Source organism: Symbioplanes lichenis (assembly GCF_030709675.1).
Taxonomy (GTDB): domain Bacteria; phylum Actinomycetota; class Actinomycetes; order Mycobacteriales; family Micromonosporaceae; genus Actinoplanes; species Actinoplanes lichenis.
Map to the genome: position 1 here is coordinate 112,259 of NZ_JAUZQD010000014.1, position 106,023 is coordinate 218,281.

Consider the following 106,023-nt stretch of genomic DNA (forward strand, 5'->3'; position numbering starts at 1 on the left):
GGGGCAGTACGGCCGCGATGTCCTCGCCCTTGATCCCCGCGATGGCCGGCACCCCGTCGCCGCTGCCCAGCGCCGCGGTCAGGGTGTCGAGATAGTCGCCCTGCACGACATTGGGCAGCAGCCGGGTCCGCCGGGCATAGCGCGCCACCGCGTCCTGGGTCACCGCGTCGCCCAGCCCGCCGGGCCAGATCCACAGCTCGGTGGTGTCCCCGGCGGCGTCCGAACCACTGCCGCAGCCCGCGAGCGATGCCGCCAGCCCGGCGAGGAGGATCCTGCGAGTCAGCGGCACGAGGTCAATTTACGCCATACCATCTCATTTTGCCGCCCGTTGGCCGATATCCGCTTTGCGCTGAAACACTTCCGGTCCTCGGCGACATGGGTGAGGTGTGAGAGAGATCCGCTTCGAAGAGGTGTACGCCCGCACGTACGCCGACCTCGTGCGTTTTGTGGTCAGACGGCGGCCCGCGGCCGACCGGGACTCGGCCGAGGACATCGTGGCCGAGGCCTTCGTCGTGGCCTGGCGGCGGCGGGACGACCTGCCCGGCGACCCGGAGGAGGCGCGGGCCTGGCTCTTCGGCATCACCCGCCGGCTGCTCCTGGCCCAGCACCGGGCGGACGCCCGCGGTCCGGCGCCGGCCGTCGGGATCTCGGAGCACGCCGCCGGGCCGGAAGGCTTCGTCGCCACCACGGTCGACCTGGTCAACGCGTGGCGCCGGCTGAATCCCGCGCAGCAGGAGGCGCTGAGCCTCACGGTCTGGGAGGGCCTGACCAGCGCCCAGGCCGCCCGGGTGCTCGGCATCTCGGCTGTCGCCTTCCGCATCCGGCTCAGCCGCGCCCGGCGCCTCCTCGAAAGCCACCTTGCCCCGTCCCGTTCAGCGACAGCATCGGCCCGCCAATTGTCGGCGCGCCAATTGTCGGCGCGCCAATTGTCGGCGCGCCAATCGTCGGCCCGCCGATCATCGGCCCCCGGATCCGGAGGACACGCGTGATGAACCTCGACGACCTGCTCCGAGCCCACGACCCCGCCCACCCGATCCCGGACGACCTCGCGTCCTCACCCCGCGCCGCGGCCACGCTGGCCCGGGTCACCTCGATGTCAGCCCGCCCGGCCCGGCCGCGCCGGCGCGCTGTCCGCTTCGCGCTGGCCGGAGTCGTCGCCGCGGCCGCGGTGGTCGTCTCCGCCCCGATCCTGGGCACCGACCGGGCCGCGCTCGCCACGTGGGACGCCTCGCCGCGCTCGCTGTCGGCGCAGGAGACGGCCGCGTGGGTGCGGGACTGCGCCGGCTGGACGCACACCCCGGCCGGCGACTACCAGGTGGTCGAGGCGCGCGGCACCTGGGTCATGACGTATCTGGAGTCCGCCACCAGCGAGACCCAGTGCCTGAAGTCGACGGTGAAATCGTCGGAGTATCCCGACGGCGAGGGCGAGGCGATGTCCGGCCCGGCCCTGCCCGCCCCGGCAGCCGACGCCCTCACGACGGTGGGCGTCCACGAAACGTCCGGCGGGATCGCGTCGGCCACGATGTTCATGGTCGGCGGGCGGGCGGGCGCGGACGTGGCCGGCGTGGTCTTCCACTCGCAGGGCATGAACGTACGGGCGACGGTGAAGGACGGACGGTTCACGGCCTGGTGGCCCCGGATGAAGCCGGCCACGGTCGCCGGGCGGCTGATCGAGGACACGGGCTACAACGGTTCGCCCAACCCCGACGTCACGATCACTCTGCGCGGAGGGCGGACCGTTACCAAACCCGTCAAGGCGTACGACTCCAACCATTAGGTCGGATCGCGTCAGCTCGCTTCGCTCTTCCCGTGCTCCTTCTCATTCTCCCTCGCATTCGCCGTCTCCTTCTGCTGGCGTCCGGCCTCGTCCTCGCTTGTTCCTTCGGGCTCGCGTGCTCCTTCGGATTGTGCTTGCTCCTTCGGCTCGCGCTTGCGCCTTTGGCTCGCGCTTGCTCCTTTGGCTTGTGCTTGCGCCTTCGGCTTGCGCTTCCTCCTTTGGTTTGTGCTTGTTCCTTCGGGTTCGCGCTAGCTGAAGGCCCGCTCGACCAGGGCGGGCAGAACCTCGGCGGCCTTCCCGCGCAGGTTCACATCCGACTCCTCATCCAGCGGCGTGGCGGCCGGGTTGATCTGAATCACCTTGCCGCCACTGCGCTTGGCGACGAGCGGAATCTCGGCCGCCGGATACACGAGGCCGGAGGTGCCGATGGTGAGAAGCACATCGCACTCGTACGCGACCTGGACCGCCCGTTCCAGCGCCTCGGCGGGCAGGGCCTCACCGAACCAGACCACCCCCGGCCGTACGGGTGACGCGCACAGCTCGCACCGCGGCGCTGCCTCCGTCGGAAGCTCCCCGGGCGGGGCAAAGGCCGCGTGGCAGCCGGCACAACGCGGGGCGAACAGGCTCCCGTGCAGGTGCACCGGCTCCCGCGACCCGGCCCGCTCGTGCAGATCGTCAACATTCTGCGTGACCACCGTGGTGCCGGCCTTATGCCGTTCAATGTCAGCCACGGCCACATGAGCGGCATTCGGGCTGGCTCGCACCACGGCCGCCCGCCGCCACTCGTACCAGCCCCACACCAAATCCGGATCCGCCGCGAACGCCTCAGGCGTAGCCAACTGCTGCGCGTCGTAACGTGCCCAGAGCCCGGTCTGCGCCTCGCGGAACGTCGGGATGCCACTCTCCGCCGAAACCCCCGCCCCCGTAAATACAACCACCCGCCGCGCCTGCCGCAGCCACTCCGCCGCCTCATCCATGACTCTGTCGTTCCCCTTCCCGTCCTTCAATGCCCGCCGCTCTCGTCTCTCGGCAGCCGCTTCCGGCTCGGACCTCATCCACGCCATCGCCCAACTGCACTGCGGGCTCGGGCACCAGTCGGGCGGCGGACCTCACCCGAGCCAGGCCCCAACCGCACTACGCGCTCCAGCATCAGCCGCGCGGCGAACCTCATTGACGCCCGGGGCCTAACCGCACTGCGGTCTCGGGCACCCCGTGCGTTGCGGGAGGCCCAATGCCTGCGCGGCGTGGGCTTATTCGTCGTCGTCGGCTGGTTGGGCGTGTCGCGCGTTGCGGGTGATCTGCTGCCTGTGCCGCGCGGGCCTGCTCGTCGTCGGCGGCCGCACCGGTCTCAACTCTGCTCGCCGGCCAAGGCTCGATCCGGCGGCGTCCACTGGTAGTGCCTCGCGGTAGTAATCGCATGGAACCCACACCGCCGCAGAATCGGCGCGCTGGCCGGCGAAGCGTCCACGTGCAGCAACCGGAAGCCCTTCGCAACCGCCTCCTCCGCCCGGGCAGCGATCAAAGCACGATAGATTCCCCGTCCCCGCCACTCCGGCACCGTCGCACCACCGAGCAGCGCCACGAAGTCGGTGCCCGGGGCGTACAACGCGAAGGCTCCACAGACGACCCGCTCGCCCACCTCGGCAACCAGAATGGTGATCTGCTCCGGATCGGCCGCCACCCGGGAAGCAAGGTCGTCCGCCACCCACGAACAATCAACCCCGAACACCTCGCTCTGCAGATCAGCGAAGCGCCGCAAGTCCTCAGCCGCGCTGGCCCGCCGCACCACAACCCAGCCAGACAGAACCGGCTCGTCCGGATGCCCGATCGGGCCGTCATGCCCAGCCCGCTCGTCCTCTTTGTCCTCCCTGCGTAACGAGGTCTTGGCCCTGCTCAAGGACGGCCCATCAGATCGATCCGCGTGTCCGGTGTCGTGCCGTGCCGCCCGCGCCACCTCTGCTGCCACCCCGAGCAGCACCGTCGACGGCTCCTCCGGCACGAAGCCGGCCGCAACGAGCCGCTCGGCAAGATCCGTGGGCAGATCGTGCGCCCGCAGCTTCCACTCGACGCCCTGCCCACGCTCCCCGAAGTAGTCCCGCTGCCGCACGATCAGCTGGTCGAGCTCCGCACCGTCAACCCCGACGTCGCGCGGTGCCCGAATGCGTCCCACATGCCCGCCCACGATGCGCAGGAGCGGCCCGTCGTACTCATACGTCACCCCCGCCGGCACAGCCCCGGTCGGCATCCGCATGTGCTCGTCATAGGCGGCCAGCAGAGCCGCAACATCGGCCATGTCCACACGGTGCCAGACCCGCGCCATTCGCACCCGGCCAACGTGATCCCGGAAGCAGCAGCCGGCGGCGCGAATCACCGCTTGCTCCGCCCGCCCCGTCATCGGCGTGGCTCCCAGCGGAAGACCCGGGCCGTGAGGAGCAGCGTGGCGGCCGCGGTCACAACGAGGGTCAGGACGGCAGGCCACACCGGGGCATCGCCGGTCCAAGCGGCACGGGTGAGCTCGGTGAGCGCGGCGCCTGGGACAATGAGCAACGGCCACCCCGCGTCGGGCAGGTTGAGCAGGGCGAACGCGCCGCCGGCGAACGCAAGTACGCCCGGCGTGGTGGTGAGCTGGGCCAGCTCGGGCGCGGACGTGAAGGCCGCCGTCGCGAAGGCCAGCGCCACTGCCACCAGCGTGCCGAAGGCGAAGGCGAAGACCAACGGCCACCAGCGTTGCGGCGCCGAGGTCCCCGCCGCCGGGGCGACGGCGGCGAGCAGTCCGAGCTGGACGACTGACACGAGCAGGAACGGCGCCACCAAGCCGAGGACGATGCCGGCCGTGGGCAGGGCGGTGGCGCGGAGCCGGATCAGGACGAGATCGGCTCGGCGGGCGGCCAGGGCCGTGGTCGCGCCGGCGTACGTCACGAACGACAGCACGAAGATCAGCAGCATCCCCGCCGCGTCGCCGTCGGTGCCGCGGCCGGTCCGCTCGGACAGCAACAGCCAGCCGGCGCCGAGGGCCACCGGGGACAAGACAGCGTTGACCACGGCGAGCGGGCTACGCAGCAACGCCAGTGACTCGGCACGCGCAAGAACCAAAGCGTGGCCCAGGTCAGAGGCGAGAGACCGGGCCGAGGCGACATCGACGACGCGGATGAGGCCGGACACGAGGGCGCCGGCACGGGTGAGGGCGGGGCGGCCGGTCATGGCAGCGTGAGGACGTGGTCGGCCAGGGCGGCGGCCTCGTTGGCCAGATGGGTTGTGAGCAGGATCGCGGCCCCGGCTGCGCGGCGTTCGCGCAAGGTGGCGGCGAACTCGTCCCGGGCCTCCGGGTCGAGTCCGGCTGTGGGCTCGTCGAGCAGCAGCACCCGCGGGTGACCGGCGAGGGCCACGGCCAGGTCGAGGCGGCGGCGCTCCCCGCCGGAGAGCTGCCGAACTTGCGTCCGCGATGACTCGCCGCCGAGGAGCCGCCGGCCTCGCCTCCGCGATGACTCGCCGCCGAGGAGCCGCCGGCCTCGCCTCCGCGATGACTCACCGCCGAGGAGCCGCCGGCCTCGCCTCCGGGACGACTCGCCGTCGGAGGGCTGCCGAAACCGTGTTCGCGACGACTCGTCACCGGGCGACTGGCGGACTCGCGTTCGTGGCGGATCTTCTTCGGTGGGCGCGCGCCCCTGAAGGCCTACCCATAGGTGGAAGGTCTCCGCGGCGGTGAGCGCGCCGGTGAATCGTGAGTCTTGGGCCACAAAGCTGACATGCGGGGCGAGGCGGGTGCGGTGCCGGGCCGGGTCGAGCCCGAGCAAGCGGACAGTCCCCGCGTCCGGCCGACGTAGTCCTCTCAGGACGCTGAGCAGGGTCGACTTGCCGGAGCCGTTCGCGCCCACCAGGCACACCAGCTCGCCTGCGTGCACGGTCAGGTCGACGTCACGGACTGCTTCGTAACTTCCGTAGCGGCAGCTCAATCCGTGTGCCGCGATGGCGATTTCGTTCATGCGAATAGCTTCCCGGGCGTATCCGGGCGGGCCCAGTGCCAAGAATCATGAGCCGTGCTGACATTTGTCATCAGTACCCCGCGCGGGCTCGTCCCCAGCCGCACCCCGCGGGCATGATGGGCCCATGACCACCGCCGCACCCACCCTGACGACCGCCCCGGCGCTGCGTGCCCTGCAGCTGCTGACGGCGGTTCTGCTGGTGCTGCACGCCGCGCTGGTCGTCGCGTTGTGCCTGCTCGACCTGCCGTCCGGCCCGCTCGGCGTGGTCGCCGCCGGCGCTGCTGTCATCTGTGCCGTTCTCGCCGCCGCCTTGTTCCTCATGGACCTGGCGCCCCGGCTGTCCATGGCTCCGGGGGTCTTGGCCGCGGCCGGGGCCGGCGCCGCGCTGACAGCTTCCGCGGCGGGTCAGGCGGGTGGGGGCCAGCTGTGGCCCTGGGTGACACCTCTGGCGCTGATCGCCGCCGCCGACCTCGCCGTCACCCGGGGACGTAAGGTGCCGGTCGCGCTGCTCGGGGCCTGCACGGCCGGCGCGGTGACGGCAGTGGCGACGGAGAATTGGTGGACGGGTCTGACGGCCGCGGTCGTGTTCGTCCTGTGTCTCGCGGCGATGCTGGCCCAGCTCTGGGTGCAAGAAGTGGCCGAGCACAGCGATCGGGCCCGGCGCGGTGCGGTGAGCGCCGAGCGGGATCGCTTCGCGGCCGAGCTGCACGACATCCAGGGACATACCCTTCAGGTCATCGTGCTCAAGAGTGAGCTGGCCGCGCGGTTGGCCGCCGCCGATCCCGCGCGGGCCGCCGCCGAGATGCGCCAGGTCGAGACGCTTGCCCGCGAGGCGCTGCGTGACACGCGCGAGGTCGTGCAGGGTTACCGGCCCGTGTCGCTGACCGCCGAGATCGCCAATGCGGTGCGCATTCTGGCCGCGGCCGGGGTGCAGTGCCCTACCCCTGACCCCGTTCGGGTACGCCCGGACCACGAGCGGCTCCTCGCTCTGCTTGTTCGGGAGGCGACCACCAATGTGTTGCGCCACAGTGCCGCCACCCGAGCGGAGATCGTTCTCACCGGCGCCGGCCTCACGATCGTCAACGATGCGCCGCTTGCCGGTTCTGACTCGGGCGGCGGGCTTGCTGCGCTGGCCGGGCGGTTCGCGGCTGCGGGCGGGGAGTTGACGTGGCGGCGCGGGGATGACGATTTCACCGTCTCCGCGACTCTCGCGATTGACGGTGTCGCCCAGCCCGGGCGTCGAGGACCGGTGAGGCCGCCATGACGATCCGGTTGCTGCTCGGCGATGACGAGGTTCTGGTTCGGGGTGCGCTCGCTGCCCTGTTGTCGTTGGAGCCGGACCTGAGCGTCGTGGCCGAGGCGTCCAGCGGCACCGAAGCCGCCGCTCTCGCGCCGGCCGTGCGACCGGACCTGGCCGTGCTGGATCTGGAGATGCCGCCCGGCGACGGGTTGGCGGCGGCTGCGGAGATTCGGGCGCGGCTGGGAGTGCCGGTGGTGTTGGTCACCCGGCATGCGCGGCCCGCGATTCTGCGGCGTGCTCTTGCCGCCGGCGTGCGGGGTTTCGTGCCCAAGACGACGCCGGCGGTGCGGCTGGCGGCCATCATCCGCGAGGTGCACGGCGGCCGGCGGTACGTGGATCCGGACATCGCCGCGGCCGCGCTGAACGAGCGGCCGTGCCCGCTGACGGCTCGCGAGCTGGAGGTGCTGCGAGCGACTCGCCATGGCGCCCCGGTCAGCGAGATCGCCCGAGCGGTGCATCTTGCGCCCGGCACTGTGCGCAACTACTTGTCGGGGGCGATGGCCAAGCTGCAGGCACCGACCCGGCACGCCGCCGCGCGCACCGCCTGGGAGCAGGGCTGGATATGACGCACGTCGTAGGGGAGCGCTCGGCCGGGCGGCGTCGTGCGGGGCTGGCACGGTCGGGTGGGAGAGGGCACTTACGCGCCGAGGTGCGCGACCTTGGGATCTTCGCCCGGGATGCGCCCGCGAGCCGCCGCGACGGATCCAGGTGCGCCCGCGATGCGCCCCCGACGTGTCCGGGTGCGCACGCGACGTGTCCGGGTGCGCCCGCGATGTGCCCGCGGTGCGCCCGCTCGCGGGGAGTCGAGCGGGTCACGCCGGTGTGAAGGGTCAGGCGGTGGTGTAGGCGCCTGCTCGGATGTCGTCGAGGAGGGTGGGGCCGGTGGGGGTCCAGGCGAAGGCTTCGCGGGTGATGGTGCTGGAGGCCCGGCCGTCCGCGGCCCAGAAGCCGCCGACGAAGGCGCCGAGTTCGTCGATGGCCTGCTGCGGGGTGACCGAGACGGCGGGGAGGTCGAGGACTTCGCCGATGGCTTCGGCGATGGCGCGGGTGGGGACGGCTTCCTCGGCGATGGCGTGGAGGCGGGTGCCGGCCGGGGCCTGTTCGATGCCGAGCCGGACCAGGCGGGCCGCGTCGGTGACGTGGGCCGCGGACCAGGCGTTGGTGCCGTCGCCCACGTAGGAGGCGTGGCCGGCGCGGCGGGCGGCGGCGACGATCAGGGCGATGAAGCCGTGGTCCCTCGTGCCGTGGGTGGTCGGGGCGAAGCGGGCGGCGATGCTGCGGACGCCCCGGCTCGTGTAGTCGAAGGCCAGGTTCTCGGTGCCGCCGCGCGGGGCGTCGGGGCCGACGTGGGGGTTGGGGTCGTTCTCGGTGACCGGGCGGCCCTGGACGAGACCGGCGATCCCGGCGGCGACCACGAACGGGCGGTCGGTGCCGACGAGCGTGTCCGCGAGCGTCTCGACCGCGGTGCGTTCGGCGCGGTTGGTCTCGGCCTGGTTGGTCCAGTCGTGCTTGTTGGCCAGGTGCACGACGGCCTCGGCCTCCGCGGCGCCCCGGCGCAGGGCGTCGAGGTCGTCCAGGTCGCCGCGCAGGACGAGCGCGTGCCTGGCCTTGAGGGCGGCCTCCGCCGCGTCGGTACGCGCGAGACCGACCACCTCGTGCCCGGCGGCGATGAGCTCGTCGACCGTGTGCGAGCCGATCCACCCGCTGGCGCCCGTGACGAATACCCGCATGATGTCCTCCACAACTCTGATGTCAGTGACTGAAATGACCGTACGCTCGACGTCAGCCGCTGTCATCACTCCCGGGCCGGTGATGTCAGTCACTGGCATCGTGGGGGAGGGGTAATAGAATCCGCGCATGGCTCGATGGCAGTCCGGCGCGCGTGAGCGCCTCCAGCAAGCTGCGATGAGCCTCTTCGTCGAGCACGGCTTCGAGGGCGTGACCGTCGCCCAGATCGCAGCGGCGGCCGGGCTGACCGAGCGCACGTTCTTCCGCTACTTCGCCGACAAGCGTGAGGTGCTCTTCCCGGGCCACGACGAGTTCGAGCAAGGTTTCCTGCGCGCCCTCGACAAGGAACATGCCCTCGACAAGGAAGCGGACGGCGACCCGATCTCCTTGGTCACGGCCGCGCTGGCCGGCGGGAGCGAGTTCTTCCCGGAGGAGCGCCGCGCCTGGTCCCGCACGCGCAACGCCATCCTGCGGACGCATCCCGGCTTCCTCGAGCGGGAGCTGCTGAAGATGTCCTCGCTGGCGGCGACGCTCACCCGCGCGCTGAGGGACCGCGGCGTCGACCCGATCGCCGCGGCCCTCGCGGCCGAGACCGGGGTCACCGTCTTCCGCACCGCGTTCACGGCCTGGATCGCCGAGGGTGAGACCCGCACGCTGCCCGAGATCCAGGACGAGGTCCTGGCCCGGCTGCACGGACTCCTCGACACCCGGCAGCCGTAAAGGCCAAGGGGGCCAGCGCGCAGCCAGGGAGGCCAGCGCGCGGCCAAGGGGGGCAACGGCGGATCACACCGCCGTGGACTCGCCCGCCGGCAGGATCTCCAGCGGCAGGCCGGTCAGCCCCTTCTCCCCGAGCAGCATCCGCGCGGAGTTCTGCCCCAGCTCGCTCAGCATCAGCTCATGCACCTGGATCACGCGCGCCGGCCGCACCGCCCGGACGAAATCGGCCGCCTCGCCGAACTTCGTCCACGGCCCGCTGGTGGGCAGCAGCAGCGTCTCGACCGGGGCCTCGGGTGCGCGGTACGAGTCGCCGGGGTGGAAGACCTTGCCGCCGACCAGGTAGCCGACGTTGTCGACGAGCGGGATGTCCGGGTGGATCAGGGCGTGCCGTTCGCCGTGCACCGTGACGTCGAGCCCGGCCACTGTCAGCTGGTCGCCGCCGCGCACGGTCACCACTTGCCCGCCGCGCTCGCCGAGCTTGGCCTGAATCCCGGCCGGCCCGTAGACCCGCAGCTCCGGCCGCTTGTCGAGCGCCACCGTGAGCGCGGCGTCGTCGAAGTGGTCGAAGTGCTCGTGTGTCACCAGCACGGCGGCCGCGCCGGCGATCAGCTCGGCGGCGTTCGGGGTGAAGGTGCCCGGGTCGATGAGCAGCGTGCCCTCGCTGCCGGTGAAGGTGACGCAGGCGTGGGCGTACTTGGTCAGGTGCATGGCTGTCCCTCGGCATATCGCTGTATAGGTAAGGCAACTATACAGCGAGGCTGTAGAGTTGCCGCATGACCGACGACATCGCGGAGCAACTCCGGCTGGCGGTCGGCCGGTTCGTCCGCACGACGCGCGCCCAGGCCGACACCCTCCCGCCGGCCCGCGCCGAGCCGCTGGGCGTCCTGCACCGCGACGGCCCGCTGACGATCGCGGCCCTGGCGGCCCGGCGCGGCGTCAAACACCAGAGCATGAGCCGTACGGTCGGCGACCTCGAAGCCCTCGGCCTGGTGCGCCGGGAGCCCGACCCCGGCGACGGCCGCGCCTACCTGATCACCCTGACCGCCGCCGGCGTCGCCGCGCTGGACGCCGACCGCCGAGCCCGGCGCGAGTGGCTGGCCCACGCCATCGCGACCCGCCTGAGCCCGGCCGAGCGGGAGCTCCTGAACGCCGTTCCCGCCCTCCTCGACAGGCTCTCGGCCGCTGAAAAAGCTGAGTGAAGCTGAATAAAGCAGCCCATCAAGGGCCGGAAAAACAGGTGGAGCGCCGCGCCCCGACGGGGTTAAGGTCCGAACCGAATCTGTCGGCAGGCAACGAGGACGGTCCCGTGTACACCCTGTGAGTTCTCCGAGATCCGAAGAGGCGCCGCCTTCTTCGTGCTGCGGTTTTCTCACGAATATCGGGTGTATTCATCGTGCTCAGGAATTGGGCCGTCGTGCCCACCTGCCTGCCGCTCGTCCTTCGCCGGTGCCATGACTGCGGCGCCGCGAGTTTCCGGGCCGGCGGCAAGTTCCGGATCAATGCCCATCATAAATTGCTCGACGTCTGGCTTCTGGTGCTGTGCACCGGGTGCGGGACGACGGCCAAGCTTTCCGTGCTGGAACGGGCCACCGTGCGGTCGATCCCGCCGGACCGGCTGGATCGGTTCCATGCCAACGATTCCGGGCTGGTGGCCGAGGTGCTGCGGGATCCGGCTGTGCACCGGCGCAACCGCGTCGCCTTGGACTGGACGGGGGCGTGGCGCCTGGTCGCTGCGGGCCCGGGCGAGACCATTGCGGTTCACTTCGCGGCGCCCATTCCCGTACGCCCGGTGCGGTTGATCGCCGAAGGCTGCGGGTTCAAGCGGTCCGAGGTGGAGCGATTGATAGCCGACGGGAGGATCGTGTCGGCGCAACGGTTGAGCGGAAAGATATCCAGTGACTTCGAGCTGACCCTCAGGTGTTGACCGGCGGCACGGTCAGCGTGCCCTCGTCGGCGTCGAGCACGGCCGGCAGGCCCAGCGCGAAGGACTGCTGCTCCATGCCGTGCCCGACGGCCAGACCGCCGAGGACGGGTACGCCGAGGGGGAGCAGCCGCTCGGCGAAGACCTGCTGCACCGCCTCGGCCGGCCCGCAGCCGGTGAACTGGCCCAGGGCGACGCCGGCGAGCCCGTCCAGCCAGCCGGCCCGGTGCAGCTGGACGAGGAGGCGGTCGAGCTTGTAGGGGACCTCGTTCACGTCCTCGAGCACGAGGATCGCCCCGGTCAGGTCCGGCTTGTGCTTCGAGCCCGCGGTGGCCGCGAGCACGGCCAGGTTGCCGCCGAGCAGGACGCCTTCGGCGCGGCCGGCCGAGCGTACGGGGAAAGTGTCTTCGGTCGGATCGGCCACGAGCACCGTGGGCGCGGAGGTCATCAGCGCCGACCGGAGGCTGTGCGCGGTGGCGGTGCCGGCGCCGCGGTCGAGCAGGCCGACCGTGGCGCCGTGCACCGTGACCAGCCGGGCCTCGCACCAGAGCGCGACGTGCAGCGCCGTGATGTCGGAGAAGCCCAGCACCAGTTTCGGGTCGGCGCGGACGGCGGCGAAGTCGAGGTCGTCGACGATGCGTTGCGCCCCGTAACCGCCGCGCAGGCACAGGATGCCGCGGACCTCCGGGTCGCGGAAGGCGTCGTTGAGGTCCGCCAGCCGCTGCTCGTCGGTGCCGGCCAGGAAGGTCCAGCGGCTCAGGGCGTGGGCACCGAGCCGCACCCGCAGGCCCCACGACGTGAGCACCCGCTCGGCCGCGGCGGCCCGCTCGGGCTGCATGGCCCCCGACGGGGCGACCAGGGTCACCAAATCACCAGGACGCAACACCGCCGGCCGTACGGGCGCCAAGTCGATCATCAGCGCAGTGTAAGCACCGCCTCGGTGAACTCCTCGGGCTGCTCCACGTGACCGAAGTGACCGCTGCCCTCGAGCCACCGCACCTCGGCGCCCGGGATTCCGTCGGCGAGCAACGCCGTCCAGCCGGGGGCGCACAGGAAGTCGTGGCGGCCCGCGATCACCACGGTGGGCACCTTGAGCTCGCCCAGCCGCTCCCGGACGTCGAAGACCACCGGGTCCGGCGCCGTGGCGGGCGCGGTCGCCATCCGGACCGCGGCCCGGAACGGTTCGTAGGCATCGCGGCGGCTCCAGAAGTCCGCGAAGTAGACGGGCAGGGCCGTGGCGAACTCCCGGGTGATGGTCTCGTCGTCCCGCGCGGCGAGCGCCCGCTGGAAGGCGGCGGGCACCTCGGCGGCCTCGGGCACGTCCGGGTGCCGGGCCGGATAGGCGGCGAGCCGGCGCATGCCGTCGGCCCAGAAGTCCGGTCCCGCGTACGGCGACGTCGAATAGAGGGTCAGCCCGGCGACCCGCTCCTGGTGCGCCAGCGCGTACTGCTGCGTGACGAAGCCGCCGTGCGAGTGGCCGAGCAGGTGCACCTGGTCCTCGCCCAGCCCGTCGATCAGCCCGGCGAGGAACCGCACGTAGGTGGCCAGGTGATAGTCGGCGACCGGCCCGGAGCCTCCGGTGCCCACCGGCGCGGGGTAGACCATGGTGAAGTGTTCCTCGAGCCCGGGCGAGCGCAGATAGCTCCAGTCCAGCCCGGGGCCGCCGGGGTGGGCGACGCAGACGGGCCCCTGACCCGCCACGTGGTAGACCTGGCGAACCCCATCGATAATCATCTCTTTTTCCTGCACATCCTCACTCAACACCAGAGTGCGGCAGCGGGGCCATGCTCCGGCGGCGCCGGTTCCATACGACTTTGTCGCCGAAGTACCATCCGACCGGTGGACAAGATCACCGAAGCGGTCGCCACCACGCGCGCCGGGCGGGCCGTGGCGACGCGCAACCGGTTCGCGGGGGAGTGGTCCACGCGGTTCCCCGAGATCAACGGCTCCGCGCTGCACATCGTCCGCCGGGGCGCGCCGTGGCTGAGCACCGGGCGGCGAGCGCCGGTGCCGACGAAGCCCGGCGACGTCGTGTTCCTGCCGTTCGGGCCGCCGCACGGTTTCAGCCACGCCCCGGCGCCGCTGAGCGGCATGCCGCCGGTCGAGACGCGCCTGCCGCACTCCGGCCCGTACGACATCGAAGTGGTCTCCTGCTGTTATCACCTCGATCGCGGGCGCGTGCACGAGTCGTTCCGCGGGCTGCCGGAAGCCGTCACGGTCAACCTCGACGAGCAGGGTGACCCGGCGCTGCGAGCCGTGGCCGACCTGCTGGTCGAGCACGCCGCCGGGGACGGGCCCGGCCGCGACATCGCCCTGCCCGCCGTCGTCGACCTGCTGCTCGTCCACCTGCTGCGCGTCCGGCCCGGCGACGGCGAGACGGTCGACCCGCCGATCGCGCGGGCGCTGCGGGCCGTACGCGATGATCCGCACAAAGCCTGGACCGCCGCCCAGCTGAGCGGGGTCGCCGGCCTGTCCCGCGCGGTGTTCGCGCGCCGGTTCACCGCCGCGATCGGCGAGCCGCCCGGCGCGTACCTGCTCAAGCGGCGCCTCGATCAGGGCGCCCAGCTGTTGCGTTACACCGAGCTGCCGCTGGCCGCCATCGCCGCACGGCTCGGCTACGCCACCGAATTCAGCTTCGCCGCCGCCTTCCGGCGCGAGTTCGGCATAGCCCCGGGTCGATTCCGCCGCCGTGAGCGCGCGGTGTCGTAGGGTGCGGACGTGGCTGACAACGTCATCGGCATCGTCGGCGCCGGCATCGTCGGGCTGGCCGTCGCGCGCGAGCTGACCCGCCGCCGCCCCGGCGTCCGCGTCGTCGTGGTCGAGAAGGAGGACCGCGTCGCCGTCCACCAGACCGGCCACAACTCCGGGGTCGTGCACGCGGGCATCTACTACCAGCCCGGCAGCCTCAAGGCGCGGCTGTGCACCCGCGGCGGCGCGCTGCTGCGCGACTACTGCGCCGAGCGGGACATCCCCTACGACGAGTGCGGCAAGCTGGTCGTCGCGGTCACGCCCGATGATGTCGTACGCCTGGACGCGCTGGCCGCCCGCGCGGGCGAGAACGCCGTCCCGGGCCTGCGCCGGCTGGACGCCGCGGGCATCCGCGAGATCGAGCCGCACGCCACCGGGCTGGCCGCGCTGCATTCGCCCCGCACCGCCATCACCGACTACGTGCGGGTGGCCGAGTGCTTCGCCGAGGACGTGACCGCCGCCGGGGGCGAGGTGCGCTTCGGCTTTCCGGTCACCTCCATCACCTCCGGGCGTACGGGCCTCCGCGTCGGCTCCCCGGACGACAGCGTCACCGTCGACCAGCTCGTCATCTGCGCGGGCCTGGGCAGCGACACCGTCTCGGGGCTGGCCGGCTTCGCCGCCGCGCCGCGGATCATCCCGTTCCGCGGCGAGTACATGCGGGTCGTCCCGGAGAAGACCGCCCTGGTCCGCGGGCTGATCTATCCCGTGCCCGACCCGCGCTACCCCTTCCTCGGCGTCCACTTCACCCGCCGCGTCGACGGCACGGTCGAGGTCGGCCCCAACGCCGTGCTCGCCACGGCCCGCGAGGGCTACCGCCGCCGCGACGTCTCCGTGGCCGACCTCTCCGCCATCACCGCCTGGCCCGGCACCTGGCGCATGGCCGCCCGCCACTGGAAGACCGGCGTCCGCGAGATGTACGGATCCATGTCCAAGCACGCCTACATGAAGGCCGCCCGCCGTTACGTCCCGTCCATCGGCGCCGCCGACGTCGTCCGCGCCGGCGCCGGGGTGCGCGCCCAGGCCCTCGACCGCGACGGCAGCCTGGTCGACGACTTCCGCATCCAGCGCAGCGGCCCGATCACCGCCGTCCGCAACGCCCCTTCGCCGGCCGCCACCTCGAGCCTGGCCATCGCCGAGCACATCGTCGACGTGCTCACGAGTCGATAACATCGTGCGGTGAGTGGTCATCAGCTTTCGCCGGCGGAGATCGACGCCCTCCCCGGCCGGTGGTCGTCCTGCTGGGCCCCGGACCAGGTCGCCCACCACCTCGCCGGCGTGGCGACGCCCTGGTGCGTGGCGGCGGGCTGGGCGTTGGATCTCTTCCGGGGCAGGCAGACCCGCTCGCACGGGGACATCGAGATCGCGATCCCCGCCGCGGGCTTTCCCGGCATCCGCAGCCGTTTCGCGGGATACAGCTTCGACACGGTCGACAGCGGCCGCATCTGGGAGGACGCCACCCCGGGCCAGCGTGCGACCTTGGCGGACCTGCTCGCTCGTGTGCATCCGGGGCATCGCTGGCTCGCGTATCTGTCGGAGGGCGGGGGAGATGTCCGACCGGCTTGATCCCGAGGTTGCCGCGCGGCTGGAGCGGGAGCCGCTGGCCTGGCTGTGCACGCTGAGGGGCGACGGGAGCCCGCACCTGACCCCGGTGTGGTTCGTCTTTCATGACTCGCCGGACCTCGTCGCACGGTTCAAGGCGAAGTACGACTGGGACATCACCGTCTCGAACGAGCGAGAGGGCGTGCGCGTGCTGATGGAGATCCCCGTCGAGCGGTGGCTGCTGGCCGGCGTCGCGCAGTGACGATCACGGGACAAGGGCCACGAACCCCAGGCCCGTCGTACGCTCGGCCAGGTCGAGGGCGGCCGCCGGGTCGTCGAGGCCGACGGTGTGCACGTCCACCGTGGACAGGTCGAGCGCCCCGGATCGGATCAGGTTCCACACCGTGGTGACGGTCCGGTCGTCGCTCATCCACGAGCCGCGCACGGTGAGGCGCCGGTGCATCAGGTCCCCGTACGGGATGGTCAGGTCTTGTCGCACGCCGCCCACCAGCACCAGCGTGCCGCGCCCCCGCAGGCTGTCGTAGCCGGCCATGGTCGCGTCCGCCGTGGGGGTGGCGCCCAGCGCGTCGAGGACAATGTCCACCGGGCCGATCGCCGCCGCGTCGGTCGTGCGGTCGCCGCTCAGCCGGTGGGTGCGAACGCGGGGGCCGAGCTCACCGAGCCGGTCGAGCGCCTCCTTGTTGCGGCCCACCGCCGTCACCGTCGCCGCGCCCTCCGCGAGCGCCATCAGCACCGCCGCGCCGCCGAGCTGACCCGTGGCGCCGATGACGGCGACGTCGCGGCCGGCGAGCGGGCCCGCGGCGTGCAGGCCCGAGGCGGCGATGCACAGCCACGGCAGGAACGACAGGCGCGCGGGATCCGGGTGATGCTCCGCACCGGGCAGCTTGACCAATGTCTCCTTGGCGCACAGGGCCCGCTCCGCGAAGACGCCGTCGTGCCAGACCGCGCGCATGCGATCCGTACGCTCGCTGCCCGCCCCGGAGCCGCCCAGCCCGACCCACCCCACCAGGATCTCGTCGCCGTCACCCGCGTCGAGCAGCGCCGTGTCGAGCACGATGTCGCCCGGCGCCACGTGGAACACGTCGGGCGCGACGTCGATCACCCGCCCGAGACAGGACGGGCCCAGGGTCAGCGGCAGGGGGAGGCCACCGCGGTTCCCGCTCACCACCACCTTCGTGTACGCGGGCAGGTGCGCGGCCAGCACCTCCACCAGCACACCACCACCGCGCAGCGCCGGGGCGGGCACCTCGGAGACACGTACACCATCGTCGGCCGAAGCCACAGTCCAAGCTCTCATGCGTCGAGTCTGACTTGCGTCTAAGCTGGTATCCAGGGCGCTTTTATTCTGGTACCGGAGGTCCTATGATGAGCACCGAGCTGGGGGCCTTCCTGCGCAGCCGGCGTGAGCGGATCGGTCCCGCCGACGCGGGCCTGCCCGTCACCGGCCGCCGCCGCACGCCCGGGCTGCGCCGCGAGGAGCTGGCCCTGCTGGCCGGCATCAGTGCCACCTGGCTCACCTATCTCGAGCAGGGCCGCGGCGTCCGCCCCTCGGCCCAGGTGCTCGACGCCCTGGCCCGGGCCCTCCGCCTGACCGCGGCCGAGCAGGAGCACCTGCGCCGCCTCGCCGCCGGGTCCGCCGCCCCCGAGGACCCGGGCGAGCAGGCGGCGCCGGAGGTCGCGGGCGTCCCGGCGCTCTTCGGCGACCATCCCGCCTATGTCACCGGCATCTGCTACGACCTGCTGGCGATCAACGACGCCGCGCTGGAGCTCTTCCGCAGCGTCGAGCCGGGCGGCAACGTGGTCCGCTGGATGTTCACCGAGCCCACCGCCCGCGAGGTGCTGGTCGACTGGGAGCAGGAGGCCCGCGGCATCCTCGCCCGGCTGCGCGCGATCGCGGGCCGGCACCAGGGCCACCCCCGCGTGACCGCCCTCGTGGCGGAGCTGACCGCCGCGAGCCCCGAGGTCCGCGAGTGGTGGCCGCACTACGACATCCAGTTCAGCCACGCGGGCCACAAGCGCTTCCGCCACCCGCGGCTGGGCGTGATCACCGTGGCGCACGCCGCCTTCCACGTCGCCGAGCGCCCCGAGCAGACCCTGGTCGTCTATCACCTGCCGGACGAGAAACCGTTTCCGTGACGCTGTAGGTTCGGCGGGTGAGCGAAATCGATCTTCTCCCCGAAACCCGTCGCGCCCTGCTGCATCGGCTTGCCACCGGGCAGGTGGAGGGGCGGGCGCCGTCGGTCGTGGCGGCGATCCTGCGCGGCGGGCGGCCGGTGTGGACGCAGGGGTGGGGCTCGGTCGACGGCGTGACGCCCGGCAACGACGTGCAGTATCGGATCGGGTCGATCAGCAAGACGTTCGTGGCCGTACTCGTGCTGCGCCTGCGCGACGCCGGCCGGCTGGCGCTCACCGACCCGCTGGAGCGGCACCTGCCCGGCACCGCGGCGGGTGACGTCACCGTCGGGGAGCTGCTCGCGCACACCTCCGGCCTCGCGGCCGAGACGCCGGCGCCGTGGTGGGAGCGCTCGCCGGGCGCGGTGCGGCCCGAGATCGCCGACATCCTGGGCGCGGACCCGCGCAAGCACCCGGCCGGGCGGCGCTTTCACTACAGCAATGCCGGGTACGGCCTCCTGGGCGCGCTGGTCGGCCGGCTGCACGGCGAGCCGTGGTTCGACGTGCTGCGCCGGGACGTGCTGGAGCCGCTGGGCCTGACCCGGACGTCGCTCATGCCGCAGGCTCCGCACGCGCACGGCTGGGCGGTGCATCCGTGGGCCGACGTGCTGCTGCCCGAGCCCGCCGAGGACGCCGAGCTGCTCGCGCCGGCCGGGCAGCTGTGGTCGACGATCGCCGACCTGGGCCGCTTCGCCACGTTCCTGCTGCACGGCGACGACCGGGTGCTGTCCGCGGACTCCGTCGCCGAGATGCGCGAGCCCGCGTGCCCGCCCGAGGCGATCAGCTGGAACTCCGGCTACGGCTACGGCACCCAGCTCCTGCGCCACCAGGACCGGCTGCTGTCGGGGCACACCGGCTCGATGCCCGGCTTCGTGTCGACGGTCTGGACCAGTCCGGAGGAGGACCTGGCCGTCGTCGTGCTCGCCAACACCACCGCCGGGCTGTCCGTGGGCGGCCTCGCGGCGGAGCTGCTCACCATCGTCGCCGACCGCGAGCCGCGCATCCCGGCGCCGTGGCAGCCGCTGCCGGAGCTGGACCCGGAGCTGCTGGCGCTGGCCGGCCCCTGGTACTGGGGTCCCGCCCCGCTCCTGCTGAAAGTCCGGCCCGGCGGGCTCCTGGAGCTGGGCGGGCTCCGGGGCGGCGGCCGCGGCGCCAAGCTGCGCCCGACCGGCCCCGACACGTGGATCGGGCTGAGCGGCTACTACCACGGCGAGACCCTGCGGGCCGTCCGCGACGACGCCGGCCAGGTGACGCACCTCGACCTGGGCAGCTTCGTCCTGACCCGCCGGCCGTACGATCCGCCGGCCGTCATTCCCGGCCACGTCGACCCGGCGGGATGGCGAGGACAGTCATGAGACGGGCCCTGGTCACGCCGCCGACCATCCCCGCCGGCTCGCTGGCGACGGGACCGCAGCCCGAGCTTCCGGCGCCGGGCGGGCTGCTGCTGCGCCCGTGGCAGGACATCGACGCCGGCGTGTTCCTCGGGGCGTACCGGGATCCGGCGATCAGCCGATGGCACACCCGCCAGCCGGAGTCGGAGGACGAGGTCCGCGAGTGGTTCGCCGGCTATCGCCGCAGCTGGCAGACGGAGACGGGGGTCAGCTGGGCCGTGACCCGGGACGGCGAGGTGCTCGGGCGCATGGCCCTGAACAGCGTCGACCTCGACGACGGCGTGGGCGGGATCGCGTACTGGGTGCTGCCGGCCGCCCGCGGCGCGGGGGTGGCCCCGCGCGCCCTGACCGCGCTCGCGTCCTGGGCCTTCGGCGCCGGCTTCCACCGTCTCCACCTGAACCACTCCACCCACAACGAGGCGTCCTGCCGCGTCGCCACCAAGGCCGGCTTCCGCCTCGAAGGCACCAAACGCAGCGACGCCGTCCACGCCGACGGCCGCCACGACATGCACCTCCACGCCCGACTCCGCACCGACCCCGTTTGATCGATTGGCTCGGTCCGCCCTCCGGGGCATAGCATCGCTGCTATGACCTGGGGTATGGTCGAACTCGAGCCGGAGGTGGAGAAATGGCTGGCAGGCCTGTCGACGGCGGAGTTCGCGAGGGCGGCGTTCTATATCGAACTGCTGGCGGAGCGGGGGCCGTTGCTTGGTGAGCCCTACACAAAACAGCTGGATGGCAAGCTGCGCGAGCTGAGATTTCATCTGGATCGGCAGACGATCAGAGTTACTTACTGGATCGCCAGCGGCCGACGGATCATCTTGCTGACGGTGTTCCGAAAGATGCGTATGCGGGAGGGGTCGGAAGTCGATCGCGCCCGCCGGGCGCTGACGCGTTGCGTGACCGAGGCGCATGAGGCGACGGATGAGGGGGAGCCATGAACGAGCGTGGTGACTGGGCTGTGATGCGGGATCGGCGCCTGGCGGAGCCCGGGGCGGCGGAGGCGTACGAGGCGGCGCGGCTCGCCTTCGAGCTCGGCGCCGCCGTGCGGGAGCTGCGCGAGGGCCGGGGCTGGAGCCAGACCCAGCTGGCGAAGGCGGCCCGCATGACACAGTCGGCCATTGCCCGCTTCGAAGCCGGCGGCACCGTGCCTACGCTTCCGGTGTTGGAGCGCCTGGCGACGGCGCTTGACGTCAATCTCAGCGTGAGCTTCGTCCCGCGCGGCACCGCGGCCTGAAACGGCATTCCGCCGAGACCGGGGACGATCGATAATCGTCGGTACGAGTCGCCTGCCGGAGGGTCGTGCCGATGTCTGTCGATGCCGAGCCCGCGGGCGTGCGGCTGCCGCCCGGGCCGCGGGTGCCGCGGGCGGTGCTGGCGGTGCCGTTGCTGACGATGCGGCCGCGGGTGCTGGCCGGGCTGCGCCGGCGGTACGGGCCGGTGTTCAGCCTCGACATGCCGTTGAGCGGCCCCTGTGTGCACCTGGGTGACCCGATGCTGATCCGGCAGCTGTTCACGACCAGTCCCGAGCTGCTCACGACCGTCGAGCCGAACCTGGGCCGGGTGCTGGGCCGCCGGTCGTTCTTCGAGCTGGACGGGGAGGAGCACAAGCGCCAGCGCAAACTGCTCGTGCCGCCGTTCCACGGGCGGCGGATGCGGGACTACGAGGAGATCATCGCCGAGGAGACGCGGCGGGAGGTGGCGGGCTGGCCCGAGGGGCGGGCGTTTCCGACGTTGCCGTCGATGATGCGGATCACGCTGAACGCCATTCTGCGCGCGGTGTTCGGTGCGGCGGGGGCGGAGCTCGGCACGCTGCGGCGCCTGCTGCCACCCATGATCACGTACGGGTCGCGGCTCATGCTGCTGCCCGGCGACGGCCACCGGCTGGGGCGGTGGAACCCGTGGCGGCGCTTCGAGGCGTACCGGCGGGAATTCGACGCCGTGATCAGCACTCTGATCGCCCGCGGGCGCGCCGATCCGGACCTCGCCGGCCGGCGCGACGTGCTGGCGCTCATGCTGCTCGCCCGTTATGACGACGGCAGTCCCATGGCCGACGGCGACATCGCGGATCAGCTGCTGACCCTGCTCGCCGCCGGGCACGAGACGACGGCGACCCAGTTGGCGTGGGCCTTCGAGCGGGTACGCCGGCATCCGGCGGTGCTCGAACGGCTGGCCGACCCGGTCTTCCGCGCGGCCACACTCGTCGAGGTGCAGCGCACCCGCCCGGTCATCGACCTGACCAGCCGCCGCGTCAAGGCCGAGACCCTGCCCATCGGCGACTGGGTCATCCCGCGCGGGCATACGGTGGTCGCCGCGATCAGTCTCGTCCACAGTGACGACCGGATCTTCCCGGACGCGGCCCGATTCGATCCGGACCGCTTCGCCGGGGCCGCCCCGGACACGTACACCTGGATCCCCTTCGGCGGCGGCACCCGGCGCTGTCTCGGGGCCGCCTTCGCCACGATGGAGATGGACGTGGTGCTGCGGACGGTGCTGGACGAGTTCGAGCTGCTGCCGACGACCGAGCCGGGGGAGCGGCTGTTCAACCGCGGCGTCGCCTACGCCCCGGCGAAGGGCGGCCGGGCCGTCGTCCGCCGGCGCCGTCGGACCTGATCGGTCAGGGGAGGTCGACGACCTCGCGGCCCAGGGGCCAGAAGGCGACCGGGACCAGCTTGAAGTTGGCGATGCCGAAGGGGATGCCGATGATGGTCACGCACTGGGCGATGCCCGTGGCGATGTGGGTGAGGGCGAGCCACCAGCCGGCGACGACGACCCAGACGATGTTGGCGAGGCCGGAGGCGACCCCGGCGCCCGGGCGGGCCACCACCGTGCGCCCGAAGGGCCACAGCGAGTAGACGGCGAGCCGCATCGCCGCGACGCCGAAGGGGATCGTGACGATGAGGGCGAAGCAGATCAGGGCGGCGATGCCGTAGCCGATGGCCAGGAGGAAGCCGCTGCCGAAGACGAACCAGAGGACGTTGAGGATCAGTCGCACCAGCTCATTGTGACCGGCGCTGTCGAGCGTACGTCTCCCCGAGCACCACGAGCCCGGGCGTGGCGCCGAGCAGCCAGAGCAGCAGCAGCGGCCAGCTGACCAGGAAGGACACGGCGCCCCGGGTGTCGACGGGGCGGGCGCTGAAGTCGAACGGGCAGCTGAGGTCGTACTCGCCGGGTGTGTCGATCGTGACCGTGCCCACCCACACGTCGGCGGTGGCGTCGATGCTGTAGTCGACCGGCACCGCGAGCGTGCCGACGGCCCGGCCGTCGATCTCGCAGCCCGCCGCGCCGCCCTCCGCCGCGTCGTGCCGGTGCACGGCCCAGCGCCCCGCCGCCAGGGTGCCGGACGGCGGGGCGGGGGCGCCGGCCGGGGAATCGGTGCTGTTGCGGGCGGCGATCTCAATCACGGAGGGCACGACGATCATGCCCAGCAGCGCCAGGACGCCGCCCGCGACATAACGCCAGCGCCGGGGCGGGCCGGCCGGGCCATGGAACAGCCGGCGGAGCCCGTGACCGGCGGCCGCGCCGAGGAGGGCGAGCGGCAGGGCCGCGTACACCCGGAAGCCGGCCTGTTGGTCCAAGGGCGCGACCCACCGCGACAGACCGATGATGATCAGCAAAGCCAGCGCGCCGGTCACCGCGCCCGCGACGAGAGCGCCCGGCCACGAGCGCGCGCGGACCAGCGCCGCGAGCACGGGCAGCGACACCACGGTCCACAGAAACAGCTCGTGGGCGTGCGGGAACGTCTCCAGCGGATGGGTGGCCGCGTTGACCAGAAGCGGCATCGGCACGGCCACCACGAACCAGAGGGCCCACGCGCTGGGCGTCGGCAACTGGCGCACCAGGATCATGCCGACATGATGCCCCGCTCGATCAAGCGCCCCCGGAGCAGCTCGTACTGCTCCCGGCACCGCCCCGGCGGCCCGGCCGGCCGGGACTGCACCGCTCCGCCGACCACTCGCTCCTCCGTCCGGAACTGATCAGCAGTGAAGTCGATCTCCCGGCCCCCGGGCAACCGGTTCCAGTAGTGATGCCCGACCTTGACCCCGGCCACGTGCACCTCGGCCAGGACCAATTCACCCCCCAGCAGATCCTGGACGACCAGAGCGGTCACCCCGCACTGCCCGCGCGCCGGATTCCGGGGCGTCCAGTCGTCAAGGTCATGCGGATCACAGGTGTCCCGTCCCCACGCCGCCCGCAGGGCCGGGCGTAACTCCTCGAGTGTTGTCATGCCCAGGAGTCTGGGGCCTCGACTTGATCGAGAGTCAAACAATATGATGTCGGTCGATCTGACACGGGGGAGGATCAGCGTGCCTTCACGCCTTGGTTCCACTGCTCTGCTCGCCACGTCTCTGCTGCTGCTCGCGCCCGCCGCGGCGGCTCAGGCGGCGCCCGCTCCGGGCTTGTCGCTCGACCTCAACGACGTCACCGTCGCGATCGGACCCGCCGGGGCGCGCAGCTTCGTCACGCTGGTCAACACCGGCGACGAGCCGATCGTGCTGCCCTCGGTGCGGCTGACCGCCGACGCCGGCGACCTGCGCGGCAAGGCCGTCCTGGACGGCGGGTCCGACTGCACCGGCGACGGGTCGGCGCTGGTCTGCAGCTATCCGGGGACCACGGTGGACGCGCATTCGTACGCGGGTCTCGCGATTTTGACCGTACGCTCCACCGCCGGCGCGCAGGCGGGTGACAGCGGCACGATCCGCTACTCGGTCGGCGACGCCACGGGCACCGCCCGGGTGACGCTCGCCGAGGAGGTCGGGCTGACCGCCGAGCCCGAGCTGACGACCGCCGGTGCGCCCGGTGGGACGGCCACCATCGCGCCCGGTGTGACGAACAACGGCCCCAACCCTGCCCGCGGCGTGGTGCTCGCCGGCGGCAGCGGCTCGGTCAACCTGTCCTACGAGCGCACGTTCAGCAACTGCCTCTACGCGGACCACGAGTTCTTCTGCGACTTCACCGAGGTGCTGGAGCCGGGCAAGCAGTACGTCCCGGCCGAGGGCATCCCCCTGAAGATCCGCCCGGACGCCCCGGCGCCGTCGCAGTACCGCAGCGGCACCCAGTGGCTGGCCACCACCGACGCGGTCAAGCTGAGGGAGGAGTTCCTGCAACGCAACCCCGAGACCAGCTTCGGTACGGGCGCCCCGCTGCACCTGGTCGAGAAGGTCGCACCGGCGAGGCGCGCAGCCGGTGCCCAGACCGATCCCGACGAGCTCGACAACTACACGGTCATCACCGTCGACATCACCGGCGAGAACCTCCCCGACGAGGCAGCAACCGGAGCCACCGTGCGAGGCGCAGTCGGTGACGTGGTGGACGCGGCCGTCGGCTTCACGAACCACGGCCCCGCCCGCCTCGACTACGCGCGTGACTTCCCTTCGCGGGTCGACGTCGTCGTGCCGTCCGGGGTCACGGTCCTTTCGTACGACAGCCAGCACTGCTGGCCGACCGACCCGTTCACGACGTTCGACTGCCAGTTCTCCGACGACGTCGAGGTCGGCCAGACGGTGACCTTCCCGTTCACGCTCCGCCTTGACAACCCGGGGACGTCGACCGGCTCGGTCAAGGTCGTGACCAGCCTGTACGACGGATCGCCGGCGCCGGACGCCGATCGCACCAACAACACGGCCGCGCTCGTGGCGATCGCCACCGCCTGACCGGCCCGCGCCACCGGCCGACGGGCCACCGCTCACCGAGTGGTGGCCCGGTTCGCGTCCGGGACGAGCTGCCGGGGAAGAGGTCAGCCGCTCACTCGCGGAACGGGCAGCCGGTGAAGACGGGGATCGCGCGCGCCTCGGCCAGATAGGACGGGCCGGCGGTGTAGCCGGTGCCGGGGCGGTCCGGGCCCAGCATGCGGACGGCGACGCGGTAGTGGGTGCGGCGCCACTGGGTGAGGGCTTCGGCGAAGTCGGTCATGGCCGCGTGGGTGGCGCGGTCCGGGGTGAGGACGGCGTCGATCGTGGGGCCGCCGGCCAGGACGCGGACGCGGACCTCCGGCACCGACAGGTACGCCTCGGAGGCCAGCCGGGCGGCGTCGGGGCGGCGGGCCAGGCTCTCCATCAGCTTGTAGTGGCGTGACTGGATGGCGCTCGCCCCCTCGGTGTAGCGGCGGAAGCGCTGGAACGCCTCGACGCTCATCGTGGCGAGCGCCGACCAGAGGGGACCGCGCGATCGCAGCCGGTCGGCGGCGAGGTGCAGGGCTTCGGGGGAGAAGGCCGACAGGTCGGTGACGATCTGGGCGAAGGTGAGCTCGAAGGCCTGCAGCACCCGGATGAACAAGTGCTCGTCGTGCACGGTGGCGACCGGCAGCATCGTGCAGCGCAGCAGCAGGCGTTCCGCCGGGGTGGGGGTGACGTCCAGCGCGGGGCGAGCCCGCCGGAGGTGCCGGACGCGCTTGGCCGTGTCGGCCGGGCGCAGGTCGGGCAGCCGGGACCCGGGCGCCTCCTCGAAGGCGATCGCGTCGTCGAGCAGCAGGGCCACGAGCCGGTCGCGGTCGCCCTCGGCCCGGTCGAGCAGGGGGAGGGCCAGGTAGCTGCGGTAGTCGTAGCGCTTGTCGAACTTGTCCAGGAGCACGTCGACGAGGACGGGGTCGAAGGGGCAGCCGGCCAGGGCGTCGAGGAGGTCGGGCGGCACGTGGTGCTTGCCGTGCCGGAGAAACTCGTCGAGCACCGGCCCGTACGGGAAATCGCCGCCGGAGGCAGTGAAAGCGCGGACGGCAGCAGCAGCAGTCATCGCCCGGCCTCGGTGATCTGGGTGCGCACCGCCCAGAGGCGCGGGAAGAGCTTGTGCGCGATCAGCCGCGCGAGCGTGTCGACCGGCGTGCCCTGCGTGCCGAGCACGGCGTGGCCGATTATCCGGGTGGCGATCTTGTAGTGCTCGGTGCGCCAGAGGGCGATGCGCTCGTCCAGCTCGACCATGGCCTCGGCGAGGCGGTGGAGCCCGTCGGTCGGGTCGCCGCGGTAGAGCTCGGTGAGGTCCAGCCCGGCGGCGGCCAGCTGGAGATCGAAGGTACGGCCGAGGGCACGCGCGGCCTGCCGCAGACCCTGCCACCCGGGCGACTCCGCGCCGGAGCCGGAGCCCAGCGCGGGCCGCAACCGGGCGAAGCCGGCCGGGGTCAGGTGCCGCAGGATCTCCAGCTGGCCGATGATCAGCCGCAGCACCGTCGCGGCGCGGCGCACGAGCAGCTCGGCGTGGCCGGCCCGCCCGGCACCCGCCTCCTCGACCGCCCGGTGCAATTGCGTGGTGGCCAGCTTGAGCCACAGCTCGGTGCTCTGATGGGTGATCTGGAAGAGCGGCTCGTCGGGGTGCACCCACTCCTCGGGGGTGCGTTGCAGCGCCAGGAGCTCGTCGGTGCGCATGTAGAGCGCGTAATCGGTGGGCACGGAACCCGACGTTATCGATGTTGCTCGATCAACATTGTCACTCCACGGGGTGAAGCGTGCCCATCGCGCGGTCCAGGTGGGTGGTCAGCGGCTCCTCGCCGTCCGCGTCCGCCAGCCAGGCCTGCTGGGCGGCGATCAGGCACCCGAAGGCCGCGGCGGTCCAGGCCGGGAGGGCCGGATGGTCGGCGCGCGCCCGCAGCACCGCGACCACGTCGTGCTGGAAGAGCTGCAGCCGTTGCAGGTAGGTCGCCAGCAGGCTCGGGCTGTCGAACACCATCCGGTGCACCGGGCGCAGCGCCGCCTGGGGCTGCGGGGAGTCGAGGATGTCGAAGAGCCGGCGCAGCGACGTCCACACCGGCTCGCCGGGCGGCCGGTCGCGCAGCGCGTCGAGCATGGACGGCTGGTTCGCCTCGAACTTGCCGACGACGATGTCGCCTGCACGCCGAGGGTCATCGGGTCGTCATCGTCGGGCGCTCGCCCCGGAAGACGCAGGCCGTGGCCCGGGAGCTCGGCGCCGACCACTTCGTCGCCGACTTCACCCGCCTCGGCGAGGTGCGAGAACTCGCCGCCGAGCTCGATGCCGCGTACCCCCGCATCGACGTCCTGGCCAACAACGCCGGCGGCATCTTCGGCGAGCGCACCTTGACGGCCGACGGCTTCGAGCTGACGTTCCAGGTCAACCATCTGGCGCCGTTCCTGCTCACCACCGCGCTGCTCGGCAAGCTCGGCGTCGTGCTGCAGACCGCCAGCAGCAGCGCCCGGCGCGCCGGACCGCTCGCCGTCGACGACCTCAACTTCGCGCGCTCGTACGACGTGGCCGCCGCCTACAGCACCACCAAGCTGGAGAACGTCCTCTTCGCCCGGGAGCTCCACCGCCGCCACCACGCCGACGGCATCTCCGCCGCCGCCTTCCACCCCGGCAACATCGCCAGCAACTTTGCCGCCGGCACCACGAGCCGCGTCCACAAGTTCATCGTCACCAACCCCCTGACCCGGCGCGCCCTGCTCACCACGCCGGACCAGGGCGCCGACACCCTGTGCTGGCTCGCGACCTCGGCGCCGGGCACCGACTGGCAGCCGGGCGGCTACTACGAGAAGCGCCGGCCGGCCACGACCGCCGCGCAGGCCTCGGACGCGGACCTCGCCCGCCGGCTCTGGGAGCGCTCCGAGGAGTTACTTGCTTCAAATTCGTAGCGGTGCTACCTTCTCCGTAGTTGCTTCGAAAACGAAGCACAAGCGGAGGAGAAGAGCCATGAAGGCAGTGCGATTCCACGAGTACGGCGACCCGTCCGTCCTGCGCCAGGAGGACGTGGAGCTGCCCGTTCCCGCCGCCGGGCAGGTCCGGGTGCGGGTGGCGGCCACGTCGTTCAACGGTGTCGACGGCAACATCCGGGCCGGGTTCATGCGGGGCCCGATCCCGGTCGAGCTGCCGCACACGCCGGGCCTCGACGTGGCGGGCACGGTCGACGCGCTGGGCGAGGGCGTCACCGGGTTCGCGACCGGCGACGAGGTCATCGGTTTCCTGCCGATGACGGGGACCGGGGCGTCGGCGGAGTACGTCCTCGCGCCGGCCGAGGTGCTGACCCGGGCGCCCAAGAGCGTCCCGCTGGCCGACGCCGCCGCGCTGCCCGTCGTCGGGCTGACCGCGTGGCAGGCGCTGTTCGAGCACGGCCAGGTGGCGGCCGGGCAGCGGGTGCTGATCAACGGCGCCGGTGGGGCGGTCGGTGACTACGCTGTCCAGCTGGCCCAGCGCGCCGGGGCGTACGTGATCGGCGTGGCCGGCCCCCGCAGCAGCGCACGCGTCACGGAGGCCGGCGCCGCCGAGGTGCTGGGCCACGACGCCGCCGAGGTGGGCGAGCCCGTCGACGTGGTGCTGAACCTGGCGCCGGTCGAGCCGGAACGACTGGCGTCACTGGTCACGCTGATCCGCGACGGTGGCGTGCTGGTGAACACGACGGTGTGGATGCCCGCGCCGTCGGACGAGCGGCGGGGCGTACGCGGCATCAATCTCTTCGTGCGCAGCGACAGCGAGCAGCTCGCTCAGCTGGTGGCGCTGGCGGACGCGGGCGAGTTGAGCATCGAGGTCGCGCGCCGGGTGCCGCTGGCCGAGCTGCCGGCCCTGCACGCCGAGGCCGCCGCCGGCACGGTGACCGGCAAGGTCGTCGTCCAGGTCGGCTGACCGCGTGCCGGTGCTGTCATGTCCGGACCGGCGACTCGGGACGGTGGCCGCGCTTGGCCAGCTGGACCAGCTCGTAGACGTGGGCGCGCAGCTCCGTGAAGCGCGCCGACCCGCGGGTGGTCAGCTGGTCGCGCTCGGCGGGCAGGTCGATCGGCACGTCCTCGAGGATGACGGTCGGCCGGTGGGACAGGACCAGCACGCGCTGGGCCAGGTAGACCGACTCGTCGATGTCGTGGGTGACGAACAGGACGGTGACGCCGAGGTCGCGCCACAGGGTGCGGACCAGGTCCTCGAGGTCGGCGCGGGTCTGGGCGTCGACGGCGGCGAAGGGCTCGTCCATCAGCAGGACCGACGGCTCGTACGCGACGGCCCGGGCGATGGCGACGCGCTGCTGCATGCCGCCGGAGAGCTGCCAGGGGTGGGCCTCGGCGGAGTCGGCCAGGCCCACGGCGGCCAGCGCGGCGTCGCAGGCGGCCCGGCGGGCGGCGCGCGCGAGACCCTTCTCCTTGAGGGGCAGTTCGATGTTCCCGCGTACGGTCAGCCACGGGAACAAACTCCGGCCGTAGTCCTGGAACACCACGGCCATCCCGGGCGGCGGCCCGGTGACGGTCGCGCCTTCGAGGGTGACGGTGCCGCTCGTGGCCGGGAGCAGGCCGGCGATGCAGCGCAGCAGCGTGGTCTTGCCGGCGCCCGAGGGGCCGACGATGCAGACGAGCTCGCCGCGGCGCACCTGGAAGGTCAGGTCGCGGACGGCCTCGACGGACCGGCCCGGACCGGTGTAGGTCTTGGCCAGCCCGGCGACGTCCAGAGTGATCATGTCAGCCTTCCCGTTCCGCCCGGCGCCAGCCGTGGTACCACGCCAGGGTGTGCCGTTCGACCAGCTGGAACAGCCCGGAGAGGGCCACGCCGAGCAGGCCGAGCAGAATGATGCCGGTCCACATCTGCGGGACGGCGAAGCCGCGCTGGAACTGCACGACGGCGGCGCCGAGCCCGCGGTTGGCCCCGAAGAGCTCGCTGATCACCATCAGGATGACGCCGACGGACAGCGCCTGGCGGGCGCCGGTGGCGATGCGCGGGCCGGCGCTCGGGACGATCACTTTCAGCGGGGCGATGTGATAGCTGCGGGCGGTCTCGCGGGCGACCTCGTCCACCGACCGGACGCCCTCGATGGTGTTGAGCAGCACGGGCCACAGGCAGCCCAGCGTGATGGTGACGACCTTGGCGGTCCAGCCCGTGTAACCGGCGACAAGCGCGATGATCGGAATCAGCACCGGCGGCGGGAGGGCCCGGAAGAACTCGAGCACGGGTTCAGCCATGAAAAACACCGTCCGAAATGTCCCCAAGGCAACACCCGCCGCGACGCCGAGGAAAAGCGCGAGGAAGAAGCCGATCAGGAGCCGCACCACACTGGGCACCACGTCGTGCAGCCAGAAGTCGCCGGTCCAGGTCGACGGGACGGCCGCGACGATCGCCGGCAACGGCGGCCAGAAGAAGCTGGTGCTCCCCGCCGACGCCGCCCACCACAGCGCCACGAGAACCACGGGCAGGCCGATGCGTTTCACAAATCCCTCCGCACGGACGTGTGCCAGCGCAGCGCCCGCCGCTCGACGGCCCGCGCCGACGCGTTGACGGCGACGCCGATCAGGCCGACGACGATCACCAGCGCGTACGTGTCGGCGACCGCGCCCGAGCTCTGCGCCACCCCGATCGAGCGGCCCAGCCCCGGCACGCCGATCACCAGCTCGGCGGTGATCTGCAGGATCAGGGCGACCGCCGCGGCCAGGCGCACGCCGGTGACGACGTACGGCATCGCGGTCGGCCACACGACCCGGCGCACGACCGCCCACCGCGAGAAGCGGAACGAGCGGGCGGTGTCGCGGACCACGGGGTCGACGTCGGCCACGCCGTACAGCACCTGGACGAGCACCTGCCAGAACGCCGCGTAGACGACCAGGACCAGCGCGGACTGCGGGCGGCTGCCGTAGAGCAGCACCACCAGCGGGATCAGCGCGACCGACGGGATCGGGCGCAGGAACTCGATCGTCGTGGCGGTGACCGCGCGCAGGAAGGGGACGCCGCCGATGACGATCCCGGCGGCGACACCCGCGAGCACCGCGACGGCCAGCCCGATCGCCCAGCCGCGCAGGGTCTGGGCCAGGGCGGTCCAGAAGCCGCCCGTGCCGGCCTCGTCGCCGAGCGCGGACACCATGCTGCTGAAGGGCGGCAGGAACCGGGTGTCCACCAGCCCGAGCCGGGGCAGCAGCTCCACGACGGCGACGAGGATCAGCAGGCCGGCGACGCCGAGCAGCGGGCGCCTCACGGCAGCAGGGCGGTCAGGTCCGGCTGCTTGGTGAGGACGCCGTCCTGGGTCGCGAGGTCGGCGAGGACCTGCACCGATGCCTTGTCGACCGCGGACGGCCACTTCGGCAGGACCATCTTCTGCTGCACGGCGGGATCGATCTTCGTGTACGTCGTCAGCACCGCCCGGGCCTCGTCGGGGTGCGCGCTCGCGTACTCCAGCGACTTGTTCATGGCCGTCGTGAAGCCGGCCACCGCCGCGGCGTTCTCCTGGGCGAACTTCGTGGACGTGAAGTACATGCCGACGGTCAGCCCCGGCGCCGTACCCGCGTAGTTGGACGTGATCTGCTTGTCGCCCTGCCCGGCGGCGATGGTCAGGAACGGCTCGACGACCTGGCCGGCGTCGACGTCCCCCTTGGCGACCGCGCTGACGATGTCGGGGAACGGCAGTTCGACGTACGTGATCGTGCTGGGGTCGCCGCCCGCCTTGCGCACGACGCTGCTGACCGTGGTCGTGTTGATGTTGCGCAGGGTGTTGACCGCCACGCGTTTGCCGGCGAGGTCCTTCGCGGACGTGATCGGGCTGTCCTTCTTGACGATGACCGCGCCGAAGTCCTTGCCCTCCGCGCCCGTGGAGGCCACGCCGTTGGCGACCGCCTTGAGCGGCAGCCCTTGCGCGTTGGCCAGCAGCAGCGAGACGGTGTTGCTGAAGCCGAACTGGTACTGCCCGGCGACCACGCCGGGGACGATCGCGGCGCCGCCCTGGGCGGTCTCGAGCTTGACCTCGAGCTTCTGCTCGGTGAAGAAGCCCTTCTGGACACCGAGGTAGATCGGGGCGACGTCGACGATCGGGATGACGCCGATCGTGAGCTTGGTCTGGCCGGACGCGGTGGTCCCGGAGTCCCCGCAGGCGCCGACGGCCAGGGTCAGGGTGGCGAACAAGGCGACGAGGCGACGGGCCATGGCTCCTCCTGAGGTCGACGCGAGGGACGTTACACAGATTGTCAACAATATTGAAGGCAATCTTGATTACGATCTTTATGGCCGGTACACATTGCTGACATGGCATCGCATTACGTCGTGCGTCACGTGGACCGGGCCGACCCCGCGGTCGTCGCCGCGCTGGGAGAGGCGGGCGTGGCCACCGTGCACGAGGCCGCGGGCCGGACCGGGCTGCTCGGCCCGCCGGTCGCGGCGCGGCAGTCCGGCGCGGCCGTCGCCGGCTCGGCGATCACCGTGTCGTGCCACCCCGGCGACAATCTGATGATCCACGCGGCCGTCGAGGTCTGCCGCCCCGGCGACGTGCTGGTCGTGACCACCACGTCGCCGTCGACCGACGGCATGTTCGGCGAGCTGCTGGCGACCTCGCTGCGCGCCCACGGGGTGGTCGCGCTGGTGATCGATGCGGGGGTACGCGACCTCGCCGCCCTGCGCGCGATGAGCTTCCCGGTCTGGTCGCGAGCCGTGCACGCCCAGGGCACGGTCAAGGCCAGCCCCGGCTCGGTCAACGTGCCGGTCGTCGCCGCCGGTCAGCTTGTGGGGCCCGGGGACGTCATGGTCGCCGACGACGACGGCGTCTGCGTGATCCCGGTCCCTGTCGCCCCGCAAGTGGCCGAGGCCGCGGCGAAGCGACTGGCCACCGAGGACGACAAGCGCAAGCAGCTGGCGGCCGGCACGCTCGGCGTCGACATGTACGGGCTGCGCCCGCTGCTGAAGGACCTGGGCGTCGAGTATGTGGACCGGCTGCCGTGACGGCCGGCATCCGGTGCATGCAGATGCGCGGTGGCACCTCGAAGGGCGCCTTCTTCCTGGCGCAGGACCTGCCCGGCGACCGGGACGACGTGCTGGTGCGGATCATGGGGTCGCCCGGTGAGCACCAGGTCGACGGCATCGGCGGCGGCCATCCGCTGACCAGCAAGGTCGCTGTCGTGGCGCCGGGCGACCACGGCGTCGACTACCTCTTCCTCCAGGTCGTGCCGGACCGGCCTGTGGTCAGCGCCGCGCAGACCTGCGGCAATCTGCTCGCCGGGGTCGGCCCCTTCGCGATCGAGCGCGGCCTGGTCCCGGTCGCCGGCGCCCGCACCGAGGTCCGCATCCGGCTCGTCAACCCGCACGAGTCCTGGGCCGTGGCGAAGGTCCCGACCCCCGGCGGCGAGGTGAGCTACGAGGACGGCATCGAGCTGACGTTTCCCGGCGGGGACAGGGAGATCTTCCCCACGGGTCGCCGCGTCGACCGCTTCGCCGGCGTCGAGGTGACCTGTGTGGACGCCGGGATGCCCGTGGTGCTGGTCCGCGCGGAGGACGTCGGTGTGGCGGGCACGGAAAGCCCCGAGCAGTTGGAGGCCGACGACGAGCTGCGGGCGATCGTGGAGAAGATCCGCCTGGAGGCCGGCCCGGCCATGGGCCTCGGCGACGTCCGGGAGTCGACCGTGCCGAAGGTCTCGCTGCTGAGCGCGCCCCGGCACGGCGGGCTGGTGAGCACCCGCACGTTCATCCCGCACCGGGTGCACGCGGCGATCGGGGTGCTCGGGGCGGTGTCGGTCGCGGCGGGGGTGCGTACCCCGGGAACGGTCTTCCCGGCCGGCGAAGGAGCCGGCGTCGAACATCCCGGCGGGACCGCGACGGTGTCGGTGGAACTCGACGAAACGAGGATGAGAAGCAGCTCCGTCGTTCGCACCGCCCGCAAACTGGCCGACGGGCTCGTGTGGCCCCGCCCGGCCACGAAAGGACCCGCGCCATGCTGACCCACGACCCCGACCGCCGCCGCGACCTCGCGCACGTGGGGCCGATCGAGCTGCGCACGCCCGTGCTCGACGAGTCGGCCGACTTCTTCGTGCGAATCCTCGGGCTGCGCGAGGTCCACCGTGACGCCGGGTCGGTCTATCTGCACACGTGGGACGACTACGCGGCCTGGACCGTGCGGCTCGTGCGGTCGGCGGCGGCGGGCATCGGGCGAACCTATCTGCGAGCCGCGAGTCCGCAGGCGCGCGACCGGCTCGCCGCCGCCGTCGGCAAGTCCGGCGTGGTCACCGACGTCCCGGCGCTCGGCGAGGTCGTGCTCGCCACCGACCCCGACGGCCACGAGCTGGGCATCTACTGGGACGTCGACTGGTACACGGCCGGCGACGCCGACCGGCCCGCGCTCAAGAATCAGGCGGCGGCCTATCCGGCGCGCGGCGCCAACGTGCGCCGGCTCGACCACGTCAACTATCTGACCGCCGACGTGCCGGCCACCGCGACGTTCCTCACCGACGTGCTCGGGGCGCGCTGCACCGAGCGGATCGTCAAGGACGACGGCAGCCCGCAGGCCGTCTGGTACTCGCTGGGCAACAAGACGTACGACCTCGTCTACACCGAGGACTGGACCGGCAGCCGCGGGCGCCTGCACCACGTGGCCTTCGCCACCGACACCCGCGAGGAGATCCTGCGCGCCGCCGACGTCTGCCTCGACGCCGGCGTGCACATCGAGACCGGGCCGCACAAACACGCCATTCAGCAGACCTTCTTCCTGTACGTGTGGGAGCCCGGCGGCAACCGGATCGAGCTCTGCAACGCCGGAGCCCGCCTGATCCTCGCGCCGGACTGGCGCACGATCAGCTGGACCCGCGCGGAGCGCGCCAAGGGGCAGGCGTGGGGCCTGAAGACGATCGAGACGTTCCACACGCACGGGACGCCGGTGGTCCCGTCATGAGGATCGCCGTGCTGGGTCTCGGGGAGGCCGGCTCTCTGATCGCCGCCGATCTGGTGGCCGCCGGGGCCGCCGTGAGCGGCTTCGACCCGGTCCGCACGCTCGGTGTCGTCGAGGAGCGGCAATCGGATGCCGACGCCGTTCGCGACGCCGATCTCGTCCTGAGCGTCAACAGCTCGCACGACGCGCTGCCGGCCCTGGAGATGTCGTTGCCCGCGCTGCGGCCCGGGACGATCTGGGCCGACCTCAACACCGCGGCGCCCTCGGTGAAAGCGACGCTTGTGTCCTGTGCTGGTCCGGATATTTCGGTCGTCGATGTCGCGCTGATGTCTCCCGTGCCCGGGCGGGGGTTGCGGACACCGATGCTGGCGTCCGGAGAGGATGCCACTCGCTTTTCCGACATTGTGACTTCGCTCGGCGCCGACGTGACGGTGCAGGAGGGCCCGGCCGGCGAGGCGAGCTCCCGCAAACTGCTGCGCAGCGTCTTCTACAAGGGACTCGCCGCGGCCGTGGTCGAGGCCCTGGCCGCCGCCGGGAAGGCCGGCTGCGAGCCGTGGCTGCGCGCCAACATCAGCGCCGAGCTGACCGGCTTCGACGAGCGCACGATCGACCGGCTCGTCGACGGCACCCACCGGCACGCCCGGCGCCGCGCCGACGAGATGACCGCCGCCGCGGCGCAACTGGACGACCTGGGGGTGCCGCCCCGGATCGCCGCGGCCGCCCGGGACCTGCTGATCGACCTGCGCGACCGGGGGCTCACATGATCATCGACTGTCACGGGCACTACACGACCGCCCCGGCGGCGCACACCGGTTGGCGGGAGGCGCAGCTGGCGGCGTACGAGAGCGGGCAGGCCCCGCCGCGCTACCCGCACCTGTCCGACGACGAGATCCGCGAGTCGATCGAGACCGGCCAGCTGCGGCTGATGGACGAGCGCGGCATCGACCTCACGATCTTCTCGCCCCGCGCGTCGGCCATGGGTCACCATGCCGGCGACGAGAGCGTCAGCCTGGCCTGGACCCGCGCGTGCAACGAGCTCATCGCCCGCGTGGTGGCCCTCTTCCCCGGGCGCTTCGCCGGGGTCGGGCAGCTGCCGCAGGCCGTCGGCGTCCCGATCGAGCGGTCGATCGGCGAGCTGCGCCGGTGCGTGACCGAGCTGGGCTTCGTGGGCGTCAACCTCAACCCCGACCCGAGCGGCGGGCACTGGACGGCCCCGCCGCTGACCGACAAGACCTGGTTCCCCCTGTACGAGACCCTGAGCGAACTCGACGTCCCGGCCATGGTCCACGTCTCCGCCGTGACCAACGCCAGCTTCCACGCGACCGGCTCGCACTATCTCAACGCGGACACCACGGCGTTCATGCAGTTCGTCCAGTCCGATTTGTTCACGACGTTCCCGGGGTTGCGGTTCGTCATCCCGCACGGGGGCGGCGCGGTCCCGTACCACTGGGGTCGTTTCCGGGGTCTGGCCGACATGCTCGGGCGGCCGCCGCTGACGTCGCTGGCGGACAACGTCTTCTTCGACACGTGCGTCTACCACCAGCCGGGCATCGACCTGCTGTTCGGCGTGATCGACACCGGCAACATCCTCTTCGGCTCGGAGGCCATCGGCGCCGTGCGCGGCATCGACCCGCAGACCGGCCATCACTTCGACGACACCCGCCGGTACGTGGACGCGCTGGGCCTGCCGGCCGCCGACCTGGCCCGGGTCTACGAGCTCAACGCCCGCCGCGTTTACCCCCGCCTCCCGGAGGGCTCACGATGAAACGTCTCCTTGTCCTCGTCCTCCTCCTCGGCACGTGCGGATTCGCCTCACCCGGCGGCCTCGCCGATCTGAAGCCGCTGCCGCCGGTCATGGTCTGCGCCGAGGTCACCGGGCTGCGGCTGCCCGGCGTCACGCTCACCTCCGCGACCGTCGCCGGGGCCACCTGCGAAGTGCGCGGCACGATCGCCCCGGCCGACACGATCGTCGTCCGGCTGCCCCTCGGCGGCTGGACCCAGCGCTACGTGCAGACCGGCTGCGGCGGGCTCTGCGGCACCGCGACCATCAACTACGGGCAGGCCGCCGGGTGCCCCGTGGTGGAGGACGGCTCGGTCGCCAGCGCCACCACCGACATGGGCCACCAGGGGCAGAACGACGGCTCGTGGGCGGCCGGCAACCCGCAGGCGCAGATCGACTTCGCCTACCGCGGGGTGCACGAGACGGCGGTGACGGCCAAGCGGATCATCACGGCGTTCTACGGGCGGGCGCCGCGGTACTCATACTTCACCGGCTGCTCCGACGGCGGGCGCGAGGCGCTCATGGAGGCCCAGCGCTTCCCGGACGACTTCGACGGCATCGCCGCCGGGGCGCCCGCCACCAACATGGCCGTACAGAACACCTTCCACCACGCGTGGAACGTCCTGGCCAACCGCGACTCGTCCGGCCGGGCGATCCTGCTCGCCGCCAAGCTGCCCCTGATCCACAACGCCGTGCTGGCGGCCTGCGGGCCCGTGCTCGACGACCCGCGACAGTGCCACTTCGACCCGTTCAGCCTGGTCTGCGCGAACCCGGCCACCTGTCTCACCGCCGCCGAGGCCACTGTGGTCCGCAAGCTGCACGACGGCGCTACCGACGCCCGCGGCCGCCGGCTCGAGGTGCCCGTCGGCCACGAGTGGGGCTCCGAGCTGGAGTGGACCCTCTTCGTGCCGGCCACCCCGACCGCGCCCGTGGCCAGTGAGAGTTTCGCCCTCTCCTATCTGCGCTACCTGGCCGACCCGAACCACGCGCGGCCGGACTACCAGCTGAGCGATCTCGAGTTCACGGTGGCGTCGTTCTGGCGGACTGTGCTGCCGTCGAGTGCGTACATGGCGGCCATGGACCCCGATCTGAGCGCCTTCCGGCGGTCCGGGGGCAAGCTGCTGCTCTGGCACGGCTGGAACGACCAGCACATCGCGCCGCGCTCGACCCTGGCCTACTTCTCGGAGCTGCGCGACCCCGCGCGGTACGCCCGGCTCTACATGTTCCCGGGCGTGGCCCACTGCGGCGGCGGGCAGCCCTTCGACGTGCTCACCCCGGTGATGGCCTGGGTCGAGACCGGCCGTACGCCCGGGTCGATCAACGGGGTCCGGGCGATGTCCCCGGCCGCCGCCCGGGGCGACTATCACTGGGTGGGTGAGGGGCTCTACTCGCACGGCTACCAGACGTGGCCGCGTGCGGTGGGCGACAAGCTCGTCACCGGTCCGGGATATCCTGGCGGCCATGCCCGCTGAGCAGGACGAAGCCACCGCCCCGCCCGGCCGCCGGAGCCCGGCCGCCACCGCCGCGGAGACCCGCGACGCGCTGCGCACCGCCATCCTGGGCGGGGAGTACCTGCCCGGCGAGCGCCTGGTCGAGCTGCAGCTGACCGAGCGCTTCCGGGCGAGCCGCTTCACCGTGCGGGCCGCGCTGCAGGAGCTGGCCAGCGAGGGCCTGATCGAGATGCAGCGCAACCGCGGCGCCATGGTCCGCAAGGTCTCGCTGGCCGAGGCGGTCGAGATCACCGAGGTCCGCATGGTCCTGGAGGGCCTGGTCGCCGCGCGCGCCGCCGAACGCGTCACCGACGAGCAGGCCGCCGCCCTGGCCGAGATCGGCCGCCAGATGCGCGCGGCCGTCGCCGCCGAGGAGTTCCGCCACTACAGCGATCTCAACCAGCGGCTGCACGCGCTGATCCGGCAGATCGCCGGGCACGGCACCGCCGACGGCATCATCGAGACGCTGCGCGGTCAGCTCGTGCGGCACCAGTTCATGCTGTCGATGCTGCCCGGGCGCCCGCAGACCTCACTGCCCCAGCACGAGCGCGTCATCGCCGCCGTCCGCGACCGGGACGCCCCGGCGGCGGAGGCGGCGATGCGCGACCACATCGCCAGCGTCATCGAGGCGCTGCGGACGCTGGCCCCGCCGCCACGTGCATTCTGAACCCCTGTGCTGCTTCACCCCGCCGCGGGTTGACCCTCCTTTCCGGCCGCGAGCTGGCTCTGCTTTTCCGCCGCGGGCTGAGCCTGCTTTCCGGCCTCGACCTCGCGGCGGAGCAGGGTCACCGCGTCGGCCACGGGCATCGGGGCGAGCTGACGTCCGTCCCGGCCCCGCAGCGCCACCAGGCCGGCCGCCGCCTCACGCTCACCGACGATTCCCGCGTACGGAATCCTGTGCGCGACCGCCGCCCGCACGCGCGCGCCCACCGAGCCGTCCGCGTCGAGCCCCGCGCGCAGCCCGCCCTCGACCGCCGCCCGGACCACCGCCTCGGCCGCGGGCCCCTGGGCCACGCCCACCGGGACGACGCGGAGCTGCTCGGGGGCGTACCAGAGGGGGAAAGCCCCGCCATGCACCTCCAGGAGCAGCGCGAACAGCCGTTCCATCGACCCGGCCAGGCTGCGGTGCACCATGACCGGCTGCTGTTTCCGCCCGTCGGCGCCGATGTAGCTGAGCCCGAACCGCTCCGGCTGGTAGAAGTCGACCTGCACGGTGGCGATGGTGAACTCGCGGCCCTGGGCGTCGCTCATCTGCACGTCGATCTTCGGCCCGTAGAACGCCGCCTCCCCGCGCTGCTCGTCATAGTCCTCGTCGCCCAGCGCGCTCTTCAACATCTGGCCGGCCGCTTCCCACGCCTCGTCCGAGCCCGCGTACTTGCTGCCGTCGCCGCGCAGGGACAGCTGATACCGGGCCTTCGGCAGTCCGAGTGCCGCGTGGGCCTGGCGCATCAGGCGCAGGCTGCCGGCGATCTCCGCCTCGACCTGGTCCAGGGCGCAGAAGATGTGCGCGTCGTTGAGCTGGATCGCCCGCACCCGGCTCAGGCCGCCGAGCACGCCGGAGCGCTCGGCGCGGTACATGGTGCCCAGCTCGGCGATCCGCAGGGGCAGCTCCCGGTACGACCGGCCGCGCGCCTTGAACATCAGCGCGTGATGCGGGCACAGGCTGGGCCGCAGCACGAGTTCCTCGTCACCGTCCGGGATCGGGGGGAACATGTCGTCGGCGAAGTTCGCCCAGTGACCGGACAATTCGTACATGCGGCGGCGACCGAGCACGGGGGAGAAGACGTGCTGGTAGCCGGCGCGGCGCTCGAGCTCGTGCAGATAGGACTCGACCTCGTGGCGCGCGGCGGCCCCGGCCGGGAGCCAGAAGGGCAGGCCCGCGCCGATGAGTGGGTCGGAGTCGAAGATGTCCAGCTCGCGGCCGAGCTTGCGGTGGTCGATCATGATGTCTCCCGGGGGTGCGGGGGCACGCGCCCAGGAGCTGCCCGGGCGTCGTGCCCGGGTCGGTGCGCTGGTTAACGCGATGGCGACGCCGGGGTGGCCGGCGTCGTCGTCATCGGGTTGCTGCGCATGGCTTCATCTTGTCCTCCGCTTTTCTTCCGGCGCCACCGAATTTCGAGAACCGCGGGGAGGTGCTCGTCGTCTTGCCCTATGTGAGAGACGAGGAGGAGCTCGTGCGCCGGGTCGCCCGCGGGGACCGGCAGGCATTCGACGAGTTCTACCGGCGCACGTCGCCGTGGCTGACCGTGCGGCTGCGGCGGCGCTGCGCCGACGAGGACGTGATCGCCGACGTGCTGCAGGAGACCTATCTGGCGGTGTGGCGGGCGGCGGGCGGGTTCGCCGGCTCGGCCGCCTCGGGCAGCGCGGTGGGCTGGGTCTGGACGATCGCCGCCAACCGCCTGGTCGACGCGTTCCGGCGGCGGGCCCGGCACAACCAGCCACCCCCGGTCGCCCTGGCCGACCCGGCCGCCCCCGCCGCCGAGGAGGAGGCGCTCGCCGGGCGGGTCGGGCAGGACCTCGAGCTGGCCCTGCTCCGGCTGCCGGCCGACCTGCGCCTGGTGCTGCGGGCGATGGTCCTCGACGGGCTGAGCGTCCGGGAGACGTCGGTCCTGCTCGGCGTGCCGGAAGGCACCGTGAAGACCCGCGCGCGGCGGGCCCGGATCGCGCTGCGGGAGGCGCTGTCATGACCCACCCCCACCAGACCGCCCTGGCCCGCTACGCCGAGGGCGCGCCCGGTCTCGACGACGCCGCCGTGTGGACGATCGAGGCCCACCTCGAGACCTGCCCCGACTGCCGGGCCCGCCTGGTCGCCGGCCTGCCCGCCGACACGCTGAGCCTGCTCGACCGGGTCGGCGCCGAGCTGGACCGGGCCCTGGAGACCGAGCCCGCCCCGGCCCGCCCGGCCCGCCGCTGGGGTGCCGCCCGCCGCCGCTGGCTGGCCGGCACCATGCTGCCGTGGGTCGTCATGACCGTGGCCGTGCTGATCTGCGCGGCCGCCCTCGAGCGCGCCACCCCGGTCCTGCCGTCGCTGGTGCTGCTGCTGGCGCCGATCGCCCCGCTGCCCGGCGTCGCCGTCGCCTGGTCGCGGCGCACCGACCCGGCCTGGGAGCTGATCGCCGCCACGCCCGGCGCCGGCCTGGCCATGCTGCTGCGCCGGGCCGCCGCCGTCCTGGCCGTCGTCGTGCCCGCCCTGGCCGTCGTCGGTCTCGTCGCCGGCGTGGGCGCCTCCCTGGCCCTGGCGCTGCTGCCGAGCCTGGCCTGCGTGGCGGCCGCCGTCGCCCTGGGCGGCCGGATCGGCGTCCGGCGGGCGGCGATCGCCGTGGGAAGTGCCTGGGCGCTCGCCGTCATCCTGCCCAGCCTCTCCACCAACCAGCTGTCGGTGGCGCTGCACCCCGGCGCCGCGCCGGTGTGGGCGCTGGCCGCGGCGGCGCTGGTGGCGCTGGCCCTCACCCGGGCGGACGACTATCGGCGCCTGGCCAGCAGCGCCTAGGAAGCGAGCCGGCTGATGTGCGGGGTCTTGCTGATCTCGGACCAGATCTCGTCGAGGGACAGGCCGAGCGCGGCGGCGATCGCGGCGATGGTGGGGAAGGCGGGGGTCGCCACACGGCCGGACTCGATCTTGCGCAGGGTCTCCGGCGAGACGCCCGCCTCCAGCGCGGTGAGCAGCATCGAGCGCTCACCCCGGGCCCGCCGCAGCAGGGCACCGAGCCGCTGCCCGCGCTCGACCTCTTCTTCCGTGAGCGGCAACCTGACCATGCGGCCGATTCTAATACCGGGATAGTATTCCCGGGATAGTTATTGGTACGCGAGAGAAGGCGCCGCCGTGATCGAGATCCTGGACCCCACCGACCTGCCGCGGGCACGCCGCACCGGCGCCCTGGTCGCCGACATCCTGCAAGAGCTGAAGGGCCGCAGCGCCGCCGGGGTGAACCTGCTGGAGATCGACCGGTGGGCCCAGACGATGATCGTCGACGCGGGCGCCGAGTCCTGCTACGTCGACTACGCCCCCTCCTTCGGCCGCGGCCCCTTCGGCCACTACATCTGCACCTCCGTCAACGACGCCGTGCTGCACGGCCTGCCCCACGACTACACCCTGGCCGACGGCGACCTGCTCTCCCTCGACCTGGCCGTCTCCCTGGGCGGGGTCGTCGCCGACTCGGCCATCAGCTTCGTCGTCGGCGGCGCCGCCCGCCCCGAGGACACGGCCCTGATCACCGCCACCGAGCGCGCCCTCGAAACCGGCATCGCCACCGCCGGCCCCGGCGTCCGCACCGGCGACATCTCCCACGCGATCGGCACGGTTTTGGCCGGCGCCGGCTACACGGTGAACACCGAGTTCGGCGGGCACGGGGTCGGCTCGACCATGCACCAGGACCCGCACATCGCCAACACGGGCCGCCCGGGCCGCGGCTACAAGCTGCGCGCGGGCCTGCTCCTGGCCCTCGAACCCTGGATCATGGCCGACACCGACCAGCTCATCACCGACGCCGACGGCTGGACCCTGAAAAGCGCCACCGGCGGCCGCACCGCCCACACCGAGCACACCATCGCCATCACCCCCGACGGCGCCGAGATCATGACCCTGCCCTCCCGCTGACCCCGGACCCGCCGCTCAGCTTCCCGCGCGCGTGATCGTGTAGTGCAACGTGAGGAACGGGATGCCGTAGAGGGAGAAGGCGTGTTCGGCGAGCAGGCGGCCGTCCTCGGTGTGGACGTCGAGGCGCTCGGTGAAGCCGGGCACGGCGGCCAGTTCCTGACCGTCCGGTGTGATGGTGTCGATGCGGCTGCGGACGCCGCGGAGCGCCTCGCGCTGGTTCATCGGCACGTTGGCCTGGCCGAGCGGGCGGGCCACGAGGGTGCGGTAGAGCAGGTAGCCGGGGCGCACCCAGAGCCGCCACGCGGGCCTGATGTCTAGCTTGAAACGGCTGGTGTGCTCGTAGAACTCGCGGACCAGCGGGTCGGCGGCGCCCGGGTCGAACTGCAGCACCTTCTGCGGTCGCAGGCCCAGGGCGCCGGCCGTCGTGTCCGCGACGACCCCGACCGCACCCTCAGGCCGGGGCGACCTCCAGCTTCGTCGCTGTCGCGCCGAGCGGCTGGTCGTGGGCGGCCATCGTCTCCTGGCGGGCGGGCTCCTCGCGCAGGATGGCGGCGTCGAGCCACGCGTCGGGGATGGCGAAGGCGTCGACCAGGGTGCGCAGGTGCGGCCGGAGCTGCTTGAGGAGGTCGTTGACCTTGGCGGTGACGGCCTTGGAGCGGGCCGGGGTCAGGAACTGGTGCTCGAGGTACCAGCCCTTGTCCGCCTCGATCGTGGACAGGGCGTAGAGATCGCAGACCTTGCTCAGCAGCGCTACGTCGGGCGCCCGGTCGACGGCGGCGACGAAGGCTTCGAGCACGACGCGGTCGATGTGGGCCGCGGCGGCCTTGAGGACGTGGTCCTGCACGTCGTTGAAGGCCGCGAAGCCGGAGCCCTGGCGCAGGCGGCGGATGGCCCCCTCGAGCAGGTGCTTCTCCCGGTCCTCGAACATGCGGACGTGCCAGCCCCGGTCGGTCAGGGCGACCTCCTCGTCGCGGCCGGGGACGGCGCTGACCAGGCGCTGGATGAGGGCGCGGGCGGCCGTGCGCTCCAGGACCATCGACCGGACCTGCTCGGCGACGAAGGTGGCGCGGCCCCAGCCGTCGAGCGAGCCGAACGTGTCGCGGTAACCGGTGAGCAGGCCCTTGGCCACCAGCTGCAGCAGGACGGTGTTGTCGCCCTCGAAGGTCGTGAAGACGTCGGTGTCGGCCTTCAGCCCGGGCAGCCTGTTCTCGGCGAGATAGCCCGCTCCGCCGCACGCCTCGCGACACGCCTGGATCGTCCGGGTCGCGTGCCACGTCTGCGCCGCCTTGAGCCCGGCCGCCCGGCTCTCGAGCTCGCGCTGGCGCTGCTCCTCGGGCGCGGAGGAAGCGGACGAAGCCGACGAAGCTGAGGACGCGGGAGAAGACGTCTGCACCTCGTGCAGCGCCGTGACCAGCTCTTCCTGGGCGAAGTGCAGCGCGTACGTGGTCGCCAGCGGCACGAGCAGCGCCCGCTGGTGGGCCAGATAGTCGTTGAGGACCACCTCGCGCTCCTGCCCCGGCGCGGTGAACTGGCGGCGCGCCTCGCCGTAGCGGACCGCGATCGTCAGAGCGCTCTTGGCCGCGCTGGACGCCGATCCGCCGACCACGACGCGACCGCGGACCAGGGTGCCGAGCATCGTGAAGAAGCGCCGGGTGTCGTTGGCGATCGAGCTGGTGTACGTGCCGTCCGGCGCCACCTGTCCGTACCGGTCGAGCAGCATCTCGCGCGGCACCCGCACATGGTCGAACGACAGCCGGCCGTTGTCGACCCCGAGCAGCCCCGCCTTGTGCCCGTCGTCGCCGATCGTGACGCCCGGCAGCGGCCGCCCGTCCTCGTCGCGGATCGGGACCAGCCAGGCGTGGACACCGTACCGCTTGCCCTGCGTGATGAGCTGGGCGAAGACGACGGCCATGCGCCCGTCGCGCGCCGCGTTGCCGATGTAGTCCTTGCGCGCGGCCTCGTGCGGCGTGTGCAGGTCGAACGTCTCGGTCCCGGGGTCGTAGACGCACGTGGTGCGCAGCTGCTGCACGTCCGAGCCGTGGCCGGTCTCGGTCATCGCGAAACAGCCGAGCAGCTCGGCGTCGACGATCCGGCGCAGGTACGCGTCGTGGTGCCGCTCGGTGCCCAGCGCCGTCACGGCTCCGCCGAACAAGCCCCACTGCACGCCCGCCTTCACCATCAGCGAGAGGTCGATGTGGGCCAGCATCTCGGCCGAGACGACCGACGCGCCCGGGTCGGCGCTCCCTCCGTACTCGCGGGGGAAGCCGGCGGCGACGCCGGGATCGATCGGCAGCTCCCGCAGCAACCGGGTGATCCGCTCGCGGGCCTGCTCGATGCTCTCGCCCTGCACGGTCACGAAGTGTGAGCCGCCGAGCTGCTCGCGCGCCGCCTGCCGCACGTGCGCCCAGCGCCCGTCGAGCACCTCTTGCAACCGCCGTCCGTCGCTCTGCGCCATGCCCCTATGTTACTCGCGGGTAGCGATCTTGCCAGGGCGGAACACCCCGGACGGGTTCTGGCCGCCGCCGGGGGCGTGTGGTGGACTGGAACGGTCCGGAAGCCGAAGGGACCATCCGATGTGCGAACCCGCCGGCCATGAGGAGCTGGCTCGTGCGTTCCTCCGCCTCAACGAACTTCTGCGGACCGGTGACACCCGCGTCACCGCGATGCGGCGCCTCGTCGGCCTGGCCGTCACCGCGGTGCCCGGCTGTGACTGGGCCGCCGTCACGGCCTGGCCCGAGCACGGCCGCCCGCGCAGCATCGCCGTCTCCGACGAGGTGGCGCTGACCGCCGACACCATCCAGTACGCCCTCGGCGCCGGCCCGTGCCTGTCGGCGGCCGGCGGCGACGACTCCGTGCACGTCGCCGACCTGGCCGACGAGGGCCGCTGGGCGCAGTTCCGGGTCGCCGTGCGCCGCCGCACCCCGATCCGCGGCCTGCTCTCGCTCCGGCTGCAGAGCGAGCCCGAACGCTTCGCCCTCAACCTCTACAGCGGCCGCCCGTACGCCTACGACCTGCACGCCGTCGCCACCGCGGCCCTCTTCGCCGCCCACGCCCGGGTCCTGCTCCTGCACGCCGGCAGCTCCGACCGCGTCGCCCAGCTCGACCAGGCCCTGGCCGGCAGCCGCCAGATCGGCGCCGCCGTCGGCATCCTCATGAGCGTCCACCGCCTCACCGCCGACGACGCCTTCGCCCTGCTCCGCTCGACCAGCCAGCACCTCAACCGCAAGCTGCTGCTGGTCGCCGACGAGGTCACCCGCACCGGAGCTCTGCCCGGCCCCGGGCGCTGATCCCGGATACGGGCGGGCGGGCAGGTTCACCCGGCGCGGGGACGTCGTTCGCGCGCAGGCGTGAGCGGGCGGGACAGTCGCTTACGCTCGGGCCGTATGAGAGTGCAGAGTGCATTGGTGGCGGCGGTGACGGCCGTCGCGGTCGTCCTCGGCGGGGCGGCTCCGGCGACGGCGGGGGGCGGGCGGCGCAACGACGAGTCGATGTGCCGGGCGCCCTATCTGTATCGGCCCTTCACCCGCACCTGCACCACCGGCCCGATCACGGTGAACCGCGACCATCGGATCACGGTCTGGACCCGGGTCTGCGACGACAGCCCGTGGCGCCTGTGGGACGTGGCCTCCGGGCGGGTCGTGGCCTCCGGGTCGGGCGACACCCGGCAGGTGGTGACCGGGCTCTACGGCACCTACCGGGCGAAGCTCACCGACGCCTGCTGGCGCGATCGCATCGGCATCCGCAACTATTGATCCATGATCGACGTGCGGCAGTTCACCCCGTCCGACTACGACGCCGTGGTGGCGGTGTGGCAGGCGGCCGGGCGCGAGGTCGTGCCCCGCTCGGAGCTGACACGGGATCCGCAGCTCTATGTCGTGGCCGAGCGGGACGGTGACGTCGTGGGCGTGGTCATGGGCACCTGGGACGGCCGGCGCGGCTGGATCCTGCGCCTCGCCGTGCACCCCGGCCACCGCCGCCGGGGCATCGCCGGAGCGCTGGTGGCCGAGCTGGAGAGCCGCTTCCGGGCGATCGGCTGCCCGCGCGTCAACCTGCTGGTGATGCCCGACAACGAGGCCGGGCTCGGCTTCTGGCGGGCGCAGGGCTATCTGCCGATGCCCGACGTCCTGTGCACCAAGCCGCTTCAGAAGGTGTAACGGGTCTGCGAGTACGGCCCCTTGGTGAAGGCCAGCACCTTGACCGGCCGCAGGGCGTAGACCACCGCCTGGTTGCCGTGATCGGGGTCGACGAACTTCCCGTCCCGGGCCTCGAAGACCCAGTCCAATTTGGTACGCCACAGGCCCGTCAGCTCGCGCAGCACGCCCATCTCCGTCACCGGCGCGGCCCGGCCCTCCAGCACCACGTCCACGCCGGCCCGGTAGGTGTTCGTCCCCGTGGTGAGCACGCACCGGGGCTCGGCGGCCAGGTTCACGGCCTTCTGCTCCTCGGCGCCGGTGCAGAAGTACGCACAACCGTGCAGCCACATGGCCGGCAACGGAGCCACGTGCGGGCGCCCGTCCCGGCGTACCGTCGACAGCCAGAACATCTCCGCCGCCGTCAGCACCCGCTCGGCCTCGGACCACGGGAGTGCGGGGGCGCCGGGCTCACTGAAGGGCGCGACGAGCGTCGCGGTGGGTGCGGTCATCTGCACAGGTCTACCCGACGCGCCCGTTTCACGCTGCCCCGTTCACGCGGCGGTGGCGTACCCCGGGATCCGGGCCCGGATCTTCGCGAGCTCGGCCTCGTCGGAGATGCCCTGGAAGTCGTACCGGGGCGTGTAGGGCTCTTCCAGGGCCTTGAGCTCGTCGTCGGTGAGCGTGATGTCGAGGGAGGCCACCGCGTCGTCGATCTGGGCGGTCGTGTTGGCGCCGACCAGGGGCGCGGTGACGACCGGCCGGCTGTGCAGCCAGGCCAGGGCCACCTGCGCGCGGGTGACGCCGCGGCGGGCCGCGACGGCCCCGACGGCCTCGGTGATCGCCCGGTTCGCGTGCTCCTCGGCCGGGGTGTAGAGCAGGTCGGCGTAGGCGCCGTCGGTGCCGGCGCGGGCGGTCGCCTTCGCGTCGTCCCAGGCCCGGGCCAGCCGGCCGCGGGCGAGCGGACTCCAGACGATCGTGCCGACCCCCTCGTCGAGGCAGAGCGGGATCATCTCGCGCTCCTCCTCGCGGGCGAGCAGGTTGTAGTGGTCCTGCATGGACACGAAGCGGGCCCAGCCGTGCTGCCGTTGCAGGTGCAGGGCCTTGGCGAACTCCCAGGCGTGCATCGAGGACGCGCCGAGATAGCGGACCTTGCCCGCCCGGACCAGCGCGTCGAGGGTTTCCAGGGTCTCCTCCAGCGGCGTGGCGCGGTCGTTGCGGTGGATCTGGTAGAGGTCGATGTAGTCGGTGCCCAGCCGCCGCAGGCTGTGCTCGACCTCGGTCATGATCGCCTTGCGGGACAGGCCCGAGCCGTTGGGGCCGGGCCGCATCGGGTGGCGCAGCTTCGTGGCGATGACGACGCTGTCGCGGTCGGCGAAGTCGCGCAGCGCCCGGCCCAGGATCTCCTCGCTGCTGCCGTAGGAGTAGAGGTTCGCGGTGTCGAAGAAGTTGATCCCGGCCTCGAGGGCATGCCTGATCAGCGGGCGGCTGGTCTCCTCGTCCAGCGACCACACCGGGTGGCCGCGCCCCGGGTCGCCGTAGGTCATCGCGCCGATCGCGATCGGTGACACGTCGAGGCCGGTGGTGCCGAGCTTGGTGAAGCGCATGGTGGTCCCCCTGACATAAGTGGAGATGTCTCCACCTACATTAGCGGAGACCTCTCCGGATCGCCAGGTGTGCGAGCACCAGGGGGAGGACACCGATCGCGTACCAGAGCAGATCGGTCACGTCGAAGGCCACGCCCAGCGCCAGCCGGGCCAGGGTGCTGCGCGCCGACAGCTCGGCCGGCACGCCCGTGAGCTGGAACAACTCGACGGCCCAGCACAAGGCGAGCGCCGCCGCGCCGGCCACCGGGGGCCGCAGGCGGGGAAAGAGGACATAGACGCCGGCGTAGACCATCGCGGCGTACAGTGCGGTGCCGGAATATTGCGCCAGCGCCCCCGAGCTGTCGACCACGCTGGTGTCCGACGCCACCCGGATGCCCAGCGCCACGGCGAGAATGGCGACGACAGCGAGGAGCGCGAGGCCCCGTTCCTTGATCCGCACGGCCCGACCCTAGGGGGACGCGTCCATGTTCACGCCGCCGGACCGCGACCGCCTGCGCGCCGCCTTGCTGGCCCGGGCCGGGGCGGATCCGGCCGTCACCGGCGCGGCCTGGACCGGTTCCCAGGCCACCGGCGGCGGCGACCGCTGGTCGGACACCGATCTCGTCCTGTCGGTACGCGACGACGTGGCAACCGTCACCGACAACTGGACACAGTGGCTCGAGACCGAATTCGGCGTCCGGCACCACTGGGACCTCGCCGTGGGCGCGAGCGTCGTCCGGGTGTTCCTGCTGCCGGGCTGGCTCGAGGTCGACCTGACCTTCGCGCCCGAGGCGGAGTTCGGGGCGCGCGGGCACCGGTGGCAGACCATCTTCGGGCAGGCGCGGACCCTCGACCGGTGGCCCGATCCCGAGCCCGCCCACCTCACCGGCCTGCTCTGGCATCACGCCCTGCACGCCTGGGTCAGCCTCGAACGCGGCCGGTGGTGGCAGGCCGAACACTGGATCAGCGCGATGCGGGACCACGTGATCACGCTCGCCTGCGTGCGGCTCGGGCTGCCTTCCGCGTACGCGAAAGGGGCCCACCTCCTCCCGCCGGAGCTGAACGAACCCCTCGCCGCCACCCTGGTCCGCGAGTTGTCGGAAGCCGGCCTGCGCCGCGCCCTCGACGCCGCGCTCGCCCTGGTCACCGACGAGTTGACGCGCTCCGACCCGGACGCGGCGCGGCGGCTGGGGCCGATGCTGGCGGAGCTGTCGGGCCGTCGCAACTGTCCCTGAGCTGCACCGGGGGACAGTTGCGCCTTGTCCGGGACAGCTGCCTCCTCGACGGTCGGAGCAGGTAACCGACCTCCGAGGAGGAGACGCCGTGCAAGTCACACGCCGGCTGCTGGCCGCGGCCGCTGCCGTACTCATGTCCGTCCTGGTGTCGTTCGTGATCGCGTCCCCGGCCCGCGCCGACACCGATGTCGCACACGTGTGCGGAAACCCGTCGACCGTCTACGGCGGCGTCCGCGCCGCGTTGTGCGCCGACATCACCTGGGTGACCCTGTCCAGCGGCAAGCGGGCCCTCTCGGCGAAGGCCGAGGCGTACTGCCAGAAGGCGAGCTCCCCGTTCGACAACCGGCAGTGCGAGGGCATCGTCGTCGGTGCGGACATGTACCGGCGCGGGCCGACCCAGTCGACCTGGACGCTGGAGACGCACGGTTTCAACACCAGCTGCGGCAGTCTCAGCGAGTCCTCCTACTACCCGTGCCCCTACGGCCGGTTGCTGACCTATGACCAGGGCGGCCACGGCTGGCTCGACTCCGCGTGCGTCTACTTCCGGGCCGGCGCCCGGGCGTCGATCACGCTGCCCGGCGGTGGCCCGACCATCTCCGGCTACCGGCAGTACGCCGAGTGGCACACCCCCGCCTGTTCCGCCTGACCCCGCTGTCGAAAGGACACTCATGAACAAGTTCGTCCGGCCGGTTGTCGCCCTGGCCACCGTGCTGACCGGCCTGCTGCTGGTCCCGGCCTCGCCCGCGGCGGCGACGCCCTCCACGCCCGACTACGGGGTCAAGTCGATCAGGGACGGCGTGGCGACGTACGGGTCCGCGCACGTCCAGTGGATCTCGGGCCAGCAGTGGGACATCGCCGTCAACGACTCGCGCTACGACGGCCGCAACGTCTGCGTCCGGATCCAGCCGTCCGAGGCGGCGGCGATCGACTACTGCGACAGCAACGGCTCGGAGAACACCGCGACCCACTACCGCATCTACTACCCCTGGTACCAGGCCAAGCTCTGCGTCGGGTCCGGTGGCGGGTGGGCCGCGTTCTGCGAGTCGTACATCACCCGGTCGATCTACGACTACTGATCGTCGCCTCGTCGGCCCGGCCGGTTCCCGTGGCATCGGCCGGGCCTCCGCGTTCCGCGCGCCACGGCGGATGAAGAGTGCGTGAACACCGGCTTCAGCATTTTGTGACAACTCGTTGATATGCAACCGTGGTGGTCAACTTTCGTCGGCCCGGGGAGATCGCATTGGCGCGGCGCGTTTTCGTGCATGTCGGGGCGCCCAAGACGGGGAGCACCTTCGTGCAGAACGTGCTCTGGCGCAACCGGGAGGCGCTGCTGCGTACGGGGGTGTTGCTGCCGGGCGGTGCCGCCGCGCAGGACCAGGCCATGACCGACCTGCGCGAGGTGAGCTGGCGGGACCCGGCCGCGACCTGGACCTGGGACCGGCTCGCCGCCGAAGCGCGGCAGTGGCCCGGCGACGTGATCATCAGCAACGAGGCGCTGGGCGGGGCGACGCCGGCGCAGGCCGCCCGGGCCGTGGCGAGCTTCGCGGCGGCCGAGGTGCACGTCGTCGTCGCGGGGCGCGATCTGTGGCGCACGTTCCCGTCGTTCTGGCAGCAGAGTGTGCGGTCGCGGCAGTCGTGGCAGTTCGAGACGTTCGTCGGGATGGTCGAGCGGGGCGAGTTCGAGACGTTCTGGGAGATGCACACGCCCGTACGGATGCTGCGCAAGTGGGGTGACCTCGTCCCGCCCGGGCGGCGTCACCTCGTCACCGTGCCGCCCGCGGGCACGGCGCCCTGGGTGCTGTGGCGCCGCTTCGCCGGGGTGTTCGGCATCGCCGACGGCGTCTGCGAGCTGCCGGCGCCCGCCCCCAACGAGTCGCTGGGCTCCGCGCAGGTCGAGGTGCTGCGCCGCGTCAACCAGGCGCTCGGCGAGCGGTATCCGCACCGGGTGCCGTACCAGAAGGTGGTCCAGAAGCATCTGGTCAACGCCGTCCTGCGCAAGCAGGCCGATCAGACCCGCTTCGGCGTCGGCGCCGACCGCACCGGCTGGGTGCTCGACCTGGCCGAGGAGCAGATCAAAGAGCTCGAGGAGTACGCCTGCCAGGTCGCGGGCGACCTGGAGGAGCTGCGCCCGGCCGCCGTCACGCCGTTGCCGACGCCCGACGAGCTGAGCCAGGATGAGGTCCTCGCCGCGGCCGTCGAGACGATCATCGGGCTGCTGGGTCATGCCGACGCGCTGAGCCAGCCGCAGCCGGCCGCGCTGTCGACGCGGGTCAAGAACAAGGTCAAGCGGGTGCTGCGTCCTCGCTAGGGCGCCTTCCGCCGTGGTGAGCCTCGCGATCCGGGTGCCGCGCGGCGTGGGCGTCCTGCTGCTCGTGGTGTCGTGCCTCGTGACGGTGCTGCTCATCGTGCTGTCGCTGACGTGGCAACGGATGGCGTGGCGGGCGTCAGGCGCGGCCTAGGACCAGGTCGGCCAGGCGAGGATCGTGGGCGTACGCGTCCTTGGTGCGTGACGGCAGCAGCCGCTGGGCGAAGTCGCGGGCGGCCGTGCGCAGCGGCGTGCTCGCCAGCACCGGGGCCAGCGCCGCCCAGGGGCCGTGGACCGTGACCTGATCCGGCCCGCCGCCCGCCCGGGCCGACTCGCGCACCTCGAGCCCGGGCAGCCCGGAACCGGTGGGGGAAGCCTCGAGCACACTCCGGGAGACGTACACGTGAGCCGTGAGCCCGTCGGCTCCCGACGCGAACAGCGCGAAGGTCTCCTGCCCGCCGATGGAAAGCGTGGACAGGACGCCGGTCGCGGGCAGGCTGCTCAGGGCCCAGTGGCGGCGCTCGGTGGCCAGGGCGTCGGCGACGGCGGCGGTCAGGTAGAGACGGTTGGCCGCCACGACCCGCGGGAAGTGCGGATCGTGGGCCAGCTCCGCGAAGCGGTCACGTTCCTCGACTGCGATGGCCAGGGTCACGGTCGCTCCTTCGCCGGTCGGAGGGGCCGGCTGCCACCCCGGCGTTCCTATCGGCGGCCTCACGCAGTTCTTACGATTTCCCGCGCGCCGGCGTTCCCGCGCGCAAGCGTCTCCCGTGCGCAGGCGTCTTCCGGTGCGAAGGTGTGCGGGCGTTCCCCGGGGCGCGGGCGGATCAGGTGCGCAGGTAAGAAGCGCCGTTCAGGTCGAGGACCGTGCCGGACGACCAGGTTGCTTCGGGGGAGCTGAGCCACAGCACCGCCTCCGCGACTTCCTCGGGCGTGCCCACCCGGCCGAACGGGCTCTGCGCCAGCACGGCCTCTCCGCCGGGGCCGGCCAGCTTCTCGTTCTGCCGGTCGGTGCCGATGAAGCCCGGCGCCACCGAGGTGACCGCGATCCGGTGCGGCGCGAGCGCGACGGCCATCGACTGGCCGAAGGCGTGCAGCCCGGCCTTGGCCGCACCGTAGGCCGGGAAGTCGGGCTCGCCCCGGAAGGCGCCCCGCGACCCGACGTTGACGATGCTGCCGGGCGCGCCGCGCTCGATCAGGTGACGGGCGACGCACCACGTGAGGTTGGCCGCACCGAGCAGGTCGACGTCGATCATGCGACGCCAGACGCGCTGCCACTCCGCGTAGCCCACCTCGGCAACGCGGTGCACCGTGTCGTCGCCGGGCGCCACGGCCGCGTTGTTGACCAGCACGTCGACGCCGCCGAGCGCCGCCACGGCCGCCGCCACGATCCCGGCGGCCGCGTCCGGATCACCGACGTCCCCGCCGACGAGCGCATGCCGGGCCCCGTCGCCCGAGCCGCCGACAAGCGCGGGCCCGGGCCCGGAATCGGCGGCCGGATCGCCGGCCGGCCTGTGCCCGCCCCCGGCCGACGCGGGCCCGGCGCCGGCGAGCAGGGCCAGCGTCTCCTCGGCGTCGGTGCGGGCGGTGGCGTAGTGCACGGCCACCCGGTCCCCGCGCGCGGCGAAGGCGACGGCGATCGCCCGGCCGATGCCGCGCGAGGCGCCGGTGACGAGCACGCGCCGCGCGCCCGGGGCGGGAGTCATCGCAGCATCGTCCGGATGCTCTTGGCCAGGTGCACGGACGCGTCGATCTCGGCCTTACGGATGGACACGCTCTCGACGTTGAAGCCGAACGGCATGCCCAGGCGGCGGCAGAAGCCCGCGAGGTCCTGCGCGTTGACCAGGCACTGGTCGAGCGACTCGGTGAGCGGGTCGGGGGAGTGGCGCAGTGAGTTCTCCAGCCAGCGGGGCACGTCGACGCCCAGCCAGTGCAGGAACGACAGCGTCTTCATCGAGCCGCACACCGACAGCGTGAACACGACGCGGCGCGGCTCGATGCCCCGCTCGGCGCACGCGTAGTAGTAGTCGGAGAGCAGGCTCTTGGTCGCGTCGACGTCGTAGACGATCTGGGTGATGAAGAAGGACGTGCCACGCTCCTGCTTGGCGATCATGCGCAGGTGCTCGTCACCCCGGCGGGAGTAACGCTCGGTGATGGCGACGCTGCCCAGGGGGAGCTCCGGGCGTACCCGATCGCGCAGGTCCTGGGCCTCGGCCAGGCGCGTGCGCACGGGCTTGCCGGCCGACGACGCGCCGACGAAGACGCTCATCACCCGGTCGCTGTCGACGCTGCTGAGCCACTGCGACAAGTGATCGGGCTCGTACTTGCCGACGCACCGGTAGATGACGGCGGGCCGCTGCCACGCGGACAGGTGCTCGGCGTAGAAGACGGCGGGGTCCATCGTCGGCAGGTAGGGGAACGGCCGCTGCTCCGGGTTGCGGTCGCCCTCGTCGTCGATGTCGTAGAGCACGAGCCCGTCGAGCTCCAGCCCCTCGAGCCGGCTCAGCGTCACCTCGGCGATCCGCGCGGCCTCCTCCGCCGAGACGCTCTCGCGCGGCGGTGTCAGCCCGAGCAGCAGCGCCTCACCCTCCGCCGACGCCAGCACCTTGACCACATCTTGTCCTTCAGCCACGTCAGAACCCTACCGAGGCGCCCTCAAGCGGCGCTCGGCGGCGCTTGGGCGACCACGAAGAGCCGATCGGGGGTACGCCGCCCGGCGCCCGGACCGATCTCGGTCACGCGCAGGCCGGCCGCGGTCAGCCGCGCCTCGAGCTCGCCGGCCGACCACGGGCGCATCCGGAAGTGGTATGCAGCGTCACCGTATCGCTCGTCGACCATCAGCAGGCCGTCCCGCCATGTGGTGCGGCTCGTGAACGTGAGCGCTCCGGCCGTACGCGTGTGCTCGGTACCGTCCGCCCGCCGCCGCGCCGCGCCCTCCTCGCGTACGTCGAGAAACAGCGCACCGCCCGGCCGCAGCGCGGCAGCCAGCGCGGTGACCGCCGCCTGGCGCTCGCCGTCGGTGATCATGTCGTTGAGCACGCCCCGGCAGGTCACCGCGGCGAAGGCGGAGGCCAGACCCAAGGAACAAAGATCGACCAGGTGGGTACGCGCCCCGGGGCAACGCCGCGCCGCCAGCGCCAGCAGCGCGGGGGACGCGTCGGCCAGCTCGACGTGGTGGCCCAGCGCCCGGAAGGCCGCCGCGTGCCGCCCCGTCCCGCACCCGGCGTCGAGCAGATCGGCGCCCGGGGCTCGACTGTGGACCGCCGCCACCCAGGGCTCGACGGGATCGGTGATCAACTCGTCGTACGCGTCCGCGTGCCGTAGATAGAAGGGTCGTTCCCGGCTGACCCGTGCCGACCGCGATGCCATAATCCGACCCTATGACGTCGCACCTTGTCGCCGGGGACCCCGCAGCGCCGCCCGTGATCCTGCTGCACGGCCTCGGTGACGCGGCGAGCGACTGGGCGGAGGTGCAAGCCGCACTGGCCAAGACCTTCCGGGTGTACGCCCTGGATCTGCGCGGCCACGGCGACGGCCCGCATCCGGGGGAGTACTCGTTCGAGCTGATGCGCGACGACGTCATCGCCTTCCTGGGCCGCGAGCGCCTCGGGCCGTGCGTGCTGGTCGGCCACTCGATGGGCGGCACCGTGGCGATCCTGGTCGCCGAGGCGGCCCCGCACCTGGTCACCCGACTCGTGCTGGAGGACGTGACGGCGCCGCGCCCGGGCGCCCTGTCCCGGCCTCCGCTGCCGACGCCCGCCGAGCCGACGCCCTTCGACTTCGCCGCGGTCAACGCCATCCGGGCGCAGATCAACGACCCCGACCCGGCCTGGTGGGACGACATGGCATCGATCACGATCCCGACACTGATCATCGGCGGGGCGAGCAGCAACATCCCCCAGCACCTCCTGGCGGAGACGGCTGCCCGCATGCCCGACGCGCGCCTGGTCACCCTCAACGCCGGCCACTACGTGCACCGCGACCGCCCGGCCGAGTTCCTTACGGCGCTCGACGACTTCCTGGCGCCGATGCTCGCGTGAGCGCGGGCGTCATCGGCCAGGCGGTGGGCCTTTTCGCCGTCACGAACGTCGACGACATCCTGATCCTGGCGCTCTTCTTCGCCCGGGGCGGCTCGGTCCGGCGGGTCCTGCTCGGGCAGTATCTCGGCTTCGCGGGCATTCTCGCCGTCGCCGTGGCTGCCGCTTTCGGGGCGACGCTTCTGCCCGCGGCGGCTGTTCCGTACCTCGGGCTGCTGCCCATCGCCCTGGGCGTCAAGGCCGCGATCCAGGCGTGGCGCTCCCGCCACGATCAAGACCAGGAGCCGGAGGGTACGTCCACCGGCCCGCGCGCGCTCGAGGTGGCGGCCGTCACGTTCGCCAACGGCGGGGACAACATCGGCGTGTACGTACCCGTGTTCGCCGGCGCCGGGGCGGGCGGCATGAGCGTCTATGTGATCGTGTTCCTGGTGCTGGTCGCCGTGTGGGTGGCGGCGGGCCGGTTCTTCGCCACGCGTCCCGTGGTCGCCCGCGCCCTGAGCCGCTGGGGTCACATCGTCCTGCCGGTCGTCCTCATCGGCATCGGCCTGCTCATCCTCCTCGACGGCGTGCTCGAGTGAGGAACCGGCGTGCTCGAGCGAGGAACCGGCATGATCAAGTGAAGAAGCCGCGCAACTCCGCAACCGCCGCGTCGAGCTCCGCCCCGGCCCGCCCGAAGTCCTCCCGCTCGTAACAGCTCACCAGCGCCTTCTCCCACGCCAGCAGCATGGCGCCGCACTGCATCCGCGCGGCCGGTGAGTCCGGGGCCTGCCCCAGCCGCTCGGCCAGCGCCTCGGCCAGGGCGGCGGTCCACACGTCCTGCTGCTGCAGGTGGCGCCGCCGCAGGGCCGGCTCCGACCGGTTGAGCCGCATCACCGTGGCCATTGCCCCGGGCTCGGCGACGACCGCCGCGACGGCCAGCTCGAACGCGGCTCGCAGAGCCTCCAGCGCCGTCTCCCGCGCGGGCCGGCGGCGCAGCTCCTCGGCGATCGGCAGGCCGAGCGCCTCGATCGGCTGCAGGACCGCGTCCTCCTTGGTCGGGAAGTAGCGGAAGAAGGTCCGCTCGGAGACCCCCACGGCGGCGGCGATCGCCCCGGCGGTGGTGGCGGCGAACCCGACCTCGTCGATCGACCGCATGGCGGCCGCCGTCAGCTCGGCGCGGATCGCCTCGCGCATCCGCGCCCGGACGCCCCTGGGTGCCTCTTCCATGCCGGCCAGCCTAGCGCTACAGTCGTTCACTGTCTTGCTGTCATTGACTGACACGAAGTCAGTAACTGAAGGATCGAGTGCTCATGACCGAGAAGATCACCATCGGCGATTTCACCGTCACCGTGCTGACCGACGGCGCGTCGCATCTGCCGCCGTCGGCCTATCCGGGGGCGGACTTCGAGCGGTTCCCGGAGCTGCTCGACGCCACCGGCACGTACCGGATCCGGCTCGGGGCCCACCTGGTCCAGGGGCCCGCCGGCACCTTCCTCGTCGACGCCGGGGCGGGGCCGCTGAGCATGCCGTTCCCCGCCGAGCTGGCCGCCGCGAACGGCCTGGGCAACCCGCCGCCGCACATGGCACAGGCCGGCGAGCTGCCCGAGTCGCTCGCCGCGGCGGGCGTGGCGCCGGAGGAGATCAGCGCGATCTTCGTCACGCACCTGCACCTCGACCACGTCGGGTGGCTGGCCCACTTCCCGAACGCGACCGTCCACTACGGCGCCGAGGACTGGCCGCTGCTGGTCGGCGCGGCGCCCGCGGACGACCCGACGCGGGTGATCATGGAGGCGGCGGGCCGGGCGGGCGTGCTGCGGACGTACCCGGCGGAGGACGCCGAGGTGCTGCCGGGCGTGACGGTCATGCGGGTGCCCGGGCACACTCCGGGGCACGTCGTGATCGCGTTGTCGTCCGGCGGCGAGCAGCTGTGGTTCACCGGGGACCTCGTCGAGCTGCCCGCGCAGCTGACCGACCGGGAGATCCACTTCATGACCGACGTGGATCGGGAGGCGGCCGCCGGGGCGCGCGCCCGGCTCTTCGCGCGGGCCCGGGCCGAGGGGATCGTCATCGCCGCCGCCCACCTGAGCGACCCGTCGTTCCGCCGCGTCACCGCCGAGAACACGTGGGCCGACGCGACGGTCAGGTGAGGGTGCCGGAGAGGTGGGCCGCGGCGGCGATCGTGGCGGCGTACTGGACGGCGACCAGGCGGCGGATCTCGATCGGCTCGAGGCTGTCGTTGTGCTCGTCCTCGGCGACCCAGGCGTCGTACGCGGCGGAGAGCTCGGCCAGAGCCGCGCGCACCTCCGACCGTACGTTGCCGACCGCGGCCTCCCCGCGCAAAGCGCGCAGCAACACGCCGCCGTAGCGCAGCCGCCACTCGTGCACGTGCGACGCCAGGGAGGTGACCTCGGCCACCGACGCGGGCCGGTCGGACGCCGGGGACTCGCTGCGAGCCTGCTGTGCCTTGGCGACCTCGGCGACGAAGTGGGCGAAGAAGCGGGCCGAGCGCCAGTAGGGCGACTCGGGCGCGAGCAGCCGGCCCTCCACCGCGGCCAGCGTGCGGGTCAGCAGCCCGGCCAGGTCGTGCAGGCCGGCGGCTTCCCGGGCCAGAGCCTGCGCGTACGTGCGCCCCGAGTCACTCGCGTCCCCGGCGGTCGGGTCCAGCCAGTACGGCAGCTCGCTGACCAGCATCAGCGCGCCCCAGCGATCGGCGTACCAGGTGGCGCTCCCACCCTGGGCCACCCATTCGCTGCCGTCGGCGGTCCGCCGTTCGTACACCTTGGCGAGCGAGCTGGCCTCGAAGATGGCGTCGTCGAGCACCACCAGGTCGGGCGCCTCGGGTTCGCCGCGGTCGAGCGGGATGCCCAGGTGCCCGGGGACGGCCTGCAGCACCGGGTGCAGGGCGGCTTCGGGGCGGCTGAGCCAGTAGTACGCACCCCCGAGCTCGCTGTTGTGCAGCGACGCGACGAGCCGGGGCCGGTGCTCGTCGATGAGCCGCATGAGTGCGAGCGTCTCGGGCATGGCCTCGTCGAAGTACGCCGTCTCGTGGTTGATCGGGAACGTCCACTCCACCTGGTCCCGCCCGGCCGGCCGGTAGAAGTGGCGCCCGTAGTGCGCCCGGGTGAACGGCCCGCGCAGCCACCCCTCGTTGAGCCGCAGCCCGTCCGGGTCGGCGCAGTCCACGATGCGCCACCGGTGCCCGAGGCGCTCGCGCAGCGCCGCGTCGGTGCACAGGCGCTCGGCGAGGTGCAGGGCGGTCAGGCCACCGATCGGCTCGTTGGGGTGCGGCAGCCCGTAGACCAGGGCCTCCGGGCTGTTCTCGCGCTCGACGGTCAGGCTCCAGATCGGCTCGCCCTGCCGCGAGGTGCCGCAGCGGCGCAGCGTCGCGAGCTCCGGGAAACGCTCGGCGACCGACCGCAGGCCGGCGTGCAGCTCGTCCACGCCGGCGAAGTGGTCGTACGCGGGAACGGTGCCGAGCTCGTCGAGCACCCAGCGTGGAATCCGGTCGTCAGTCACCTCGCCATAATGATCCGGTGACCCGAATCGACACCGACCGGCTCCTCCTCCGCGAGTGGCACGACGACGATCTCGACGCGCTCGCGGCCATGAACAGCGATCCGGAAGTGATGCGCTACATCCTCGACGGCGCCACGCTCGACCGGGCGGAGAGCGCCCGCCGCCTGCAGCGCTATCAGCGGGCCTGGGCCGAGCAGGGCATCGGCCTCTTCGCCGTCGAGGCCGGCGGCGGGCTCGTGGGCTGGGCCGGCTTCGCCGTCCCCGAGTTCCTGCCCGAGGTCCTCCCGGCCATCGAGATCGGCTGGCGCTTCGCCCGCGAGACCTGGGGCAGGGGGTACGCCACCGAGGCCGCCGCGGCGGCGCTGCGCTGGGGCTTCGACGAGTACGGCCTGGAGCGCGTCATCAGCATCCGCCACCCCGACAACGTCCGCTCCGAACGCGTGATGACCAAGATCGGCCTGGTCCACGACTTCGACACGGTCATCCCGGGCGCCGACCGCCCCGCCGCCGTTCACGCCGTCGACCGCGCCGCGTTCAGGAAGGCGACGATCTCGTCCAGCCCTGGCTGATAACCCGCGCCGGTGTCCACCTCGATCTCCGGCACCTCGATCCGCACCCGCCGAAACCCCTCGTGGCGGGCGGCATGCACCTCCGGCGCCAGCAACGACAGGTCGTCATGGGCCCGCCGCGTGGGCACATCGCCCTGCCGCCGCCGGATCCGCGCGAACGCGGTCCCGGCGTCAACCTGACAGTGCACCACGCGGATGTCGGCCGGCCCGGCGAGCGGCAGCAGGTGGGGGCGCCACACCTTGTCCTGAAAGGCCGCCTCGGCCACGGTGGTGACCCCCGCCCGCAGCAGCTGCTCCACGACGCCGAAGAAGACCGGCAACGTACGCAAGGTCAGCTCGTCACCCGGCGCGGCGGTGAACTCCCCGGCCGCGTGGACCATGCCCTCCTTGATCTCGTCCCGGCAGACGGCCGGGCAGCCGATCGCCCGCGCGAGCCGGTGCGCGAGCGTGCTCTTCCCGGCGCCGGGCGGCCCGCTCACGACGACGAGCATCGGTCTTGTTCGTTCCACCACCCTGACCCTAGGGGAGCAGGAGGAGTTTGCCGCCGGGGTGGCCGGAGCGGCTGAGGGCGGCGGCTTCTCGGACGGCTTCGAGCGGGTGGGTGCGGGCGATCATGACAGTGAGGACGCCGGCGCCGGCCAGGCGGGCGATGTCGTTCAGGGAGTCGTAGCGCAGGTCGATGCGGGTGCCGAGCGTGGCCGCAGCGGCAAAGTCCGCGATGGTCAGGACGCGGTCGGCTGCGCCGGTCAGCTCGATCAGGGCCGGCAGCGCCCCGCTGGCCGGGGTGGCGTCGAGGGCTCGGTCGACGCGGCCGGTGGCCAGCGCGGTCACCCGCCCAGCCATGCCGGCGCCGTAGCTGGTCACGGCAGCGCCGGCTCTGCGCAGGGCGGCGGCCTTGGCCGGACCGGCGGTGGCGATCACCCGGTCGATGATCACGCGGCGTTCCCTGCGCCCGTCGGACTGGCGCCCGCCGCCTGTCTCACCCGGTGGCGGCTGGACCTCGCCGCGCGTCGGTTGAGCACCACCGATCAGCCCGTCGAGTCCATCGCGGCTGCCGTCGGCTACCACTCCGTGCCGGCGTTCAGCCGGGCCTTCACCCGCTCGCACGGCGCCGCGCCGGGGCGTTATCGCACTATGCACCGCCGATCGTGATCACGGTCTTGCCGATCGTGCGGCGGGTCTCGGCCAGCTCGTGGGCCGCTCTCATCGTGTCCGCGTTCAAGCCGTCGAGCACCGTCGTGGCGACGGGACGCAGCCGGCCCGCGACGGCGTCCGCCGCCAGTTCGGCCAGGATCCGGCCCTGGCTCGCGACGTCGCCGCCGGCCAGGATGCGGCTGAAGACGGTCTCGGTGTGCAGGGACACGGACTTGGCGGTCAGCGGCCCGAGGTCGAGGGGGCCGGCGAGGTCGACGGCGGCGAGGTGCCCGAAGGGCCGCAGGATCTCGGCGATCCAGCCGAGGTTGCCGGCCGTGCCCGCCGTGGAGAGCACCAGGTCGACCCGGTCGACGCCGGCGGCTCGCAGCTGCGCGGGCACGTCGCCGGTGTGGTCGACGACGAGGTCCGCCCCCATGGTCGTGGACCAGTCGCGGGACTCGGGGCGGGAGGCCGTACTGATGACCTGGGCCTGGGTCCTGGCCTTGAGCAGTTGGGTCGCCAGCGTGCCCACGCCGCCGGCCCCGCCGACGATCAGCACCCGGTCGATGCCCGGCGCCAGGCCGTTCTGATCGCGGAAGAGCGCCTCCCAGGCGGTGAGCCCGCCGATGGGCAGGGAGGCGGCGTCGGCGAAGGACAGCTGGTCCGGGATTGTCGCCGTGACCCGGTGGTCGACCGCGACCCGTTGCGCCCAGGCGCCGTCGCGACTCACGTCGCCGGTGCCCAGGACGCGGTCGCCGACAGCGAAGCCGGGGGCGTGCGGGCCGACGGCCTCCACCACCCCGGCGAACTCCCAGCCCAGGATGACGCGGCCGCCCGGCTCGGCGCTGCGCGTGCGCCGGATCATGGCTTCGCCCGGGTTGATGCCCAGAGCTCGCACACTGACGAGCAGGTCAGCGTCGCGCAGCCGGGGTTCCTCGGTGTCGACGAGCTCGATGGCGAACGCGTCGAGCGGGTGGGCCTTCTCGTAGGCCAGAGCCTTCATGGTCAGTCCTGCTTCAGCGCGTGCAGGGCCGACAGGGGGCCGCCGCCGACCTGCATCAGCCGGCCGCCCTCGCGCAACGGGCCGGCGTCCACGGGCGCGAAGCCGATCTCGTCGGCGACCGTCCGGAACGTTGCCTTGGCGGCCGCGTCGTCGCCGGCGTAGAAGAGCAGCTGGCGGCCTTCCGCGTGGCGGGGGTCGGGCGCGATGTAGCGGGCGAAGAGGGTGTTGAACGCCTTGACGACGCGGGCGCCCGGGGCGTGGCGGGCGACGAACTCACTGCCGGTGTCCGGGCCGAGGTCGACGTAGCCCGCCGGCGGCGCGGCGGTGAGCTGATTGGTGGTGTCGACCAGGATGCGGCCGTCCCAGGCGGGCACGGCGGCGAGCGCGGCGGGGACGTGCTGCCACGGGACCGCGAGGAAGACCATCTCGGCCGCGGCGGCCTCGGCGACTGTCCCGGCGGTGGCGAGCGGCCCGAGCCGGGACACCGTGTCGCTCAGGGTTTCCGGGCCGCGGCTGTTGCTCAGGACGACCCGGTGACCCGCGGCCACGAGATGCGCGGCGACGGCCCGGGCGATGGTGCCCGCCCCGATGGTTCCGATGTGCATGAGACCCCCTCCGTCTTTGATGTCGTACAACATCAAAAGTTATGATGGTGGTCAGCATCATTGACGTCAACCGGGGAGGGGCCCAGGTGCCGCGCATCACCCAGGAACAGAAGAGGCTCAACCGCGAGAGGATCGTCCGGGCGGCGAGCGAGGGCTTCCGGCGGCACGGCATCGACGGCGTCGGCATCGAGGAGCTGATGAAGGCCGCCGGGATGACGCACGGCGGGTTCTACAACCACTTCTCCTCCAAGGAGGATCTCGCCCTCGAGGTCTACCGGCAGGGGTTCACCGACTCGCTGGGCGCGCTCGACGCCATCCGCGCGGCGCATCCCCGCTCAGCCCGGGCGGCCCTGCGGGACCTGACCGACGGGTACGTGACGGCTGCCCACCGCGATCACCCGGAGACGGGCTGCCCCTCGGCCACGCTGGCGGTCGACGCCGGCCGGCACGGCACCGCGGCTCAGGACGAGTACAAGCGCGGGCTCGACGGATACTTCGGCGCGATCACCGAGATGGTGCTCGATCGCGCCCGCCAGTCCGGTGCCGAGCCCACCGCGGCGGAGGCCCGCGAGGAGGCGGTGGCCCTCTTCTGCCAGATGGTCGGCGCGCTGGTCGTCTCCCGGGCCGTCGCCGAGGCCGACCCCGAGCTGTCCGACGAGGTCCTGACGGCCAACCGGCGGCGGCTCAAGAAGGCTTGACCATGCCCAGGTCGTTCCAGCCCCGGGCGGCGTCCCAGGTGCCGGTGCCGGCGAGCCGGATGGCGTACGCGGGGATCGCCGCCAGGCTCGGCGCGGGGTCGGGCAGGCTCAGGGCGAGCCGGGTCGCGGCGCGGGGTGCCGTGAAGCGGGCGGTCAGCGTGACCGTCCGGCCCGGCTGCCACGTGCGCACGTCGGCCGGCACGGTGACGGCCCGGCGCGTGGTGCCCGTGATCACGATCAGGCGGACCGGGCGGTTCTGCACCGGGGCCGCGTACCCGTCATTGGTGATCTTGATCGTGGCCGTGACGGTCGCGCCGGGCCGGACGCGCGCGGGGAGCGTGAGGCTGATCGCGCGCAGGCGGTAGCCGAGGCGGCGGCTCGCCTCGGCGCGGCCGGCGGCGCCCCACGAGTCCAGGACGCCGGCGTGGAAGGACGGATTCAAGTACGTCCAGTGGTACGCGGCGAGTTCCGCGGACGCGTTCGCCCAGCCGGAGCGCTCGGACGGGTCGCAGGTCTCGCCGCCGACCAGCGCGGTGCGGCTCTGGGCGGCCAGCCAGGCGCGATCGTCGGCGGCGGTGAACGTGCCGTAGTCGTCGGTGCCGGCCAGGAAGCAGTCGTCGTGCACGCCGACGCGGGCGACGGCCGGGGCGAGGCGGCGCTTGATCTGCGGCGTGCGCACCTGCACCGGCGTGGTCGCCGACGTGGCGGCCAGCAGCGCTTCCAGGACCCGCCCGCGGGCGGCCCAGGTGGGGAAACTCTGTGTGTAGTACCACTCGCCCCACCGCCCGACGAAACCCGCCTGCACCGCCGCGAGGATGTCGGCGTTGCCGGTCAGGATCGGCTTGAGCTGGGCGATGTGCTTCAGGACCCGCGCCTCCGGCGCATCGAGATCAGAGTCCGCCGAGTACGCGAACCGCACCACCAGCTTCACGCCGGCCCGCCGGGCGGTGGCGAAATCGGCGCTGATCCGGGCAAGATCGGCCGCCCCGATCGTGTCGGCGCCCTGGTACCGCTCGAGATAGAAGATCCGGTACACCAGGCTGCGCCCGTCGTGGACCCGCGCGGCCGTGAGCGCGGCGGCGTCCAGTGGCGCGTGGTCCGGACCGACGTGCGTCTCCGTGTACGTGAAGAAGCCGCGCCCGGGGTTCGCGAAGTCGGCCGCCGAGGAGGCGTACGTGCGGGTGTACGTGGCCAATGGAGCCGCGACCGCCGGGCCGGGCAGGAGCAGGGCGGCGGCGACGGCCCACCGGAGGAGAGGCATGAGGGGTGGATCGGCGGTGGTACGCGCGGGTTGAGCGTTTCCCCGCAAGCCGTACAAGAGGCTTGCCGCCCGGGCGCGGCGGGCATCACCCGGGCATGCGTGTCGTGCTGATCGCCCTCATCGTGATCGTCCTGCTCGTCGCCATCGCGTGGATCAACAACAAGGCGTTCAGGACCGGCCGGTCGCTGCGCCGGAAGCTGGACGAACGGCGCTGAGCAGCCGCAGCTTCTCCTCGCTCTCGGAGCCCTGCTCGGCGTAGTAGAGCACCAGCAGCAGGCCCTCGCCCACGGGCAGCTTGTCGCGGTGCAGGCGCAGCTCACCGACGATCGGATGGTCGACGTGCGCGCTGCCCCCGGCGAGCCGGCGCACGTCGTGGCGGGCCCACAGCTCGCGGAAACGGGCGCTGGCCAGGGACAACTCGCCGACCAGCTCGACCACCCGGGCGTCGCCGGTGTCCTCGCCGACCTCGTGACGGAAGGCGGCGACGAACCCGGCGACCGCGGTCTCCCAGTCACGGTGGAACTCGCGCTCCTCCGGGTCCAGCAGCAGGGACCGCAACCTGTTCTCGCCGGGGCGCAACCGGGGCGACAGGGCCAGGGCGAGCGGGTTGGAGGCCAGCACGTCGAAGGTGCGCCCCTCGACGAACGCCGGCACGCCGACCGAGGCCAGCAGGTGGTGCAGCCGGGCGGGCACGCGCTCGGGGCGGCGGCGCGGACGGGCCCGGGGGCGAGACGCGGCCAGGCCCATCAGATAGTCGCGCTCGACGTCGTCCAGCAGCAGCACCCGGGCCAGCGCGTCGAGCACCTGCGGCGACGGGTTCCTGTCCCGGCCCCGCTCGAGCCGCAGGTAGTAGTCGGCGCTGATCCCGGCGAGCAGGGCGACCTCCTCGCGGCGCAACCCCGGCACGCGGCGGTGGGAACCGGGCGGGATGCCGGCCTGCTCCGGGGTCACCAGCCCGCGACGGGCCAGCAGGTACTGCCCGAGCCGGTTCGCGTCGTCGTCGCTCATCACGATCACGCTACTGCCGGTCGTACGGGGAAGAGGGGGTCCTGGTACTACCTGGATGAGTGGGGCTCTGCCTGCGCCGGCCGCCCCGGACGATCGTGGGGGCATGGACATCACCAAGCGCACAGTCTTCGTCGTCGGCGGCACGTCGGGCATCGGCCGGGGCCTCGCCGACCGGCTCGCGGCGGCGGGCAGCACGGTCATCACCGGCGGTCGTCGCCCCGGCCCCGGCGCCATCGAGATCGACGTCACCGACGCGGCGTCGGTGAACCGGGCCCGGGACGAGGTCCTGGCGAGTCACCCCGACCTCGACCTCGTCGTCACCATGGCGGGCGTCATGCTCGTCGAGGACCTGTGGGACCCCGGGCACATCGCCGCCGCCGAGACCACGATCGCCACGAACCTGCTCGGCACGATCCGGGTCGTCGACGCCTTCACGCCGCACTTCCTGGCCCGGCGGGCGGGCACCTTCATGACGGTCAGCTCGGGCATCGGCTTCCTGCCGTTCCCGATCACGCCGACCTACGCGGCGTCGAAGGCGGCCGTCCACGCGTACTCGGAAGCTCTGCGGGCGCAGCTCGCCGGCACCGGCGTCGACGTCACCGAACTCGTCCCGCCCGCCGTCGCCACCTCCCCCGAGCAGAAGAAGGCGAACCCGCGCGCCCTCGACCTCGACGCTTACCTCGACGAGGTGCTCACGCTGCTCTCCGCCGACCCCACCCCGCCGGAGCTCCTCGTCGAGGGCGTGAAGATGCACCGGTGGGCCGAGCGCGACGGCACGTACGCGGACCTGGTCGCGCAGCGCTCCGCCGCCATCGCCACCCTCCCGGGCCGCTCCTGAGGCGGGCCGGGTCAGGCGGACCGCAGGGACCGGAAGGTGGTGCGGATCTGGTCGGTGAGGAGGCGGGCTGTTCCAGGGCGGCGAAGTGGCCGCCGCGATCGAGCTGCGCATAGTGCACCACAGCCGGGTAGCGCCGCTCGATCCAGCGCCGGGACGCCCGGACGGCCTCGGCGGGGAAGATGCTGAACCCGACGGGCACCGGGTTGGGCACCACTTGGCTCGGGTCCAGGGCCGGGTTCCGCCTGTCCTCCCAATAGAGGCGTGCGGCGGAGGCGGCCGCGTTGGACAGCCAGTAGAGCATGATGTCGTCGAGGATCACGTCGCGGCCGACGACCTTTTCGGGGTGGCCGTTGCTGTCGGTGACGTCCTGGAAGAGGGTGTAAATCCAGGCGGCCAGCCGGGCCGGGGAGTCGGCGAGCGAATAGCCGATCGTCTGGGGGACGGGTGGCCTGCTCCCGGGCGTACGCGTCGAGCTCGCCGAGGTAGCGCTGGGCGCGCGTCATGATCCGCTGCTCCTCCGCAGTGGCCTCGCTCATCTCCTGCGGGGTGGGAAAGACTAGGGGCATGGTGAAGTGCACGCCCCGGATGGGATCGGGTGCAAGCCGGGTGAGCTGCTCGGCCACGGCCGCGCCCCAGTCGCCGCCTTGGGCGAACCAGCTGTCGTAGCCGAGGCGCCGCATCAGGGTGATCCAGGCGCCGGCGATGCGGGTGACGTCCCAGCCGGTGCTCCCGGACTTGCCGGAGAAGCCGAAGCCGGGCATGGCCGGGACGACGACATGGAAGGCAAGGCGTCCGCGCCGAGTCGCCGTGTGCCACCGGGTCGGTCAGCGGTCCGATCAGCGCCCGGAACTCCAGGACCGAGCCGGGCCAGCCGTTGCAGAGCAGCAGCCGCACCGCGTTGGTCATGCGGCCAAGCGTAGCCACTGAGTGGAACGGATCTTCAACTTGGAATAAATCTTCCACTTAGTTATGATGCAGGGGTGATCGAGTCAGCCCCGCCGCTGCGGCGCGATGCCGAGCGCAACCGGCAGCTGCTGCTGCGCACGGCGTTCGAGCTGATGGCCGAGCGCGGGCTGGACGTGCCCTACGAGGACGTCGCCCGGGCGGCCGGCACCGGGATGGGCACGATCTACCGGCGCTTTCCGGAGCGGCGGGATCTGCTCGACGCGCTGTTCAGTGAGCACATCGAGACCGTGATCGGGCTGGCCGAGCAGGCCGCGCGGCACGAGGACGCGTGGGCGGGGCTGAGCTGGTTCCTCGAGCGGCAGCTGGAGATCGAGGCGCAGAGCCGGGGGCTGGGGGAGCTGCTGCGCCGCCGCAACCAGGCGACCGAGCTGGTGCAGCGGGCCCACGAGCGGATGACCCCGCTGGTCGCCGGGCTCATCGCCCGGGCCGTCGAGGCGGGTCAGCTGCCGGCCGGGGCGACCCCCGCCGACTTCGCCGCCGCGCACGTGATGGTCGGCAGCGTCATGGACGCCTCCCGCGACTTCGCTCCGCAGCTGTGGCGCCGGGCCCTCACGGTCGCCCTGGCCGGCCTGCGTCACGCCGATCTGCCCGGCGACCCGCCGGGCGAGACGGTGATCAACCGGCTCTACAACCACTAGTGGGACCGGTCCTCCACCACCAGAAACGAAGGTTCCGCTTTCATGGCCCTGCCCGACGCCCTGCTCGACGTCCTCCGCACCAAGGCGATCTGCTTCGTCACCACGATCATGCCCGACGGGTCGCCCCAGATCTCGCAGACCTGGGCCGGCACGGACGGCGAGCACGTGCTCATCAACACGGTCGACACCCATCAGAAGGCCCGCAACGTCCGGCGCGACCCGCGGATCGCCCTGGGCATCGCCGACCCGGCCGCGCCGTCGCGGTCGTGGGCGCTGCGGGGCTCGGTCGTGGCGGCCACGACGGAGGGGGCGCGGGAGAACATCGACGAGCTGTCGCACAAGTACCTCGGCCGGCCGTACCCGGGCTTCGGCGGCGGCCAGGAGCAGCGCGTCCTCCTCACCGTGAAGGTCGACAAGGTCCACACGCCCTGATCGTCAGCGGGTGACCTTCTTGATGCGGGACTTGAGGGCCCGGCGGGCCAGGGGGCCCAGCTCGTCGACGACCTCGACCAGCACCGCGAGCTGGTCGAGCGAGGCCAGGGCCCGGTCGGCACCCTCGGGGTTGACGCCCTCGTAGAGCTCGACGCCGATGAAGGCCGCCGCCACCGCGCGGGCCAGGCCGGGGATGTCGGCGATCTCGGCGACGGGGGAGTCGGCGAGGAGCCGGTCGAGCACCTTCTCGATCTCGTCGACCCACAGCTGGATCGCCTCGGCCGTCGTGTCCGCGATCCGGCCGCCGTGCTGCCCGGCCGCGAGCATCTGCGCGAGCACCGACACGTTGCCCGCGCGCAGTTCGGCGGCGTGCAGGTCACGGCCGACCCGCAGCAGCTCGCGCAGCGACGAGACGGCCTCGAAGCGTTCGGCGTACGCGGCGACCCGGTCCCTCGTGGCCTCCCGGCACGCGGTGGCGAGCAGCACGTCGAGCGAGCCGTAGTGGTAGAACACCAGCGCCTGGTTCACCCCGGCGGCGGCGGCGATGCTGCGGGCGGAGACACCGGTGATGCCCTGCGCGCCGAGCACGGTGAGCGTGCCGTCGAGCAGGCGTTGCTTGGTGTCGGTCATGTCTCTCCTCAGATCGCCGGAAGATCATCTTTCCCGGCCGGGCGACATCCATTCCCCCCGGCGTCCGGCGAGCGGGGCTTGCCACGACCATGCTGTCCTCAGCCGCGCCGGAGCCATATCCAGCCCCGGGGGGCCACTTCGGCCGGGGCGGCCTTGCGCCGGTCAGCGGCGCGCCGGCGATCCCGACGGGCGAGCCCCCTCGGCACTCGGGCGACCCGGCCCGGACGAGGACGGCGACGGGGACACCGGCGCCGACGGGGAAACAGGCTCGGACGGCGGCACCGACACCGACGCCGAGGACGAGGGCGTCGCCGCGGGGGCGGCCTCCACTCCCGGGGGGAGCACGCATCGCACCGTGGCCCGGATGACTTCGGTCTTGCCGTCGGCGAAGCGCTCCAGCTCGATCGGCGTCACCCCGAGCGAGGCGAGCGGCTGCGGCGTGGTGATCGCCTCGGGGGCGAGGCGCAGCAGCTCGATCGAGCACAACGCGTTGCGGTAGGACAGCTCGCCGGCCTCCAGCAGCACCTCGCCGACCGGCGACGACCCCGCCGACGGCCCGCCCGCCGACGCCCCGCCCGCGGACGGCCCGCCCACCGAGCTGGGCGGCCCCGCGGAAGGCGCCCCAGATGGCGCCGGGCCGATGATGACGGGATCTTGCGCGGTGCTCCCGTCGGGCCGGTCGCCGACCCCGCCCGAGGAACGCGGCCCGCCCGGAGGAGGCGGCACCTGGCCGGCCCGAGCCTCGCCCGCGGGCGGTCGGGAGGAAGGCGTCGGCGGCCGGGAGGAAGGCGCCGGCGGCACATCCCCGGGCAGCGACGAAGGCGGCCCCGAGGGACGATCCGAGGGATCCGCCGGGATCGAAGCCGGCAGCGACGGCACCGGCGGCTGCAGGCCCGGCCCGAACCCGGGCACGAGCAGACGCGCGACCGGATCCTCCCCGCGCCCGACGAAGTAGATCTCCCGGACGCCGTCACCCCCGAGCGTCGCCGGCCGGCGATATCCGTCGATCCGCACCTCCGCCGCGAAGTCGGCCGTCAGCCGGTCGGAGCCCACGACGCCCGCGCCGCACCCCCCGGCCAGCGCCATCGTCACGCCCAGAACCGCCACCCGCCCACCACGCACGCGGCCAATTATGGGCCAGCCCCGCCACGGCCCCCGCGCCGAGCCCGCGCCCGCGTGCTCCCGGGAGGCGTAGCGTGAGGGAAAGGGAGGTCAATGATGACCGAGAGCCCGACTTCGTCCGATCGCCTCCGCGCCACCGTCCTCGGTGCCTCGACCGCCGCGCTCGTGCTCGTGCCCACGCTCGGGCCGGTGCTCGCCGGCACCGAGGAGGGCGCCGACGACTTCGACACCGACATCACCCCGCCGAGTTACGCCTTCGCGATCTGGGGGCCGATCTTCGCGTCCAGCGCGGCCGGCACGATCCAGCATCTGACCCGCCCGGCCGACCCGGTCAACCGGCGCCACGGCTGGTGGCTCGCCGGGGCCCACGCCACGAACGCCCTGTGGTCGCTGGCCGCCCAGTCCGGCCGCTTCCGTTACACCGCGGCGATCCTCCCCGTCGCCGCCGGTCTCGCCGCCCAGGCCCACCGCCGGTTGCAGCCGGAGCGCGGCGAAGACGTCCCGGCGCGGGCCGCGGGCATCGCCCCGCACAGCACCGGCCTGCTGCTGGGCTGGACAGCGGTGGCGTCGGTGGTCAATGTCTTCGCCGTGCGCCGGCGCGGACGGCTGGCGGCCACCACGCGTACGGGCCGCAGCGCCGCCGCCGGTGCCGTCCTCGCCGCGGCGGGGGTCCTCTCGGCCGCCGTCGCCGCCGAGAAGCGAGGCTATGTCGCGATCGCCGCCGCGAGCGGCTGGGCGCTGACGACCAGCGCCCTCAACCCGGAGCGGACCGTGCGCACCCGCCGCGCCAACGCCCTCGGCGCCGCCCTGGTCATCGGCACCGCGGCGGTCAAGCTGGCGCGGGCGAGGGCCGCTCGCGAGGACGAGGGACCGGGGCCGGCCGGCTCCACTGAGGAGAGTCGGAGACCGGGCCGCGCGAACGCGGGGAGACTTCTATAGTCGGTCGATGCCGCAAAGGAGAACGACGCTGGCCGACGTCGCGGCCACCGCGGGCGTGTCCAAGGCCGCCGTCTCCCGCGTGATCAACGACGCGCCCGGCGTCTCGGCGCGCACCCGCGATCACGTCCGGGAGGTCATCGCCCGCCTCGGCTACCGGCCCGATCCGGTGGCGCGGGCGCTCGCCTCGGGCCACGGCGACCTGGTCGAGCTCGTGGTGATCGACGACCCGTCGCGGTACAGCACCAATCCCTACTACGGGCGCGTGACCGCCGGGATCCTGCAGGAGCTGGCCGGGGGCAATGCCCATCTGCGCGTACACGTGATCGACGAAGCCGGCGCACCCGCCCTGCTGGCGCGGATCGCCGACACAGTGAGCCTGGGGATCGTGACGATCGACATCGCGCCCGCGCTGGCCGCCGAGATCGACGCGCGTTGTCACAAGGTGGTGTCGCTCACGCCGTCGGCGCCCGGGGTGCCCTTCGTCGGCACGGAGAACGAGCACGGTGCGTACGCCGCCGTTCGCCACCTGCACGACACCGGCCGCCGCCACGTCGCCGCCGTGCACGGGCCGGAGGGCAATCCATGCGCCGACGCGCGTCGCGAGGGGCACCGCCGGGCGGTCCAGGACCTGGGACTGCCCGATCGCTTCGCGCGGGGCAAATTCTGCCGATCCGCCGGGTACGCGGCCACCGAGCGCCTGCTCGCCGAGGAGCCCGGCCTCGACGGGTTGTTCGTGGCGTGCGATCTGATGGCCGCCGGCGCCGCGCAGGCCCTCGCCGCCGCCGGCCGTCGCGTGCCCGGCGACGTGGCCCTGGTCGGCTATGACGACAGCCTGATCGCCGCCTGCGCCACGCCCCCGATGTCCTCGGTGCGCCAGCCGGTCGAGCAGATGGCGGCCGCCGCGACCCGCGCCCTGGTCGACGGGCAGCTGGCCCCGCACTGGCGCCGGGTCTTCCCGGCCGAGCTGCACGTCCGCGAGAGTTCCGGAGCCCCATCCATACCCTCGTGACGAAGATATATTCGCAGGCACTATATTGGCCGCCATGACTGACCCCCTCCGGGAACCGACGTTCCTGATCCTCACGGCGCTCGCCGCCGGGCCGTTGCACGGCTACGGGCTGATCGCCGAGGTCGACCGGCTCTCCGACGGCCGCGTCGCGCTGCGGCCGGGCACGCTCTACGGCGCCCTCGACCGGCTCACCGACGACGGGCACGTGGCCCGCGACCGCGAGGAGGTCGTGGACGGGCGCCTGCGCCGCTACTTCCGGCTCACCGCCGAGGGTGAGAGCGCGCTGCGCGCCGAGACCGAGCGCATGCGGCGGCACGTCGAGGCGGCCAGCGCCCGCTTGCAGCGGCGCACGCTGGGTGGCTTCGCCATGGGGGTACGCGCGTGAGCGACTCGTACGAGCGGCTGCTCTTCGCCTATCCGCGGCGGTACCGGCGCGAGCGGGGCCGGGAACTGGTCGACATGTACCGCGAGCTGACCAGTGACCGCGGGCGCCCGCGGGCCGCCGACGCCGTGGACCTGATCGCCGGCGGTCTGCGCGAGCGGTTGCGTACCGTCGGGCTGGGTGGTCTGGCGCAAGCCCTGCCCACCGCGGCGCTGTTCTCGCTCACCGCGCTCAGCGCCCTGTCGGTCTATTTCGTCGTGGCCTTCGAGCTGCACCCGGACACCGCGCAGTTCGTCAACAAGGCCCCGGTCGCCTCCTGGTACGCGACCGCGTTCGCCGGCTGGCTCGTCACCGCCGTCCTGTTCGCGGTCGCCCCGGCGCGCGTGGCCCGCATCGGCGCCGCCGTGTCGCTGGCACTGGTGATTGTCGGCCCGGTGCTGCGGCTCGTGGACGCCCCGGTGCCGGACCTGAAGATGTTCATCCCGTTCCCGCTGGCCGTCGTGGGGGCCGTGGCCGTCGCCCTGCCCGCCACGGCGTCCCGCGCGGCGCGCCTCGCCCCGATCGTCGCCGCGGCGATCACGGCGGTGGCCGCGGTGGTGCAGGTGCCGATCCCGGGCGCGGAGCTGTGGTTCGGCGGCGGCAGCATGTGGGACGCGGGCGAGGGGACGTACGGGGTCTGCTGCGCCTATCGGCTCCCGGCCACGTACGCGTTGCACCTGGCGGGCGTGGGTCTGCTGCTCGCCGGGGTGATCGCGGCGGTGCTCGGCGCGCGCTCCGGGCGTACCCGCGGGGGCTGGACCCTCTTGATCCTCGCCACGCCGGTGGCGGCGCTGACCTCCATGTGGCTGTCCAACGTCGAGCCCATGCTCACGTGGACCAGCCGCGTCACCGGCTGGGACGAGTACCAGTCCCTGGTGGCCGGGGTCCTCGCCATGCTGGTCACCGCCGTCCTACTGCCGGCGTTGATCTCGCTGCGCCGGTTCGTGCGGCGCCGGGTGATCAGCTGAGGTGCTGCTCCAGGGCGGCCAGCGGGCCGTCCCAGTCGCGGGCGAGGGCGGCCAGGAACTGCTGAGCCACCTTCATGGGCGCCGAGTCGAGGCGATAGCGGACACGGCGCCGCTCGCCCGGCTCGGCGACCACCAGGCCGGCGTCGGCCAGCAGGCCCAGGTGCTTGGCGATGGCCTGCCGGGTGATCGGCAGCCGGGCGGCGAGATCCGTCGCGGTGGCCGGCCCGCGCGCCGCGAGCTCGGCCAGGATCGAGCGCCGGCTCGGGTCGGCCAGGGCGGCGAAGACCTCCTGCGCCACCGGCTCCAGGTCAGGCTTGTCCATCGAGGTACGCGACCAGCTCTCCCAGCTCGTTCGTCCAGCCCTGCGTGTTGCCCTCGTACGCCGTGCGGTGCGCGTCGGCGTCGGGCACCTGCGCGAAGCCGGTCTCCACGACGGTCAGCGTAGTGCCGGCGCCGGTGGGCTCCAGCGTGAACTCCACGAGGGTGCGCCGGGGGTCACCCGCGGGCAGCCCGTGGATCTCCCAGCTGTACGCGAACACCCGCGGCGCCTCGACCCGCTCGATGGTCAGGGCGGCGGTGTCCCCGCTGTCCCAGCTGAGCTTGGCCACTCCGCCGACGCGCAGGTCGACCTCGGCCCGCTGGCCGAACCAGGTGCCGAGCCCCTCGGCGGTGGTCAGTGCCGCCCAGACGCGCTCGGGGGAGTGGGCGAGGTGCAGCGTGCGCTCGATGCGGTCGGGAAAGCTCATGACGTCTCCTCAAGTAGCAACCATTCGGTTGCCACTGAAGGTATGGCAATTGGATGGTTGCGTCAAGGCCGGGCGCGGTGGGGCGCGTCCCAGCCGTCCGGCAGCTGTGGCACGGGCCAGGCCGGGTCCGGGCGGAAATCGGTCCAGCGCCCGTCGAAGACGTCCGCCTTCTGTGCCGCCAGGCGCATCAGGTGCTCGCCGTCGGCGCGGATGGCGGGCGCCTGCTCGGCGGTCCAGCGGCCCGGTTGACCGGTCAGCACCGCGAACTCGTCCTCGTCCTTCCACCGGGCTGTCCCGTCCGGCGCCACGACGACATCCAGCGCGCGGTCCGAGGTGTCGACCGCCCGGACCCCGTCGTCCTCCCACCGGACGCGCGGCGATTCGAGGTTGCCGTACCAGCCGGCGAAGCGGCCCTGCTCGTCGAAGAACCACCACACCGACCAGTCGCCGGCCGCAGGTATGTGATGCACGATGCCCGGCCCGCGCCACGTGGTGATCGCGGGCTGCCGCTCGGCCCGGAAGCGCCGGTCGAGCGGGATCGAGCGCAGATCCCGCCCGTCGGGCAGCACGTACTCGACCTGCGGCCACCCCTCGCCGACCCACAGCGTCAGCCCGGCCGCGTCGTCGGCCAGCACCCGGCCCACGCGAACGAACCGAGCCACGCCGAGGCGCCCGTACCGGACCAGAACCGTGTCACCGATCTCCCACGTCATGGCCGGACCGTACAACCGCCGCGCCGCGCCTTGGGAGGATGGCGGGATGTCCGACGAGCAGAGGATCGTTCACGGCAAGCTGGTGCGTGACCGCATTCCGGGAATCATCACCGCCCACGGTCAGACCGCGAAGGTCCGAGTGCTGAAGGCACACGAGCTGCTGCCTGCGTTGATCGCCAAGCTGCACGAGGAGGCCGACGAGGTCGCCTCGGCCGGCCCGGCCACGCGCCTCGGCGAACTCGCCGACGTCCATGAGGTGCTTGCCGCCTTGACGGTCGCCGCCCTCGGCTTCACGCAGGCCGACGTGGAGGAGGCCGCCGCCCGCAAGCGTGCTGAGCGCGGCGGTTTCACGCGCCGCCTCTGGCTCGACGAGGTTCGTGGCGTTCAGGCCGCTGCCACAGCGCCGTCCGGATCGGGCCCGGGCTCACCGCGTTGACGCGGATCCCGGACGGGCCGCATTCCGCCACCCAGGCCTGGGTGGTCAGGGGGTGCGGAGCTCGTCGCCGTACCGGGTGACCCAGGTGGCGAGGGCACGCATCGGGCCCTCGACGAATGTGCGGCCCAGCGGGCTCAGGGCATAGTCGACGCGCGGTGGTGCTTCGGCGTAGGCGTGGCGTTCGAGGAGGCCGGTGGCGACGAGGCGGTGCAGGGACTCGGTGAGGGCCTTGTCGCTGACGCCGCCGATGCTCGCGGCCTCCCCGCCGGTGACGGTGGCGATGTGCGGCGACGACGCCCGGGCCTTGGAGATCACCGCTTCGCTCGTACGCGATGTCGGCGCCACCCCGGCCGTGATCGGCGGACTGGATCGGGCGCGGCAATGGGAAGAGGCCGCCGGATTCGTGATCGCGCTCGCCTTTGCCGGAGTCAACCCGCAGTCGGCGGTTCCGGCGGTGTCGTGAGGGCGTTGCGGAGCCGGATGCCGCTGAACTCCATGGTGCTCGCGATGACCGCCTGCCAGAAGTCTCCGAGCCGGGGCAGTACGCGCAACTGGATGCCCGCCTCGGCGTGCAGGGCGAGCAGGTCCCCGACCGCCCACGCCATGGCGCGCGGGCACTGGCGCGGGAACCAGTAGTCGGGCGCGCGGGCGGCGTCGACCGCCCACACGTACGCCTCCGGTTGTTGCGCGGTGGCCGCGACGTGCGGCCGGAAGCGGGTGATCGTCGGATCCTCGGAGAAGTGCAGCACCTGGCCGGGCTCGGGTCGCATGCCGACGATTGTCGCCGCTTCTCGCTGTCAGAGCGTGATCCAGTAGCGGCGGACCGGGCCGGTCGCGGTATCGCTCTCCGGGACGCCGCCGTTGCGTTCGATCGTGCGGGCCGAGGCGGTGTTCGCGGCCACGCAGAGAACCCGCGTCATCGTCGGCGGCGCCTCCTTGAGGATCTCGCCGAGCGCCCAGCTGCCGATGCCGCGACCCCGGGCGGAGGCCCGCAGGCCGTACCCGACGTGTCCTCTCTCGTTGTCGAACACGTGCCGCAGCGTGATCCCGCCCAGCACCCGGCCGTCCTCGACGATCCAGCGCGGCGTGCTCTGCGTGCGCCCGGTCAGCTCACGCACCCACGCCGCGAAGCCCTCGGGGGAGCGCACGTCGTCGCCGGCGCGCAGCCCGAAGCCGTCCTCGTGCAGGCCGGGGCCCCACTCGTCGTGACAGTCCAGAAAGGCGGCGTGCAGGCTGGTGGTGGGGGCGATCAGCTCGGGCATGCCGCGAGGCTAACGGCCGCCCGGGCGCGGGTCGAGCGAGGTCGTCCGGGTCCGGCTTCTTGACCGGGGTACGCCCCCACCCGTCGTACGGGCCATCTGGGTCACGAGGGCCGCGGCGATCAAGGCGGCGAGCAGTCCCCACGGCGCCACGAATCCGCCGCTTGTGTCACGCAGCAGCCCGAGGACCGGCGGTACGAGCACGATGGCGACCTGGTTGACGGCCATCGCCAGGCCGAGGGCGAAGCCGGTGCGCCCGGGCGGGGCCGCCTCGGTCACCAGGGCCACCCAGGGGCCGTACCAGCCGATCCCGAAGAAGCCGAGCCACACGAACGCCGCCGTCGCCACGATCGGTGACCAGCCGGCGGGGGTCATGAGCAATATCAGCGCGCCGAGGACCGCGAGCATGCTGACCGTGACGACGCTCTGGCGGTTGCGGGTGCGCCGCCGATCGCTGAGGGCCGCCAGCAGGATTCGCCCGGCGACGCCCGCGCCTTGGGCCGCGACCAGGACGAGGGCTGCACGGGCAGGGGACAGGCCGGCCTTGTCGTGCAGGTGCAGCACGGTCAGCAGCCCGATCCCGCACTGCACCGCGATCAGCGCCACGCCGCACGCGAGCGCAGTGTTCCACAGGAGACTCCTGCGCGACCCGCTCTTCCGATCGTCTGCTGTACCTGTCTTCCGGTCGCTCGCTGGTGGCGGCCGGTACGTCGCCGCGAACAGGACCGCTCCGGCCAGCGCCACCACGCCGCCGGCCCCGAGCGTCGCCCGCCATCCGAACGCCGCGCCCACCGCGGGCAGCGACGCCGACGCGAGGGCGGCCCCGAGGGGCAACCCCGCCTGCCGTACGCCCATCGCCACCCCGCGCCGCGACGAGTCGAACCACGCCGCGACCGACTTGCTCCCGCCCGGCTGCACAGTGCTGTATCCGGCGCCTGCGAGCAGCAGCACCACGAGCAGCGCCGCGTAGCCCGGGGCGAGTGTGCCGGTCAGCAGCGCCGCCCCGACCAGTCCGGCCCCGGCGCCGACCACCCAGCGTTCGCCGTAGCGGTCCAGCAGCTCCCCGGCGACCAGCAGCCCCGCCAGCGGCACCAGCTGGGCGGCCGACATGAGCAGCCCGAGCTGCGCGGCGCTCAGGCCCAGCTCACGTTGCAACAGGACGCCGAGCGCCCCGAGCCCCTGCACGAAAAAGGCGGCCGACGCCTGCGTCACCGTGGCGACCGCGAGCACGACCCAGCGATAAGATCCCACGCCGGTCACGCTGCCGTAAGGGTCTTGTACCGCTCAACCCTTACTCCTGCAGCCGGTACACCTTCGAGTCGCGCACGGAGAAGCCGAGCCGCTCGTACAGCCGGTTCGCCTCGACCCGCGAGGGCCGCGACGTCAGATCGACCGTCCGGGCGCCGTCCGCGCGGGCCAGGCGTACGGCCTCCTTGGTCAGCGCGGCCCCCACGCCGGCCCCGCGGGCGGCCTCGTCGACCACCACGTCCTCGATCCACGCGCGCAGGCCGGTCGGAATCGGAAAGGTGACCAGGGTCAGCGTGCCCACGATCTCGCCCTCCACCCGGGCGACGAGCAGCCGGTTGCCCTCCCGGCCGATCATGGCGCGCAGATCGGAGGCGTCCAGCGGCAGCGCGGACCCGGACAGTTGCGGTAGTAGCCGGCCGAAGGCTTTCACCAGTTCATCGGTGACGTCCTCGACGACCTCGATGTCGACGCTCATGCCCCGACTGTAAGCCGCCCCGTCCCGTCCCGCCTTCCCGCCCGATTTTCCCGCCCGCCGGCGAATCACCGTCTCATCAGCGGGTATCCGGATCTTCATGAGCGACGTCAACCCTGAGCAGTACTCCGAGTACACCACCCAGGACGGGCCCGGGTCCGCCGACGTGGATCGGATGGCGGTCGTGCCGGAGCCCGCCGATCAGGCTCTCGAGGAGCGGGATCCGCACACCGGCGACAAGCGGCAGCCCGAGCACGATCGGGCGCAGGGGGCGCATTAGGGTTGCTTTAGCATTCAATTAACCTTGTTTCCGGCAGGGTTCGAGGCGTCCACATCCCCCCACAAGGGAGAGTCACGATGTCCCGTTCCCTCGCCGTCCTCGGTGCGCTGGTCACCGGGCTGGCCACCACGGCGCTGCTGCCCGCCGGGGCCGCGCAGGCCGCCGTGACGTGCGCGCCGGATGCGTACGAGATCGACGACAATCAGCAGAACGCCGCGCCCGTCGCGGTGGGCGAGACCGTCCACCGGGCCATCTGTCAGACGCGCGATCCGCTGCCCGGCAAGCCCTTCGCCAACGACGTGGACTACTTCGCGTTCACGGCGGTGGAGGGGCAGGCGTACACGGTCGAGGCGGTTGATGTCGGCGCCCAGCTGGCCAACAACGGCGCCGGCGCGGGCGGGCTGGGCGTGGGGGTCACCGGCCCGGACGGCTCGGTGGCGCAGACCTTCAGCATCGACGGCGACCTGGCCGTCACCGAGCCCCTGCACGCGGGCCGCTACCTGATCAGCGCGGCCACCGCGGACCAGGAGGTCTATCCCGAGGACAATGTCATCACCACCCGTACGGTCCAGGGTGACGCGGGCCGCTACGGCGTACGCCTCACCGCCACCGCCCCGGCCCCGGTCCTCACCAAGCTGACCGTCGCCCCCAACCCGGTCAAGGGCGGCGACAACGCGACCGCCACCCTGACGTTCAGCGCCCCCGCCCCGCGCAACGGCCTGATCGTCAACCTGTCCAGCAGCAACGCCTTCGTGGCGTCGAACATCAGCTCGTCGGCGGTCCCGCCGGGTGCGACCCGCTACACCATGACCATCCGTACGGGCCGCGTGTCCGCCAACACTCCGGTGACCTTCACCGGCAAGGTCGCCCACGTCGGCCCCGAGCAGACGGCGACCCTGACCGTCCGGCGATGACATGCGCGCGGCGGCGGGCCCGGTCCCGTCGCCGCGTCCGCGCCCGGCGGGGCTGACGGCGGCGGCGACATCTGGGAAGGTGGCCGGATGAGTGCCGATGCGCTGCGGCGAACCGTACGACATCCGCTCACCGACGAGATGCTGCGCCCGCTGCCGCCCGAGACCATCGTGGTGCAGGTGGAGGGCACGCTGACCGGCCCGGAGTTCGCCCGCCTCAACGAGCTGCTGAGCGGCTCGCCGACGGTCGCCCTGCGGGTCTTCGTCTACTCCGGAGAGCGCAGCCCCGCCGCCGACCTGGACTTCCTCCAGCATCTGCCCGGCCTGCGCGGGCTGCACGTCGACTGGCCGGACGTCCGCGACCTGCACGGCCTGGCCGCGGTCGCCGACAGTCTGCTCGAGCTGAGTCTGCACACCGCGCGGCGCAAGACCTCCCTCGCGCCGCTGCGCCAGTTGACCGCCGTGGAAGATCTCGGCTGGGGCGGCTCCTACGTCGACCTCGACGCGGTCGCCGACCTTCCGTCGCTGCGCGAGCTCGGGCTGGTCCGGGTCCCGCTCGCCGAGCTGTTCAGCAAGCCTTTCCGGGGCTCGATCGAGCGGCTCTCCCTCTTCGGACCCTTCGGCCAGAAACGGCTGGACCTGGCCCCGGACCTGCGCGGGCTGCGTTTCCTGGAGCTGCAACGCAACACCGCGCTGGCCGACGCCGACGCGGTGCGCGACCTGCCCCTGCTCGAAGGTCTCACCCTCGACACCCTCTCGGCGCTGACTCGTCTCCCTGACCTGGCCGGACTTTCCCGCCTGGAACGTCTGGAGCTGCACGGCCTCCGGCGGCTGACCGACCTCGGCCCCGTCCGGTCCGCGCCGGCCTTGCGGGAGCTGGTGCTGAGCGGGGTGCCCGTGACCGCGCCCGACGTCGTTGCGGCGCTCGCCGGTCTGCCGTTGCGCGCGGCCACCATCGGGCTGTCGAGCCGCACGCAGGAGGAAGCCGCCCGGGAGCAGCTCGCGCTGCCGCAGGCGTCCAGCGCCGTCCCGTGGCAGATCCCGCGCCTCCGGCGGCCGGTCGTCACTCCTCGTGGCGCCGCGCCGGAATGAGCCTCTGAGCGGCTTCGTCTCAGCGGAAGGCCGGCAGGTGCCGGGCGACCCAGCCCGCGAACGAGCCGGCCGGGCGCTGCAGGGCGGCCTCGACGTCGGGGCTGACCTGCTGCTCGGCCGGGAGTGGGGCGCCGAGAACATCCAGGGAGCCGGCGGCCATCTCCTCCGCCATGAACCGCGTCATGCCGGCGTGGGCGTCCGCCCGGGACACCTCGGCGAACGTCACTTCCTCAACCAGGGCTTCGGCGATGGCCGCCGTCTGCTCGCGCGGGGTGATCGCCTCGGGGCCCGTGACGACGTACGTGCGTCCGGCGTGCCCGTCTCCCACCAGCGCGGCGGCGCCGAGAGCGGCGATGTCGGCCGGATCGACGACGGGCAGAGCCACATCGCCGAACGGGGCGTACACGCGCCGCCGGGTGCGGACCGTCTCGGCCCAGGCGAACGCGTTGGAGGCGAAACCGGCCGGGCGCAGGACGGTGAAATCGAGCCCGGATTCGCGTACGGCGGCCTCGTACTCGCCCAGGCGCGCGTGTGACACCGCGCCGGGCCGGGTGCCGACGATCTGCGACGAGACCAGCACGACCCGCTCGGGCTTGGCGCCGGCGACCACGTCGAGCAGAACGGCCGGAGCCTCTCCGCTGGTGTTGAGCTCGCCGGGGACGAGGAGGAACACGGCGCGCGCCCCGTCGAGAACGGGCTGCAAGCCGGCGGCGTCCCCGATGTCCCCCCGGGCCCAGCGGACATTGCCTGCCTGCTTGGGCCGGGCGCCGCGCGACACCGCCACCACTTCTTCGTCCGCCCCCGACAGCAGCTCCACCACTGTCCGGCCGATGTTGCCGGTGGCCCCGCTGCTCGCCGGCTACGAGGGCATGGCGCTCCTGGCCAACGTCCTGAACGATCCGGAGATCGTCAGCCGCGAGGGCGCCCGCCTGCTGAGCTGGCTCGACGACCTCCAGCCGCCGCTTCCCTAGCCGCGAAGCCGGCGCCGGGCCGTCATGGCGTCCGGACCACGCGAGGATCATGATGGCGGTATGACCCTTGAGCCCTCCGCCGTGCCCGCGCTGCTGCCGACCGTTCCGCACGCCCGCGCGGTACGCCGGGTCGGAGCGCGGACAGACATTGTCGTGATCGGCGTCACCGGCGACGGCCCGGTGCGCGCGCCCGGCGTGAAGCTTCCGGCCGGCCTCGCAGCTCACGTCGCCGCGGCCGGTGCCCGGGAGCCGCTCGCCACGGCGGTGCTCCCGCAGGCGACCGGTCCGACGATCGTGGCTGTCGTCGTGCCGCCCGTAGCTTCATCCCCCGGGGGCGGTGACCGTGGGAGCGCTTCCGCTGCCGGCGCCCCCGCGAACGGCAAAACTGCGAACGGCAAAACTGCGAACGGCAACTCCGCAGACGGCGGAACCGCGAACGCGTCCACCGCTCACCTCTTCGGCGGCAACGTCACCCCCGCCGACGCCGCCTCCGTCCTGCGCCGCGCCGCCGCCGCCGGTGTCCGCAAGGCCATCGCGGCCTTCGACGGCGACCCGGCCGTCGCCGTCGCGCTCGCCCCGGCCGACGCCACCCAGGCCAAGGCCGTCGCCGAAGGCGCCCTCGCCGGCGTCCTCACCCGCCTGCTGCCGGTCAGCGCCGACTCCCGTGACGCCCCGGTCGCCCGTCTCGACATCGTGACCGATCAGGCCGACGCCGTCACGGAGGGCACGATCGTCGCGTACGCGGTCGCTGCCGCCCGGGCCTGGACCGACGAGCCCCCGAACCTGCTCTACCCGGAGTCGTTCGCGGCGGCCATCACCGCGTACACGGATGGTGTCGCAAGCGTGACCACCGAGGTGCTGGACGAGGCCGCCCTGGCCGAGCAGGGTCTGGGCGGGATTCTGGGGGTGGGGCAGGGTTCGGCGCGCGGCCCGCGCCTGGTCTGCGTGCGGTACGCGCCGGAGGGTGCCACGCGTCACCTCGCGCTGGTGGGCAAGGGCATCACGTTCGACTCGGGCGGCCTGGACATCAAGACTCAGGCCGGCATGCTGCACATGAAGGACGACATGGCCGGCGCGGCGGCGGTCGTGGCCGCGACCACGGCGATCGCCGAGCTGGGGCTGCCGGTGCGGGTGACCGGCTGGGTGCCGCTGGCCGAGAACATGCCGTCGGGCAGCGCCTACCGGCCCAGTGACGTGCTGACCTTGCGCGGCGGGACGACCGTCGAGAACGGCAACACCGATGCCGAGGGCCGCTTGATTCTGGCCGACGGTCTGGCGCTGGCGTCGGAGGACGAGCCGGACCTGGTCGTCGACATCGCCACGCTGACCGGGGCGGTGCTGTCGGCGCTGGGGGAGCAGACCACCGGGCTGTTCACCGACGACGACGCCGTGGCCGCGCGGCTGCTGACCGCGGCCGCCGTCGCCGGGGAGCGGGTGTGGCGCCTGCCGCTGCTCGAGGAGCAGCAGGAAGGGCTCAAGTCCAAGATCGCCGACGTACGCTCCACCGGCCCCAAGGGCACGGGCGGCGCCTCGTTCGCGGCGGCCTTCCTGCGCAAGTTCGTCCCGGCGGAGCTGGCGTGGGCGCATCTCGACGTGGCCGGCACCGCCTACAACCTGGGTGAGCCCTCCGGCGACATCCCCGCCGGGGGCACGGGCGCCGGCGTGCGCACGTTGATCGAGCTGGCCCGCGCGCTCGGCGAGTGAGGCCGACGCTGGAAGTGGTGACGGAGATCGACGCGGCACCGGAGCTGGTGTTCGGGCTCGAGCTCGACATGGACGTGCACGCCGCCTCCCTGCGCGCGAGCGGGGAGACGGCGACCACGAGCACCGGCCGCCGGCAGCTGGCGCTCGGCGACGAGGTCACCTTCCGGGCGCGTCACTTCGGGGTCGTGTGGCGCATGACGAGCCGCGTCACCGCGCACGAGCCGCCGCACCGATTCGTCGACGAGCAGGTGCGCGGGCCGTTCCGGGCCCTGCGCCACGAGCATCTGTTCGACGATCGGGGCGTCGGCCGGACGCGCATGACCGACCGGATGACGATCACCGCGCCGCTGGGCCCGGTGGGACTGCTGGTGGCGGTGCCCTATCTGCGGCGGCTGCTGCGGCAGCGCGCCGCCCACATCAAGCGTCTCGCCGAGGCGTGACCGCCAGCGCGCGCTTGAGGGCGTCGATGCGCAGCGACCAGATGCGGTGCGCCAGGGCCGACTCGGGCGCGAACACCTCGGCCGCGTGATAGGCCCCGGAGTGGATGTGCATCTCCAGCGGCACTCCGGCGCCCATCAGCCGCTGCGCGAAGTCGATGTCCTCGTCGCGGAACAGGTCGACCGTGCCCACGTCCATGAACGTCGGCGGCAGGCCCTTCACGTCGACCGCGCGCGCCGGGGCCGCGTACTGGTCGGCGGGTTTGCCGTTGAGGTACCAGGCCCAGGCCTCGACGTTGGCCGAGCGGTCCCAGATGCCGATGTCACAGATCTCGTAGCTGGACTCGGTCGCGTTCCGGTCGTCGAGCATGGGGTAGATCGGCATCAGGAAGGCCAGCCGCGGCCCCCGGCGGTCGCGCGCGAGCAGCGCCGTGGCGACGGCCAGCCCGCCGCCCGAGCTCATGCCGAAGACGGCCAGCCGGTGCGGGTCGATCCCCAGCTCCCGGGTGTGGTCGCCGACCCAGGCGAGCCCGGCATAACAATCCTCGACCCCCGCGGGGTACGGGAACTCGGGCGCCAGGCGGTACTCCACCGAGACCACCACGGCCTGGACGGCGGCGCAGAGCATCGTGGCTGCCCCGTCCTCCGCCTCGACCGATCCCATGATCATCCCGCCGCTGTGCACGTAGTAGATGCCCGGCAACTCGCCGTCGGCGCCGGCCGGTCGGTAGACGCGTACCCGGATCCCGGGCTCGCCCGCGGGACCCGGCACCGTCCGGTCCTCGATGGTCACCCGCGGGTCGGCGGGGGTGTCCGCCCCGGCGAGCAGTCGTTCCAGCGTGGCCCGGCGCTCCCCGAGATCGGCGATGGCGTTGAAGCCGCCCGGCGTGGTGCGCAGCAGTTCCTCGAGCGGGGGCCGGACCTCGGGGTCGATCAATTCACGACGGGACAACGACGTCTCCTCTCGCCTGCCGGCATGATCACCGCGCGTGGCGCTCCGGGCGCACGCCGTGACCAGAGACACAACGTAGGATGCGAGCCGACGACCGTCAATGTTTCCGCCGCGTTAATCGGAGTGGGGCAGCAGCTCCTGCAGCTCGGGGAGCCGGGCGAAAAGCTCGGGCAGGCCGCGCACGCCGTCGCGGACGACCTCGTGGGAGAGCGCGAGCTCGGGACCGGTGCTCGCCTCGACCCCGGCCAGGCAGCGCAACAGGTGCCACCGCGTGTGCCCCAGCCAGCCGCCGATCAGGTAGACGAACCAGCTCGGGCCCGGCGGCGGCAGCACTCCGCCCGCCGCGGCGTAGCCGTCGAGCACCGCGCGGAAGACCTCGGGCCGGATGTCGTCGAAGCCGGGGCCCTTCGCGAGGCTCAGCGCGGTCGAGCCGAGCTCGCCGGACAGGTCGAGCTGCCCGGACAGTTCCCAGTCGAGCACCACCGGGCGGCCCCGGCGCGACAGCAGGTTCCACGGCTGGATGTCGCGGTGGGTCAGCACGACGGGACCCGGCCGTTCGCAGGTGTCGACGAGGCGGGCGATCGCGGAGAACGTCTCGGCGTGGGCGGTGAGGCCGGCGGCCCAGGGCTGGCCGGTCGCTGTCGCCCGCCCGGCGAGCTCGGGCCAGTCCCGGGCGGCGGGCTCCTCGGCCGGGCCGGGCGCCCATGCGACATCGAGGGCGTGCAGGCGCGCGAGGATTTCGCCGACCTCGTAGGCGTACGCCTGCGGGACGGGTTCTTCCGGGACCTTCTCACCCTCGACCCAGCGGTGTACGAGCGTGTGCCGGCTCGCCGCGATCGGCTCGGGCATCGGAATGCCGGCCGCGAAGGCCGCCTGCTCGAACCGGAACACGTCCTCGACGCGGTAGGGCCGCAGGTTCAGCTCTTTGACCGCGTAGGAGCCCTGGTCGGTGTCGAGCCGGTACATCCGGTTGGCGAATCCGCCGGAGATCCGCACCGGGGGACCGGTCGGAGTGCCGAGCCGGGCGAGGTCCACGTCATCCATGGCGCTGCCACTGCTCGCGGGTGAGGCCGTACTGGATGTCCTGGGATGTGGCCGACAGCAGGCGCATGTCCAGGCGTTTCATGAGGGCCTGCGACGCCGTGTTGGCCGGCGCGCACGTGGCCGTGATCCGGGGCAGAGCCAGGGTCTCGAAGACGTGGGGGAGGAAGGCTCGCACGGCTTCCCGCGCGTAGCCCCGGCCGTGACAGGCGGGATGGAACTGGAAGCCGATGTCGGGCACGCCGGCGGGCTCGGCCGGCAGCCAGACGCCGATGTCGCCGATCACCCGGTCGTCGGCCAGGTGCTGGACGGCGTACCCGTGCCAGGCCCCCGGGGCCCGCTCGTCGAGCCCGGCCTGGACCCGCAGATAGTCCGCCGCCTGCTCGCGGGTCATGGGCGTGCCGGGCAGGTGGCGGCGCACCTCGGGGTCGGACTGATAGGCGAGGAAGTCGTCCAGGTCGCCGGGGGTGAAGCGCCGGACGAGCAGGCGCGGGGTCTCGCTCATGACGCAGGACTGTAGCGCCGCCGTCAGTTCACCGCGCGCAGCCCGCTGGGCGGGAAGACAATGGCACGCAACGCGTTCTCCGCCTGCGCGTCGGCCGGGGTGACGACCGAGAGCCGCTGCTCGGAGCCGTCCTGGACGGCCAGCACGTCGTAGCGCAGGGTCATGACGCCGCCGGTCGGATGCAGGACACGCTTGGTGCCGTTCGTCCGCTCCTGCACGGTCTGGTCGTCCCACCAGGCGGCGAACTCGCTGCTCCGGCGGCGCAGATCGGTGACCAGCTCCAGCAGCCGCGGGTCGCCGGGGTGCCGGGCCAGGTTGGCGCGCAGGTTGCCGACGTGCTCGCGGGCGATCCGGGTCCAGTCCAGCTGGAAGTCGCGGGCGCCGGGGTCGCAGAAGAGCGGTTCCGTCGTGTTGGTCCCGACGGCGAAGCCGGGGCCGAACAGGGCCACCGCGGCAGCGTTGTGGGCCAGCACGTCGAAGCGGAAGTCGACGATCCAGGCCGGGGTGGCGGGCATGCTGTGCAGCATCGTGCGCAGCGACTCGCTCGCCGGGGCGGGCACGTGCCGGGCCGGCGGGGCCTCGCCCCGGGCGATCAGGTGCAGGTGGTGGCGCTCGGTCTCGGACAGCTTCAACGCCTGGGCCACCGAGTCCAGCACGGCGGTGCCGGGGACGCCGACGCGGCCCTGCTCGAGCCGGATGTACCAGTCGATGCTCACCGCGGCCAGCTGCGCGACCTCCTGGCGGCGCAGGCCCGGGGTGCGGCGCCGGCCGAACTCGGGCAGCCCCACGTCCTCGGGCCGCACGCGCGAGCGCATGGCTCGCAGGAAGGCTGACAGTTCGGGTCGGGGCGCCGGCATGTCCTCCAGTGTGCGCGCCCGGAAGATCGGCACGGTGGCACTGTGAGTACCAGCATGCCGAGGATCTCCCTGCCCGCCGCCGTGGGTCGCAGGCTGGTCGGTGTTCGCAGGACACCACTTCCACCGGGAGAGTCACCATCATGAACCCGTTCGACCGTCTTCCCCGGGTGCCGGGCTTCGACGTCACCAGCAGCGCGGCCGTCGACGGCAAGCCGCTGCCCCTGGCCCAGCACTCCGGCGCCTTCGGCATCCCCGGCGGCCAGGACGTCTCGCCCGACCTGACCTGGTCCGGCGCGCCCGAGGGCACGAAGAGCTACGCGGTGACCGTCTTCGACGCCGACGCGCCGACGATGTCGGGCTTCTGGCACTGGGCCGTCTTCAACATCCCCGCCACCGTGTCGAGCCTGCCCGCGGGGGCCGGGTCCGGCGACGGGCTGCCGGCGGGCGCGGTCCAGCTGCCCAACGACGCCCGGCTGCCGCAGTACATCGGCGCCGCCCCGCCCGCCGGCGACGGCGAGCACCGCTACTTCATCACCGTGCACGCCCTGGACGTCGAGGACCTCGGGCTGCCCGCCGAGGGCACCCCGGCCTACCTGAGCTTCACCATGGCCGGGCACACCCTGGGCCGGGCCACCATCGTCGCCACCGCGGAGACGCCGGCGGCCTGAGGCCCGCCCGGCTGGGGTGCTCTCCCGGTACACCTCTCGACAGGGACTCGCTGACCCGCGGCGCTCGTGGTGCCCTGGAGTCACCGATTGTCACCAGTCACCGGAGGGCATCATTTCCACCGTCAACGCCATCGCCGCCCCGTCCGCCGCCGAGCCGCTCGTGCGGACCACGCTCGAGCGCCGTGCGGTCGGGGCGCACGATGTGCTCATCGAGATCCGGTACGCCGGGATCTGCCACTCCGACATCCACGCCGCGCGCGGGGAGTGGGGGCCGGTGCCGTACCCGCTGACCGTCGGCCACGAGATCGTCGGCGTCGTCACCCAGGCCGGCGCTTCCGTGACCCGTTTCTCCGAAGGCGACCGGGTCGGTGTCGGCTGCATGGTCAACTCGTGCCGCGAGTGCGAGAACTGCCGGGCCGGCATGGAGCAGTACTGCCTCAAGGGCAACACCCAGACCTACGGCAGCGTCGACCGCGACGGCACTGTCACCCAGGGCGGCTACTCGACGCACGTGGTCGTGAACGAGGACTTCGTGCTGCGGGTGCCGGAATCGATCCCGTACGAGAAGGCCGCCCCGCTGCTCTGTGCGGGCATCACCACGTACTCGCCGCTGGCGCACTGGAACGCCGGGCCGGGTAAGCGGGTCGCCGTGGTCGGCATGGGCGGCCTCGGGCACATGGCCGTGAAGATCGCCGCCGCGATGGGCGCCGACGTCACCGTGCTGTCGCAGACGCTGGGCAAGAAGGACGACGGTCTCGCCTTCGGCGCCACGGATTACTACGCGACCGGCGACGCGTCGACCTTCGAGGCGCTCAAGCACCGCTTCGACCTGATCATCAACACGGTCAGCGCGCCGATCGACATGGCCGCGTACCTCGGTCTGCTGCGCCTGGACGGCACCCTGGTCAGCGTGGGCGCGCCGCCGCAGCCCCTCGCGGTGCCGGTGTTCTCGCTGTTCGCCAACCGGTTGTCGTTCGCCGGCTCGGGCATCGGCAGCATCGCCGAGACCCAGCAGATGCTCGACTTCTGCGCCGAGCACGGGATCGCGCCGGAGACCGAGCTGATCGACGCGTCCGCCGCGGCGGTCAACGAGGCCTGGGAGCGGGTGCTCAGGTCCGACGTGCGCTACCGCTTCGTCATCGACATCGACACCCTGCGCTGATCTGAGCAATTCTCGCGTTCAGCCTCCCCAGCGGCCGCGGCGGCGATAGCTTGACGACTGGTTCATCCGGTCGTGAAGAGGAAGCCGCAGCGTTGTCCGAGTCGTTCGTCGAGTCCGCGGACCCGGTGGTGATCGTCGGCGCGGGCCTGGCGCTGTGCGCGCTGGTCACGGCGGTGCTGCGCCGCAAGGTCAAGCCGGTCGTCGAGGCCGTGGGCCGCGACGCGCTGGCCCTGCTGCGCCCGCACCTGCCCGCGGGCCTGCGCCGCGTGGCCCGCCGGGGGTACGAGCGGATCGACCCGGCCACCGTCCGCTCGACCCTGGTGGCGGCGGTCGCGGCCGGGCTGGCCTGGTCGGCCGCCGAGACCCTGGACATCGTCGGCGCGGTCACCGCCTCGATCTCCGCGATGCTGTCGGTGCACCTGAGCGCGCACGCCTCGGTCCGGGACGGCACCAAGCGCCTGGTCGGCACGCTCGCCGGCATCGGGATCGCGGTGGCCGTCTGGGGCGTGTTCGGCCCGAGCCCGGTGTCGATCGCCGTGATCGCCGGCTGCGGGCTGGTCGTGGGCCGGCTGTTGCTGCTCGGCGACGGCGCGGTGGCCGTGTCCGCGACCTCGCTGGGCGTCCTGGTCACCGGCAGCGTCATCACCGAGTCCTACCTCTGGGAACGGGTCGGGGCGACCGGCCTGGGCATCGTCGTCGGCATGATCCTGTCGCCGCTGGTCGGCGGGATGACGCCGCTGGAACGCGCCCACGACAAGCTGGGCCGGCTGTCGAGCGAGATCGCCCGCCTGCTCGGCGATCTCGGGGCCGGGGCGGCCCGCGGCTACGGCCGGGACCAGGCCACGCAATGGCTGGCCCGGTCGCGCCGGCTCGGCGAGTCCCTGGGCGAGGCGGTCGACGCGGTGGAGGACCTGGACCGCCAGGCCCGCTGGTCGCTGACCACCCCGCTCGCGGAGGTCGCCCCGGTGCACCACACCTGCCGCGTCCTCGAGCACGGGGTCCACCAGGTCAACTCGGTGGCCCGCACCCTGTTCGACGCCGCCGCCACCCCGCACTGCCCCGGCGTGCCCGACGACATCGGGCCGCTGCTCACCGCTGCCTCGGAGGCGTTCGCCGCGCACGCCCGGCTGGAGACCGACCCCGGCGCCGACACCACCGAGGACGCCGACTCCCTCGAAGATCTGCTCGACGACCTGCGCGAAGCCCGGCAACAGACCCTGCGCAAGGTCCGGACCGAGATCGACGACACCGGCGTCCTGGTCCTCACCGGCTCGATCATCACCGATATCGACCGCATGGCCGGATCGCTGGAACGCTCGGCGCCGGCCCTCACCGTCGACGCGCGCGAGACCGGCCCGGGCATCCCGGCGGTCTCCGAGGTCGTCCCGGCCGTACGCAGCTTCTGGGAGCGGGCCGTGACCGACGGCAGCCCCCGCCGCAAGCGCTGACCGGTCAGGCCGCGGACATCTCGCACGCGGCGACGAAGCGGGCGATCCGGGTCGATGTCTGCTCCGCCGTCCACGCCAGGCGGACCCGGGCGGGGGCGAGACCGTCGACGTGCACGAGGCGGACGCCGCGCGGGAGCGGAATCTCCTCGATCATGGGCAGCGGCACGAACGCGATGCCGTCGCCCGCGCGGACGTGCACGATCAGCTGGAGCAGATCCTCCACCTCGGGCCCGGCGAGGGGTGCGCCGTCCAGCCAGTACGCGCGTTCCGGCGCGGTGCTGCCGGCCCAGCCCAGCACGGGGTCGGCGAGCAGGTCGGCGCGGTCGACGCTGTCCCGCCCGGCGAAGCGGTGGTGCCCGGGCAGCACGGCCACCCGCTCCTGAGTGCCGACCAGGGCGCTGTCCAGACCGGTCTCGTCGAATTCGCCGCTGGTCAGGGCGAGGTCGGCCGCCCCGGAGCGCAACGACGCGAGTTGCGTACGCCAATGGGCCATGACCGGCTCGACCCGCTCGCCCGGGTGGGCGGCGATCAGGTCGCCCAGCAGCTCGTAGTCGCACGCGCGGGCGCTGACCCGCAGCGCCGGCCGCCGGGCACCGGTCTCGCGGGTCTGCCGGACGGCCGCGCTGACCTGCTGGTTGATGACGCGGGCGCGGTCGGCCAGGATCTCGCCGGCGGCGGTCAGGACGGCCCCGCGCGGCAGCCGGTCGACGAGGGCGACGCCGACGGAGCGTTCGAGCCCGGCGATGGCCCGGGTCAGGGCGGGCTGGGTCATGCCGAGGCTCGCGGCGGCGTGCGTGATGCCGCCGGTGTCGGCGACGGCGACCAGGTAACGCAACTGGCGAAGTTCGACATCTGCCACCGGGCCAGTCTGACATGCCGCCGCGGCATGGCCGGGCATGCCGGGAACGGTCTGGCCGGGGTGCCGGGACGGGCGCAGGATCAACGGCCATGACCACAGTCTTCGTGCACGGTGTCCCCGAGACGCCGGCCCTCTGGGACGCTGTCCGCCGTCTGCTGCCCGGCGAGAGCGTGGCCCTGCGGCTGCCCGGCTTCGGCTCGGCCCGGCCGGCGGACCTGACCGGCAAGGACGCGTACGCCGCCTGGCTCGCCGCCGAACTGGAGAAGATCGGCGGCGACATCGACCTCGTCGGCCACGACTGGGGCGGGCACCTGACCATGCGGGTGGTGTCGGCGTTCCCGGGCGTACGGGTGCGCAGCTGGGTGTCCGACGTCGCCTACGGCTGGCATCCGGACTACCGGTGGCACCCGGTCGCGACCATGTGGCAGCAGAGCCCGCAGGGTGAGCAGTCGCTGGCCGGGATCCGCGCGGGCACTCCCGGCACGTTCGGGGAGCTGCTCGGCCCGCGCGGCCTGACCGCCGAGGTGGGCGCCGACCTCGACGCGGCCCACGACGAGACGATGGACGCCGCGATCCTGGCGCTCTACCGCTCGGCCTGGCCCAACTTCCACGCCGACTGGAAGACCGGCCGCATCGACGTCCCGGGCCTGATCCTGGTGCCGACCGGTGACGTGATGGACGGCGTCGACCCGGCCGAGGTGCTCACCCAGAACGAGGAGGTCGCCCGCACGACCGGCGCCCGCCTTGAGACGCTCGACGGCCTCGGCCACTACTGGATGCTGCAGGACCCCGAGCGCGCCGCGGAGGTGTTGCGCACCTTCTGGTCGAGCTAACCCGTCCAGGTGCCCAGAGCGGCGACGATGGCGTCGATCAGGCTCGCGTCGGTGGGGGAGCGCTCGATGGTGCTGCGGTAGTACATCGGCCCGACCGCCATGGCCGCGGCGGCGTGACTCGGCACGGCGAGAGTCACTTCGCCGCGCGCCTGGGCCTCGTCGAGGACGGCTGCGAGCCGCTCGGCAATGACGCCCGCGAACTGGGCGCGCCGGGCGTCCATGCCCTCGTCCCACAGGGCGCCGGAGGCCAGCGTCGTGGCCACGGCGCGAACGTCGTCGAGGTCGAGCTGGCGAGCCAGCCCGGTCAGCTCCCGGCGGATCCAGTCACGGGTGGGCCCGGTGGGGTCGCTGAAGAACGGCATCGGGACCGTGGTCATGGCCTCCAAGAGCAGCAGCTCGGCCCGGTCCCAGTGCCGGTAGACGGTGGCGCGGCCCACCCCGGCCCGCTCGGCGACCTGGGCGTGGGTCACCGCCGTGGGCCCGCTCTCCAGCAGCAGATCTCGCGCGGCGTGCAGGATCGCCTGCCGGCTGCGCAGGTAGCGCGGGTCGCTCTCGTTGGCCACCCGTCCATCTTACGAGACAACTTGACTCATAGGCGAGTCGCCCGTCATGCTGTCGTCTATGAAACAATCTGTCTCACAGAAGCTGGTGGTGCTCGGCGCGTCCGGCGCCACCGGTCGTCATGTCGTGTTCACCGCCCTCGCCCGGGGCCACCACATCACGGCGCTCGTGCGCCGCCCGGACACCTTCGCGCCCCGGGCCGGACTGACCGAGCTGATCTGGCCCGACGTCACGGATTCCTCGGCCCTGCGACAGGCCCTGCCCGGCGCCGACGCCGTGATCAGCGCCCTCGGCGGTGTTGGCAAAGGACCGACCACCGTCTGTACGGACGGCATCCGCTCCGCCGTGACAGCGATGACGTCCGCCGGTGTCGCCCGCCTCATCGTGGTCAGCGCCCATGGCGCGCTCGAAACGCACGACAAGTCGCTCTACTCCCGGGCACTGTGGGCCAACGTCGGCGAGCGGATGCGCGACAAGGAGGCGATGGAACAGATCGTCACCGCCTCCGGTCTCACCTGGACGATCGTGCGCCCGCCGAAGCTGTCCGACCACGCCGCCACCGGCAAGTACGCGGCCGGCACCGACCTGCCGATCCACCTGTGGAGTGCCATCGGCCGCGCCGATCTCGCCGCCTTCCTGATCGACGAGGCCCAGACCGCCCGCTTCGCCCACGCGTACCCACGGGTCACCCGATGAGCCCGGCGACCCCGGATCTGCGGGGCCGGGTGGCCGTGGTGACCGGCGCGACCGGCGGCATGGGCCGGGAGATCGCCGCCCGGCTGGCCGAGGCCGGCGCCCGCCTTGTGACCGTCGCCCGTGACCCGGTCCGGGCGGCCGGCATTCTGGGGCCGGAGGTCGATGTCGTCTCCGGTGATCTGTCCCGCCGCGACGACGTCCTGCGCGCCGCGGAGATCATCGCCGGTCGCTACGAGCAGGTGCACATCCTCGTCAACAACGCCGGCGGGCACTTCGCGCGGCACCGCCTGTCGGCCGACGGCGTCGAGATGCACGTCGCGCTCGACTACCTCGCCGCCTTCGGCCTCATGACGCGGCTCGAAGGCCCGCTGCGGCGCGGCCGGGCGCGGGTGGTCAACGTCGCGAGCGACACCCTCAACGACACCCGCCAGATCACCGTCGCAGGCCGGCCCCGCCCGGCGACCCTCGACCTGGCCGGCGTCGACAGCCTCGCCCGGCTCAACCCGGCCGCCGGCTTCGTGCCGTTCGAGGCGTACGCCCGGGCGAAGCTCATGACCGTGACCGCCGGCTACGCCCTGGCCCGCGACCTCGCCCCCGACGGCGTGACCGTCAACGCCGTCCACCCGGGCATCGTCTCCACCGATCTGATCGACGACCTGGTGCCGCCGCCGCTGCGCCCCTTCCGCGGCCTGATCCGCCGGACGCTGCTCACCCCGGCGCAAGGAGCCGAGCCCGCCGTACGCCTCGCCACCGCACCCGGTGGAACCGGCAAGTACTTCAACCGCGACGCCGAGACGGCCACCCCGCCGGTCTCCCACGACCCAGCCACTCAGCAGCGGCTGCTCGCCCTCAGCGAGTCCCACTTCACCCGCTGACGGGAATCCACACCCGCATGGTGGACGGCCCGTTGTTGCCCCAGGCGTGGTACGCCGTCAGCGGCACCAGCTCCGGCTCGTCGTCCGGCGTCCGGGGCGCGTCGCCGGCATAGGGCCACGGCGAGTCCGCGGCCGGCCGCATCGACACCGGCACCAGGACGCGCCCGTCGCGCTCGACCGGTGCGGCGTGCGTGTGCACCCGGGCCGGAGAGACGTCGGCGCCGGTCAGGCAGTAGACGAGCGGGCCCCGCTCGACGGCGGCGGTGCCCCGGACGGCGTCGATGCGCGGGTCGGCGTAGGTCCAGCGCGCTCGCACCGGCAGCTCGAGGTCGACGGTGTCGCCGGCGGCGAAGGCCCGGGTCACCGTCGCGTAGCCGGCCGGCACCGGCTGCCCGTCCACCGTGGCCCCGGATCCGGCCCAGTGCGGCACGCGCAGACGCAGCGTCCAGGGTCGTGGCGGTCCTTCGAGGACGGTGACGCGGACGTGGCCGTCGGCGGGATAGACCGTGCTGACGCGCACCGACACCGGGGCGCCGCCGGGCAGCGTGGTGGTGATGGTGCCGGCGGCGTACTGGTGCAGTTGCAGGCCGTCCGCGTCGGTGGTGGCGACATAGGCGCCGAGCGACGCCAGGGTGCGCGCCACGTTGGTGGGGCAGCAGGACACGTCGAACCAGGGCGCGCGCAGGCTCGACGCGGCGCGGGGGCTGGGCCGGTCCGGCTCGGGCACCCGGCCGGGTTCGCGCTGGTGCAGGGTGTTGACGTAGAAGAAGGCGTGCCCGTCGGCGGCGGGGGAGGTGGCGACCACGTTGTAGAGCGTGCGTTCGACCGCGTCGGCGTAACGGGCCTCGCCGGTGGCCAGCAGCAGCCGCTGGTTGAGCTGGACCGAGGCGACCCCGGCGCAGGTCTCCGAGTAGGCGCGGTCCGGCGGCAGCTCGAAGTCCTCGCCGAACGACTCGCCCTCGTGGTGCGAGCCCATGCCGCCGGTGAGATAGGTGCGCCGTTCGAGGGCGCGGGTGGTCTGGCGTACGGCCGCCGCCAGCAGCTCCGGATCGTCGGTCTCGACGGCCACGTCGACGGCCCCGGATGCCAGGTAGAGCGCGCGCACGGCGTGTCCGCGCAGTGCTCCGGCCGTACGAAATGGCTGGTCGTCCTGGAAGTAAGCGGGACCGAAGTCGATCGGGGCGAGCCGGCCGTGCCCGCGCCGCTCGAGGAACAGCCGGGCCTGGTCGAGGTAGCGGCGCTCGCCGGTGAGCCGGAACAGCTCGGCCAGCGCCGTCTCGATCTCGGGGTGGCCGCACACGCCGTCCCGCCCGTCCGGGCCGAACTCGGCGCACACGTGGTCGGCGGCCCGGCGGGCGACCTGGACGAGCAGGTCGTCGGCGCCGGCCGTGCGGGCGCGGGCCACGCCGGCCTGGATGAGATGCCCGAAGCAGTACAGCTCGTGGCCCCACTCCAGGTCGCTGTAGCGGGCGCCCTGCCCGGGGCGGCCGAACATGGTGTTGAGGTAGCCGTCCGGTTCCTGGGCGGCCGCCACCCGGGCGGTCAGCGCGCGCAGCCGCCGCTCGACGTCCTGGTCGCCGCTGCGGGCCACCTCCCAGGACATCGCCTCGAGCAGCTTGTAGATCTCGGAGTCGGCGAACTCGCGGCCGCGCCGGTCGCGGGGCAGCCGGCCCTCGGCGGCGGCGTCGAAGTTGCCGGCCCAGCCGGTCCGCTCGATCCACTCCTCGGCGTGGGTGAGGATCGCGGTGGCGTTGAGCCGCTGGCGGTCGCCCCAGAAGCCGCCGGTGAGGGTGACGTCGCGGACGCCGACGGGCTGCAGCACGCCGTGTGCGGGGTCGATCGGAAGTCCAGACATGAGGGGGGTCCTTGTCACTTGAGGCTGCCGGCGGTCATGCCACCGATCACGCGGTTGCTCAGCAGCACGTACACGACGATGGTGGGCGCGATCGACATGACGGTGGCGGCGAAGGCCTGGGGGTAGTTGGCGGCGTAGGTGGTCAGGAAGAACCGGACGCCGACCTGGACCGTCTGGGCCTGCTCGTCCTGGGTGAGCACCGTGGCGAAGAGCAGCTCGTTCCAGGTGGTGATGAGCAGGAAGATGGCCGCGGTGACGACGCCGGGCATCGTCAGCGGCGCCACGACCGAGCGAAAGATCCGGTGGAAGGACGCGCCGTCCATCCGGGCCGCCTCGAGGATCTCCTCGGGCGTGGTGTCCATGTAGCCCTTGATGATCAGGAAGCCGGTGGGGAAGAAGATTCCCGCGTACGTCAGCGCGACGCCCCACACCGAGTTGTAGAGGCCCAGATCGTTGATGACGTAGAAGATCGGCACCAGCAGCGCGTTGACCGGCAGCAGCAGTCCGAATACCAGGAACGCCAGCACGGCCTTGCTGATCCGGAAGCGATACATCAGCGCGTACGCCGCCAGCAGTGACGCGGCGATGATGAGCACCGTGGCGACGACCGCCACGACGACGCTGTTGAGCAGGAACCGGCCCAGCGGATGGGCCTCCCAGGCGCCGGTGAAGTTGTCGAGCGAGAAGCTGCCCGGCAGCCCGAACGGGTCGGCGAAGATCTCCTCGCTGGTCTTGAGCGACGACATCAGCAGCCACAGGAACGGCACGATCGTCAGCACCGAGAAGATGCCGAGCACGGGCCAGCGTACGGATCGGGGCATCTACTTCTCCGTCCGGCGCAGCACGGCGAACACACCCAGCATCAGCACCGCCCCGAGAGCGAGCGTGACGAGCCCGGCGGCCATCGACAGGCCGTACCGGTTGGCGGTGACCATCTGCTGGTAGATGTAGAGGGACAGGGTCATGGAGTGGTTGGCCGGCCCGCCGCCGGTCATGATGAACGGGTACTCGAACATCCGCAGCGCGTAACCGACCACGAAGACCGCCTGCAGGGCGATGGCCCGGCGGATCAGCGGGATGGTGATCGACCAGTCCTGCCGGACGGCCGAGGCGCCGTCCAGCTCGGCCGCTTCGTAAAGCTCGCCGGGGATGGTGGAGATCTGGGTCAGGAAGAGCACCATGCCGAAGCCGATGTAGATGACGAACGGCAGCATGGTCGCCCACAGCGCGGTGTTCGGGTCGAAGAGCCAGTTGCGTTGCCACGACTCGAGTCCCACGACGCCGAGCAGCTTGTTGACCAGGCCCAGCGAGACGTGGAAGACGAAGTACCAGAGGAAGGCCAGCGCGGTGCTGGAGATGACGTTCGGCAGGAAGAACGCGGTGCGGAACCACTTCCAGAACTTCGGCTTGCGGTGCAGCACCAGGGCGACGAGCACGCACAGCGGGGTGTGCACGAACAGCCCGATGAGCACCCACCAGATGGTGTTGGTGAAGGCTTCCCGGAACGCGGCGTCGTGGTAGAGCGTCACGAAGTTGTCGAGCCCGATGTACTGCGCCGGCCCGAGTCCCGCCCACTCGGTGAAGCTCATGTAGGACGTGAAGATCAGCGGGAAGACCAGGAAGAGGGCGACCAGGGCCACGGCCGGCAGCAGGTAGAGAGCGAGCTGCCGGCCCGACGCCAGGGGCCGCGGGGGCCGGGGCGATGTCACTTGTTGGCCGCCTGCAGCTGCTCGGCGAACTCCTGCGGGGAGGTGCTGCCCAGGGCGAGTCCTTCGAGCAGCGACGGGAGCTTGGCCTGGGCGGCCGGCTTGATCTCCCGGGCCATCTGGACGACCGACGTCGGCGCGGCGCCGGACAGCTCGATGACCTGCTGCATCTGGGTGTTGGCGGCGGCCTTGTCGGCGTCGCTGAGCTCGGTCTTGACCGCGAGCGGGTATTCGCCCTGCACCGACATCTTGGCCGCGCTCTCGTTGGAGGTGAGGAACTTGAGCCACGCGGCAACCGCGTCGGCCTTGCCCTTGTCGGACTGCTGGGCGGCGCCCCACACGTTGAGCGAGTCGGTGATCACGTCGCCGGTGGCCGGGGGCACGGCGACGGCGACGTCGTCCGGGTTCTTCACGTCCTTGCGGATGCTGCTGATCAGCCACGGCCCGTCGATGACCATGGCGGCCTGCCCGGACAGGAAGTTGCGCGAGGCGACCGCGTAGTTGGAGCCGACCGCGTCCTTGGTGGAGTCGGCGAACAGCTTCTTCATCTGCTCGGCGGCCGTCACGATGGCCGGCGAGTCGAGCGGCTTGCCGGGCCCGTAGACGTCCGCGCCGCCGTTGCTGACCGCCAGGTAGCTGAACGCGTTCATGGCGTACCAGGCGTCGTCGCTGGTCTGCAGCGCGAGCGGAGCGATGCCGGCCGCCTTGAGCTTCTGCGCCGCGGTGTCGAACTCGGCCCAGGTCGTCGGGAAGGCGGTGACGCCGGCCTTGGCGAACAGGTCCTTGTGGTAGTAGACCAGGGCCGGGGCCTGGTCGCCGGGGATGCCCGTGACCTGACCGTTCTGCGTCACTGCGGTGAGGTTCTCCGGCCGGAAGCGGGCCTTCCACTCCGGGTCGGCGTTCAGGTAGGGCGTCCAGTCCATGAGCTTGCCGGACTGCTCGCGCGACAGGTCGTTGGGGTTGTAGTTGTAGAGGAAGACGTCCGGGGTGTTGCCGGCCGAGATCATCGACTTGATCTTCGACTGCATGGTGGGCCAGTCCGCCTCGGGCTTGGACACCACCTTGTACTTGCCGCCGTTCTGCTCGTTGAACTGGGTGATCAGCTGGTCGAGGACCTGGCCGCGGGCGACGTCGGAGGTGAAGTTGGACATGACGGTGATCTCGTCGCCGCCCGACCCGCCGGACTGCGAGGCGATCGAGCCTCCGCAGGCGGTGAGCGAGAGCGCGGCGGTGACCGCGACGGCGGCCAGGGCCTTACGGGTGAACAACATGAGCGTTCCCTTTCGCGGTGAGATAGCGGTGCAGGCCGTACGTTCCGGCGGTGTAGGGCCAGCCGAGCCCGCCCCAGGTGTCGCCCTTGGCGATCAGCCCGGCGTCGGCGCCCTGATCGCAGAAGGAGATGCCCTCGGGCTGCATCCCTGTGTCGGCGAACCCGAAGCGGTCACCGTCGTGGGAGAGGATCTGCTGGCAGCCGTACGCGGCCAGGTCGGCGACGGTTTCGTAGAGCGGCTCGCCGGTGCGGCGGCCGATCGTGACGAAGGCGTCGAGGAAGAACAGTGAGTAGATGTCGGTGACGCCGGCGCCCCAGGTCGAGTTGATGCCGCCCCAGCCGGTCGAGCGCACCCCGGCGGCCGCCACGCGGGTGCCCGCGCGCGGCGGCACGTCCCACAGCAGATGCCAGGTGACCGCGATCTTGGCGGCCCGCTCGGCGCCGGTGAGCCACTTCGGGTCGCCGGTGGCGTCGTGCAGCGCCAGCAGCGCCGCCATGGCCAGCTCGGCGGCCTCCTTGTCGACCACGTTGGGGTTGTCCAGCGTGCCGCCGCGGTAGTCGTCGCGGGCGACCTGCTCGCGCAGCACGTACTCGCCGGCGGCCCGGGCGGCGGTGACGAGCCGGTCGCGCTCGCCCGGCGGCAGTGCGGCGGCCAGGGCGAGCAGGTACGGCACCGGGACGGCCGTGCTGGCCTTGCCCTCCCCGCCGGCGGCGCCGAGCCAGCCGCCGTCCAGCGGCTCGCCGTCGGGGTTGTAGGCGCGGTACCAGGAGCCGTCGGGCTCCTGCGCGGCGAGCAGGAAGTCGGCGAAGCGTACGCAGGTCGCCAGCCAGGCCGGGCGGGAGCGGCCGCGGCGGTGGTGCAGCAGCAGGTCCCCGGCGGCCTCGGTCATCATCCGCAGATAGGTGCCGGGCTGCTCGGCCGCGCCGAGGTAGTGCATGACGGGCCCGTCGGGGTCGCCGCAGCTGAACAGCGGGCGGCCCTTGTCGATGGAGTAGAGGGTGTGCAGGAACCCCGACGGCGTCGCCAGCCGCTCGACGAAGAAGTCGGCGACCTTGTCGGCCCGCTCGTCCCACTCGCCGCCGAAGTGCTCCGCGAGCATGGCGGCCGCATTGAGCTGCCGGCCGGTGAAGCCGTACTCGAGGATGGCGTGCGAGCCGGTCATGCCGTGCTCGGTGAACGAGGCGCCGAACGCCTTGGCCTCGGCGTCGTAGCCGCGATCGGGATCGAAGTTCATGCGGAAGCCGGCCGCGCCGGGCGCCCACTCGGTGTACGTGTGCCGCAGCGAGGCCAGGCGCAGCCCGGCGGCCTGCTCCAGAGTGAACGGCAGGTCGGCCGGGCGCGGCGGGTTGACCTGCGCGGCGTACGCGTAGGCCCCGGCGACCGCGTCGGCGAACGTGGGCGCGGCCCGCCAGGTGAGGGCGTAGGCGACGGTGACGTCGAGCCCCTCGGGGCCGACGGGGTGGAACGCCGCCGCCGGGGTGCCCTCGGCGTCGAGCAGCGCGCTGCGGTCGCCCTCGCGGTAGGGCCAGGTGGCCAGCAGCGCCGGTCGCTCTCCACCGGCGGCAAACCCGACGGCACCGATGTCGGTGCGCTGCGGATAGTCGCTGTCGCCGGCCACCCGCTCGGGCGCCTCGTCATAGCCCGGCAAGGAGGTGCGCAGCAAGGTGACGCCCGTTGCGCTGCTTGCGGCCCAGACCAGCACCAGGGGGTACGCCAACCGGGCGTCGTTGAACAGCTGGGTGCCCGGCTCGGCGTGCTGCACGGGGCTGTAGACCATCGCCGGCGCGCAGTAGCGGACCGCGCCGGGCTCGGCCAGCTCGGCGCTGAGCTCGACGCGGATCGCATCCGCCGCGCCGCTCGCCCGCAGCCGCCGGACGAGACGGACGACATCGTCGCCGGCCTCGTAGCGGTCCTCGACGGTGATCCTCAGCCCGTCGCTCTCCCAGCTGCGCGTCGCCACCCACGCGTCCGGCCCGTCCGGTGTCACGTCGGCGTAGGCGAACTCGTCGACGCCCCCGCGCAGCCGGGCGCACCGGATCGGCGTGGCGAGCGTCAGGCGCGGCCCGGCGCCGGTCGGGCCGAGCGACGGCACGTGCCCGCCGGCCCCTTGCTCGAAAACGATGTGCACGCGAATTCCCATCCTTGGATGCACTCCTACCTCGACAGAAGCGGAGGTCGTGCTAGCTTGATGCCCGGTCGCCGAAACGCTCCGAAAACGGTTTCGGCGAAGTTAACAATCTTGCCGAGGGCCCGTCAAGGGCTACGATGCGGACGGCCCGAATCGGTGATCTTGAAGGGAGGGGCGGGGATGACCGAGGTCGTACGTGCCCCCGACCGGCACCGGGGACCGACGCTCAAGGACGTGGCCCGGCTCGCCGGAGTCTCCGTGGCCACGGCATCGAAGGCGCTCAACGGGCGCAGTGAGGTCCACCCGGAGACCCGGCAGCGCGTCATCGACGTGGCGGAGCGCATCTCGTTCACCCCGAACACGCTCGCCCGCAGCCTGCTCGTCGGGCAGACCGGCACGGTCGGGCTGCTCACCAACGACCTCGAGGGCCGCTTCAGCCTGCCGATCCTCATGGGCGCCGAGGACGCGTTCGGCACCGGCAAGATGTCGGTGCTGCTCTGCGACGCCCGCGGCGATGCCATCCGCGAGCAGTACCACCTGCGGGCGCTGCTCGGGCGCCGGGTCGACGGGCTCATCGTGGTGGGCAGCAGCACCGACCCGCGCCCGTCGCTGGGCCAGGAGCTGCCGATCCCGGTCGTCTACGCGTACGCCCCGTCGGCCGACCCCCGCGACGCGTCGCTGGTGCCCGACAACGTCGCCGGCGGCCGGCAGATCGTGGACCACCTGGTGGCGACCGGCCGCAGCCGCATCGCCCACGTGTCCGGCGACAGCGCCTACGCGGCCGCCCGCGAACGCGCGCAGGGAGTGACCGAGGCGCTCGCCGGCGCGGGGCTGCCCCTGATCGGCGGGCAGACGTTCTACGGCAGCTGGACCGAGGCGTGGGGCCGCTCGGCCACCCACGCCCTGCTCGACCAGCACCCCGACATCGACGCCCTGGTGTGCGGCAGCGACCAGGTGGCCCGCGGCGCCCTGGAGGTGCTGCGCGAGCGCGGCGTCAAGGTCCCCCAGCAGATCGCCGTCACCGGCTTCGACAACTGGGAAGTCCTCTCGGCCGACTCCCGCCCGCCACTGACCACCGTCGACATGGGCCTGGAAGCCCTGGGCCGCCTCGCCGCCGAACGCCTCTTCGCGGCGATGGACGGCCGCCCCACCGCCGGCGAGGAACGCCTGCCGTGCCGCGTCGTCGTCCGCGGCTCCACCGACGCGGGCCTCTGACCCCCTCGGGCCTGGCTGCCACGTCGGCGCCGCGTAGTTCTCCGGAAGCGCGCGTGGCCGCCGATCTTCGGGACCGTGGTGCAGCCGAGATTCGATGATCATGAGGCGGAGTACTGGGCGCGTCAGATGCGCGTCGGTGCGCTCATCGCGGCAGGCATCACCTTGCTCGGAGCCGTCCGGGTCTTTTTCGACTGGGCGGCCACGGATCAATGGTTGCTGGCGCCGCTGCTGACGGCCGTGCTGCTGCAGGCGGCGACCGTGTGGCTGCCGTGGAACCGCTACGTCCGGCACGCCCGGACCCGGCGGCTGCTGGTGCTGTGGTGGGTCGCCGAGCTGCCGGGTGCTGTACCTGTTCGCCCGCAGCGACGTCGACGGCATGCTGCTGTACCTGCCCGGCGCGACGCTGATCCTGGTGCTGGCCACGGCGCTGTTCACCCCGGCCGTGGTGATCGGGCTGGGTGCCCTGGCCCTCGCCGGGTTCCTGGCCCTGCAGCCGTTCGAGTCGTCGTTCCAGCCGGTCGCGGTGCTGGGCATGATGCTGATCATGGCCAGCGTGGTGGCCGTCAACGCGATCATCGCGCACAGCCGCGGGCGCCTCGACGCCCGGCGGCGGTCGGCCGAGCGGCGCGTCGAGGCCCTGCTGGAGCACTCGTCGGACCTGGTCGTGGCGCTGGCCGGGGAGGGGCGGATCCGCTACGCGAGCCCGTCGGTCTCCGCCGTCCTGGGCCGTGACCCCGGCCGGCTCACCGGCGACCTGGTCAGCACGCTGGTGCACCCCGACGATCTGGTCCGCGTCCAGGGCTGGATCCGGGAGGTGTGGTCGGCGCCCGCCACCGAGACCGCCCGCACGGAGATGCGCCTGCGCCGGGCCGGCGGCTCGGTCCTGTTCGTCGACGCCATCGCCACCAACCGCCTGGGCGACCCCGACGTGCAGGCCGTCATCGTGAGCCTGCGTGACATCGGCACCCGCCGGGCGCTGGAGCAGCAGCTGAGCCATTAAGCCTTCACCGACTCGCTGACCGGGCTGGCCAACCGGGCCCGGTTCCGCGAGCGCCTGCGGCAGGCCGTCGCCGGCCGGTCCGGGCCACCGGTCACGCTGGTGCTGATCGACCTCGACAACTTCAAGGACGTCAACGACGACATCGGGCACAGCGGCGGCGACGAGCTGCTGACCGTCCTGGCCGATCGGCTCCGCCGGCGCGTACGCCCGCAGGACACCCTGGCCCGCCTCGGCGGTGACGAGTTCGCCCTGCTGCTCGAGGGATCGGACGTCGACACCGGCGCGCTCGTCGGGCACCTGCTCGACGACATCCGCGAGCCCGTGCGCCTGGGCAGCCGCGAGCTGCACCTGACCGCCAGCATCGGCAGCGCCCACACCGGCGGCGAGGAGTCGCTGCAGGCCGACGAGCTGTTGCGCAACGCCGACCTGGCCATGTACGCGGTCAAGCGCGCGGGCCGCAACGGCAGCGCGGTCTTCGACCCGTCCATGTACGCCACCGTGCTGTACGAGGCCCAGCAGCGCGCCGACCTGGAAGAGGCGCTGCTCGATGAGCAGTTCACCGTGCACTACCAGCCGGTGGTGGACCTGGCCACGGCCCGGCTGACCGGTGTCGAGGCGCTGGTGCGCTGGAACCACCCGCGCGAGGGTCTGCTGGGACCCGGGAACTTCATCCATCACGCCGAGATCAGTGGCCTGATCGTGCCCCTGGGGCAGTGGGTGCTGCGGCAGGCGTGCCGGCAGCTCGCCGACTGGCAGCGGAGCATCCCGGCCGCCGGGGACCTGAGGATGAACGTGAACCTCTCCGCCCGCCAGTTCCAGCACCCCGGCCTGCTCGACGACGTCACCGCGGCCATCCGCGACGCCGGCATCGCCCCGGAGTCGCTGACCCTGGAGATCACCGAGTCCATGCTGATGGACGACGTCGACGCCGCCGTCGGCATGCTGACCGCGCTGCGCGGGCTCGGCGTCCACCTGGCCATCGACGACTTCGGGACCGGCTACTCGTCGCTGAGCTACCTGCAACGGCTCCCGGTCGACACACTCAAGATCGACCGCAGCTTCGTCGAGCACGTCGACACCAGCTCCGACAGCAGCGCCCTGGCCGGAGCGGTCGTCGACCTGGCCCGGGCGCTGGGGCTGCGTACCGTCGCCGAAGGCATCGAGACCCCCGCCCAGCGGGACACGCTGCGGCAGCTCGGCTGCCGGTCCGGGCAGGGCTTCCTGTTCAGCAAGCCCGTACCCGCCGACCGGCTCTCCGCCATGTTGCGTGACGAGACGCCGGCGCGCGTGCCCGCGTGAGGGCGGGTCAGTTGTCCGCGGCCGGGACGCGCGCGAAGCGGACCTTGTTGAGCCAGCCCGGGTAGTCGCTGAGGACGTACAGCTCGCCGTGCACGTCGGTGCCGAAGGCGGTCGGCTGGGTGGGGAAGGTGCCGATGGTGGCGGTCTCGTAGCCACCGGCGGCGGTCGGGCGTACGGCGTAGGCAAGGGTGTTGCAGTAGTCGCTCGCGATGTACGTGCCGCGGGCCTCGGGGGTCACCGATCCGCGGTAGACCACGCCGCCGGTCACCGAGCAGCCCTCGGTCATGTAGTGCTCGTACTCGAAGACCGGGTCGACGTAGCGCACGCCCGGCTTGCACTGCTCCGGATCGAAGACCGGGCTGCCCTCGCGGCAGGACCAGCCGAGGTTGGCGCCACCCTGCCACGGGCGGATGTGGTCGATCTCCTCGACGAGGCCCTGACCGACGTCGCCGATCCACAGGGAGTTGTCGGCCGGGTCGAGGGAGAAGCGCCACGGGTTGCGCAGGCCGTAGACCCAGATCTCCGGGCGGGCTCCGGGCGTACGGACGAAGGGGTTGCTCGCGGGGACGCAGTAGGGCTTGGTCCCGCAGGCGCGGCTGACGTCGATGCGCACGATCTTGCCGAGCAAAGTGCCAAGATCCTGACCCGACTTGTACGGGTCATTGGCGTAGCCGCCGTCGCCGGTCGACCAGTAGAGGTAGCCCTCGCGGCCGAACGCGACCTGCCCGCCGTTGTGGTTGCCGTAGTCGGCGTGCGGCTGGGTGAGCAGCACCTGCAGCCGGTCGGGGGCGCCGAGCGGCAGCCGGGCCAGGGTGAGCTCGCCGGCCGGCTTGCTCGTGTAGGACACGTAGAGCATGCCGGTGCGCGTGAAGTCCGGCGCCGGGGTGATGCCGAGCAGGCCGCGTTCGTTGTCCGTCGCCTCGATCCGGGCGGTCAGGTCGAGCACCGGGTCGGCGGCCAGTCCCGTGTCGGGATGGTAGGAGCGGACGGTGCCGTCCTTCTCCGCGATGAGCATCCGGCCGTCGGGCAGCCCGGTAATCGCGACCGGCCGGCGCAGGCCCGAGGCGACCTGCTCGGAGACCACGGTCA

At 72.7% G+C, this 106,023-nt stretch carries 130 protein-coding genes and 1 pseudogene (2 of these 131 only partly in view); 68 read left to right on the forward strand and 63 right to left on the reverse strand.

Translation table 11 applies throughout. From position 1 onward, the window contains the following. Positions 1-289, reverse strand: partial view of an ABC transporter substrate-binding protein gene (locus RAN62_RS30250; protein WP_305788217.1) — the 5' portion only. Its footprint begins 953 nt before the window's first position; 289 of the gene's 1,242 nt are visible here — the first part of the coding sequence; the start codon lies at positions 287-289; the stop codon falls past the left edge of the window. 97 nt (positions 290-386) lie between these two features. On the opposite strand from RAN62_RS30250, the gene RAN62_RS30255 reads away from it, so the two are divergent. After that, entirely contained in the window at positions 387-989 is a 603-nt protein-coding gene (locus tag RAN62_RS30255; RefSeq protein WP_305788218.1) for an RNA polymerase sigma factor, read from the forward strand. Continuing rightward, positions 989-1,777 carry a hypothetical protein gene (locus RAN62_RS30260; protein ID WP_305788219.1) on the forward strand — a complete coding sequence of 263 codons (789 nt, stop codon included), beginning with the start codon at positions 989-991 and terminating at the stop codon, positions 1,775-1,777. Before RAN62_RS30255 ends, RAN62_RS30260 begins: the two co-directional genes overlap by 1 nt. A 248-nt stretch (positions 1,778-2,025) precedes the next feature. Here the strand turns inward: RAN62_RS30260 and RAN62_RS30265 are convergent, their stop codons facing one another. From RAN62_RS30265 to RAN62_RS30280, 4 genes are all read right to left on the reverse strand, one after another. Further along, the gene (locus RAN62_RS30265; RefSeq protein ID WP_305788220.1) at positions 2,026-2,754 is read right to left on the reverse strand and encodes an SIR2 family NAD-dependent protein deacylase; all 729 of its coding nucleotides are present in this window, start codon (positions 2,752-2,754) and stop codon (positions 2,026-2,028) included. 371 nt (positions 2,755-3,125) lie between these two features. Continuing rightward, complete coding sequence (locus tag RAN62_RS30270) at positions 3,126-4,070, reverse strand: GNAT family N-acetyltransferase (protein WP_305788221.1); 945 nt, start codon at positions 4,068-4,070, stop codon at positions 3,126-3,128. Between the two features lie 98 nt (positions 4,071-4,168). Further along, entirely contained in the window at positions 4,169-4,819 is a 651-nt protein-coding gene (locus RAN62_RS30275) for an ABC transporter permease (RefSeq protein ID WP_305788222.1), read from the reverse strand. Between the two features lie 155 nt (positions 4,820-4,974). Next, the gene (locus tag RAN62_RS30280) at positions 4,975-5,760 is read right to left on the reverse strand and encodes an ABC transporter ATP-binding protein (RefSeq protein ID WP_305788223.1); all 786 of its coding nucleotides are present in this window, start codon (positions 5,758-5,760) and stop codon (positions 4,975-4,977) included. 124 nt (positions 5,761-5,884) lie between these two features. Between RAN62_RS30280 and RAN62_RS30285 the strand changes: the two genes are divergently transcribed. Beyond that, positions 5,885-7,024 (forward strand): sensor histidine kinase, encoded by a 1,140-nt coding sequence (locus RAN62_RS30285; protein WP_305788224.1) that lies wholly within the window; start codon positions 5,885-5,887, stop codon positions 7,022-7,024. Positions 7,025-7,032: 8 nt separating this feature from the next. Beyond that, a complete protein-coding gene (locus RAN62_RS30290) occupies positions 7,033-7,626 on the forward strand; it encodes a response regulator transcription factor (RefSeq protein WP_438874571.1) in 594 nt (197 codons plus the stop codon). A gap of 264 nt (positions 7,627-7,890) precedes the next feature. Here the strand turns inward: RAN62_RS30290 and RAN62_RS30295 are convergent, their stop codons facing one another. Further along, positions 7,891-8,790, reverse strand: a complete 900-nt coding sequence (locus RAN62_RS30295; protein ID WP_305788226.1) for an SDR family oxidoreductase — start codon at positions 8,788-8,790, stop codon at positions 7,891-7,893. 127 nt (positions 8,791-8,917) lie between these two features. Between RAN62_RS30295 and RAN62_RS30300 the strand changes: the two genes are divergently transcribed. Beyond that, positions 8,918-9,508 (forward strand): TetR family transcriptional regulator, encoded by a 591-nt coding sequence (locus RAN62_RS30300; RefSeq protein WP_305788227.1) that lies wholly within the window; start codon positions 8,918-8,920, stop codon positions 9,506-9,508. Between the two features lie 63 nt (positions 9,509-9,571). Here RAN62_RS30300 and RAN62_RS30305 read toward each other — a convergent pair whose 3' ends face one another. Next, complete coding sequence (locus tag RAN62_RS30305) at positions 9,572-10,213, reverse strand: MBL fold metallo-hydrolase (protein ID WP_305788228.1); 642 nt, start codon at positions 10,211-10,213, stop codon at positions 9,572-9,574. 65 nt (positions 10,214-10,278) lie between these two features. Here RAN62_RS30305 and RAN62_RS30310 point away from each other — a divergent pair, with 65 nt between their 5' ends. Further along, positions 10,279-10,704 carry a MarR family winged helix-turn-helix transcriptional regulator gene (locus RAN62_RS30310; RefSeq protein ID WP_305788229.1) on the forward strand — a complete coding sequence of 142 codons (426 nt, stop codon included), beginning with the start codon at positions 10,279-10,281 and terminating at the stop codon, positions 10,702-10,704. A gap of 215 nt (positions 10,705-10,919) precedes the next feature. Beyond that, on the forward strand, positions 10,920-11,429 hold the full coding sequence (locus RAN62_RS30315) for a DUF1062 domain-containing protein (protein WP_305788230.1): 510 nt from the start codon (positions 10,920-10,922) through the stop codon (positions 11,427-11,429). Here the strand turns inward: RAN62_RS30315 and RAN62_RS30320 are convergent. Continuing rightward, the gene (locus RAN62_RS30320) at positions 11,419-12,342 is read right to left on the reverse strand and encodes a S66 peptidase family protein (RefSeq protein WP_305788231.1); all 924 of its coding nucleotides are present in this window, start codon (positions 12,340-12,342) and stop codon (positions 11,419-11,421) included. The two genes, RAN62_RS30315 and RAN62_RS30320, sit on opposite strands and share 11 nt — an antisense overlap. Beyond that, positions 12,342-13,160 (reverse strand): alpha/beta fold hydrolase, encoded by an 819-nt coding sequence (locus RAN62_RS30325; RefSeq protein ID WP_305788232.1) that lies wholly within the window; start codon positions 13,158-13,160, stop codon positions 12,342-12,344. The genes RAN62_RS30320 and RAN62_RS30325 overlap by 1 nt, the downstream gene beginning before the upstream one ends. 105 nt (positions 13,161-13,265) lie before the next feature. Between RAN62_RS30325 and RAN62_RS30330 the strand changes: the two genes are divergently transcribed. The 4 genes from RAN62_RS30330 to RAN62_RS30345 are packed head-to-tail and all read left to right on the forward strand — an operon-like array spanning position 13,266 to position 15,975. Next, positions 13,266-14,135 (forward strand): AraC family transcriptional regulator, encoded by an 870-nt coding sequence (locus RAN62_RS30330; RefSeq protein WP_305788233.1) that lies wholly within the window; start codon positions 13,266-13,268, stop codon positions 14,133-14,135. Positions 14,136-14,144: 9 nt separating this feature from the next. Next, the gene (gene lhgD / locus RAN62_RS30335; protein WP_305788234.1) at positions 14,145-15,341 is read left to right on the forward strand and encodes an L-2-hydroxyglutarate dehydrogenase; all 1,197 of its coding nucleotides are present in this window, start codon (positions 14,145-14,147) and stop codon (positions 15,339-15,341) included. Positions 15,342-15,350: 9 nt separating this feature from the next. Next, positions 15,351-15,737 carry a nucleotidyltransferase domain-containing protein gene (locus RAN62_RS30340; protein ID WP_305788235.1) on the forward strand — a complete coding sequence of 129 codons (387 nt, stop codon included), beginning with the start codon at positions 15,351-15,353 and terminating at the stop codon, positions 15,735-15,737. Beyond that, the gene (locus RAN62_RS30345; RefSeq protein WP_305788236.1) at positions 15,721-15,975 is read left to right on the forward strand and encodes a pyridoxamine 5'-phosphate oxidase family protein; all 255 of its coding nucleotides are present in this window, start codon (positions 15,721-15,723) and stop codon (positions 15,973-15,975) included. Before RAN62_RS30340 ends, RAN62_RS30345 begins: the two co-directional genes overlap by 17 nt. 3 nt (positions 15,976-15,978) lie before the next feature. Here the strand turns inward: RAN62_RS30345 and RAN62_RS30350 are convergent, their stop codons facing one another. Continuing rightward, complete coding sequence (locus RAN62_RS30350; RefSeq protein WP_305788237.1) at positions 15,979-17,031, reverse strand: zinc-binding dehydrogenase; 1,053 nt, start codon at positions 17,029-17,031, stop codon at positions 15,979-15,981. A 68-nt stretch (positions 17,032-17,099) separates the two neighbouring features. On the opposite strand from RAN62_RS30350, the gene RAN62_RS30355 reads away from it, so the two are divergent. The 6 genes from RAN62_RS30355 (at position 17,100) to RAN62_RS30380 (ending at position 21,910) form a co-directional block, all read left to right on the forward strand. After that, the gene (locus RAN62_RS30355; protein WP_305788238.1) at positions 17,100-17,870 is read left to right on the forward strand and encodes a helix-turn-helix transcriptional regulator; all 771 of its coding nucleotides are present in this window, start codon (positions 17,100-17,102) and stop codon (positions 17,868-17,870) included. 17 nt (positions 17,871-17,887) lie between these two features. Continuing rightward, entirely contained in the window at positions 17,888-19,261 is a 1,374-nt protein-coding gene (locus tag RAN62_RS30360) for a serine hydrolase domain-containing protein (RefSeq protein WP_305788239.1), read from the forward strand. Further along, positions 19,258-19,842, forward strand: coding sequence for a GNAT family N-acetyltransferase (locus RAN62_RS30365; protein ID WP_305788240.1), 585 nt, complete (start codon positions 19,258-19,260; stop codon positions 19,840-19,842). The genes RAN62_RS30360 and RAN62_RS30365 overlap by 4 nt, the downstream gene beginning before the upstream one ends. 42 nt (positions 19,843-19,884) lie before the next feature. Then, positions 19,885-20,238: a type II toxin-antitoxin system RelE/ParE family toxin gene (locus RAN62_RS30370; protein ID WP_305788241.1), complete on the forward strand. Its 354-nt coding sequence runs from the start codon at positions 19,885-19,887 to the stop codon at positions 20,236-20,238. Further along, positions 20,235-20,534: a helix-turn-helix domain-containing protein gene (locus RAN62_RS30375; protein WP_305788242.1), complete on the forward strand. Its 300-nt coding sequence runs from the start codon at positions 20,235-20,237 to the stop codon at positions 20,532-20,534. Before RAN62_RS30370 ends, RAN62_RS30375 begins: the two co-directional genes overlap by 4 nt. Positions 20,535-20,605: 71 nt before the next feature. Beyond that, on the forward strand, positions 20,606-21,910 hold the full coding sequence (locus tag RAN62_RS30380) for a cytochrome P450 (protein ID WP_305788243.1): 1,305 nt from the start codon (positions 20,606-20,608) through the stop codon (positions 21,908-21,910). 4 nt (positions 21,911-21,914) lie between these two features. On the opposite strand, the gene RAN62_RS30385 is transcribed toward RAN62_RS30380, so the two are convergent. The 3 genes from RAN62_RS30385 to RAN62_RS30395 are packed head-to-tail and all read right to left on the reverse strand — an operon-like array spanning position 21,915 to position 23,525. Then, positions 21,915-22,295: a YccF domain-containing protein gene (locus tag RAN62_RS30385; RefSeq protein ID WP_305788406.1), complete on the reverse strand. Its 381-nt coding sequence runs from the start codon at positions 22,293-22,295 to the stop codon at positions 21,915-21,917. Between the two features lies 1 nt (position 22,296). Further along, positions 22,297-23,145, reverse strand: coding sequence for a hypothetical protein (locus RAN62_RS30390; protein ID WP_305788244.1), 849 nt, complete (start codon positions 23,143-23,145; stop codon positions 22,297-22,299). Continuing rightward, positions 23,142-23,525 (reverse strand): YunG family protein, encoded by a 384-nt coding sequence (locus RAN62_RS30395; RefSeq protein ID WP_305788245.1) that lies wholly within the window; start codon positions 23,523-23,525, stop codon positions 23,142-23,144. The genes RAN62_RS30390 and RAN62_RS30395 overlap by 4 nt, the downstream gene beginning before the upstream one ends. Positions 23,526-23,604: 79 nt before the next feature. Here RAN62_RS30395 and RAN62_RS30400 point away from each other — a divergent pair, with 79 nt between their 5' ends. Continuing rightward, on the forward strand, positions 23,605-24,951 hold the full coding sequence (locus RAN62_RS30400; RefSeq protein WP_305788246.1) for a hypothetical protein: 1,347 nt from the start codon (positions 23,605-23,607) through the stop codon (positions 24,949-24,951). A gap of 91 nt (positions 24,952-25,042) precedes the next feature. On the opposite strand, the gene RAN62_RS30405 is transcribed toward RAN62_RS30400, so the two are convergent. From RAN62_RS30405 to RAN62_RS30415, 3 genes are read right to left on the reverse strand one after another with little or no spacing between them, the layout of a single operon-like run. Beyond that, positions 25,043-26,026 (reverse strand): tryptophan 2,3-dioxygenase, encoded by a 984-nt coding sequence (locus RAN62_RS30405; protein WP_305788247.1) that lies wholly within the window; start codon positions 26,024-26,026, stop codon positions 25,043-25,045. Continuing rightward, positions 26,023-26,691: a tryptophan 2,3-dioxygenase family protein gene (locus RAN62_RS30410; RefSeq protein ID WP_305788407.1), complete on the reverse strand. Its 669-nt coding sequence runs from the start codon at positions 26,689-26,691 to the stop codon at positions 26,023-26,025. The genes RAN62_RS30405 and RAN62_RS30410 overlap by 4 nt, the downstream gene beginning before the upstream one ends. 22 nt (positions 26,692-26,713) lie before the next feature. Then, a complete protein-coding gene (locus tag RAN62_RS30415) occupies positions 26,714-27,070 on the reverse strand; it encodes an acyl-CoA-like ligand-binding transcription factor (RefSeq protein WP_305788413.1) in 357 nt (118 codons plus the stop codon). Positions 27,071-27,111: 41 nt separating this feature from the next. On the opposite strand from RAN62_RS30415, the gene RAN62_RS30420 reads away from it, so the two are divergent. Together RAN62_RS30420 and RAN62_RS30425 are read left to right on the forward strand one after the other, a co-directional pair. Next, positions 27,112-27,870 carry an SDR family NAD(P)-dependent oxidoreductase gene (locus RAN62_RS30420; RefSeq protein WP_305788408.1) on the forward strand — a complete coding sequence of 253 codons (759 nt, stop codon included), beginning with the start codon at positions 27,112-27,114 and terminating at the stop codon, positions 27,868-27,870. 58 nt (positions 27,871-27,928) lie between these two features. Next, positions 27,929-28,855, forward strand: a complete 927-nt coding sequence (locus RAN62_RS30425; protein WP_305788248.1) for an NADP-dependent oxidoreductase — start codon at positions 27,929-27,931, stop codon at positions 28,853-28,855. Positions 28,856-28,871: 16 nt separating this feature from the next. Here the strand turns inward: RAN62_RS30425 and RAN62_RS30430 are convergent, their stop codons facing one another. From RAN62_RS30430 to RAN62_RS30445, 4 genes are read right to left on the reverse strand one after another with little or no spacing between them, the layout of a single operon-like run. After that, complete coding sequence (locus RAN62_RS30430; RefSeq protein WP_305788249.1) at positions 28,872-29,672, reverse strand: ABC transporter ATP-binding protein; 801 nt, start codon at positions 29,670-29,672, stop codon at positions 28,872-28,874. Position 29,673: 1 nt separating this feature from the next. Further along, a complete protein-coding gene (locus tag RAN62_RS30435; RefSeq protein WP_305788250.1) occupies positions 29,674-30,417 on the reverse strand; it encodes an ABC transporter permease in 744 nt (247 codons plus the stop codon). Next, complete coding sequence (locus tag RAN62_RS30440; protein ID WP_305788251.1) at positions 30,414-31,175, reverse strand: ABC transporter permease; 762 nt, start codon at positions 31,173-31,175, stop codon at positions 30,414-30,416. Before RAN62_RS30440 ends, RAN62_RS30435 begins: the two co-directional genes overlap by 4 nt. Then, positions 31,172-32,116, reverse strand: coding sequence for an ABC transporter substrate-binding protein (locus tag RAN62_RS30445; protein ID WP_305788252.1), 945 nt, complete (start codon positions 32,114-32,116; stop codon positions 31,172-31,174). The genes RAN62_RS30440 and RAN62_RS30445 overlap by 4 nt, the downstream gene beginning before the upstream one ends. Before the next feature lie 99 nt (positions 32,117-32,215). On the opposite strand from RAN62_RS30445, the gene RAN62_RS30450 reads away from it, so the two are divergent. From RAN62_RS30450 to RAN62_RS30480, 7 genes are read left to right on the forward strand one after another with little or no spacing between them, the layout of a single operon-like run. Further along, positions 32,216-32,905 (forward strand): 4-carboxy-4-hydroxy-2-oxoadipate aldolase/oxaloacetate decarboxylase, encoded by a 690-nt coding sequence (locus RAN62_RS30450; protein WP_305788253.1) that lies wholly within the window; start codon positions 32,216-32,218, stop codon positions 32,903-32,905. 17 nt (positions 32,906-32,922) lie between these two features. Further along, positions 32,923-33,897, forward strand: coding sequence for a PrpF domain-containing protein (locus RAN62_RS30455; protein WP_305788254.1), 975 nt, complete (start codon positions 32,923-32,925; stop codon positions 33,895-33,897). Beyond that, positions 33,891-34,844: a VOC family protein gene (locus RAN62_RS30460; protein WP_305788255.1), complete on the forward strand. Its 954-nt coding sequence runs from the start codon at positions 33,891-33,893 to the stop codon at positions 34,842-34,844. The genes RAN62_RS30455 and RAN62_RS30460 overlap by 7 nt, the downstream gene beginning before the upstream one ends. Further along, positions 34,841-35,605 (forward strand): DUF1932 domain-containing protein, encoded by a 765-nt coding sequence (locus tag RAN62_RS30465; protein ID WP_305788256.1) that lies wholly within the window; start codon positions 34,841-34,843, stop codon positions 35,603-35,605. Before RAN62_RS30460 ends, RAN62_RS30465 begins: the two co-directional genes overlap by 4 nt. Further along, positions 35,602-36,606, forward strand: a complete 1,005-nt coding sequence (locus RAN62_RS30470) for an amidohydrolase family protein (protein ID WP_305788257.1) — start codon at positions 35,602-35,604, stop codon at positions 36,604-36,606. Before RAN62_RS30465 ends, RAN62_RS30470 begins: the two co-directional genes overlap by 4 nt. Continuing rightward, positions 36,603-38,093: a tannase/feruloyl esterase family alpha/beta hydrolase gene (locus RAN62_RS30475; RefSeq protein WP_305788258.1), complete on the forward strand. Its 1,491-nt coding sequence runs from the start codon at positions 36,603-36,605 to the stop codon at positions 38,091-38,093. The genes RAN62_RS30470 and RAN62_RS30475 overlap by 4 nt, the downstream gene beginning before the upstream one ends. Further along, positions 38,083-38,778, forward strand: a complete 696-nt coding sequence (locus RAN62_RS30480) for a GntR family transcriptional regulator (protein ID WP_305788259.1) — start codon at positions 38,083-38,085, stop codon at positions 38,776-38,778. Before RAN62_RS30475 ends, RAN62_RS30480 begins: the two co-directional genes overlap by 11 nt. A 14-nt stretch (positions 38,779-38,792) precedes the next feature. Here the strand turns inward: RAN62_RS30480 and thrS are convergent, their stop codons facing one another. Continuing rightward, positions 38,793-40,055, reverse strand: coding sequence for a threonine--tRNA ligase (gene thrS / locus RAN62_RS30485; RefSeq protein WP_305788260.1), 1,263 nt, complete (start codon positions 40,053-40,055; stop codon positions 38,793-38,795). Between the two features lie 209 nt (positions 40,056-40,264). Here thrS and RAN62_RS30490 point away from each other — a divergent pair, with 209 nt between their 5' ends. Continuing rightward, the gene (locus tag RAN62_RS30490; protein ID WP_305788409.1) at positions 40,265-40,798 is read left to right on the forward strand and encodes an RNA polymerase sigma factor; all 534 of its coding nucleotides are present in this window, start codon (positions 40,265-40,267) and stop codon (positions 40,796-40,798) included. Next, positions 40,795-41,601 carry a cupin domain-containing protein gene (locus tag RAN62_RS30495; protein ID WP_305788261.1) on the forward strand — a complete coding sequence of 269 codons (807 nt, stop codon included), beginning with the start codon at positions 40,795-40,797 and terminating at the stop codon, positions 41,599-41,601. The genes RAN62_RS30490 and RAN62_RS30495 overlap by 4 nt, the downstream gene beginning before the upstream one ends. Here RAN62_RS30495 and RAN62_RS30500 read toward each other — a convergent pair. After that, entirely contained in the window at positions 41,598-41,867 is a 270-nt protein-coding gene (locus RAN62_RS30500; protein WP_305788262.1) for a helix-turn-helix domain-containing protein, read from the reverse strand. The genes RAN62_RS30495 and RAN62_RS30500 overlap by 4 nt on opposite strands. Positions 41,868-41,934: 67 nt before the next feature. On the opposite strand from RAN62_RS30500, the gene map reads away from it, so the two are divergent. Continuing rightward, complete coding sequence (gene map, locus RAN62_RS30505) at positions 41,935-42,708, forward strand: type I methionyl aminopeptidase (protein ID WP_305788263.1); 774 nt, start codon at positions 41,935-41,937, stop codon at positions 42,706-42,708. Positions 42,709-42,723: 15 nt separating this feature from the next. Here the strand turns inward: map and RAN62_RS30510 are convergent, their stop codons facing one another. Both RAN62_RS30510 and RAN62_RS30515 read right to left on the reverse strand, forming a co-directional pair. Beyond that, positions 42,724-43,098 (reverse strand): hypothetical protein, encoded by a 375-nt coding sequence (locus RAN62_RS30510; RefSeq protein ID WP_305788264.1) that lies wholly within the window; start codon positions 43,096-43,098, stop codon positions 42,724-42,726. Between the two features lie 61 nt (positions 43,099-43,159). Then, complete coding sequence (locus RAN62_RS30515; protein WP_305788265.1) at positions 43,160-45,163, reverse strand: acyl-CoA dehydrogenase family protein; 2,004 nt, start codon at positions 45,161-45,163, stop codon at positions 43,160-43,162. Positions 45,164-45,281: 118 nt separating this feature from the next. Between RAN62_RS30515 and RAN62_RS30520 the strand changes: the two genes are divergently transcribed. The 3 genes from RAN62_RS30520 to RAN62_RS30530 all read left to right on the forward strand — a co-directional run bounded on the left by RAN62_RS30520 (position 45,282) and on the right by RAN62_RS30530 (position 46,862). After that, on the forward strand, positions 45,282-45,995 hold the full coding sequence (locus RAN62_RS30520; RefSeq protein ID WP_305788266.1) for an ANTAR domain-containing protein: 714 nt from the start codon (positions 45,282-45,284) through the stop codon (positions 45,993-45,995). A gap of 96 nt (positions 45,996-46,091) precedes the next feature. Further along, on the forward strand, positions 46,092-46,460 hold the full coding sequence (locus tag RAN62_RS30525) for a hypothetical protein (protein WP_305788267.1): 369 nt from the start codon (positions 46,092-46,094) through the stop codon (positions 46,458-46,460). Positions 46,461-46,463: 3 nt separating this feature from the next. Then, positions 46,464-46,862, forward strand: a complete 399-nt coding sequence (locus tag RAN62_RS30530; RefSeq protein WP_305788268.1) for a GNAT family N-acetyltransferase — start codon at positions 46,464-46,466, stop codon at positions 46,860-46,862. Here RAN62_RS30530 and RAN62_RS30535 read toward each other — a convergent pair. The 3 genes from RAN62_RS30535 to RAN62_RS30545 are packed head-to-tail and all read right to left on the reverse strand — an operon-like array spanning position 46,850 to position 48,884. Then, positions 46,850-47,350 (reverse strand): pyridoxamine 5'-phosphate oxidase family protein, encoded by a 501-nt coding sequence (locus RAN62_RS30535; protein ID WP_305788269.1) that lies wholly within the window; start codon positions 47,348-47,350, stop codon positions 46,850-46,852. The two genes, RAN62_RS30530 and RAN62_RS30535, sit on opposite strands and share 13 nt — an antisense overlap. A 42-nt stretch (positions 47,351-47,392) precedes the next feature. Further along, the gene (locus RAN62_RS30540) at positions 47,393-48,445 is read right to left on the reverse strand and encodes an aldo/keto reductase (protein WP_305788270.1); all 1,053 of its coding nucleotides are present in this window, start codon (positions 48,443-48,445) and stop codon (positions 47,393-47,395) included. A 40-nt stretch (positions 48,446-48,485) separates the two neighbouring features. Continuing rightward, positions 48,486-48,884, reverse strand: coding sequence for a ribosomal maturation YjgA family protein (locus RAN62_RS30545; protein ID WP_305788271.1), 399 nt, complete (start codon positions 48,882-48,884; stop codon positions 48,486-48,488). 25 nt (positions 48,885-48,909) lie between these two features. On the opposite strand from RAN62_RS30545, the gene RAN62_RS30550 reads away from it, so the two are divergent. The 5 genes from RAN62_RS30550 to RAN62_RS30570 all read left to right on the forward strand — a co-directional run bounded on the left by RAN62_RS30550 (position 48,910) and on the right by RAN62_RS30570 (position 52,118). Beyond that, positions 48,910-49,659: a hypothetical protein gene (locus RAN62_RS30550; protein WP_305788272.1), complete on the forward strand. Its 750-nt coding sequence runs from the start codon at positions 48,910-48,912 to the stop codon at positions 49,657-49,659. Between the two features lie 88 nt (positions 49,660-49,747). Continuing rightward, positions 49,748-50,305 carry a hypothetical protein gene (locus RAN62_RS30555; RefSeq protein WP_305788273.1) on the forward strand — a complete coding sequence of 186 codons (558 nt, stop codon included), beginning with the start codon at positions 49,748-49,750 and terminating at the stop codon, positions 50,303-50,305. Between the two features lie 22 nt (positions 50,306-50,327). Continuing rightward, positions 50,328-50,735, forward strand: a complete 408-nt coding sequence (locus RAN62_RS30560; RefSeq protein ID WP_305788274.1) for a hypothetical protein — start codon at positions 50,328-50,330, stop codon at positions 50,733-50,735. 164 nt (positions 50,736-50,899) lie between these two features. Next, on the forward strand, positions 50,900-51,967 hold the full coding sequence (locus RAN62_RS30565; protein WP_305788275.1) for a hypothetical protein: 1,068 nt from the start codon (positions 50,900-50,902) through the stop codon (positions 51,965-51,967). Between the two features lie 13 nt (positions 51,968-51,980). Further along, positions 51,981-52,118: a hypothetical protein gene (locus RAN62_RS30570; RefSeq protein ID WP_305788276.1), complete on the forward strand. Its 138-nt coding sequence runs from the start codon at positions 51,981-51,983 to the stop codon at positions 52,116-52,118. Here the strand turns inward: RAN62_RS30570 and RAN62_RS30575 are convergent. The 4 genes from RAN62_RS30575 to RAN62_RS30590 form a co-directional block, all read right to left on the reverse strand. After that, positions 52,104-52,616 carry a hypothetical protein gene (locus RAN62_RS30575; RefSeq protein ID WP_305788277.1) on the reverse strand — a complete coding sequence of 171 codons (513 nt, stop codon included), beginning with the start codon at positions 52,614-52,616 and terminating at the stop codon, positions 52,104-52,106. The genes RAN62_RS30570 and RAN62_RS30575 overlap by 15 nt on opposite strands. A 172-nt stretch (positions 52,617-52,788) precedes the next feature. Then, complete coding sequence (locus RAN62_RS30580; RefSeq protein ID WP_305788278.1) at positions 52,789-53,667, reverse strand: SDR family NAD(P)-dependent oxidoreductase; 879 nt, start codon at positions 53,665-53,667, stop codon at positions 52,789-52,791. Next, entirely contained in the window at positions 53,664-54,593 is a 930-nt protein-coding gene (locus RAN62_RS30585) for a 5,10-methylenetetrahydrofolate reductase (RefSeq protein ID WP_305788279.1), read from the reverse strand. Before RAN62_RS30585 ends, RAN62_RS30580 begins: the two co-directional genes overlap by 4 nt. A gap of 23 nt (positions 54,594-54,616) precedes the next feature. Then, positions 54,617-55,330 carry a methyltransferase domain-containing protein gene (locus RAN62_RS30590; protein ID WP_305788280.1) on the reverse strand — a complete coding sequence of 238 codons (714 nt, stop codon included), beginning with the start codon at positions 55,328-55,330 and terminating at the stop codon, positions 54,617-54,619. Positions 55,331-55,341: 11 nt separating this feature from the next. On the opposite strand from RAN62_RS30590, the gene RAN62_RS30595 reads away from it, so the two are divergent. Together RAN62_RS30595 and RAN62_RS30600 are read left to right on the forward strand one after the other, a co-directional pair. Then, positions 55,342-56,001 (forward strand): alpha/beta fold hydrolase, encoded by a 660-nt coding sequence (locus tag RAN62_RS30595; RefSeq protein WP_305788281.1) that lies wholly within the window; start codon positions 55,342-55,344, stop codon positions 55,999-56,001. Next, on the forward strand, positions 55,998-56,576 hold the full coding sequence (locus RAN62_RS30600; RefSeq protein ID WP_305788282.1) for a cadmium resistance transporter: 579 nt from the start codon (positions 55,998-56,000) through the stop codon (positions 56,574-56,576). Before RAN62_RS30595 ends, RAN62_RS30600 begins: the two co-directional genes overlap by 4 nt. Positions 56,577-56,610: 34 nt before the next feature. Here RAN62_RS30600 and RAN62_RS30605 read toward each other — a convergent pair whose 3' ends face one another. After that, positions 56,611-57,204 (reverse strand): TetR/AcrR family transcriptional regulator, encoded by a 594-nt coding sequence (locus RAN62_RS30605; RefSeq protein WP_305788283.1) that lies wholly within the window; start codon positions 57,202-57,204, stop codon positions 56,611-56,613. Positions 57,205-57,287: 83 nt separating this feature from the next. Between RAN62_RS30605 and RAN62_RS30610 the strand changes: the two genes are divergently transcribed. After that, a complete protein-coding gene (locus RAN62_RS30610; protein ID WP_305788284.1) occupies positions 57,288-58,124 on the forward strand; it encodes an MBL fold metallo-hydrolase in 837 nt (278 codons plus the stop codon). Here the strand turns inward: RAN62_RS30610 and RAN62_RS30615 are convergent. Continuing rightward, positions 58,117-59,493, reverse strand: a complete 1,377-nt coding sequence (locus tag RAN62_RS30615) for a M14 family zinc carboxypeptidase (RefSeq protein WP_305788285.1) — start codon at positions 59,491-59,493, stop codon at positions 58,117-58,119. The genes RAN62_RS30610 and RAN62_RS30615 overlap by 8 nt on opposite strands. 17 nt (positions 59,494-59,510) lie before the next feature. Here RAN62_RS30615 and RAN62_RS30620 point away from each other — a divergent pair, with 17 nt between their 5' ends. After that, complete coding sequence (locus RAN62_RS30620; RefSeq protein WP_305788286.1) at positions 59,511-60,062, forward strand: GNAT family N-acetyltransferase; 552 nt, start codon at positions 59,511-59,513, stop codon at positions 60,060-60,062. Here RAN62_RS30620 and RAN62_RS30625 read toward each other — a convergent pair. After that, the gene (locus RAN62_RS30625; protein WP_305788287.1) at positions 60,005-60,571 is read right to left on the reverse strand and encodes a P-loop nucleotide/nucleoside kinase family protein; all 567 of its coding nucleotides are present in this window, start codon (positions 60,569-60,571) and stop codon (positions 60,005-60,007) included. The two genes, RAN62_RS30620 and RAN62_RS30625, sit on opposite strands and share 58 nt — an antisense overlap. A 10-nt stretch (positions 60,572-60,581) precedes the next feature. Further along, positions 60,582-60,998, reverse strand: a complete 417-nt coding sequence (locus tag RAN62_RS30630; protein WP_305788288.1) for a zinc-binding dehydrogenase — start codon at positions 60,996-60,998, stop codon at positions 60,582-60,584. A gap of 21 nt (positions 60,999-61,019) precedes the next feature. Here RAN62_RS30630 and RAN62_RS41260 point away from each other — a divergent pair. Further along, positions 61,020-61,214: pseudogene (locus tag RAN62_RS41260) on the forward strand (helix-turn-helix domain-containing protein); the annotation flags it as partial. Here RAN62_RS41260 and RAN62_RS30635 read toward each other — a convergent pair. After that, a complete protein-coding gene (locus tag RAN62_RS30635; RefSeq protein WP_305788289.1) occupies positions 61,195-62,199 on the reverse strand; it encodes an alcohol dehydrogenase catalytic domain-containing protein in 1,005 nt (334 codons plus the stop codon). The pseudogene RAN62_RS41260 and the gene RAN62_RS30635 sit on opposite strands and share 20 nt — an antisense overlap. A gap of 2 nt (positions 62,200-62,201) precedes the next feature. Next, positions 62,202-62,804 carry an NADPH-dependent F420 reductase gene (locus RAN62_RS30640; protein WP_305788290.1) on the reverse strand — a complete coding sequence of 201 codons (603 nt, stop codon included), beginning with the start codon at positions 62,802-62,804 and terminating at the stop codon, positions 62,202-62,204. A 47-nt stretch (positions 62,805-62,851) separates the two neighbouring features. Between RAN62_RS30640 and RAN62_RS30645 the strand changes: the two genes are divergently transcribed. Continuing rightward, on the forward strand, positions 62,852-63,502 hold the full coding sequence (locus tag RAN62_RS30645; RefSeq protein WP_305788291.1) for a TetR/AcrR family transcriptional regulator: 651 nt from the start codon (positions 62,852-62,854) through the stop codon (positions 63,500-63,502). On the opposite strand, the gene RAN62_RS30650 is transcribed toward RAN62_RS30645, so the two are convergent. Together RAN62_RS30650 and RAN62_RS30655 are read right to left on the reverse strand one after the other, a co-directional pair. Further along, a complete protein-coding gene (locus tag RAN62_RS30650) occupies positions 63,489-64,763 on the reverse strand; it encodes a DUF4832 domain-containing protein (protein ID WP_305788292.1) in 1,275 nt (424 codons plus the stop codon). The two genes, RAN62_RS30645 and RAN62_RS30650, sit on opposite strands and share 14 nt — an antisense overlap. Before the next feature lie 168 nt (positions 64,764-64,931). Continuing rightward, positions 64,932-65,771: a helix-turn-helix domain-containing protein gene (locus RAN62_RS30655; RefSeq protein ID WP_305788293.1), complete on the reverse strand. Its 840-nt coding sequence runs from the start codon at positions 65,769-65,771 to the stop codon at positions 64,932-64,934. A gap of 103 nt (positions 65,772-65,874) precedes the next feature. On the opposite strand from RAN62_RS30655, the gene RAN62_RS30660 reads away from it, so the two are divergent. Continuing rightward, positions 65,875-66,609, forward strand: coding sequence for an SDR family oxidoreductase (locus tag RAN62_RS30660; RefSeq protein WP_305788294.1), 735 nt, complete (start codon positions 65,875-65,877; stop codon positions 66,607-66,609). An 11-nt stretch (positions 66,610-66,620) separates the two neighbouring features. On the opposite strand, the gene RAN62_RS41265 is transcribed toward RAN62_RS30660, so the two are convergent. After that, positions 66,621-67,370 (reverse strand): alpha/beta fold hydrolase, encoded by a 750-nt coding sequence (locus tag RAN62_RS41265; protein WP_369077217.1) that lies wholly within the window; start codon positions 67,368-67,370, stop codon positions 66,621-66,623. 219 nt (positions 67,371-67,589) lie between these two features. On the opposite strand from RAN62_RS41265, the gene RAN62_RS30665 reads away from it, so the two are divergent. Then, on the forward strand, positions 67,590-68,213 hold the full coding sequence (locus RAN62_RS30665) for a TetR/AcrR family transcriptional regulator (RefSeq protein WP_305788295.1): 624 nt from the start codon (positions 67,590-67,592) through the stop codon (positions 68,211-68,213). 42 nt (positions 68,214-68,255) lie between these two features. Further along, complete coding sequence (locus tag RAN62_RS30670) at positions 68,256-68,645, forward strand: PPOX class F420-dependent oxidoreductase (protein WP_305788296.1); 390 nt, start codon at positions 68,256-68,258, stop codon at positions 68,643-68,645. A 3-nt stretch (positions 68,646-68,648) separates the two neighbouring features. On the opposite strand, the gene RAN62_RS30675 is transcribed toward RAN62_RS30670, so the two are convergent. Then, entirely contained in the window at positions 68,649-69,275 is a 627-nt protein-coding gene (locus tag RAN62_RS30675; RefSeq protein WP_305788297.1) for a TetR/AcrR family transcriptional regulator, read from the reverse strand. A gap of 162 nt (positions 69,276-69,437) precedes the next feature. Continuing rightward, the gene (locus RAN62_RS30680; RefSeq protein ID WP_305788298.1) at positions 69,438-70,397 is read right to left on the reverse strand and encodes a hypothetical protein; all 960 of its coding nucleotides are present in this window, start codon (positions 70,395-70,397) and stop codon (positions 69,438-69,440) included. 96 nt (positions 70,398-70,493) lie between these two features. Here RAN62_RS30680 and RAN62_RS30685 point away from each other — a divergent pair, with 96 nt between their 5' ends. From RAN62_RS30685 to RAN62_RS30700, 4 genes are read left to right on the forward strand one after another with little or no spacing between them, the layout of a single operon-like run. Beyond that, entirely contained in the window at positions 70,494-71,336 is an 843-nt protein-coding gene (locus tag RAN62_RS30685) for a TspO-related membrane protein (protein WP_305788299.1), read from the forward strand. A gap of 7 nt (positions 71,337-71,343) precedes the next feature. Continuing rightward, a complete protein-coding gene (locus RAN62_RS30690; RefSeq protein WP_305788300.1) occupies positions 71,344-72,345 on the forward strand; it encodes a LacI family DNA-binding transcriptional regulator in 1,002 nt (333 codons plus the stop codon). Between the two features lie 34 nt (positions 72,346-72,379). After that, complete coding sequence (locus tag RAN62_RS30695) at positions 72,380-72,730, forward strand: PadR family transcriptional regulator (RefSeq protein WP_305788301.1); 351 nt, start codon at positions 72,380-72,382, stop codon at positions 72,728-72,730. After that, positions 72,727-73,734 (forward strand): hypothetical protein, encoded by a 1,008-nt coding sequence (locus tag RAN62_RS30700; RefSeq protein ID WP_305788302.1) that lies wholly within the window; start codon positions 72,727-72,729, stop codon positions 73,732-73,734. The genes RAN62_RS30695 and RAN62_RS30700 overlap by 4 nt, the downstream gene beginning before the upstream one ends. On the opposite strand, the gene RAN62_RS30705 is transcribed toward RAN62_RS30700, so the two are convergent. The 3 genes from RAN62_RS30705 to RAN62_RS30715 all read right to left on the reverse strand — a co-directional run bounded on the left by RAN62_RS30705 (position 73,727) and on the right by RAN62_RS30715 (position 75,193). Then, positions 73,727-74,056: an ArsR/SmtB family transcription factor gene (locus tag RAN62_RS30705; RefSeq protein WP_305788303.1), complete on the reverse strand. Its 330-nt coding sequence runs from the start codon at positions 74,054-74,056 to the stop codon at positions 73,727-73,729. The genes RAN62_RS30700 and RAN62_RS30705 overlap by 8 nt on opposite strands. Beyond that, positions 74,043-74,480, reverse strand: coding sequence for an SRPBCC family protein (locus tag RAN62_RS30710; RefSeq protein ID WP_305788304.1), 438 nt, complete (start codon positions 74,478-74,480; stop codon positions 74,043-74,045). Before RAN62_RS30710 ends, RAN62_RS30705 begins: the two co-directional genes overlap by 14 nt. Before the next feature lie 62 nt (positions 74,481-74,542). Then, positions 74,543-75,193: a ribonuclease FAU-1 family protein gene (locus RAN62_RS30715; RefSeq protein WP_305788305.1), complete on the reverse strand. Its 651-nt coding sequence runs from the start codon at positions 75,191-75,193 to the stop codon at positions 74,543-74,545. 46 nt (positions 75,194-75,239) lie between these two features. On the opposite strand from RAN62_RS30715, the gene RAN62_RS30720 reads away from it, so the two are divergent. Beyond that, entirely contained in the window at positions 75,240-75,629 is a 390-nt protein-coding gene (locus tag RAN62_RS30720) for a nucleoside triphosphate pyrophosphohydrolase (RefSeq protein WP_305788306.1), read from the forward strand. Between the two features lie 45 nt (positions 75,630-75,674). Here RAN62_RS30720 and RAN62_RS30725 read toward each other — a convergent pair whose 3' ends face one another. Next, a complete protein-coding gene (locus RAN62_RS30725) occupies positions 75,675-75,944 on the reverse strand; it encodes a winged helix-turn-helix transcriptional regulator (RefSeq protein WP_305788307.1) in 270 nt (89 codons plus the stop codon). Here RAN62_RS30725 and RAN62_RS30730 point away from each other — a divergent pair. Then, a complete protein-coding gene (locus RAN62_RS30730) occupies positions 75,934-76,092 on the forward strand; it encodes a hypothetical protein (protein WP_305788308.1) in 159 nt (52 codons plus the stop codon). The two genes, RAN62_RS30725 and RAN62_RS30730, sit on opposite strands and share 11 nt — an antisense overlap. Here the strand turns inward: RAN62_RS30730 and RAN62_RS30735 are convergent. From RAN62_RS30735 to RAN62_RS30750, 4 genes are read right to left on the reverse strand one after another with little or no spacing between them, the layout of a single operon-like run. Next, complete coding sequence (locus RAN62_RS30735; protein ID WP_305788309.1) at positions 76,058-76,399, reverse strand: DUF6886 family protein; 342 nt, start codon at positions 76,397-76,399, stop codon at positions 76,058-76,060. The two genes, RAN62_RS30730 and RAN62_RS30735, sit on opposite strands and share 35 nt — an antisense overlap. A gap of 27 nt (positions 76,400-76,426) precedes the next feature. After that, positions 76,427-76,891 carry a GNAT family N-acetyltransferase gene (locus tag RAN62_RS30740; protein WP_305788310.1) on the reverse strand — a complete coding sequence of 155 codons (465 nt, stop codon included), beginning with the start codon at positions 76,889-76,891 and terminating at the stop codon, positions 76,427-76,429. A 9-nt stretch (positions 76,892-76,900) separates the two neighbouring features. Next, entirely contained in the window at positions 76,901-78,139 is a 1,239-nt protein-coding gene (locus RAN62_RS30745; protein ID WP_305788311.1) for an MFS transporter, read from the reverse strand. 40 nt (positions 78,140-78,179) lie between these two features. Then, positions 78,180-78,611 (reverse strand): GNAT family N-acetyltransferase, encoded by a 432-nt coding sequence (locus RAN62_RS30750; RefSeq protein ID WP_305788312.1) that lies wholly within the window; start codon positions 78,609-78,611, stop codon positions 78,180-78,182. Positions 78,612-78,708: 97 nt separating this feature from the next. On the opposite strand from RAN62_RS30750, the gene RAN62_RS30755 reads away from it, so the two are divergent. From RAN62_RS30755 to RAN62_RS30765, 3 genes are all read left to right on the forward strand, one after another. Further along, on the forward strand, positions 78,709-78,888 hold the full coding sequence (locus tag RAN62_RS30755; protein ID WP_305788313.1) for a hypothetical protein: 180 nt from the start codon (positions 78,709-78,711) through the stop codon (positions 78,886-78,888). Between the two features lie 77 nt (positions 78,889-78,965). Beyond that, positions 78,966-79,802, forward strand: coding sequence for a hypothetical protein (locus tag RAN62_RS30760; protein WP_305788314.1), 837 nt, complete (start codon positions 78,966-78,968; stop codon positions 79,800-79,802). A gap of 87 nt (positions 79,803-79,889) precedes the next feature. After that, on the forward strand, positions 79,890-80,891 hold the full coding sequence (locus RAN62_RS30765; RefSeq protein WP_305788315.1) for a leucine-rich repeat domain-containing protein: 1,002 nt from the start codon (positions 79,890-79,892) through the stop codon (positions 80,889-80,891). 19 nt (positions 80,892-80,910) lie between these two features. Here RAN62_RS30765 and RAN62_RS30770 read toward each other — a convergent pair whose 3' ends face one another. After that, the gene (locus tag RAN62_RS30770; protein WP_305788316.1) at positions 80,911-81,711 is read right to left on the reverse strand and encodes an SDR family oxidoreductase; all 801 of its coding nucleotides are present in this window, start codon (positions 81,709-81,711) and stop codon (positions 80,911-80,913) included. Positions 81,712-81,721: 10 nt separating this feature from the next. Here RAN62_RS30770 and RAN62_RS30775 point away from each other — a divergent pair, with 10 nt between their 5' ends. Genes RAN62_RS30775 through RAN62_RS30785 form a run of 3 tightly spaced genes read left to right on the forward strand, consistent with a single transcriptional unit; the run spans position 81,722 to position 84,006 of the window. Beyond that, positions 81,722-81,862, forward strand: coding sequence for a hypothetical protein (locus RAN62_RS30775; RefSeq protein ID WP_305788317.1), 141 nt, complete (start codon positions 81,722-81,724; stop codon positions 81,860-81,862). A gap of 60 nt (positions 81,863-81,922) precedes the next feature. After that, positions 81,923-83,566, forward strand: coding sequence for a leucyl aminopeptidase (locus RAN62_RS30780; RefSeq protein WP_305788318.1), 1,644 nt, complete (start codon positions 81,923-81,925; stop codon positions 83,564-83,566). Positions 83,567-83,583: 17 nt separating this feature from the next. After that, positions 83,584-84,006: an SRPBCC family protein gene (locus RAN62_RS30785; protein ID WP_305788319.1), complete on the forward strand. Its 423-nt coding sequence runs from the start codon at positions 83,584-83,586 to the stop codon at positions 84,004-84,006. Here RAN62_RS30785 and RAN62_RS30790 read toward each other — a convergent pair. From RAN62_RS30790 to RAN62_RS30805, 4 genes are all read right to left on the reverse strand, one after another. Then, the gene (locus tag RAN62_RS30790) at positions 83,984-84,955 is read right to left on the reverse strand and encodes an alpha/beta hydrolase (protein ID WP_305788320.1); all 972 of its coding nucleotides are present in this window, start codon (positions 84,953-84,955) and stop codon (positions 83,984-83,986) included. The two genes, RAN62_RS30785 and RAN62_RS30790, sit on opposite strands and share 23 nt — an antisense overlap. 114 nt (positions 84,956-85,069) lie before the next feature. Then, entirely contained in the window at positions 85,070-85,999 is a 930-nt protein-coding gene (locus tag RAN62_RS30795) for a phosphotransferase family protein (RefSeq protein WP_305788321.1), read from the reverse strand. Beyond that, the gene (locus tag RAN62_RS30800) at positions 85,992-86,501 is read right to left on the reverse strand and encodes a GNAT family N-acetyltransferase (protein ID WP_305788322.1); all 510 of its coding nucleotides are present in this window, start codon (positions 86,499-86,501) and stop codon (positions 85,992-85,994) included. The genes RAN62_RS30795 and RAN62_RS30800 overlap by 8 nt, the downstream gene beginning before the upstream one ends. 23 nt (positions 86,502-86,524) lie before the next feature. Then, positions 86,525-87,358, reverse strand: coding sequence for a helix-turn-helix transcriptional regulator (locus RAN62_RS30805; RefSeq protein WP_305788323.1), 834 nt, complete (start codon positions 87,356-87,358; stop codon positions 86,525-86,527). Between the two features lie 140 nt (positions 87,359-87,498). Here RAN62_RS30805 and RAN62_RS30810 point away from each other — a divergent pair, with 140 nt between their 5' ends. The 3 genes from RAN62_RS30810 (at position 87,499) to RAN62_RS30820 (ending at position 90,636) form a co-directional block, all read left to right on the forward strand. Next, positions 87,499-88,026, forward strand: coding sequence for a YbhB/YbcL family Raf kinase inhibitor-like protein (locus RAN62_RS30810; RefSeq protein ID WP_305788324.1), 528 nt, complete (start codon positions 87,499-87,501; stop codon positions 88,024-88,026). A 112-nt stretch (positions 88,027-88,138) separates the two neighbouring features. After that, positions 88,139-89,188 (forward strand): NAD(P)-dependent alcohol dehydrogenase, encoded by a 1,050-nt coding sequence (locus RAN62_RS30815; RefSeq protein WP_305788410.1) that lies wholly within the window; start codon positions 88,139-88,141, stop codon positions 89,186-89,188. Positions 89,189-89,280: 92 nt separating this feature from the next. Next, entirely contained in the window at positions 89,281-90,636 is a 1,356-nt protein-coding gene (locus RAN62_RS30820) for an FUSC family protein (protein ID WP_305788325.1), read from the forward strand. A 4-nt stretch (positions 90,637-90,640) separates the two neighbouring features. Here RAN62_RS30820 and RAN62_RS30825 read toward each other — a convergent pair whose 3' ends face one another. Then, positions 90,641-91,495 (reverse strand): LysR family transcriptional regulator, encoded by an 855-nt coding sequence (locus RAN62_RS30825; protein ID WP_305788326.1) that lies wholly within the window; start codon positions 91,493-91,495, stop codon positions 90,641-90,643. A gap of 89 nt (positions 91,496-91,584) precedes the next feature. On the opposite strand from RAN62_RS30825, the gene RAN62_RS30830 reads away from it, so the two are divergent. After that, entirely contained in the window at positions 91,585-92,328 is a 744-nt protein-coding gene (locus RAN62_RS30830; RefSeq protein WP_305788327.1) for an alpha/beta fold hydrolase, read from the forward strand. Here the strand turns inward: RAN62_RS30830 and RAN62_RS30835 are convergent. Continuing rightward, the gene (locus RAN62_RS30835) at positions 92,325-92,891 is read right to left on the reverse strand and encodes a TetR/AcrR family transcriptional regulator (protein WP_305788328.1); all 567 of its coding nucleotides are present in this window, start codon (positions 92,889-92,891) and stop codon (positions 92,325-92,327) included. The genes RAN62_RS30830 and RAN62_RS30835 overlap by 4 nt on opposite strands. 58 nt (positions 92,892-92,949) lie before the next feature. Here RAN62_RS30835 and RAN62_RS30840 point away from each other — a divergent pair, with 58 nt between their 5' ends. Together RAN62_RS30840 and RAN62_RS30845 are read left to right on the forward strand one after the other, a co-directional pair. Continuing rightward, positions 92,950-93,585, forward strand: a complete 636-nt coding sequence (locus tag RAN62_RS30840; protein ID WP_305788329.1) for an NAD(P)-dependent oxidoreductase — start codon at positions 92,950-92,952, stop codon at positions 93,583-93,585. Further along, the gene (locus RAN62_RS30845; RefSeq protein WP_305788330.1) at positions 93,582-94,460 is read left to right on the forward strand and encodes an SDR family NAD(P)-dependent oxidoreductase; all 879 of its coding nucleotides are present in this window, start codon (positions 93,582-93,584) and stop codon (positions 94,458-94,460) included. The genes RAN62_RS30840 and RAN62_RS30845 overlap by 4 nt, the downstream gene beginning before the upstream one ends. Here RAN62_RS30845 and RAN62_RS30850 read toward each other — a convergent pair. The 5 genes from RAN62_RS30850 to RAN62_RS30870 are packed head-to-tail and all read right to left on the reverse strand — an operon-like array spanning position 94,450 to position 101,420. Then, on the reverse strand, positions 94,450-96,315 hold the full coding sequence (locus tag RAN62_RS30850) for a glycoside hydrolase family 127 protein (protein ID WP_305788331.1): 1,866 nt from the start codon (positions 96,313-96,315) through the stop codon (positions 94,450-94,452). The two genes, RAN62_RS30845 and RAN62_RS30850, sit on opposite strands and share 11 nt — an antisense overlap. Positions 96,316-96,329: 14 nt before the next feature. Next, positions 96,330-97,136, reverse strand: coding sequence for a carbohydrate ABC transporter permease (locus RAN62_RS30855; protein ID WP_305788332.1), 807 nt, complete (start codon positions 97,134-97,136; stop codon positions 96,330-96,332). Then, on the reverse strand, positions 97,137-98,024 hold the full coding sequence (locus RAN62_RS30860; protein WP_305788333.1) for a carbohydrate ABC transporter permease: 888 nt from the start codon (positions 98,022-98,024) through the stop codon (positions 97,137-97,139). It lies immediately after the preceding gene. Next, a complete protein-coding gene (locus tag RAN62_RS30865; protein ID WP_305788334.1) occupies positions 98,021-99,292 on the reverse strand; it encodes an ABC transporter substrate-binding protein in 1,272 nt (423 codons plus the stop codon). The genes RAN62_RS30860 and RAN62_RS30865 overlap by 4 nt, the downstream gene beginning before the upstream one ends. Then, positions 99,276-101,420 (reverse strand): AGE family epimerase/isomerase, encoded by a 2,145-nt coding sequence (locus RAN62_RS30870; RefSeq protein WP_305788335.1) that lies wholly within the window; start codon positions 101,418-101,420, stop codon positions 99,276-99,278. The genes RAN62_RS30865 and RAN62_RS30870 overlap by 17 nt, the downstream gene beginning before the upstream one ends. 180 nt (positions 101,421-101,600) lie before the next feature. On the opposite strand from RAN62_RS30870, the gene RAN62_RS30875 reads away from it, so the two are divergent. The 3 genes from RAN62_RS30875 (at position 101,601) to RAN62_RS30885 (ending at position 104,934) form a co-directional block, all read left to right on the forward strand. Beyond that, on the forward strand, positions 101,601-102,635 hold the full coding sequence (locus RAN62_RS30875; RefSeq protein ID WP_305788336.1) for a LacI family DNA-binding transcriptional regulator: 1,035 nt from the start codon (positions 101,601-101,603) through the stop codon (positions 102,633-102,635). Positions 102,636-102,975: 340 nt separating this feature from the next. Further along, on the forward strand, positions 102,976-103,635 hold the full coding sequence (locus tag RAN62_RS30880; RefSeq protein WP_305788337.1) for a PAS domain-containing protein: 660 nt from the start codon (positions 102,976-102,978) through the stop codon (positions 103,633-103,635). Positions 103,636-103,689: 54 nt separating this feature from the next. After that, positions 103,690-104,934, forward strand: coding sequence for a putative bifunctional diguanylate cyclase/phosphodiesterase (locus RAN62_RS30885; protein WP_305788411.1), 1,245 nt, complete (start codon positions 103,690-103,692; stop codon positions 104,932-104,934). 7 nt (positions 104,935-104,941) lie between these two features. Here the strand turns inward: RAN62_RS30885 and RAN62_RS30890 are convergent, their stop codons facing one another. Further along, on the reverse strand, positions 104,942-106,023 hold the 3' portion of the coding sequence (locus RAN62_RS30890; protein WP_305788338.1) for a PQQ-dependent sugar dehydrogenase. 121 nt of this gene lie beyond the right edge of the window; only the last 1,082 of its 1,203 coding nucleotides appear in the window; its start codon lies off the right edge, out of view — the gene reads right to left on this strand; it ends in the stop codon at positions 104,942-104,944.

Excerpts from the sequence above, each read along its gene's own strand:
- RAN62_RS30560 (WP_305788274.1), top strand. The coding sequence starts at position 50,328 with ATGAACAAGTTCGTCCGGCCGGTTGTCGCCCTGGCCACCGTGCTGACC.
- RAN62_RS30845 (WP_305788330.1), top strand. The coding sequence starts at position 93,582 with ATGAGCCCGGCGACCCCGGATCTGCGGGGCCGGGTGGCCGTGGTGACC.
- RAN62_RS30865 (WP_305788334.1), bottom strand. The coding sequence starts at position 99,292 with ATGTTGTTCACCCGTAAGGCCCTGGCCGCCGTCGCGGTCACCGCCGCG.
- RAN62_RS30590 (WP_305788280.1), bottom strand. The coding sequence starts at position 55,330 with ATGGCATCGCGGTCGGCACGGGTCAGCCGGGAACGACCCTTCTATCTA.
- RAN62_RS30550 (WP_305788272.1), top strand. The coding sequence starts at position 48,910 with ATGTTCACGCCGCCGGACCGCGACCGCCTGCGCGCCGCCTTGCTGGCC.
- RAN62_RS30765 (WP_305788315.1), top strand. The coding sequence starts at position 79,890 with ATGAGTGCCGATGCGCTGCGGCGAACCGTACGACATCCGCTCACCGAC.
- RAN62_RS30855 (WP_305788332.1), bottom strand. The coding sequence starts at position 97,136 with ATGCCCCGATCCGTACGCTGGCCCGTGCTCGGCATCTTCTCGGTGCTG.
- RAN62_RS30530 (WP_305788268.1), top strand. The coding sequence starts at position 46,464 with ATGATCGACGTGCGGCAGTTCACCCCGTCCGACTACGACGCCGTGGTG.
- RAN62_RS30670 (WP_305788296.1), top strand. The coding sequence starts at position 68,256 with ATGGCCCTGCCCGACGCCCTGCTCGACGTCCTCCGCACCAAGGCGATC.
- RAN62_RS30635 (WP_305788289.1), bottom strand. The coding sequence starts at position 62,199 with ATGAAGGCTCTGGCCTACGAGAAGGCCCACCCGCTCGACGCGTTCGCC.
- RAN62_RS30500 (WP_305788262.1), bottom strand. The coding sequence starts at position 41,867 with ATGGTCAGGTTGCCGCTCACGGAAGAAGAGGTCGAGCGCGGGCAGCGG.
- RAN62_RS30470 (WP_305788257.1), top strand. The coding sequence starts at position 35,602 with ATGATCATCGACTGTCACGGGCACTACACGACCGCCCCGGCGGCGCAC.
- thrS (WP_305788260.1), bottom strand. The coding sequence starts at position 40,055 with ATGATCGACCACCGCAAGCTCGGCCGCGAGCTGGACATCTTCGACTCC.
- RAN62_RS30735 (WP_305788309.1), bottom strand. The coding sequence starts at position 76,399 with ATGCGACCCGAGCCCGGCCAGGTGCTGCACTTCTCCGAGGATCCGACG.
- RAN62_RS41265 (WP_369077217.1), bottom strand. The coding sequence starts at position 67,370 with ATGCCCGGCTTCGGCTTCTCCGGCAAGTCCGGGAGCACCGGCTGGGAC.
- RAN62_RS30695 (WP_305788301.1), top strand. The coding sequence starts at position 72,380 with ATGACTGACCCCCTCCGGGAACCGACGTTCCTGATCCTCACGGCGCTC.
- RAN62_RS30265 (WP_305788220.1), bottom strand. The coding sequence starts at position 2,754 with ATGGATGAGGCGGCGGAGTGGCTGCGGCAGGCGCGGCGGGTGGTTGTA.
- RAN62_RS30875 (WP_305788336.1), top strand. The coding sequence starts at position 101,601 with ATGACCGAGGTCGTACGTGCCCCCGACCGGCACCGGGGACCGACGCTC.
- RAN62_RS30320 (WP_305788231.1), bottom strand. The coding sequence starts at position 12,342 with ATGATCGACTTGGCGCCCGTACGGCCGGCGGTGTTGCGTCCTGGTGAT.
- RAN62_RS30805 (WP_305788323.1), bottom strand. The coding sequence starts at position 87,358 with ATGCCGGCGCCCCGACCCGAACTGTCAGCCTTCCTGCGAGCCATGCGC.
- RAN62_RS30495 (WP_305788261.1), top strand. The coding sequence starts at position 40,795 with ATGACCCACCCCCACCAGACCGCCCTGGCCCGCTACGCCGAGGGCGCG.
- RAN62_RS30525 (WP_305788267.1), top strand. The coding sequence starts at position 46,092 with ATGAGAGTGCAGAGTGCATTGGTGGCGGCGGTGACGGCCGTCGCGGTC.
- RAN62_RS30795 (WP_305788321.1), bottom strand. The coding sequence starts at position 85,999 with ATGGATGACGTGGACCTCGCCCGGCTCGGCACTCCGACCGGTCCCCCG.
- RAN62_RS30345 (WP_305788236.1), top strand. The coding sequence starts at position 15,721 with ATGTCCGACCGGCTTGATCCCGAGGTTGCCGCGCGGCTGGAGCGGGAG.
- RAN62_RS30685 (WP_305788299.1), top strand. The coding sequence starts at position 70,494 with ATGACCGAGAGCCCGACTTCGTCCGATCGCCTCCGCGCCACCGTCCTC.
- RAN62_RS30405 (WP_305788247.1), bottom strand. The coding sequence starts at position 26,026 with ATGACTGCTGCTGCTGCCGTCCGCGCTTTCACTGCCTCCGGCGGCGAT.
- RAN62_RS30650 (WP_305788292.1), bottom strand. The coding sequence starts at position 64,763 with ATGCCTCTCCTCCGGTGGGCCGTCGCCGCCGCCCTGCTCCTGCCCGGC.
- RAN62_RS30285 (WP_305788224.1), top strand. The coding sequence starts at position 5,885 with ATGACCACCGCCGCACCCACCCTGACGACCGCCCCGGCGCTGCGTGCC.
- RAN62_RS30295 (WP_305788226.1), bottom strand. The coding sequence starts at position 8,790 with ATGCGGGTATTCGTCACGGGCGCCAGCGGGTGGATCGGCTCGCACACG.
- RAN62_RS30750 (WP_305788312.1), bottom strand. The coding sequence starts at position 78,611 with ATGAGCGTCGACATCGAGGTCGTCGAGGACGTCACCGATGAACTGGTG.
- RAN62_RS30715 (WP_305788305.1), bottom strand. The coding sequence starts at position 75,193 with ATGACGTGGGAGATCGGTGACACGGTTCTGGTCCGGTACGGGCGCCTC.
- RAN62_RS30280 (WP_305788223.1), bottom strand. The coding sequence starts at position 5,760 with ATGAACGAAATCGCCATCGCGGCACACGGATTGAGCTGCCGCTACGGA.
- RAN62_RS30605 (WP_305788283.1), bottom strand. The coding sequence starts at position 57,204 with ATGGAAGAGGCACCCAGGGGCGTCCGGGCGCGGATGCGCGAGGCGATC.
- RAN62_RS30395 (WP_305788245.1), bottom strand. The coding sequence starts at position 23,525 with ATGACAACACTCGAGGAGTTACGCCCGGCCCTGCGGGCGGCGTGGGGA.
- RAN62_RS30780 (WP_305788318.1), top strand. The coding sequence starts at position 81,923 with ATGACCCTTGAGCCCTCCGCCGTGCCCGCGCTGCTGCCGACCGTTCCG.
- RAN62_RS30840 (WP_305788329.1), top strand. The coding sequence starts at position 92,950 with ATGAAACAATCTGTCTCACAGAAGCTGGTGGTGCTCGGCGCGTCCGGC.
- RAN62_RS30325 (WP_305788232.1), bottom strand. The coding sequence starts at position 13,160 with ATGATTATCGATGGGGTTCGCCAGGTCTACCACGTGGCGGGTCAGGGG.
- RAN62_RS30775 (WP_305788317.1), top strand. The coding sequence starts at position 81,722 with ATGTTGCCGGTGGCCCCGCTGCTCGCCGGCTACGAGGGCATGGCGCTC.
- RAN62_RS30830 (WP_305788327.1), top strand. The coding sequence starts at position 91,585 with ATGACCACAGTCTTCGTGCACGGTGTCCCCGAGACGCCGGCCCTCTGG.
- RAN62_RS30350 (WP_305788237.1), bottom strand. The coding sequence starts at position 17,031 with ATGAGAGCTTGGACTGTGGCTTCGGCCGACGATGGTGTACGTGTCTCC.
- RAN62_RS30515 (WP_305788265.1), bottom strand. The coding sequence starts at position 45,163 with ATGGCGCAGAGCGACGGACGGCGGTTGCAAGAGGTGCTCGACGGGCGC.
- RAN62_RS30430 (WP_305788249.1), bottom strand. The coding sequence starts at position 29,672 with ATGATCACTCTGGACGTCGCCGGGCTGGCCAAGACCTACACCGGTCCG.
- RAN62_RS30355 (WP_305788238.1), top strand. The coding sequence starts at position 17,100 with ATGAGCACCGAGCTGGGGGCCTTCCTGCGCAGCCGGCGTGAGCGGATC.
- RAN62_RS30305 (WP_305788228.1), bottom strand. The coding sequence starts at position 10,213 with ATGCACCTGACCAAGTACGCCCACGCCTGCGTCACCTTCACCGGCAGC.
- RAN62_RS30610 (WP_305788284.1), top strand. The coding sequence starts at position 57,288 with ATGACCGAGAAGATCACCATCGGCGATTTCACCGTCACCGTGCTGACC.
- RAN62_RS30535 (WP_305788269.1), bottom strand. The coding sequence starts at position 47,350 with ATGACCGCACCCACCGCGACGCTCGTCGCGCCCTTCAGTGAGCCCGGC.
- RAN62_RS30540 (WP_305788270.1), bottom strand. The coding sequence starts at position 48,445 with ATGCGCTTCACCAAGCTCGGCACCACCGGCCTCGACGTGTCACCGATC.
- RAN62_RS30425 (WP_305788248.1), top strand. The coding sequence starts at position 27,929 with ATGAAGGCAGTGCGATTCCACGAGTACGGCGACCCGTCCGTCCTGCGC.
- RAN62_RS30300 (WP_305788227.1), top strand. The coding sequence starts at position 8,918 with ATGGCTCGATGGCAGTCCGGCGCGCGTGAGCGCCTCCAGCAAGCTGCG.
- RAN62_RS30465 (WP_305788256.1), top strand. The coding sequence starts at position 34,841 with ATGAGGATCGCCGTGCTGGGTCTCGGGGAGGCCGGCTCTCTGATCGCC.
- RAN62_RS30810 (WP_305788324.1), top strand. The coding sequence starts at position 87,499 with ATGAACCCGTTCGACCGTCTTCCCCGGGTGCCGGGCTTCGACGTCACC.
- RAN62_RS30595 (WP_305788281.1), top strand. The coding sequence starts at position 55,342 with ATGACGTCGCACCTTGTCGCCGGGGACCCCGCAGCGCCGCCCGTGATC.
- RAN62_RS30475 (WP_305788258.1), top strand. The coding sequence starts at position 36,603 with ATGAAACGTCTCCTTGTCCTCGTCCTCCTCCTCGGCACGTGCGGATTC.
- RAN62_RS30365 (WP_305788240.1), top strand. The coding sequence starts at position 19,258 with ATGAGACGGGCCCTGGTCACGCCGCCGACCATCCCCGCCGGCTCGCTG.
- RAN62_RS30380 (WP_305788243.1), top strand. The coding sequence starts at position 20,606 with ATGTCTGTCGATGCCGAGCCCGCGGGCGTGCGGCTGCCGCCCGGGCCG.
- RAN62_RS30445 (WP_305788252.1), bottom strand. The coding sequence starts at position 32,116 with ATGGCCCGTCGCCTCGTCGCCTTGTTCGCCACCCTGACCCTGGCCGTC.
- RAN62_RS30450 (WP_305788253.1), top strand. The coding sequence starts at position 32,216 with ATGGCATCGCATTACGTCGTGCGTCACGTGGACCGGGCCGACCCCGCG.
- RAN62_RS30260 (WP_305788219.1), top strand. The coding sequence starts at position 989 with ATGAACCTCGACGACCTGCTCCGAGCCCACGACCCCGCCCACCCGATC.
- RAN62_RS30690 (WP_305788300.1), top strand. The coding sequence starts at position 71,344 with ATGCCGCAAAGGAGAACGACGCTGGCCGACGTCGCGGCCACCGCGGGC.
- RAN62_RS30390 (WP_305788244.1), bottom strand. The coding sequence starts at position 23,145 with ATGATCCTGGTGCGCCAGTTGCCGACGCCCAGCGCGTGGGCCCTCTGG.
- RAN62_RS30740 (WP_305788310.1), bottom strand. The coding sequence starts at position 76,891 with ATGCCCGAGCTGATCGCCCCCACCACCAGCCTGCACGCCGCCTTTCTG.
- RAN62_RS30455 (WP_305788254.1), top strand. The coding sequence starts at position 32,923 with ATGCAGATGCGCGGTGGCACCTCGAAGGGCGCCTTCTTCCTGGCGCAG.
- RAN62_RS30270 (WP_305788221.1), bottom strand. The coding sequence starts at position 4,070 with ATGGCCGATGTTGCGGCTCTGCTGGCCGCCTATGACGAGCACATGCGG.
- RAN62_RS30580 (WP_305788278.1), bottom strand. The coding sequence starts at position 53,667 with ATGACTCCCGCCCCGGGCGCGCGGCGCGTGCTCGTCACCGGCGCCTCG.
- RAN62_RS30655 (WP_305788293.1), bottom strand. The coding sequence starts at position 65,771 with ATGAGCGACGACGACGCGAACCGGCTCGGGCAGTACCTGCTGGCCCGT.
- RAN62_RS30710 (WP_305788304.1), bottom strand. The coding sequence starts at position 74,480 with ATGAGCTTTCCCGACCGCATCGAGCGCACGCTGCACCTCGCCCACTCC.
- RAN62_RS30520 (WP_305788266.1), top strand. The coding sequence starts at position 45,282 with ATGTGCGAACCCGCCGGCCATGAGGAGCTGGCTCGTGCGTTCCTCCGC.
- RAN62_RS30310 (WP_305788229.1), top strand. The coding sequence starts at position 10,279 with ATGACCGACGACATCGCGGAGCAACTCCGGCTGGCGGTCGGCCGGTTC.
- RAN62_RS30640 (WP_305788290.1), bottom strand. The coding sequence starts at position 62,804 with ATGCACATCGGAACCATCGGGGCGGGCACCATCGCCCGGGCCGTCGCC.
- RAN62_RS30705 (WP_305788303.1), bottom strand. The coding sequence starts at position 74,056 with ATGGACAAGCCTGACCTGGAGCCGGTGGCGCAGGAGGTCTTCGCCGCC.
- RAN62_RS30375 (WP_305788242.1), top strand. The coding sequence starts at position 20,235 with ATGAACGAGCGTGGTGACTGGGCTGTGATGCGGGATCGGCGCCTGGCG.
- RAN62_RS30370 (WP_305788241.1), top strand. The coding sequence starts at position 19,885 with ATGACCTGGGGTATGGTCGAACTCGAGCCGGAGGTGGAGAAATGGCTG.
- RAN62_RS30480 (WP_305788259.1), top strand. The coding sequence starts at position 38,083 with ATGCCCGCTGAGCAGGACGAAGCCACCGCCCCGCCCGGCCGCCGGAGC.
- RAN62_RS30755 (WP_305788313.1), top strand. The coding sequence starts at position 78,709 with ATGAGCGACGTCAACCCTGAGCAGTACTCCGAGTACACCACCCAGGAC.
- RAN62_RS30675 (WP_305788297.1), bottom strand. The coding sequence starts at position 69,275 with ATGACCGACACCAAGCAACGCCTGCTCGACGGCACGCTCACCGTGCTC.
- RAN62_RS30760 (WP_305788314.1), top strand. The coding sequence starts at position 78,966 with ATGTCCCGTTCCCTCGCCGTCCTCGGTGCGCTGGTCACCGGGCTGGCC.
- RAN62_RS30660 (WP_305788294.1), top strand. The coding sequence starts at position 65,875 with ATGGACATCACCAAGCGCACAGTCTTCGTCGTCGGCGGCACGTCGGGC.
- RAN62_RS30850 (WP_305788331.1), bottom strand. The coding sequence starts at position 96,315 with ATGTCTGGACTTCCGATCGACCCCGCACACGGCGTGCTGCAGCCCGTC.
- RAN62_RS30460 (WP_305788255.1), top strand. The coding sequence starts at position 33,891 with ATGCTGACCCACGACCCCGACCGCCGCCGCGACCTCGCGCACGTGGGG.
- RAN62_RS30415 (WP_305788413.1), bottom strand. The coding sequence starts at position 27,070 with ATGCTCGACGCGCTGCGCGACCGGCCGCCCGGCGAGCCGGTGTGGACG.
- RAN62_RS30800 (WP_305788322.1), bottom strand. The coding sequence starts at position 86,501 with ATGAGCGAGACCCCGCGCCTGCTCGTCCGGCGCTTCACCCCCGGCGAC.
- RAN62_RS30720 (WP_305788306.1), top strand. The coding sequence starts at position 75,240 with ATGTCCGACGAGCAGAGGATCGTTCACGGCAAGCTGGTGCGTGACCGC.